The organism is Microvirga sp. P5_D2 (genome assembly GCF_054049475.1).
This window is the reverse complement of the sequence record NZ_JBFUMH010000001.1, coordinates 1-112,971: the sequence shown is the minus strand read 5'-3', so window position 1 is coordinate 112,971 and position 112,971 is coordinate 1. Positions and strand designations below refer to the sequence as shown.

Sequence of the window (112,971 nt, the reverse complement as noted above, 5' to 3'; positions counted from 1 at the left end):
CGCGGATAACAGCAAGCTGTCATCCCGGGGCTGCGGAGCAGAACCCAGGATCGCGTGCAGAATAATAATCCGAAACTCGACGTTGTCATTCCCGCGAAGGCGGGAACCCATAACAACCGCAGACGCAGTATGAAGCGAGCGGCTGCCATAGCGCCCTTCTTGGTGCCGTTGTGGTTATGGGCTCGCCTTCGGCGCCCCGGAATGACAGAGGGGCGTGTTTTATCTTTCACACGATCCCGGATCTGCACTGCGCTTCGTCCGGGATGACGGTGTTTGAACGAGTGTTATGAAAACTGCCCTCAATCCGTCAGCGGCCGCGCCTCTTCCGGCAGCATGATCGGGATGCCGTCGCGGATCGGGTAGGCGAGTTTCGCGCGGCGGCTGATGAGTTCCTGGCGCGCGGAATCGTATTCCAGCGTTTCCTTGGTGAGCGGGCACACGAGAAGCTCGAGGAGCTTGGGGTCGATGCGCGTGGCTTCGACGGGCGTAGGCGCATCCGGCTGCGATGTCGTGTCTGGAACCATGGTTTGTCCTATTGCAGCGTCGAGTCGGAGCCGACGGCGCCGCGAGCCAGTTCGATTTCGGTGAGCGCGATCAGTACTTCCGCGCGGGTCTTGAGATTCGGTGCTTCGAGGAGCGCCTGTTTCTCGCGCACGCCGAAGGGGCTCATCATGCACAGGGCGTTGACCAGGGCTTCGTTGGGCGCTTCCTCGATGCCGCGCCAATCCACCTTCACATGCGCCGCATCCACGAAATCGCGGAGCGCCTTCACCACGCCGGCGCGGTCCACTTCCGTTTCGCCTGCGCGTGCGGTGAGATCGCTGGCAAAGGGCTCGAAATTCACGCGGCAGCGGCGAAACAGGTCGATGGGCGGCAGCTCTTCCTCGACGCGAAAACGGGAGATGCCGATAAGCGTGATGAGATAGCGGCCGTCGCCGGTTTCCGCCAGTTGCGTGATGCGCCCAGCGCAGCCCACCGAATAGAGCCTCGGGATCACGGAGGATGGATCGCTCTCCGCATCGGGCTGGATCATACCGATCACCCGGTCGCCCCTGAGCGCCTCATCCACCATGGCGAGATAGCGCGGCTCGAAGATGTTGAGCGGCATCTGTCCGCGCGGCAGCAGAAGCGCGCCGGGGAGAGGGAAAACGGGGATGACCGACGGGCAATCTTCAGGCCCACGGTATGCCACGTTCATTCCCATGCCGATCTCCTCGTTGGCCGACAGGTCATCACGCGAACAGGAGCGAAGAAAGCTTCCGCCGCCCTGCAATGGTCATCTCGTCCATCGGGCCCCAGGCCTCGAAGAACTGGACGAGCTGCTTGCGCGCTCCGTCGTCGTTCCAATTGCGGTCGCGGCGGACAATTTCAAGGAGGTGATCGACAGCTTCTCCGCGCCGGCCACGGCCGTTGAGCGCGACCGCAAGGTCGAATCGCGCCTGATGATCCAGCGGATCGGCTTCGACCTTGCGCTGAAGCTCGGCCGTGTCGCCGAGCGAGCCTGCCTGCTCGGCGAGTTCCACGGCGGCGCGCGCGCCGGCGATGGCAGGATCGTTCTCCTTCGCCTGCGGCACCATGGCGAGAAAGCGCTTCGCGCCTTCGATGTCGCCCACATCCACATGCAGCTTCACGAGGGCTGCGAGCGCCGCCGCGTTCTCCGGATCCTGCGACAGCACGGCGGCATAAAGCTCGGCCGCGCCGGCGAGATCACCGCCGGCGGCAACCTGTTCGGCCTCAGCCAGAATTTCCTCCACCGCGCTCGGGCCGAGCGGGCCCACGAGGCGTTCGATGAAGGCCTTGATCTGGCTCTCGGGCAGGGCACCCATGAAGCCGTCCACCGGCTGGCCGCGCTGGAAGGCGAAGACGGCGGGAATCGATTGCACGCCGAGCTGGCCCGCGATCTGCGGATGCTCGTCGATGTTCATCTTCACGAGCTTCACCTTGCCGCCCGCCGCGCGCACGGCCTTCTCGATCACCGGCGTCAGCTGCTTGCAAGGGCCGCACCAGGGCGCCCAGAAATCCACGAGAACCGGTTGGTTCATGGATTCGGTCAGAACGTCCTTCTGGAAGCTGGCAGTGGTGGTGTCCTTCACGAGATCATCGAAGGGCGTGCCGGGGGTGGGGTTATCGGTCAACATGCGATCCTCGAAGGGTCAGCGTGAGAAGAGGCTTTTGAGCTAGATGGGAGCTTAACCGTTGTCTGGCAATTCCGCTGGCGGCTCAGGCAGCTTCAGAACCAGCGGATCGTGGCCCGTGGAGCGCAGGAATTTCACCAGATCCTCCCGCGAGACACCCGTCGTCATGGAATTGACCAGGGGGTGAAAGTTCACCCGCTCGTGCTCCATGAGGTTGGCATCGAGCACCATCGTTACCCTGCCTTGGGTATCGTTCACCATCGCGAAGGCCGTGACGGAGCCCGGCTCCACGCCCAGCAACTCCCATAGCTGCTCGGCCGAGCCGAAGGACAGGCGGCCCGAGGCGCCCAGGGTCTCGTGAGTGCGCTTGAGGTCGATCATGGTGTCGTGCTTGGCGGAAATGAGGAAGAAGCGCCCCTTCTTGTCCTTCACGAACAGGTTCTTGGAATGGGCGCCCGGAACCTTGTCCTTGACCGATTTCGATTCGGACACCGTAAAGACCGGCTCGTGCTCCACCGTCTCGAACGGGATGCCGAGCGCGGCAAGGCGGTCCAGAAGCTCCTGCGGGGACAGATGGGCCAAGGCTCGAACTCCAGGCTTTCGGGCGGGCAGGCATGGCCCTGGTAGCGGAGGCTGGTGCAGCCTCCCGGGATCATGCCCTTGATGTCCGGCTTCTACCGGGATGCTCAAGGCCGCTCAAGCCTGCGATAAAAAGTTCTTCTCGAAAGCTCTTGCAATGTGAATCGTTTTGGGGCAAATCAGCGGCCTCGCAACGATGCCTCGGCATCGCGGAGCGCGGGTGTAGCTCAGGGGTAGAGCACAACCTTGCCAAGRTTGGGGTCGAGGGTTCGAATCCCTTCGCCCGCTCCATTCTCTCTTAAATCGAGAGTATTACGAAGGCCCGCCGCAAGGCGGGCTTTTCGTTTTTTCAGCTCCAGCTGCGTATCTCATCCCAAAAGCCAACCTTTCACACGGACCTAGGGTCTCGCTTCCCTCGATCTTCCCGCTACAATCGCGCGCGAAACGGGGAAGACTTCCATGACTGACGCAAAGCACCTTGAAATGTTGCGGGAACTCGAGCGCAAGGTGCTCTGGCTGTCCACGTGGACGATCCACAATGCCAATCACCTGCGGCCCAGCGAGGACGGGCTGAAAATCGGCGGGCATCAGGCGTCCTCGGCCTCGCTCGCCACCATCCTGACGGCCCTGTATTTCTCGGTCCTGCGCCCGGAGGACCGGGTGGCGGTGAAGCCGCATGCGAGCCCGATCTATCACGCGATCCAGTATCTCTTCGGCCGCCAGACCAGGGAGAAGCTGGAGAATTTCCGCGGCTACAAGGGCGCGCAATCCTATCCCTCCCGCACCAAGGACATCGACGACGTGGATTTTTCCACCGGCTCGGTGGGCCTCGGTGTTGCGCAGACTTTGTTCGCCAGCCTCGTGCAGGATTACGTGAAGGCCCATGGCTGGGCGAAGGACAAGCCCGAAGGCCGCATGATCTCGCTGGTGGGCGATGCGGAGATGGACGAGGGCAATATCTTCGAGGCGCTTCTGGAGGGCTGGAAGCACGGCATCCGCAACACGTGGTGGATCGTCGATTACAACCGCCAGAGCCTCGACGCGGTGATTCGCGAGGGCCTGTGGCAGCGCTTCGAGGCGCTGTTCCGCAATTTCGGCTGGGAGGTGGTGATCCTCAAATACGGATCGCTCATGGAGGCGGCGTTCAAGGAGCCCGGCGGCGACAGGCTCCAGACCTGGATCGATACCTGCCCCAACCAGCTCTATGCCGCGCTCACCTATCAGGGCGGGGCCGCGTGGCGAAAGCGCCTGCTCGACGATCTCGGCGATCAGGGGCCGGTGACGCGCCTCATCGAGAAGCGCTCCGACGAGGAACTGGCGCGGCTCATGTCCAATCTCGGCGGACACGACCTGCCGAACCTGCTCGACGCTTTCGAGAAGGCACGCCAGCACGACAAGCCCGTCTGCTTCATCGCCTATACGATCAAGGGATGCGGCCTGCCGCTCGCCGGCCACAAGGACAACCATTCCGGCCTGTTGACGCCGACGCAGATGGAGGCCTGGCAGAAGACGCAGGGCGTGCGCTCCGGCCATGAATGGGACAAGTTCGAGGGCCTGAAAATCCCGCAAGCGGAAGTCGAGCGCTTCCTGGCCGAAGTGCCCTTCATCCAGAAGGGCACGCGCCGCTACACCGCGCCCCAGGTGCCGGTGCCGGAGAAGCTCGCTTTCCCGGCCAATCCGGCCATGTCCACGCAACAGGGCTTCGGCTTCATCCTCAACGAGCTGGCGCGCTCCGACCATGCCCTCGCGGAACGCGTGGTCACCACCGCGCCGGACGTGACGGTCTCGACCAATCTCGGCGCCTGGGTGAACCGGCGCGGGCTGTATGCGCGCGAGAGCCTCGTCGATACCTTCAAGAAGGAGCGCATTCCCTCGACCTACAATTGGGAATTCTCGCCGGAAGGACAGCATATCGAGCTCGGCATCGCGGAGATGAACCTGTTCATCGTTCTCTCGGCGCTAGGCCTGTCGCACTCGCTCTTCGGCGAGCGGATTCTGCCCATCGGCACGCTCTACGATCCGTTCATTTATCGCGGCGCGGATGCGCTGAACTATGCCTGCTATCAGGATGCCCGCTTCATGATCGTGGCCACGCCCTCCGGCGTGACGCTGGCGCCGGAAGGCGGCGCGCATCAATCCATCGGCACGCCGCTCGTCGGCATGGCGCAGGACGGTCTCGCTTCCTTCGAGCCCGCCTTCGTCGATGAGCTCGCCGTCATCATGCGCTGGGCCTTCGATTACATGCAGCGCGAGGGCGCGCCGAACGAGACCACCGAGCCGAACGAGACCACTTGGCTGCGCGACGAGACCGGCGGCTCGGTTTACCTGCGTCTCTCAACACGGAGTCTGGAACAGCCGCAGCGCGAGATGACCCCTCAACTCGCCGACGACATCATGGCGGGTGCCTATTGGCTGCGGAAGCCCGGCCCCAACGCGCAGGTGGTCGTGGCCTATACGGGCGCGGTCGCGCCTGAGGCCATCGAGGCGGTGGGCCTCATGGCCGAGGATCGGCGCGATATCGGCCTGCTCGCCATCACCTCCGCCGACCGGCTCAATGCGGGTTGGACGGCATCCCAGCGCGCCCGCGAGCGCGGGCTCGTCCATGCACGATCACATGTGGAGCGCCTGCTCGCCGATGTACCGCCCCATTGCGGGCTGATCACGGTGATCGACGGCCATCCGGCGACACTCGCCTGGATGGGCTCCGTCATGGGCCACCGCACCCGCTCACTGGGCGTAGAGCATTTCGGCCAGACCGGCACAATTAAGGATCTCTACCGCCATTTCGGCATCGATGCGCAGGGCATCATCGCCGCCGCCGAGATGATCGCACCCGGCCGCCCGATCCGGCACCTCAAGGCGGTCTGAGGCTTCAGGGCTGCGAGGCGCGCAGGGTCACGGTGGCGATGCCTGCGCCGATCAGCAGGCTGCCGCCGGCCTTGTTGATGATGCCGAGGGTGCGGGCGCTGCGGGCCATCCGTCCTGCCCGCGCGGCCACCAGCGCGTAGGCGACGACATTGGTGAAGCCCATGACGAGGAAGGTGCCCGCCAGCACGCCGACCTGCGGCAGGAAAGGCAGTTTCGGGTCGATGAACTGGGGCAGGAAGGCGACGAAGAAGACGAGGCACTTTGGGTTGAGCGCCGTCACCAGCCAGGCATGGCCGAGCATTTTCAAGGATGAGACGGCATCGGTGCGGGGCGTGGCGTCCAAGGCGCCGCCCGCGCGCCAGAGCTTGATGCCGAGCCAAACAAGATAGACTGCGCCCACCCATTTGAGACCGGTGAAGATCGTGGCCGAGGCGGCGAGAAGCGCGCCGAGGCCGAGCAGGGACAAGGTCATGGCCGTGAAATCGCCAAGCGCGACACCGACGGCCATGGGCAGGGCCGTGCGCCAGCCCCGGCCCAGCGCGTAGGAGACGACCAGCAGAATCGTAGGCCCTGGAATCACCAGAAGAACGGCGGAGGTGGCAACGAAGGCGAGCCAGATCTCAAGAGTCATGGATGTCCTCCTGTTGCGTGATACGAATAGAGCCATGAATCCTTGCGCCTGTCGATGCCGGCCTGCAGGGGTGAAAATTTGCGGCCGGGAGTCTCGCGTGCTAACCGCGAGCCCACAGAAGAAGAGTTTTGAAGAGCATCATGGCCCGTAAAAGCCTCGTCCGGGGCGATACCATCCCTCTGATCCACCGTCTCTGGCGAGACTGGATGCGCCCGCATCTGAAGACCCTCGTCATCGTGCTGGTGCTGATCGGCGTGGTGGCAGGCACCACGGCGCTCTATACCAAGCTGATCCAGACCGCCTTCGACGCCTTCGCCACGAAGGATGAAGCCGTTCTGAAATATGGGCCCCTCGTGGTGGTAGTGGTAACGGCCATCAGGGGCTTTGCCCTGTTGTCCCTGACGATCCTCACCAACAAGGTGGTGACCCGGATCGAGGCGGACATGCAGACCGCCCTCTATGGCCGCATGATCGAGGCCGATCTGGCTCAGATCGGGCGCGAGAGCCCCGCCGCGCTGACCCAGCGCTTCACCACGGACTTCCTGTTCATCCGAGAGGCGCTCACCCGTCTCTCGACGGTCTTCCTGCGCGAGATCGCCACCATCATCGCCCTCGTCGCGGCCATGATCTGGATCGATCCGGTCCTGACCCTGGTCGTAGGCGTCGTGGCGCCGATTCTTGCTTATCCGATCGACAGGATCGGCCGGAAGTTGCGCCGTGTCGCCGTCTCCACTCAGGAGCAGGCGGGCCAGATGGCGAGCCTGATCACCGAGAGCCTCGCCGCCACGCGCATTGCCAAGACCTACCGGCTGGAGGGCTATCTCAAGGACAAGGCCGCCCGCACCTTCGATGAAGTGCGCCGCCTCAAGATGAAAGCGGCAAACGCCCGTGGACGGCTCGATCCGCTGCTTGAAGTCGGTGGCGGCCTAGCCGTTGCTCTGGTGCTGCTGCTCATCGGCCAACGCATCTTTGCCGGCGAGAGCACGGTGGGCGATTTCATCGCCTTCGTCACCGCACTGATCATGGCCGCCCAGCCGATCCGGGCGCTCGGCAATTTCAACGCCATCGTGCAGGAGGCCGCCGCCGCCCTGCAACGCACCTTCGACGTGATGGACGAGGCCCCTCGCATCCAGGACAAGGCGGATGCCAAGCCGCTCGCGCTGAAGGGCGGCGAGGTCCGTTTCTCGAACCTGAGTTTCGCTTATACCGACGAGGTCACGGCGATCCAGCATGTGGACCTTGTGGCCGAAGCGGGCCAGACCACGGCGCTTGTCGGCCGCTCGGGCTCCGGCAAGTCGACCCTGTTGGCCCTCGTTCCGCGTCTTTACGACGTGACCGGCGGCGCGGTTCTCATCGACGGCCAGGACGTGCGCGACGTGACGCTGGCGAGCCTGCGCCAATCCATCGCCGTGGTGAATCAGGATGTGGTGCTCTTCGACGACACGGTGCGCGCCAACATCGCCTTCGGCCGTTCGGGTGCATCCGAGCACGAGATCATGAATGCCGCTAAGGCCGCGGCGGCGCATGATTTCATCCTGAAGCTGCCGGAAGGCTATGACACCGTGGTGGGTCCCGGCGGCGGGCGCCTGTCGGGCGGCGAGCGCCAACGCATTTCGCTCGCCCGCGCCTTCCTGAAGGATGCGCCGATCCTGCTTCTCGACGAGGCGACCTCGGCGCTCGATTCCGAATCCGAGCGTCTGGTGCAGGACGCGATCCGCGAACTCATGCGCGGCCGCACGACGCTGGTCATCGCCCACCGGCTTTCCACGGTGCGCGACGCTGAGAAGATCGTGGTCATGGATCACGGCCGCGTCGTCGAGACCGGCTCCCACGAGGCACTCATCGCAAAAGGCGGCACCTATGCCCGCCTGCACCGGCTCCAGCTGTCCGACGACAGCGAGCCGCGTTTGGCGGCTTCGTCGTAGTCCGCTGCTACTCGCGCCGGATGATGCGGTCGACGAGGAGATTGGACCAGAAGCCGGGGCGGAAATTCTTTTCCAGGGCTTCGGAATCGTACTGAGTCTCGAGCCAGGTGAGGAAGGAGATGCCCTTGGCCTCGCCCTCCTGCCGGTACATCTCGAAGAAGGCATCGAGGATGCCGGTCTTCGAGAAGCGGAAATGGCCGAAGCGCACGGAGAGCTGGCGCTGCGCCTCGTCGATGGACTTGCCCTCCTGCAGGATCAGGAAGAGGGCGGCCACGAAGCCCGCCCGGTCCGCGCCCGACTTGCAGTGCAGGACGGCCGGATATTCGATCTTGTCGAAGAATTCCTTGGCCTGGAGCAGGGTGTCCCGGTCCGGCGCGCCGCGCGAGCGCACGATGAACTCCACGAGATTGATGCCGAGCCGCTCGCAGGTTTCCTTCTGGAGCTGCCAGGAGCCGTGCTCGCGTCCGCCGCGCAGGTTGATGATGGTGCGAACGCCCTCGGCCTTCAGCGCCGCGATCTGGTGCGGGGCCGGCTGGGCCGAGCGCCATAGGCGGTCTGACACCCGGTGCTTGTTGAGGTAGAGGAGGCGGAACACCCCGTGATCGACGAGCAGCATGTTGGCCCAGGCGCGCACGCGCCCTGCATGCCCCTCGATGGGCTTGTCCCATCGGGCAATTCGGGCCATGCGGCGCGCATAGCGGATTTCAGGTTTGAGGAACCTGTTGAGCACGTCGATCCCGTCAGTTGTCGTATAATAAGGATAGCCGGGTCGTGAGGCCGCAGGCCGGCTCCTTATCCCCGAAGGAGGCGGATTAATCAACTCCTTGAACCCGAAGGCCTTTGACGTAAGGTTGGCAGAACCTCGAGAGCCTCTGAAATGCAACCAATCGGTTGCCGCCTAGCCACCTCTCGTGTAAGGGGTGCGCTCCAGAACAACCCTCCTTGACGATGAGAGAGGCTTGCGGGCCGGCCCACGGCCCGGAACGGCGCTGCATCGTCAAGACCCAGCATTTCAGGAGAGCGGCGTCATGTCGTCTACCTTCGAGACCGTCGCCGGCATCATTTCCGAGACCGCCGACATCCCGCGCGAGCAGATCACCCCCGAGAGCCACGCCATCGAGGATCTGGGCATCGACTCGCTCGCCTTCCTCGACATCGCGTTCGCCATCGACAAGGCCTTCGGCATCAAGCTGCCGCTCGAGCAGTGGACCCAGGAAGTGAACGAGGGCAAGGCCCCGGCCGAAGAGTACTTCGTGCTCAAGAACCTCGTGGCGCGCATCGACGCGCTCGTGGCCGCCAAGCAGGCCTAAAAAGCCCAGGCCTAAAACTCAACAATAACATCCCGGCGGGCCGGCTTTTTCGAGCCGGCTCGAAGAGGCGATCCATCAAGCGGCTGCGCCTCATGGACTCCTTTCCTGTTTCACCTGCCGGGAGCGACATGGTACGGGATCGGGATGCGCCTCGAATATTTTGAAATGATCGACCGGGTGACGGGCCTCGACCGCGAGAACAAGCGGATCGAGGTGACCTCCACGGTCCCCATGGAAAGCCCCGTCTTCGAAGGGCATTTCCCCGGCCATCCTCTCGTGCCCGGCGTCCTGCTGACCGAGACCATGGCCCAGGCTTCCGGCTATCTCGTGCTCGGCCTCATGGGCTTTTCCCACATGCCGTTCCTCATGGCGGTCGACAAGGCGCGCTTTCGCACCTTCGTGGGACCGGGTACGGTGCTCACCGTCCAGGCCCAACTGGAGCATGAGGGTTCGGGCTATGCCGTGACCAAGGCCAAGATCCTGGCCGAGGGCAAGCCGATCTGCGATGCGGAACTGCGGTTCAGGATCATGCCCTTTCCCGAGGGCATGGACGGCCAGATGCGCGCCCAGGCGCGCCGCATCGGCCTGCTGGAGGAGAATTTCTGATGCGCGATGTGGTGATTACTGGAATTGGCCTCGTCTCCAGCGCGGGCGAAGGCTTGGAGGCGCATCTTACCGCACTCTCCCGCGCGCCGAACACCGATTCCGAGACTTTCGCGCCCTTCCCGGTCCATCCGGCGGCCGCCGTCGAATGGGACCGGCAGATCCCGAAGAAATCCGACCAGCGCCAGATGGAGCCCTGGCAGAAGCTCGGCTGCTATGCGGCGGGCCTCGCCCTCGACGCGGCGGGCGTGAAGGATGACGCGGCCCTCAAGGGACGCATGCAGCTCATCGTCTCCGCCGGCGGCGGCGAGCGCGACTACGCGGTCGATGGGCAGATCCTCACGGGTTTGGCGAAGGCCGACAATCCCGGCGTGTTCCTCAACGAGCGCCTGATGGGCGACCTGCGCCCGACGCTATTTCTCGCGCAGCTCTCGAACCTGCTCGCCGGCAACATCTCCATCGTGCACGGCGTCACCGGCGCCTCGCGCACCTTCATGGGCGAAGAATCGAGCGGCGTGGACGCGATCCGCATCGCGAAGGAGCGCATTGCCTCGGGTCAGGACGACATCTTCCTGGTGGGCGGCGCCTACAACGCCGAGCGCCCGGACGTGCTGCTGATCTACGAAATGGGCGGTTTCCTCTGGAAGCAGCCCTATGCCCCGGTCTGGGAGCGCTCCGAAGACGGCGGCGGCATGATCCTTGGCTCCGGCGCCTGCTTCCTGGTGTTGGAATCGCGCGAGCATGCCGAGGCGCGCGGCGCGAAGCCGCTCGCGGTGCTTGCAGGCGTCGCCTCCGACCGCTCCCGCCGCAAACCGGGCAGCGTTGAGCAGGCGGTTCATGCGCTTGCCAAGACGCTGGRGGCAAAGCCCGATGTGATGATTTCCGGCGCGACCGGCGTGAAGGGCATCACGGAAGAAGAGCAGGCGGCTTTGAAGGACATCGCGCCCAACGCGGCGGTTCATGCCACCGGCGATCTCGTCGGCCACACCATGGAGGCCCAGGCGCCCACGGGTGTGGCTTTGGCCGCCGGGCTGATCGCGCAGGGTGTTGCCCATGAGGCGCTCGTTACCTCCGTCGGCCATTGGCGCGGCGAGGGCGGCCTGCGGATCATCAAGGCTTGAGGAGACAAGTTATGGCGCTTCGCGACAAACAGGGCCGTCCGCTCGTTGCCGTCACCGGCATGGGCGTGGTCACATCCCTCGGCCAGGGCAAGGACGACACCTGGGCCGCGCTGACGGCGGGCAAGTCCGGCATTCACCGCATCAACCGCTTTCCCACGGAAGGCCTGCGCACCACGATTGCGGGCACCATCGATTCCGTCGATGTGGAGCCCTTCTGCGCGCCCATGCTCTCCGAGCGCCTTGCCATGCTGGCGGGCCAGGAGGCGGTGGGCCAGTCGGGCCTCGCGCAAGAGGATTTCCCCGGTGCGCTCTTCATCGCCGTGCCTCCGGTCGAGATGGAATGGCCGCAGCGCGAGGCGCTTGCCAAGGCCTCGGGCCAGGACGGCGACGTGACCTACAAGGATCTGCTCAAGGCTGCGGCCTCGGGCCAGTTCAAGAAGTGGCACGATCTCTTCATCTTCGGCACGGTGGCCGACCGCGTCGCCGACAAGTTCGGCACGAAAGGCTCGCCGATCTCGCTCTCCACCGCCTGCTCCTCGGGCGCCACCGCCATCCAGCTCGGCGTCGAGGCGATCCGCCGGGGCGAGACGGATTCCGCTCTGTGCATCGGCACGGACGGCTCGGTGAATCCTGAATCGCTCATCCGCTTCTCGCTGCTCTCCGCGCTTTCGACGCAGAATGAGAATCCGGAAGGCGCGTCGAAGCCGTTCTCAAAGAACCGCGACGGCTTCGTCATGGGCGAAGGCGGCGCTGCCCTCGTGCTGGAGAACGCCGAGAGCGCGAAGGCCCGCGGCGCCAAGATCCTCGGCTATGTGCTCGGCTGCGGCGAGAAGGGCGACGGCTTCCACCGCACCCGCTCCTCGCCGGACGGCATGCCCGCCATCATGGCGATCCGCGAGGCGCTGGACRATGCCGGCGTTGCTCCCGAGGATATCGATTATATCAACGCGCACGGCACCTCGACGCCGGAGAACGACAAGATGGAAGCCATGAGCTGCACCGCCGTGTTCGGCGAGCGCATGGCAAATCTTCCGATCTCGTCGAACAAGTCGATGATCGGCCACACGCTGACCGCCGCCGGCGCGGTCGAGGCGGTGATGTCGCTGCTCACCATCGGCTCGGGCCGCATTCCGCCGACGATCAATTATCAGGTGCCCGATCCGGCGATCCCGCTCGACGTGGTGCCAAACGTCGCCCGTGATGCCAAGGTGAACTACGTGCTTTCGAATTCCTTCGGCTTCGGCGGCCAGAATACCTGCCTCGTCTTCGGGGCCGAGCCCAAGGGGGCTTAAAGACATGACCCGCATTCTCGTCACAGGTGGCGGCAAAGGCGTCGGCGCAGCCATCGTGCGGGCGCTCGTGGCCGCCGGTCACGATGTGGACTTCACCTATCGTTCGTCGGGTGACGCCGCGAAGACCCTCGCCACTGAACTGATGGCGGGAAATCCTGGCCGCACCGTCAAGGCGCACGAGGTCGATCTCGCCGACAAGGCCGCGCTGGAATCCTTCTGCGAGATGCTGGAGGGCGAGAGCTTCTTCGGGCTCATCCACAATGCGGGCCAGCCCTACGATGCACTTGCCGCGATGATGCAGCAGGACAAGGCCGAAGCCGCCATGCAGGTGAACTTCTGGTCGATGACCCGCATCGCCAAGTCGGTGATGCGCGGCATGATCCGCGCGAAAGCTGGCCGCATTGTCGCCATCGGCTCGGTGGCGGCGCTCCAGGGCAATCCGGGGAATGCCGCCTATGCGGCCTCCAAGGGCGCGCTGATCTCCTATTGCCGCACGCTCTCCGTCGAGACAGCCAAACGCAATGTGACCGTCAACGTGATCGCGCCGGGCTTCATCGACACCGACATGATGGCGCCCTACGCGGCCTACCGCGAAAACATGGAAAAGCAGATCCCCTCCGGACGCTTCGCCAAGCCCGAAGAGATCGCAGGCCTCGCCGCGTTTCTCATGAGCGAGCCCGCCGCCTACATCACCGGCACGGTGCTTCCCATCGACGGCGGCCTGACCTCGATGCTGGGCGTGCATCGGTAAAACCTTAAGCGTCATCCCGGACGAAGCACCTGAACCTCTGTTATTCCAGCCTGCGTGGGGATGACCCATTGCCATGGTTGACCTTGCCATTCCCCCGCTCGCCCTTTAAGCCGCCGGAAACAGATTTCTCCGTTACTGCCGCGCTTTAAGCTGTGGCTGTGACGCCATCAGGATTGTTGTCCATGCGCTCCCTCCAGCTTTTCGGCGACCGTGACATTCGCATCACCGAGATGGATGCTTCCCCGCCCCCGGCTGCGGGCGAGGTGCAGGTTCGCGTCAAGGCACTGGGGCTGAACTACCTCGATGTTTGGGGTTTTCGCGGCATGGCTTTCGCCAAGCGCAAGATGCCTCAGGCTGTCGGTGTTGAGGCGGCGGGCGAGATCGCGGCAGTTGGTGAGGGCGTCAGCCGGTTCAAGGTGGGCGACCCGGTCACCATGTACGGCGCCGAGACCTGCGGGCATTGCAGCGCCTGCCGCAAGGGCTGGGATAATCTCTGCGAGAACGTCAAGGGCATCATGGGCTTCCATATCGATGGGTTTGCCCGCGAGCTGATCAACCGGCCCGAGCGGCTCGTGATTCCGGTGCCGAAGGGCGTGTCCTTCGAGCAGGCGGCTTGCGCGCCCATCGGATTCGGCACGGTGCAGCACATGCTGTTCGACAACGCCAAGCTGGAGCCCGGCGAGTCGATTCTTGTCCATGCGGGCGGCTCCGGCATCGGCACGGCGGCGATCAAGATGGCCAAAGCCATCGGCTGCACGGTCTATACGACGGTGGGCGACGACGAGAAGGGCGAGAAGGCGAAGGCGCTGGGTGCCGATTTCGTCGTGAACTACCGCAAGGAGCGCTTCGAGGGCGAGGTTCGCCTGCTCACCAAGCGAAAAGGCGTGGACGTGGTGTTCGAGCATGTGGGCGCGGAGACCTGGAACGGAAGCTTGCTCTGCCTCAAGCGCGGCGGACGGCTTGTCACCTGCGGCTCGACCTCGGGCGTGTCCACCACCATGAACCTGATGCAGCTCTTCCAGCAGCAATACCGGATCTTCGGCTCCTTCGGCTGCCGCATCGAGAATATCAGCCAGTCGCTGGAGAAGATGGCGGGCGGCATGAGCCCGGTCATCGACTCGGTCTACCCGCTCGACGATTACCAGAGAGGCTTGGAGCGCCTGGAAGGCCGCAAGGTCTTCGGCAAGGTGATCGTGACGTTCTGACCTCTGGTATAAGCAGCTCTTCAACCACAGATCTTGACGAAACGGGCTCCTCGCGGAAAACACGCGGAGCCTTTTTCCTTTTAGGACCGGATACCGAACGTGCAGCCACATCAACGCACCCGCAGCTTCCTCTCGCGTCTCTCGGAGACCGTGATGGTCGGCGTCGTGCGCGGCGTATTCGCCTTCTCGCGCGCCATCGGCCCCGAGCGCTCGGGCGCTTTGGGTGCTGCGCTCGCCCGCTGGATCGGGCCGTTGTTGAAAGCGCACCGCACCGCGCTCGCCAATATCCGCGCGGCCTATCCTGAGAAATCGGAGGCCGAGGTGAAGGCCATCGCGCGCGGAGCCTGGGACAATCTCGGCCGCACCGGCGGGGAATATCCCCATCTCGGCCGCCTGTTCGATTTCGATCCCGACAGCGCCGTTCCCGGCCGCACGGAGGTCGACGGCATCGACCACTTTCTGGCCCTGCGCGATGACGGCAAGCCCGGCATCGTCTTCTCCGCGCATCTCGCCAATTGGGAGCTGCCGGCGATCTGCGCCGCCCGCTTCGGACTCGACACCACGGCGGTGTTCCGCGCGCCGAACGACCCGGCCATCGCCCGCGTGCTGCACGAGATTCGTAGCGAGACCATGGGCAACTTGGAGGCGGCGCGTCAGGGCGCGGCCTTCTCCATGCAGGCGGCTTTGGAGAGGGGCGGGCATCTGGGCATGCTCATCGACCAGCACTTCACGCGCGGCGTGCTGGTGGATTTCATGGGCCGCAAGGCGCTCGTGAACCCGATCCTTGGCAAGTTCGTCCGCCGCTTCGATTGCCCTGTCCACGGCGTGCGGGTGATCCGCCTGCCGAACCACCGCTTCCGTTTGCAGTTGACCCCTGCGCTTGATCTGCCGCGCGATCCCGATGGGCAGATCAACGTGCAGGGTGCCATGCAGGCTATGACATCGGTGGTGGAGGAATGGGTGCGCGAATACCCTGAGCAATGGCTGTGGATGCATCGCCGCTGGCGTGTGCCGGCCGCTGCGGCACAGATTTCAGAACCCGTCGGCGCTCAAGCTAAAGTGAGTTCCCATTGAGGCGGGCTTGGTGTTTCATGGCGGGCATCATGGCGTCCCGATTGAAATGGTCTCTGGCGGCTCTCGGATTGGCTGCCCTCCTCCAGCCTGCGTTTGCGGAACCGCCGCGTGCGGTGCTTGAACTGTTCACCAGCCAGGGCTGCTCCTCCTGCCCGCCGGCCGACGCGATCCTCGCCGATCTCGCCCGCAGGCCGGAGATCGTGGCGCTCTCCTTTCCGGTGAGCTACTGGGATTATCTCGGCTGGAAGGACACGCTGGCCCAGAAGGCCTTCACGCTGCGCCAGAAGGCCTATGCCCATGCCCGCAGCGACCGGCAGGTTTTTACGCCGCAGATGATCGTGAACGGCAAGAAATCCTGTGTCGGCTCCGATCGGGTGCAGGTGGACAAGGCCATCCGTTATGCCTCCAACGGCCATACGCCTCTGCCGGTCGATGTGGACCTGAAGGAAGAGGGCGGTACGCTCACCGTGTCGGTAGCGGAAACCGACCGCACCGTTCAGCGCGTGGCCGAAATCTGGGTTCTGCCCATCCTGCGGGAGCAAACCGTGCCGATCGGGCACGGCGAGAACCAGGGCAAGACCATCACCTACATCAACGTGGTGCGCGGCCTGACGAAAGTCGGCGAATGGACCGGCGGGCAGGGCAGCTTCCAGGTCTCCCTCGATACCGCCCGCAGCGGCGGGGACGGCTACGTGGTGCTGCTCCAGACCTCGGAGGCCGACCGCCCCGGCACGATCCTCGGGGCAGCGAAGAGCCCGGGTCTCTGAGCGGCTGCTTTTTATAAAACAGTGCTCGCGTTGCGCTCATAACCCCCACCACGTCATGGCCGGGCTTGTCCCGGCCATCCCGATGCGAAGAGCGCGGCGTTTCAAATGATCGGGATCACCGGCGCAAGGCCGGTGATGACGTGAGAGTAGACTGGTCGATCGCTCGCCCTGTTGCCCGCCCCTAGAGCAAGATGACCTTGTTCGGCAGCTCGTCCTCATCCTCGAAGCGCGGTGGGGCATGCTCGGCCAGAATCGCGCCGGCCCGTCTGATCGCTCCCACCAGCCCATCGGCCATGGATCCGGCTTTGATCGCGCCTGTCAGCTCCAGGACAATATCGCCCCACACATCGGGTCCGACCCGGTCCGCGATGCCGGTATCGGCCAGGATTTCGGCGTGGTGCTCGGCGAGCGCCACATAGATCAGAACCCCGGTCTTGTCCCGCGTGCGGGTGAGGCCCCGGCGGATGAACTCGCGGGCGGCGGCCTCATGGGCCTGCGCCCGCTTGATGGAGCGCGGAACCAGCAGAAAGCGCAGCTGCGGCAGGGAGAGAACGAGGCTTAAAGCCAGCGCCACGCCGAGCTGCAGCATGAAGATCCGGCTCGTGCCGAGCTCGGTGAACTCGATCAGCGGCCAGGGCAGGGCGAGCGCCACCAGGAACGCCCACAGGAGAGGGATGGCGCGGTAGGCATCCGCCTGCTCGGCGACCACCACGACGATCTCGCCGGAGGTGTCGTCCTCCACATCGCGGATGGTGTTTGCCAGACGCGTCTGATCGTCCGTCGACAACATGCTACCAGCTCCCCGAGGCACCGCCGCCTCCCGATGAACCGCCCCCGCCCGAGAAGCCTCCACCGCTCCCTCCGGACCATCCTCCACCACCGCCCGACCATCCACCGCCGCTGCCGGTGGTGACGATCCACGGGCTGCCGCGCCTTCGCCTGATGCCCCGGCTCGATTGCGCGCCGCGCATCATCCGCGAGATCAGGAAGAAGAGGATCATGAGGATGATGAAGGCGATCGCAGGATCGAAGCTGGTGCTGTTGTCCTCGCGCACCTCGGCGCGTCGCTGCCATTCCTCCGCGTCGCCGGTGAGGATCGACAGCATGGCGTCCACGCCCGCATCGATGCCGCCCGCGAAATTGCCCTTCTGGAATTGCGGCGCAATCGCCGTGGTGATGATCACCTTCGATAGCGCATCGGTGAGCGCGCCCTCGAGGCCGTAGCCCACCTCGATGCGCAGCTTGCGCTCATTGGGAGCCACCAGAAGCAGCGCGCCGTTATTGTTCTTCTTCTGCCCCAGCTGCCAGTGCCGGAAGAGGCGGTTGGCGTAATCCTCCACGCTGGTGCCGTCGAGCGAAGTCACCGTGGCGACGACCACCTGATCGCTGGTCTTATCCTCATAAGCCTTGAGCTTCGCCTCGAGCGCGGCGCGTTCCTCGGATTTGAGGATATTGGCGGCATCGACTACGCGGCCGGTGAGGGCGGGGAAGGTCTGGGCAAGCGCGGCAAGGGGGGCAACGAGCACGAGAAGCGCGAGGAGAAATGCCGCCATAAGGGGCAGCTGACTCCGCCCTCCACGTGGGGAGGGAATACGCGCTACCCCTGTCATGCGCTTAGAACTTCACCTCGGGTGGCCGGTCGGAACCGGCGATGGCCGTGAAGGTCTCCATGGGCTTGGCGTCCGGATAGACGATGGCCGCGATCCAGCGGCCCGGGATCGTGCGCAGCTCCGTGTTGAAAGCCCGCACGGATTCGATGTAGTCGCGCCGGGCGACGGCGATGCGGTTTTCCGTGCCTTCGAGCTGAGATTGCAGCGCCAGGAAGTTGGCGTTGGATTTCAGCTCCGGATAACGCTCGACGGTGGCGAGCAGGCGGCCGAGTGCGCCGGAAAGCTGGTTCTGCGCCTCCTGGAACTGGCGGAACTGCTCAGGATTCGTGACGGTGGAGGCATCCACCTGCACCTGGGTGGCCTTGGCGCGGGCCTCCGTCACCTGGGTCAGCACCTCGCGCTCCTGCTGGGCGAAGCCCTTTACGGTTTCTACGAGGTTGGGGATGAGGTCGGCGCGGCGCTGATACTGGTTCTGCACCTCGCTCCAGGCGGACTTGGCCTGTTCCTCGAGGGTCGGCACGTTATTGATGYCGCAGGCGGAGAGGGTGACAGCCAGGACAAGGCCGGTGAGGGCGGCGCGAATCCGGGTCGGCAGATGGAGGGCCTTCATGTCTGTCCTTCTCGCGAATCGATCATTGAACCTTTGCCGGGAACAACAGATGGGGCAAGGCTGCGGCTTCAACAAGGCGCAGAGCGTCCGGCCCGGCACTTCTCCTGTGCCATTCTCCAGCTGCCGTTGCGTCAATATCCCCTGGAAGACAGGGCGTTTTTAGCTTTATGCCTGCGGGAGCTTGAGGCATGATCCCGCCGTTTCGCCCAACGGGATGCGCCCCATGACCTTTCTGCCGGATCTGAGCACCCTGCTGACCTATTCGCTCGCCTGCACCGTGCTGTTCATCACGCCGGGGCCGGACATGAGCCTGTTTCTGGCAAAGACCATGGCGGGAGGGCGTAAGGCTGGCATGGCCGCCATGCTGGGCGCGATGACCGGATGCAGCGTGCACACGCTGCTCGCGGCGCTCGGTGTCTCGGCCCTTCTGGCGGCGTCGGTGACGGCCTTCACGGTGCTCAAAGTCGTCGGCGCGCTCTATCTTCTCTGGATGGCATTCGATGCCGTCCGCAACGGCTCGGCTCTGCACGTGAAGAACGAGGGCAAGGCCGAGGTGTCGTTCTGGAAGACGTTCCTCATGGGGGTGGGCATCAACCTCACCAACCCGAAGATCGTGCTGTTCTTCGTGACCTTCCTGCCGCAATTCGTCGACGCGAGCGATCCACACGCCTCCGACAAGCTGCTGTTCCTCGGCCTCTACTTCATCGCGCTCACCGCTCCCATGGGTGCGCTCATGATTCTCGGCGCCGATAAGGTTCTCGCGGTCCTGCGCGGTCATCCCAGGCTGATGCGCGGGATCGATTATTCCTTCGCCGGCCTGTTCTCCGCCTTCGCGGTCAAGATCCTGACGGCGTCGGCGCGCTAGCATCTGACCCGAAAGTGGATTGCACTTTTGGGATCTGTTCGATGCTGCTTTTCATGAACACATCATCTAGTTCGGAACCGAAGGTCCGGACGATGCGGTAGGCGGAAGAGGCGGCGCATCGCGCCCGCCCGCATCGCGGCCTGCAATCGCCCAATAGACGAAGCCCGCCACGGCCCCCGTGAGGCCGAGGACTGCGCTCACATGCAACTCAGCCGGATTGGCCACGCGCGCCGCTCCGCGCAAAATCCACGGCACCGCCGCCGTCAGCACGCCGGTAGCGAGCACGTGCCAGAGGAAGCTCCGCATCTTCAGAACCTCGCTGACGACGGCAATCATCAGCGGCGGCAGCACGAGCAGCGTGAACACGATCCGCCCCACGGTCAGCATGGCATCGGCGATGAGGGGGCCGGGATCATCGCTCGAGAACACCGCGTCGATCAGGTTCCAGAACCCCACGAACAGCGTCTCCCCCGTCAGCGTCGCCATGAGCGGATCGACCGTGGAAGCGATGAGAAAGAAAAACCCGCTCGCGCCGATGGCGATGAGCAGCGCGAAGGGGATGAGAAGAAGCCAGCGGATCATGGGGTGGTTATAGGGCGGACGGGGTCAGGTGTCTGCCGGATGGCGATGCGCCAGTAGATCCAGCCGCAGACGGCGCCTGCGGGAAGGAAGCTGGGAAGTATGACCCAGTCGCTCTCAAAACGAGGGAAGGTGATGTAAAGCCCGCAGCAAAGGCCGGTCATTGCTCCCACGCCGACAGCCCATGAGCGCGACCTGACTTTAAGCACGTGAATGATGAGAGCGGCGATGGTTGCCCCGGCAAGAACGGGTAACCCATACATGATCAAGCCGAAGGTGCCGAAAACCAGAACGGTTGGCGAAGACTTCAGTGCCTCGCCCAAAGACATGGCATCTGAGCTGCTCAGAGAGCTCAGCGCCGCGTAGAGAAAAAGAAACGTACCAACGATGTAGGGCGCTGCGGCGGAAGCAGTGATGACGCCGAGAACATGGCGGTTCATAGTGAGTCTCCAGGCCCAATCGCTCAAGGCCTGAAGAAACAATATCACAGCAAAAATTTGATGGCGAATTGGAGGCCTTCAGGCCTCACTCCCCATCCCCCAGCGCATAAACGCCTTCAGCCCCGATGCCCTGTTCGGCCATCATGCGGGCGCGGGCGCGCAGCTTTTCCGTCTCGCTCTTGAGCTGGCCGCAGGCGGCGAGGATGTCGCGGCCGCGCGGGGTGCGCACCGGCGAGGCGTAGCCTGCGCGGTAGACGATCTCGGAGAAGCGCTCGATCCGCTCCCAGTCCGAGCACTCGTATTTCGAGCCGGGCCAGGGATTGAACGGGATCAGGTTGATCTTCGCCGGAATGCCCTTGAGCAGGCGCACGAGCTCGCGCGCGTCGGCGTCGGAATCGTTCACGCCTTTCAGCATCACGTATTCGAAGGTGATGCGGCGTGCGTTCGACAGGCCGGGATAGCCACGGCAGGCATCGAGCAGCTGCTTGATATCGTATTTGCGGTTGATCGGCACCAGCACGTCGCGAAGATCGTCGCGCACGGCGTGGAGCGAGATCGCCAGCATGGTGTTGGCTTGTGCGCCAAGACGCTCCATCTGCGGCACGACGCCGGAGGTGGAGACGGTGATGCGGCGGCGCGAGAGACTCAGTCCCTCTCCGTCCGACATAACGTCGATGGCGGCGATCACGTCATCCGGATTGTAGAGCGGCTCGCCCATGCCCATGAACACGATGTTGGACACGAAGCGTCCGCCGTCGTTGGGAACGAACGCGCCTTCCGGCGGCGTGGCGTCGGGCCAGTCGCCGATGCAGTCGCGCGCCACGATGAGCTGCGCCACGATCTCGGCCGAGGTCAGGTTGCGCACGAGGCGCTGGGTGCCTGTGTGGCAGAAGGAGCAGGTGAGCGTGCAGCCGACCTGGCTCGACACGCACAGCGTGCCGCGATCCGTCTCGGGGATGTACACGCACTCGATCTCCGCGCCCTTGTCGAGCGGGCCGGTGGAGGCCATGCGGATCAGCCATTTGCGGGTGCCGTCCTTGGACACCTGCTCGGAGACCACCTGCGGGCGGGCGAGCGTATAGGCGGCAGCCAATTTGGCGCGCAGCTCCTTGCCCACATTGGTCATCTCGGAGAAATCTTTGGCGCCGCGGAAATAGATCCAGTGCCAGAGCTGGGCCACGCGCATCTTCTGCTCGCGCTCGGGCACGCCGATGGCCGCCAGCGAATCCTTCAGCTGGTCGCGGGTGAGGCCGATGAGCGAGGCGCCGCCGGGAGCGGCTCCCGCCGCCACCTTCAGCTCCGCCGTCTTTTCGATGGACAAAGCGTCGGCCCCCGCCACGCGCGCGGCATCGCTCACGGCTACCGGAGCCGCATTGGGGTTACGCTTGGCGATGTCGAGCACCGTCGCCATGAGTTCTCAAGCCTTCGTTGTTCGGAAGTGGGGAGCCCTATAACACGATTGCGTCGGAAACGTGAGCCTCGAAAACGCAAAAATCCGGGCGTGTGGCCCGGATTTGCTGACGAGATGCCCGATTTTCAAGGGCTTGAGCCTGTTTTCAGGAAGCGCATTCCCGGCGGGCGTGGTCCAGCGCCTTGCCGAAGCCGTTCAGGGAATAGCGGTCCGTCAGGCTGCTGCCGCGAAGCGACTGGCTCTTGATGACCATGGTGCCGCTTCGGGTCATGGTGGAAATGGCCTGGCCTTCCTCGGCGGGGTTCTTCAGCCAAGCGCTCGCGGCCTTGGTGATGAGCGCGTAGGAGGTGTTGCCGACGGCGGCCTCGGCGGGGGCGTTCTCCTTGGCCGTGAAGCCGAGCACGAGGGCGACCTCGTTCTTCACATTCTCTGCCGGGCGGAAGGACACGAAGAGATAGGCCGGGTCCCGATTCAGGTTCTTCGGCAGGCGGTCCTGAGGCTGGCTCAGGGCATAGCAGATCTTGGAGCGGCCGGTCTGGGCCGTATACACGCCCCAATCGCCATAGGACGTGACAAGCGACGCGCCGCCCGGACCCGTGGCGGCCTGAGCAGGCCGTGCCGCAGCGGCTGCCGCTGCTCCACCGGTAGCCGCTGCGGCAGGCTTGGCGGCTGAAGGCTTGGCGGTCGAAGGCTTGGCCGGAATGGGTTTCGTCGGCGCAGCCGGCTTGGCCGGCGCGGCCCGTGTCGGCTTGGGGGCCGGGCGCTGGGCCTGAGCCAGAGCTGCAGGCCCGGTTCCAATGGCAACAAGGGCGGAAAGGATGCCCGCGGCAACGCCGCGTTGGAGAGATGCAGTAATCATGGGGCGGATCATAGGAGCGGATGGTTAAGAACTCTTCACCATCCCCGTTAAGCCTGTCTCGATCCCTTGGCGATGCGTCGAAACGTGGCAAGGAGAATGGGAAAAACGTTTCCTGTTTGCGCGCTGAAGATCATCACCTCAACTTGCCGTAGAGTCATGAGCCAAGCTTCACAGTAGAGCTTGAGCAAAATAAAAGGGCCGCATGAAGCGGCCCGCCGAGTTGAGAGGAAAACTTGTTCGTTTTTGAAATCAGGGAGGAGTTGAAATCATTTTTGGTCGAACAAGATCTGTCTAAAGGCAAAATTATAATGTTGCAATGAGTCTAAATTCTTTGTTCTGACTAAAATCCTAAGATAGCCGGTATTATTGCTGCTCTATCGCAACTTCCCCTAGGGATTTCCGTGCCTTAGCCCTGTGTTCTTCCGTAATGGAACTAGCGACCTGCGTAATTGCCGCAGCCAGCACGGCGGCGTCATCTGCGAAGCCGACAAGCGGCAGAAAGTCCGCAACCGCATCGGTGGGGAAGATGAAATAGGCGATCGCCCCGATGAGAATCAGTTTGACGCGTTTGGGCGTCTGCGGATCCGTGGCGCAGTAGAAGGCGGCCACCAGATCTTCGGCGAAGGGGATCTTGCCCGCCACGCGGCGCAGCTTCTCCCAGAACCGCCGCTTCAGGCCCTCCTCGTCGCGGGTTCCCGCGCGCATGGCATCCATCTCGGCCTTGGTGAAAGGCTTGATGAAAGGGTCGCTCATGCTGTTTCTACTCCTTCGTCAGTCTAGCTATCGGTCACGTCCGCTAACGCATAGATATGCATTCGGAACAGGAGAGGAAACCGATGAAGCTCGACAAAATGATGGCGGCCATTGTCACAGGAGGTGCGTCAGGGCTCGGCGAAGCAACCGCGCGGATGCTGGCCTCGCACGGCGTGAAGGTCGCGATTCTGGATATGAACGCGGAACGCGGCGAGGCGGTTGCACGCGACATCGGCGCCGTCTTCTGCAAAACCGACGTGACGGATGAGGCCTCCATCGATGCAGGTTTGGCGCAGGCCCGCGCCGCGAACGGCATCGAGCGCATTCTCGTCAATTGCGCCGGCATTGCGCCGGGCCGCCGCACGGTAACGAAGAAGCGCGAAACCGGCGAGCTGATCGGGCACGATATCGCGAGCTTCCGCCGCGCCATCGAGATCAACCTCATCGGCACCTATGCCATGATCACCAAATGCTCCGTCGCGATGGCGACCCTCGATCCGGTGACGCCGGATGGCGAGCGCGGTGTGATCGTCAACACCTCGTCGATCGCGGCACAGGACGGGCAGATCGGTCAGGCTGCCTATGCCTCCTCGAAAGGCGGCGTTCTTTCGCTCACCCTGCCGGTGGCGCGCGATCTTTCCGGTTTCGGCATCCGCGTGATGTCGATCATGCCKGGCCTCTTCCAGACGCCGCTTCTCGAAGGCATCGCGGAGGAATACCGCAAGGCGCTGGAAGCCAACATCCCCTTCCCGTCGCGCCTCGGCCGGCCTGAGGAGTATGCCGCGCTGGTGAAAGTCATCATCGAGAGCGACATGCTCAACGGCGAAGGCATCCGCATCGACGGCGCCCTGCGCATGCAGCCGAAGTAAAATTACGACGTCACTTCGCCCCGGTTTTCCGGATAGCTGATCAGGTCCGGCGTGCAGAGCCAGCTCTCGCGCCGGATCGTCCAGGCCTCATAGGTGGGCGTGAAGCGGTTCGTGTCGTCGAACGCACCCATCTTGATCTCGATCTCGTCGCCGCCATCCGTATAAAAGACCTGCGAGCCGCATCGCGGGCAGAAGCGGTCCTGGCTGCCGGGCGCGGGCTCCCAGCCATGGCTTTCGCCGGAGATCGTGACCTCGTCCGAGGGATAGACCACGAAGGCGTTGAACACGCTGCCGCTGATTTTTCGGCAGGTCATGCAATGGCACAGGCCGACGCGCTTGGGCGCGCCGTGGGCTTCGAACCGCAATTGTCCGCAGGCGCAGCCGCCGGTCAGGACATCATCAGCCATGGTGCTGGCCTTTCGTCAGCCCGGCCGCGAGCTGATTCATGCGCTGCGCCAGCTCGATATCGCGGCGGGTGAGGCCGTCCGCATCGTGGGTCGAGAGGGTCACGTCCACCTTGTTGTAGACGTTGAACCATTCCGGGTGGTGGTTCATCGGCTCGGCCACCAGCGCCACGCGGGTCATCCAGCCGAAGGCGGCGTTGAAATCCTCGAAAACGAAGCGCTTGTGAATCGCATCGCGTCCCTCCACGAGGTTCCAGCCGTCGAGGCCTGAGAGGAACTGCTGGCGTTCTGTTTCGGTCAATCGGGGCATGTGGGCTCTCTGGAACCGGGGGCTGCTTTCATCATGAAGCGCGCGGGCTCCGTTTCAAGGTCTCAAGCAATTCCGAGAAGGCGAATGAGGCCCAGGCTGATCGCGATGAGGACGACGAGCGAGAGGGTCACGGCAAGGGTCACGCGACCGCCGACCTTTCCCAGAACCTTCAGGTCCACACCCAATCCCAGCGCTGCCATCGCCATGACGGTCAAAAGCGTCGCCACGGGCATGACGAGATTGAGCACGGCATCGGGAATGAGGTTCAGGGACCGCAGCAGGGCGAGGCCGAGAAAGCCGATGATGAACCAGGGCACGAGCCTGCTCAGGGACAGGCGGGCCGCCGCCGATTGCCGCCCGGTTACGAGCGACAGGCCGATCACCACGGGCCCGAGCATTAGCACCCGCACCAGCTTCACAAGGGTGCCGAGCTGCGTGCTGACGACGCTCACGGGCACGGTGGCGGCGAGCACCTGCGGCACCGCATAGACCGTCAGTCCGGCGAGCACGCCGTATTGCGTGAGGGACAAGCCGAGCAGCGGCATCAGGAGCGGCAGGCCCAGCACCACGATCACGCCGAGAATGGCGGTGAACGCAATCGAAGAGGCCACGTCCTCAGGCTTGGCACCGATCACCGGCGCGACGGCCGCAATCGCCGAGTTGCCGCAAATGGAATTGCCGCAGGCCACCAGCACCGCCATGCGCCTAGGCAGGCCAAGCATGCGGCACAGACCATAGCTCGCCCCGATGCTGACGGCGACAACGCCCGCGATCCCGAGGAGCAGCGCGAAGCCCGCTTCCATCACCGCCTGAAAGCTGATCGATGCTCCAAGCAGCACCACGGCGATTTCGAGAAGGGTCTTGGCCGAAAAGCCGATGCCGGGAATCCATCGGCTTCCGGGCGTCCAGAGCGTTCGGACAAGCGTGCCGATGAGAATGGCGATGACGAGCGCCTCGAGCCATGGCCGCCCGGTCCAGTGCTCCTCCATCGCCTGAAGGGCCAGCGCAACCAGCGAGATCGCGGCGCAGATTGCGAGGCCCGGGCCTAACTGCGCCATGCGGTTGCGGATCGTCACGTGTTTCGCCCCTGTGCTGTCGGGGAAGGGATAATCGCTGTTGGATCCCGTGTCATCCCGGATCGGCTACGCCCTCTGGGATGAAACTTGGGTGTCCTCTTACGCAAACCCGTCCTCGATCGCCCGCCAATCCTGCTTGAGGGAAAACGTCTCGCGGTCGATCACGATGAAGCAGCCTCCGCCGGGGTGGGTCGGGCGGCTTTCGCGGCCGATCTCCACGTTCTGCAGATGGGCCGTCAGCAGGCATCCGACGCCGCCATGGGATACGATGACGGCATCGCCGGTCGCGTTTTGCACGATCCGCCGCATGGCGGCGACGATGCGGGTTTGCGCGTCGATGGCGCGCTCCCAGCCGCGAATGCTTTCATGCGGATGCGCGAAGAATTCCCGCACCACATCCCAGAATTCCGGCGGCGCAATATAGCCGGTGGAGGAGCGGTTGTTCTCTCCGAGGGCTTCATCGGTTTGAACCGGAAGGCCGTAACGCTTGGCAAGGATGTCCGCGCCATCAACGGCCTTCTGCTCCGTACTTGCATGAATGGCGGAGAGAGGGCGACCGGCAAGCGCATCCGCGAAGTGTTCCATCCGTGCGCGGCCGACAGGATTCAAGGGCCATTGCGTGATGGGCACGAGCGGATCGATGACGACTTCAGGGTGAGTGAGGAAGATGAGAGACGACATGGAAACAGTGTTAGTCCAAGGGGTAGGCCGCTTCAATTACATAGGGCCCGCCGCCTGTTGACGAGCGTGAGGAATAGAGAACGAAGCGATTGGCCGTGAATGTCAACTTTGGGAAATGGCCTCGCGTCGCGATGTAATCCGCGACATCGATGGGGGAAGCGTTGCGCAGGCGCGCGAGCGTCACATGGGGCGTGAACTTGCGCGTTTCCGGCTCGAGCCCGAGTTGGCGGAAGAGTCGCTCCTGCCCGGCCTGCATCTCGTTCATCTCGCCGTTGCCGGAGGTGCGGGCGAAAACCGCGCGGGGCTTCGACCCGCCGAAACTGTCGAGGCCGTCGATGGTGACCGTGAGCGGGTTGCGGCGGCGCGTGTCGCCGAGAATGGAATACACTTCGTCCGCCATGCGATCGTCGATGTCGCCGATGAAGCGTAAGGTGATGTGATAGTTTTCAGGATCGATCCAGCGCGCGCCGGGCAGACCGCCGCGATAGGCGGAGAGGGCAAGGCCGATCTCGGTGGGAATTTCGATGCCGGTGAAGAGGCGGGGCATGCGGTCTCTCCTTGGCCTTTTATGAATTCAGACGATGCGCGGCCGGCTTCTGACGATCTGTCATCCCGGGGCTGCAAAGCAGAACCCGGGATTGTTGTCAGAATAAGACGCCGGAATCACCCCTGTCATTCCCGCGAAGGCGGGAATCCATAAGCATTGCGGATATGGAATGAGGCTCCTTGGGTGGAAGCGCTTTTCCTTGCGGCGTTGTGGTTATGGATTCCCGCCTTCGCGGGGATGACAGTGCTCAATTCTGCATGCGATCCCGGATCGGCTCGCGCCGTCCGGGATGACGCTTGGTGTTTGTTTACGGGCACGGATTGCAGTGCGCGATGTGGATCTCGTTGATGCGCTTTTCGAGTTCCGGCGTGATCGTCACGTCGATGGAGGCGATGTCGGTCTTCAGCTGCGCCATCGAGGTCGCGCCGATAATGTTGGACGTCACGAAGGCGCGGGAATTGACGAAGGCGAGCGCCATCTGCGCCGGGTCGAGACCGAATTCCTTGGCGAGCGCCACATATTTGCGGATCGCGGCTTCGGCGGTGGCGTTCTCGTAGCGCTGGCCGCGGCCGAAGAGCGTCGAGCGGGTTCCCGCAGGGCGGGCGCCGTCGAGGTACTTGCCGGTGAGATAGCCTTGAGCCAGCGGCGAATAGGCGAGCAGGCTCACCTGCTCGCGCATGAACACCTCGGCCAGCGCTACCTCGTTGGTGCGGTTGAGCAGGTTATAGGCGTTCTGCACCGATTGCGCCCGCGCTAGGCCCTTGGCCTCCGCATGCTTGAGGAAGGTCATGGTGCCCCAGGCGCTCTCGTTCGAGAGGCCAAAATGGCGGATCTTTCCGGCCTTCACGAGGTCGGTCATGATCTCGACCGTCTCCGCGATGGGGTGCGAATCAGCCTCCTGATGCCTGTAGACGGTCGTGTTCGAACCCCAGGTCATCGGGCGGTCGGGCCAGTGGATCTGGTAAAGATCGATGTAATCGGTCTGGAGCCGCTTGAGGCTCTTGTTCACCGCCTCCTCGATCTGGGCGCGAGAGAGCTCCGCCTTGGAGCCGTTGTCGCGGAACCAGGTGTTGTCGGAGCGGCCCACCACCTTGGAGGCGAGGATCACCTTGTCGCGGTTGGCCCGCGACTTGAACCAGGAGCCGATGATCCGCTCGGTCGAGCCTTGGGTCTCGGCCTTGGGCGGAATCGAGTAGAGCTCGGCGGTGTCGAAGAAGTTGATGCCCTGGCTCAGGGCATAATCCATCTGCTCGTGACCCTCGGCTTCGGTGTTCTGCTGGCCCCAGGTCATGGTGCCGAGGCAGATGAGGCTGACATTGAGGTCGGTATGGCCGAGGCGGCGGTATTCCATGTTCAAGGCTCCTCGCGGCGGCTCTACGCCACGCTTAAGTACGGTAGAATGCGCCGGGATTGGGTCAGCGCTGGGTCAGGCGGGAAAGAAAGGTTTCGACGCTGGGAAGAATACGCTCGACGATGGTGTCCACGCCCTTGGCGGTGGGATGCAACCCATCGGGAAGGTTGAGGGACCGCTCGCCGGCGATTCCATCCAGGAAGAAGGGATAGAGCACAAGGTCGTGCTTCTTCGCAATGTCCGAATAGATGGTGTCGAACTTGGCGATATAGTCTGGGCCGAGATTGCGCGAGGCATACATGCCCGCCAGCATCACGGGGATATTGCGGGCCTTCAAACGCTCCACGATGGTCTCGATGGCCTGGCGCGTCACGGCGGGGTCGAGGCCGCGCAGCATGTCGTTGGCCCCCAATTCCACGATCACCCCATCCGTGCCGTCGGGCACGGACCAGTCGAGCCGGTCGAGCCCCGCCGAGGCCGTGTCGCCGGAAACGCCCGCATTGGCGACCTCGACCTTGTAGCCCTTGGCCCGCAAAGCCTTCTCCAGAACGGTCGGGAAGGCGGCCTCCTGAGGCAGGTTGTAGCCGGCGCTGAGGCTGTCGCCGAGGGCGACGAGCTTCACGGGTTCCGTTCTCTGGGCTTGAGCTGAGGCAGGGGAGGTGAGGGCGGAAAGCATAGCCGCACACGCAAAAATGATCGTCATGAATGGGCCGGATTGGCGCTTCATCGATAGGCTTCCCATCTAGGCAGGACTAAAGGACGTCTTTGACAGTTTTCCAACAGATCGGGTGATTGGGCATGAAGGACAAGGCCATCGCGCTGCACGATGTCGATTTGAGCCTCGGGCGCGGGGCCGCACGGGTGCATATCCTCAAAGGGATTTCCCTTGAGGTCGGCAAGGGCGAGGCGGTGGGTCTGGTCGGCCCCTCGGGCTCCGGCAAGTCCACCCTGCTCATGACCATGGCGGGCCTCGAGCGCCCGGATTCCGGCAAGGTCGTCGTCGATGGCACCGATCTGTCCGGTCTCGACGAGGATGCGCTCGCCCGCTTTCGGGGGCGGCGCATCGGCATTGTGTTCCAGTCCTTCCACCTCGTGCCCACTATGACGGCGCTCGAAAACGTGGCGCTTCCCCTGGAACTGGCAGGCGAGGATGACGCCTTCGAACGCGCGGAGGCCGAAATGCAGGCCGTGGGCCTCGGGTCTCGGCTGCACCATTATCCCGCGCAGTTGTCCGGCGGCGAGCAGCAGCGCGTGGCGATCGCCCGCGCCATCGTGGCGAATCCGGCAATCCTGGTGGCGGACGAGCCCACCGGCAATCTCGACGAGACGACGGGCACCTCCATCGTGGACCTGCTCTTCGCGCTCAAGCGCGATCGCGGCGCGACCCTGGTCCTCGTGACCCACGACCTGAACCTCGCCCGGCTCTGCGACCGCACGGTGCGCCTGCGCTCCGGTCACGTGGAGGTCGATGCGGCCTCGACTGTCGCTTAAGGGAATCGATTCATGCACGGCAGTCTGCCCGCCACTCCCAAGCCCCGCAAAACCTCCTCGTCCATGCCGCTCATTCTGCGGCTGGCTTTACGCGAGCTGCGCGGCGGCCTGAAAGGCTTCGGCATCTTTCTCGCCTGCATCGCGCTCGGCGTGGCGGCGATTGCGAGCGTTTCGTCCTTGTCGCGCTCGCTGACCGAAGGCATTTCCCGCGAAGGACGCCGGATTCTCGGCGGCGACATGGCCTTCTCCCTGTTGCAGCGGGAAGCGGGCCAGCCGGAACGGGATTTCCTTTCCTCGCAAGGTCAGGTCAACATCGTCGCCACCATGCGCGCCATGGTGGTGGCGGGCGAAAAAGGTTCCGGCCTCGTCGAGATGAAGGCGGTGGATGCGGGCTATCCCACCGTCGGCGCTCTCGAAACCGATCCGCAGCTTTCGCCCTCGGACGTGTTCGCCCAGCGCAATGGTGCCTACGGCGCTGCCGTCGATCCCGCGCTTCTGGCCCGCCTCGACCTGAAGATCGGCGACCGGGTCACGGTGGGCGGCGCGCCCGTCGAGCTGCGGGCGCAGCTGATTTCCGAGCCCGACAAGATCGCAGACGGCATCGGCTTCGGCCCCCGCTTCATGATTTCACAGGAAGCCCTGAAGGCGACAGGCCTCGTCCAGCCCGGCAGCCTCGTGCGCTGGACCTATCGGCTCACCCTGCCGCCAACCCTGTCCACGGAAGCGGGCATGACGCAGATCGAGGCGGAGGCGGAGCGCTTGCTGCCGGAAGCCGGATGGAACGTCCGCACGCGGCTCAATGCCGATCCGCGCTTTGCCCGCAATATCGAGCGCTTCACCCAGTTCCTTACCCTCGTCGGCCTTACCGCCCTTCTGGTGGGCGGCGTGGGCGTCGCCAATGCGGTGCGCGGGTTCGTGGACCGCAAGCGCGCCTCCATCGCCACCCTCAAGAGCCTCGGCGCGCCCGGCGGGCAGGTGGTGATGCTCTATCTCACGCAGGTGATGCTGATCGCCGTCGTCGGCATCGCCATCGGTCTTGCCGTAGGTGCTGCTCTGCCCTTCATCATCACGGGCCTGTTCGGGCATCTGCTGCCCATCCCGATCCAGCCGGTCATCGCCGTGACGGAACTCGGCATCGCGCTTCTCTACGGCGTACTTACCGCGCTCGTCTTCGCTATTGCCCCTTTGGGCCGAGCGCATGACGTGCCGGTCTCCGGGCTGTTCCGCGATCAGATCGACCCGGAGCGGCGCTGGCCGCGCCGGCGCTACATCACGGCCCTGGTGCTCTCGGTCGTCGCGCTGGTTTCGCTGGCGGTGATCGCGGCTTACGATCAGCGCATCGCGCTGATGTTCGTGGGCGCTGCTGCTGCGTCCTTCGTGCTCCTGCGTCTGGTGGCCACCGGCATCATGGCGCTTGCCCGCCGCCTGCCGCGTCCCCGGCGTACCGCGCCGCGTCTCGCGCTCGCCAATATCCATCGCCCGGGCGCGCTCACGCCTTCGCTCGTGCTGTCGCTCGGTCTCGGCATTACCCTCTTGGTGACGCTCGCGCTCATCGATACCAACCTCACCCGACAGCTCACCCAGAGCCTGCCGGAAAAGGCCCCGAGCTTCTTCTTCCTCGACATCCCGAATCAGCAGGCCGATGCCTTCGAGGGCTTCCTGAAGAAGCAGGCGCCCGACACCCATATCGAGCGCGTGCCCATGATGCGCGGGCGGCTCGTGACGCTCGGCGGACGGCCTGTCTCCGAGGTCAAGGCACCCGAGGATATCGGCTGGGTGCTGGAGGGAGACCGGGGCATCACCTATGCGAAAACCCCGCCGGAGGGCTCCAAGCTCGTTCAGGGCGAGTGGTGGCCCGAAGATTACCGGGGCAAGCCGCTCGTCTCCTTCGACCGGCGGATCGCGGAGGGCCTGGGGCTGAAGATCGGCGACGAGATCACCGTGAACGTGCTCGGCCGCAACATCTCCGCCACCATCGCGAACCTGCGCGAGATCGAATGGAGGTCCATGGGCATCAACTTCGTCATGGTGTTCTCGCCCAACACCTTCGCGGGTGCGCCGCATACGCATCTGGCCACCGTCACCTTCCCCAACGGATCGGACGCGGCAACCGACGCAAAGATCCTGCGTAGCGCGGCCCTGACCTATCCCATGGTGACGAGCGTTCGCGTGAAGGATGCGCTGGAGGCGGTCAACGATGTGGTCTCCCAGCTCGTCATGGCGATCCGGGGCGCCAGCTCCATCGCGCTCATCGCGAGCCTTCTGGTTCTCGCGGGCGCTTTGGCTGCGGGCCATCGCGCGCGGCTCTACGATGCGGTGGTGCTGAAGACCCTGGGCGCCACGCGCGGCCGGCTGATCACGGCCTATGCCCTCGAATACGGCCTGCTTGGGCTCGCCACCGCCGCGTTCGGCCTGCTCGCGGGCGGGTTGGCTGCGTATTTCATCCTCACCGAGGTCATGCGGTTAAGCTTTACGCTAGATTTATCGGGAGCGCTCCTCGCCTGCGCCCTCGCCGTTCTGGTGACGGTAGGCCTCGGCCTGATGGGAACCTGGAGAATCCTGAGTCAAAAACCCGCGCAATACTTGAGAAATCTATAACGCGAGGCTTAGCCCCCCGCGTTATAAAAAAGCATTCGCTGCCGAGGAGAGGAGGTGCGGCCTCTCCTCTTCGCTCTTCTTGTTCACGAAAGTTTGAAGCTTGGCGTTACCCCTTGCGCGAGGTCAACTGACCTCTCATATTTCCTTTGTCGCCGTGGTATAGTGGCGACCGAAGGCTGACGTCTCAGCCTTTCGAGGGAACACACGGGACACCGCGAGAAAGGGCTCCGATGCAACCGTATGAGCAGAACCAAACCGCCTATGGCACCGGCTTTACCCGGACGGCGGCTCAGGTCGACCAGGGCCTGCGCACCTTTATGCTCGGCGTCTACAACAACATGGTCCTGGGCCTTTCCATCTCGGCCTTGGTCGCACTCGGCATCAACATGCTGGCCACGACGAGCGATCCGTCTCAAGCGGTCGCCCGCATGGGCGGCGTTGGGCTGACCCAGTTCGGCGCGACCCTGTATGGCTCGCCTCTGATGTGGGTTGTGGCGCTGGCGCCATTGGCTTTCATCTTTTTCTTCTCGTTCCGTATCGACCGCATGTCGGCTGCTACGGCACGCATGACGTTCTTCGCCTTCGCGGCGGTGATGGGCGCTTCGCTYTCGACGCTTCTGCTCCGCTACACGGGCGGCAGCGTCGTGCAGGTRTTCTTCATCACGGCAGCCTCYTTCGGTGCGCTGTCGCTGTGGGGCTACACCACCCGCCGCAGCCTGTCGGGCATGGGCTCGTTCCTGATCATGGGCCTGTTCGGACTGATCATCGCCTCGATCGTCAACATCTTCGTTGCATCGAGCATGCTGCAGTTCGGCATCTCCGTGATCGGCGTTCTGATCTTCGCAGGCCTCACCGCCTACGATACGCAGAAGCTGAAGGAAATGTACCTGTACGGCAACTTCGACTCCGAGGCCGCCGCCAAGGTCTCGGTCATGGGCGCGCTGACGCTGTACCTGGACTTCATCAACATGTTCCAGTTCCTGCTTGCGCTGCTCGGCAACCGCAACCAGTAACGGACAGTTGAGCGAATGCTCTCGAAGCCCCGGCCTCAAGCCGGGGCTTTTCTTTTTGATGATTGCCTCGGTCCAAGCTTGGTCGTACAGCACGCCCCATGAGCCTGACCTTGCGCACCTCCACTGAAGCCGACATCCCCGCCATCACCGCGATCTATGCCCACGCGGTGCAACATGGCACGGCATCCTTCGAGCTCGATCCTCCGGACGAGGCGGAGATGGCGCGCCGGCGCGCGGCGATCCTGGAGGGCGGCTATCCCTATATCGTCGCCGAACGCGAGGGCGGGATCCTCGGTTATGCCTATGCGGGGGCCTACCGCACGCGGCCGGCTTACCGATCCACCGTCGAGGATTCGATCTACATTTCGCCCTCGGCCCAGGGGCAGGGGATTGGGCGCTTGCTGCTCGAAGCGCTGATCAAGGAATGCGAAACGCGGGATTTCCGGCTCATGGTCGCCGTTATCGGCGATGAGGATTCGAAGGGCTCCATCGCCCTGCATAAGAGCCTCGGGTTCGAGCTCGTCGGCATTCTCAAAGGCGTCGGCTACAAGCACGGACGTTGGCTCTCCACGGTGCTGATGCAGCGCCCGCTCTCCGGCGGCATGGGCGAGCCTCCGACCCGTCCCATCGTCAGACCTATCTCCTAAGCCATCCCATGATCGCCGCCCTTATCCGCAGACCCCGCGGGGGTCTCTGGGACAATCCCGATTTCATGCGCCTGTGGGCGGCCCAGACCCTGTCCGCAATCGGCACGCGCTTCACGCGGGAAGGCCTGCCGATCATTGCGGCGCTGACCCTTGGCGCTTCGGCGATGGATCTCGGCCTTCTCGTGGCGCTCAGCGCCTTGCCGGGCGTAATCATGAGCCCCTTCGTCGGCGCATGGATCGACCGCACGTCGCGTAAACGCATCCTGATCCTGGCGGATCTTGCCCGCGCGGGTGCGCTTACGACCCTGCCGGTGCTGGCTTGGTTCGATGCCATCACCATCGGCCATGTGATCGGGGTGTCGACCATCGTGGCCCTGTTCTCCATGTTCTTCCAGACGGCGGACAACGCCTATCTGCCGAGCGTCGTGGAGCGCGATCAATTGCTCGACGGCAATGCGAAACTCGCCACGACCGATGCCGCTGCCGAGGTGGTCGGCCCCGCCATGGCGGGCCTTGCGATCCAATTGTTCACGGCACCTTTCGCGATTCTGTTCGACGCCTTGTCCTACCTGTGGTCGGCCTTCTTCCTGTCCTCGATCAAGCGGACTGAAATTCCCGTGAGCACTGGCGAGCATGCGCCGGATCTCTGGCGCGAGACTAAGGAGGGATTGCAATTCGTCTTCGGCCATCCGGTCTTGCGCCCCCTGACCTTGTGCATCGCGACCCTTGGATTCTGCCTGTCGTTCTTCGCGCCGCTTTACGTGCTCTACGCGGTGCGCGATCTCGCCATTCCGCCCGGCGTGCTCGGCTTCATCATCGCGCTCGGCGGCGTGAGTGCGGTCATCGGTGCGCGACTCTCCGGATGGGCCGGACGCCGCTTCGCGCCGCGCCCGCTCCTGATCGGCATTCTCGTCGCCTACAGCGTGATGATCGCGTTCATTCCCATGGCGTACGGCCCGCTCTGGATGGCGGTTGCATTTCTCTGCCTGTCGCAGCTCATGGGCGATGCCTTGTCCGTGATTTTCTTCACCACGGTCTCGACCGTGCGCCAGAAGGAAACGCCCGATGCCCTGCGGGGACGCGAAGGCGGCGTGTTTCATCTGCTGACGGCGGGATTGGGGCTTCTCGGCGCCCTGGTGGCAGGCAGCGCCGCCGATGCGGTCGGCATCAGGCCGATCCTGTTCGTCGGCGCGCTCGGCGCTCTCGCATCGACCCTCTGGCTTCTTCGGATTCCGCGCGAAGGCTAGTTCGAGACGACCTTCGGCTTGTCCAACACGCGCAGCACGAGGCCAAGTTCGTGTCCGCGCTTGAGGATGAGGCCTGTGGACACGATGACCGAATAGGCCCCTTGCTTCCTGGCGAGCTTCGGATCTTTCTCGATCCGGTAGAGGGGCATTTCGGAACTGCGTCGGAAGATCGAGAAGATGGCCTTGTCCGGCATGAAATCGATGGCGTAATCGCGCCATTCGCCCGCGGCGACCATGCGGCCGTAGAGGTTCAGAATGGTCTGCAACTCAGCACGATCGAAGGACACCTGTTTTGGCGCGGCGGGAAAAGGAACGATGCGGGCCGAACCTTGCATCGACGAACCCTGCATCGAGCCGCCGCGCAGCGGCTCTGCGATGTCACCTTCGCTCATGATCACTCCCATGACTGACGATCATGATCTGATGATGGGACCGCTGGAAGAAGGGATCAACCCGTCGTGAACGATTTGCCCACTAACATCTGGCCAAATCTTATTCCTGCCGTATTCGTGCCCTGATGGAGCCTTCTTAACTGCCGTAAATGCTCAAGTTGCCTCGACGGCCCGGCTTACCCATTGGCTTGGACACGTCAGCCCCCCAGCCCTCCACGTTGATGGAGAGCCGGGCCATTAACCTCGAGTCATCGGCCGCCCTTTGAGGCGGCCTTTTCTTTGGGCGCATCGTGCGGACCTCCGGTTCCGTTCCGCACGATGCGCCCTCAAATGAGCATCGGATTCATCCCAAAAGTGCCTTCCACTTTTGGGTCCGATACTAGAACCCCGACAGAACGATCTTCCCCTTGGCCTGTCCGCTTTCGATGAAGGCGTGGGCGCGCTTGAGATTGGCCGCATTGATGGGGCCRAACACGTCCGCGAGCGTGGTCTTCAGGGTGCCCGCATCCACGAGGCGCGCGGCCTCGTCGAGGATCTCGTGCTGCCGCTCCATGTCGGCGGTCTGGAAGGTCGAGCGGGTGAACATGGATTCCCAGTGCAGCGAAATGCTCTTGCCCTTCAAGAGGCTGATGTCGAGCGGGACCGTTGGATCGTCGATGAGGCCAAAGCGCCCTTGAGGCGCGAGGGCCTTGGCAACTTCAGGGAAATGCACCTGCGTCTGGGTGATCGAAAAGGTGAAGGCCGGCGCGCCGATGCCGAGCGCTTCGATCTGCGCGGCAAGCGGCTTGGAATGGTCGATCACGTGATGCGCGCCGAGTTCCTTGGCCCAGGCCTGCGTCTCTGGCCGTGAGGCCGTCGCGATCACCGTCACATCGGTCAGCTGGCGGGCCAATTGCACCGCGATCGAACCGACGCCACCGGCAGCACCCACGATGAGGATGGCATTGGCCGCGCCCGGCACGGGGCGCTTGATGTCGAGCCGGTCGAAAAGGGTTTCCCAGGCGGTGAGCGTCGTCAGCGGCAGGGCGGCCGCCTCCTCGAATCCGAGGGATTTCGGCTTGCGGCCGACGATCCGCTCATCGACCACGTGAAACTGCGCATTGGTGCCCTGACGGTTGATCGAGCCCGCGTAGAACACCTCGTCGCCGACCTTGAACAGGCTCACCTGCGATCCAACGGACCGGACGATGCCGGCTGCATCAAAGCCCAGAACCTTCGTGCCGCCTGCCTCGGGCTGAGCGCGCTTGCGGACCTTGGTGTCCACCGGGTTCACGGACACGGCCTTGATCTCGACCACGAGGTCGCGAGGTCCCGGCTCCGGGTTCGGCAGCTCGACATCGATGAGGGAGGCCTCATTCTCGATGGGAAGGGATTGCTGGTAGCCCACGCCTCGCATGGCTTGTCTCCTTGTTGATGGAGCCCATACTTGAGCATAGGATCAGTTGCTGCAAGAACGCACATTTAAAGCCCATAGGGTCAAAAAGGATACCGTCATGCCTCGTATCTCTCCCAAGGCTCACGCCTCGACCGGATGTTCGGTCGAGCAGGCGCTGAGCCTCATCGACGGCAAGTGGAAGATCGTGATCCTCTATAAGCTTTTGCGGGGAACCCTGCGCTTCAACGAGCTGCGCCGTCTGATTCCCACCGTCACCCAGCGCATGCTCACGCATCAGCTGCGGGAATTGGAGGCGGATGATCTGATCGTGCGCAAGATCTATCCGCAGATTCCGCCGAAGGTGGAGTATTCTCTCTCGGTTCGGGGCAGAAGCCTTGAGCCGGTCCTGCTGGCGCTTAAAACTTGGGGCGACACGAATCTGTCGTCTATTGAGGCAAAAGCAGCATAAAGTGTCTGTGCGCTGCACCAACTTAACCCTACGGTGTGCAGAACGGCATGGTTTTATTGCGTGGTCTGAGACTCTGTGGCAACGCTCCCGCAACGAACACATGAGGATACGCGCATGAAGCTGGAAACGCCGACCAGCGGAAGCGAACTGACGGCGCAAGCCGTTGCGGTTCTGGAAGCGGGCCACAAGGCCATTCCCCCCACCTTCGTCCGCGATCTTTACGGGCGCGTTCCGCCGGAGGATCTGGCGGCGTATTCGCCGGGCGCCCTCGCCGAGCTGGCGGCCGCGGCCTACGATCACCTGAAAGCTCCCCGAATCGGAGGCGGTGAGGATATCCGCCTCCTCGATCTCGAGGTCGAGCGCGAGGGCCGTCGCCGCGAGGTGACGGTGCTCGAAATCATCAACGACAACATGCCCTTCCTCCTCGATTCGACGCTCGCCGAGGTGGTGGACCAGGGCTACGAGCCTTATCTCGTGGCGCATCCGATTCTCGCGGTGGAGCGCAATGCCGAGGGTGGTCTCGTCCGCCTCGTCGGCGAGGCCACGGGCGCGACGCGTCTGGCCGTGAAGCGCGAGAGCTTCATTCACATCCACCTGCCGCGCATTGACGATGCGGAAACCCGTGACAAGCTGATCAGCGACATGCGCCATGTCCATAAGGACGTGACGCTTGCGGTGCATGACTGGCCCGGCATGCGCGCGCGCATCACGGAACTCGTGCAGAACTACCGCCTCAATCCGCCACCGCTGCCGGATGACGAGGTGAAGGAAGCCATCGCCTTCCTCGACTGGATCGCGCAAGACAACTTCACCTTCCTGGGCGTGCGTGAATATCGCCTGCCGAAGGGCGACACCGCCGCCGACCAGGTGCAGGGCTCCGGTCTCGGCCTGCTGCGCGATCCCAATGTGCGCGTACTGCGTCGTGGGCGCGAGCTCGTGGCGATGACGCCGGAAATCCGCGCCTTCCTGGCGCAGCCCAAGGCTCTCATCATCACCAAGGCGAATGTCAAATCCCGCGTCCATCGCCGCGCCCATCTCGATTATATCGGCGTGAAGCTGTTCGATTCCGATGGTCAGCTGCAGGGCGAATTGCGCATCGTCGGTCTCTTCACCTCCAGCGCCTACACCAACACCACGGCGGAAGTGCCTTACCTGCGCCTCAAGGTGGCGAAGGTCGTGGCGCGCGCGGGCTTCGATCCGTCGAGCTATGCGGGCCGTGGAATGCTGAACGTGCTCGAAAGCTATCCGCGCGATGAGCTGTTCCAGATCGATGAGGACACGCTCTACCACTTCGCCATCGACATCATGAACCTGTCGGAGCGCCCACGCTTGCGCGCTCTCCCGCGGGTGGATGAGTTCGACCGCTTCGTCTCCGTTCTCGTCTTCGTGCCGAAGGATCGCTACGACACCAGCGTACGTCTGCGCATCGGGCAGTTCCTCGCCAGCGTCTATGAGGGCCGTGTCTCCGCCGCCTATCCGGCCTATCCCGAAGGGCCGCTGGCACGCACGCATTACATTATCGGCCGCGACGAAGGAGAGACGCCGGAAATTCCGCGCGAAACCCTGGAGAAGGGCATCGCCTCCATCGTTCGCACCTGGAGCGATGCGCTTCGCGACCAGCTCGACGAGGTGGTCGGCGGCGCCCGCGCGCGTGCTCTCGCCACCCGGTATGCGGATGCCTTCAGCGCCGCCTATCGTGAGGCCTTCAGCGCAGAATATGCCATCAAGGACATCGCCCTTCTGGAGCAATTGTCCGAGGCGCGGCCCCGCGCGGTCGATCTCTACCGTCGTGAGGGGGATGACGAAACCCGCGTCAACCTGAAGGTCTTTTCGCGCGGCACGGCGCTGCCGTTGTCCGACCGCGTGCCGCTGCTCGAAAATCTCGGCTTCCGCGTCGTGAACGAGCGAACCTATCGCGTCGTTTCCACCGGCGTCACCGGCATGGACCGCGTGTGGCTTCACGACATGACGCTGGAGCGTTCTGCCGGCGGCGCGATCGACAGCGACGAGATCCAGGATCTCATCGAAGCTGCTCTGCTCGCGCTGTTCCGGGGCCTTGCGGAATCCGACGGCTTCAACCGCCTCGTGCTTGAGGCGGGCCTTGGCTGGCGCGATGTGGCGATGATGCGCACGCTCGGCCGTTACCTGCGCCAGATCCAGGTGGCCTACGCGCAGGATTACCTCGCCGAGACGCTGGCAAGGCATGCGGGCATCACGGTCGAGATCGTCAAGCTCTTCTATGCCCGCTTCGATCCCCGTCATCAGGATGCCGAGGCCCGCATCACGAATGAGGGAGCCATTCGCGCCGCCATTGAGGAGCAGCTGCAGGCCGTCACCAGCCTCGACGACGACCGCATTCTTCGCCGCTTCATCAACCTCATCGAGGCGGCGGTACGCACCAATTTCTTCCAGCTCGAAGGCAACGGCCTGCCGCGCCAGACCATCGCGTTCAAGTTCGAATGCGCGAAGGTCGACGGCCTGCCGCTGCCGAAGCCGCTGTATGAGATCTTCGTCTATTCGCCACGCGTCGAAGGCGTGCATCTGCGCTACGGCAAGGTTGCGCGCGGCGGCCTGCGCTGGTCCGACCGTCCGCAGGATTTCCGCACCGAGGTGCTGGGTCTCGTCAAGGCGCAGCAGGTCAAGAACGCGGTGATCGTGCCCGTGGGCGCGAAAGGCGGCTTCGTGCCCAAGCACCTGCCGCCTGCAAGCGACCGGCAGGCGTGGCTGGCGGAAGGCACTGAGAGCTACCGCATCTTCGTGCGCACGCTGCTCCAGCTTACCGACAACATCGAAGGCGACCACGTGGTGCCGCCGTCGGACACGGTGCGCCACGATGGGAACGATCCCTATCTCGTGGTCGCCGCCGACAAGGGCACGGCGACTTTCTCCGATACGGCAAATCAACTCTCCATCGAGAAGGGCCATTGGCTGGGCGATGCCTTCGCATCCGGCGGCAGCCAGGGGTACGACCACAAGAAGATGGGCATTACTGCCCGCGGCGCGTGGGAGGCGGTGAAACGCCACTTCCGCGAGATGGACATCGACATCCAGACTCAAGCAGTCACGGTGGCGGGCGTGGGCGACATGTCCGGCGACGTGTTCGGCAACGGCATGCTGCTGTCGCGAGCCTTGAGACTCGTCGCCGCCTTCGACCATCGCGACATCTTCCTCGATCCCAGTCCCGATCCGGAGGTGTCGTTCAAGGAGCGCGAGCGCCTGTTCAATCTTCCGCGCTCGAGCTGGCAGGATTACGACAAGTCGCTGATCTCCAACGGCGGCGGCGTGTTCTCGCGCAGCGCGAAATCTATTCCGCTCTCGGATGAGGTACGCTCCGTGCTTGGGCTGGCCCAGGCGCAGGCAACGCCCGCCGAGGTGATGAGCGCGATCCTGAAAGCACAGGTCGGCCTGCTCTGGTTCGGCGGCATCGGCACCTATATCCGCTCATCGTCCGAGACCGATGAGCAGGTGGGCGACCGCGCCAACGACGCCATCCGCATCACGGGCGCGGATATACGCGCCAAAGTGGTCGGCGAGGGCGCAAACTTAGGCGCGACGCAGCGCGGACGCATCGAGGCGGGACAGAACGGCGTGCGCCTCAACACGGATGCCATCGACAATTCGGCGGGCGTCAACACCTCCGACATGGAAGTGAACATCAAGATCGCGCTCACGACTCCCGAGCGCGATGGACGCCTGACACAGGAAGCGCGCAACGAGCTTCTCGCCGACATGACCGACGAGGTCGCGGGGCTGGTGCTGCGCAACAACTACCTGCAGACGCTGGCCCTGTCCTTGTCAGAACAGCGCGGCACCGCCGATCTCGGCTTTGCCCGCCGCCTGATGCAGATGCTGGAGGCGCAAGGCCGTCTCAACCGCGCGGTGGAATACCTGCCGGAGGACGGCGTGCTCACGGAGCGCGCCCGTCGGGGCGAGGCGCTGACGCGGCCGGAACTCGCCGTGCTGCTTGCCTATGCCAAGCTCTCCCTGCATGACGAGCTTCTGGCAAGCGCGGTCCCCGACGATCCCTATCTCGCCAAGGAGCTGGAGCGCTATTTCCCCGGCGCCATGCGCGAGCGATTCCCGGATGCCATCGCATCCCACCGCCTGCGCCGCGAGATCATCGCCACGCAGCTCGCCAACGCCATCATCAACCGGGGCGGGCCGACCATGGTCGCGCGTCTCGTCGACCAGACGGGCGCGGATGCGCCGACGATTGCCGCGGCCTATGCGGCCACCCGCGATTCCTTCGGCTTGGGTGAACTCAACAGCGCCATTGATGCCCTCGACGGCGTGGTGCCGGGCAAAGCGCAGCTTGGTCTCTACGGCGAGTTGCAGGACCTGCTCATGAACCGGATCGTCTGGTTCATCCGCAACGTGGACTTCGCCAACCATTCCCTCGACCAGATCATCGGCACTTATCAGGCCGGTATCGCGGAAGTGGAAAGCGGGCTGCCGGAAGCCCTCTCCGCCGAGGCGCTCGCCGCCTGGGATGCGCGCACCAAGGCGCTCGTGGACCAGGGCACGCCGGAAGAACTCGCCCACCGCATCGCATCCCTGCCGGATCTGGTGGCGGCGCCCGATATCGTGCTCACCGCGCAGAAGACCGGAAAGCCCATTCGCGAGATTGCCTGCACGCATTTTGCGTTGGAGGCCGTGTTCCGTCTCGGCGCCCTCATCGGCGCGGCGCAGGACATCGTGGTCAGCGATTATTTCGACCGCCTTGCCCTCGACCGAGCCATCGACAGCATTGCCTATGCCCATCGCGGTCTCACCGCCGAGGTCTCGATGCAGGACAACTCGGGCGTCGATGCCGTGCAGGCCTGGAGCGAGAAGCGCGGCTCCGACGTGAGCCGCATCCGGGGCGCCGTCGACGGCATCGTCTCCTCGGGCCTCACCCTGTCGAAGATCACCGTCGCGGCAAGCCTGCTCGGCGATCTGGCGAGAACGAGTTGACCTAGCGGCAATAAACTGGTGAACCGGACCTGAGATGCAGGCTCCTCTCCAACAGAGGAGCCTGTGTCGAGATGTTTCGGACACAAGGCGCGGGCTGGTGAAAGACGATAATCGGTTAACTGCCCCCGCCATGGCCTCACGCCCCGCCATCCTTGGCTGGCTCTTGTTCGACTGGGCCTGCCAGCCCTTCTTCACCCTGGTCACCACTTTCGTCTTCGCGCCGTATTTCGCAGCCTCCCTCGCGCCCGACCCGGTCACCGGCCAGAGCCTCTGGGGCTATGCCACGGCGGCGGCGGGTCTTGCCCTGGCGATCCTCTCACCGGTCTTAGGGTCCGTCGCCGATGCGACCGGTCCCAAGAAGCCGTGGATCGCCTCTTGCGGCCTCGTGCTGTTCCTGGCCTCCTTCGCCCTCTGGTATGCCGCGCCGGGTGCGCCTGCCGCCATTCCCATTGCGCTGATGGGATTTGCTTTCGCCACCATCGCCGTGGAGGTCGCGGCGGTGTTCAACAATGCGATGATCCCGCATCTTGTGCCGCCGGAGCGCTATGGGCGGCTCTCCGGCACCGGCTGGGCCATGGGCTATCTCGGCGGCCTCGTCTCGCTCGTGATCGTGCTGGGCTTTCTCGCAGGCGACGGAGCGAGCGGCAAAACCTTCTTCGGCTTTGAGCCTCTCTTTGGCCTCGATCCCGCGCAGCGCGAGGGCGACCGCATCACCGGGCCGTTCTCCGCCGTGTGGTTCCTCGTGTTCGTGATGCCGCTATTCCTCTTTACGCCCGACATCGCGCGCTCAACCGTGTCGCTGAAGAGCGCCGTCGCGCAAAGTTTCACGCAGGTACGCGGCACGCTTCGGGATGCGCGCCGGCACCAGGGCGTGCTGCGCTTCCTCATCGCCAACATGGTCTATCAGGATGCGCTGGTGGCGCTCTTCGCCTTCGGCGGCATCTATGGAGCAGGGGTGTTCGGCTGGCAGGCGACGGAGCTCGGCCTCTTCGGCATCATGCTCACCATCACCGGAACCGTGGGTGCGCTCATCGGCGGACGCCTCGATGACCGGTTCGGCGCCAAGCCCGTGATCATGGGCGCCATCATCACGCTCACCCTCGTCTGCGTGGGCGTGCTGTCGCTGGGGAGAGAACACATCCTCTTCGTCGTCCCGACAGCTCCTCCCGCCGAAGGCCTTTACGCCAGCGCGGCGGAAAAGCTTTTCGTGCTGCTCGGCCTCGTCATCGGCGCGGTGGCCGGCCCCTTGCAGGCATCCTCCCGCAGCCTTCTCGCCCGCCTCGTGCCGCCGCGTGAGGCCGGGCGCTATTTCGGGCTTCTGGCCTTGTCGGGAAAAGTCACATCCTTCCTCGCGCCGCTGGCGGTCGCCACAGCGACAGCGATCTTCCAGACACAAGCCGCAGCACCGGCGGTGCTGATCGTGTTCCTGCTTGTCGGTTTCACGCTGCTGAATGGTGTGAAGCGGGCCTGAACTTACTCCAGCGTCACCGCCGTCCCGCTCACGGTCACCATCATCATGCCTTCGTTCTTGCCGATGGCGCCGTAATCCATGTGAACGCCGACGATGGCATGCGCACCGAGGCGCTGCGCCTCTTCGATCATCTCGTTCAAAGCAGTGTCGCGTCCGTCCCGCAGAACGCGCTCATAGGAGCCCGAGCGCCCGCCCACCACATCGCGGATGGAGGCGAAGAAATCGCGGAACACGTTGGCGCCGAGAATAGCCTCGCCTGAAACGATGCCGCGATAGGATCCGATCCGGCGGCCTTCGATAGAGGGTGTGGTAGTGACGATCATCAGGATCTCCTTCTGCTCCGCTTCATATGGGGAGGAAAAGGAGAGACGTCATCGGGGAATGTCATCCCGGATGAAGCGAAGCGCCGATCCGGGATGACGCTTCTTAATGCTTAGTGCCGGAAATGCCGGTGGCCCGTGAAGACCATGGCGAGGCCGGCTTCGTCTGCGGCCTTGATCACCTCGTCGTCGCGCATGGAGCCGCCGGGCTGGATCACCGCCGTGGCGCCTGCTTCTGCGGCGGCGAGGAGCCCATCGGCGAAGGGGAAGAAGGCGTCGGAGGCAACCACCGAGCCCTTGGCCAGCGTCTCAGGCCGGCCGGCGGCCTTGGCAGCTTCAGCGGCCTTCCAGGCGGCGATGCGGGAGGAATCGACGCGGCTCATCTGGCCTGCACCGATGCCCACGGTCGCGAGATCCCTCGCATAGACGATGGCGTTCGACTTCACGTGCTTGGCGACGCGGAAGGCGAAGCGCAGGTCGTCGAGTTCGCGGTCCGTGGGCGCGCGCTTGGTGACGACCTTGAGGTCCATGGCCTCGACCACCGCGTTGTCGCGCGACTGGGCCAGAAATCCGCCCGCCACCGTACGGAGCGTCAGGCCTTCCTGTCGCGGATCGGGCAGGCCGCCCGCGAGCAGCAGGCGCAGGTTCTTCTTGGCGGCGACGATGGCGATGGCCTCCTCGCTGGCATCGGGCGCGATGATCACCTCGGTGAAGATCTCGGTGATGGCTTTTGCGGCTTCCGCATCGAGCGGGCGGTTCATGGCGACGATGCCGCCGAAGGCCGAGACGGGATCGCAGCGGAGCGCCTTCTCGTAAGCCTCGCGCAAAGAGGTGCCTTGCGCCACGCCGCAGGGATTGGCGTGCTTGACGATCACGATGGCGGCGGAACGCTCGGGCGCGAATTCAGCGACCGCCTCAAAGGCGGCATCGGTGTCGTTGATGTTGTTGTAGGAGAGCTGCTTGCCCTGTACCTGGCGCGCGGTCGACACGCCGGGGCGCTGCTCGGGCGTGCGGTAGAAGGCGGCGCTCTGATGCGGGTTCTCGCCGTAGCGCATCACCTCGGCAATGGCGCCGCCGAGCGCGCGGAAGGGCGGGGTTTCCTCGGCCAATTCATTGGCGAACCAGTTGGAGATCGCGGCGTCGTAAGCGGCGGTGCGGGAATAGGCCTTCTGCGCGAGGCGGCGGCGGAGCGTGTAGGTGACCGCGCCGTTATGCTGCTTCAGGTCGTCGAGAACGGCGGCGTAATCGGCGCCGTCCACCACCACGGCTACGTCGCCATGGTTCTTGGCGGCGGCGCGGATCATCGCGGGGCCGCCGATATCGATGTTCTCGATGCAATCGTCGTAAGGCTTGCCTGCCGCGACCGTGGCCTCGAAGGGATAGAGGTTCACCACCAGCAGGTCGATGGGCTGGATGCCGTGGGCCAGCATGGCCGCCTGATGCTCGGGGTTGGCGCGGATGCCGAGAAGGCCGCCATGGACGGAAGGGTGCAGCGTCTTCACGCGCCCGTCCATCATCTCGGGGAAGCCCGTGAGGTCGCTCACGTCCTTCACAGGCAAGCCCGCCTCGCTTAAGCTCTTGTGCGTGCCGCCGGTGGAGACCAGCTCGATGCCGCGCTCGGCGAGCGCCCGGGCGAAGTCCACGAGACCCGTCTTGTCGGATACGGAAAGCAGGGCGCGGGACACGCGCTTCAGGTCGCTCGGCATGACGGCCGCTCCATGAAGGGGTAAAGGATGCGGGCGCGATAGCACGATGGGTCCGTGATGGGAACCGGGAAGGCGACAGAAGCTGGCAAAGGTCAACCCGGTCTCATTCGCGATGCTGCTGATCAAGACGCAGGCATTTCACGAATGGGTATAACGGGTGATCCCCGGCCCGATAAAGGCCGGACGTGCTATTCTCCCGACCCTCGTTAGGGATAGCCGGTGAGGGAGGAGCAGATGCCGTTCTATCTGACACGGTTCAGTTACACTCCGGAAACATGGGCGAAGCTCATCAAGAACCCCGAAGACCGCCGAGCGGCAGCCAAAGAGTACATCGAAGCGGTCGGCGGAAAGCTGCACGGCTTCTGGTATGCCTTTGGCGACCACGACGGATACACCTTGTGGGAGGCTCCGGATAACGTTTCGATGGCAGCTACGGCGCTGGCGATTGGCGCCGGCGGAGCGCTGAGCTCCTTCCAGACAACCGCTCTGTTGACCATCGAGGAGACACTTGCTGCCATGCAAAAGGCCTCATCGATCAGGTATCGATCACCGGGAAGCAAGGCTCATTCGGCTTGATGACGAGCTCGTTGCTCCTTGCGAGGCATGCGTCCGGAAGTCGTGAAGAGGGCGCTGTCCGTGCATGAGCCACAAAGGCTGCTTTTTCGCTACCGACCCGACCCGAACAACGACCGCCGCTTCATGCGTGCGCGGACAAACCCGATGATCGTCAGGATCAGCCATGCCGTCTGGGTGATGAAGGACGGCAGGTTGAAGTCGAAGATCAGCGAATAGAGAATGGCGATCGCGCCGACGCCGTTGAGCAAGGCATAGCGGCCATCCTCGACCTTCAGGATGCCCATCTGCAGCAGGCCGTAAGCCGACAGATAGGCGGCCACTCCGATCAGTCCGATCACGTCAGCGAGAGTCATGAATATCTTTTGCCTGATGTCTGTTCTGCTACAGCAGATCCGGCGTCGTTTCCGCAGGTTGGCTCGGATTATACGTGCGGGCGAGGCGCTCGAAGCGCCAGCGAACGGAGGGGGTCTCGCTCGGGCGAATGCTCAGCACGATCTGCTCCGTGCGGCGCATGCCGTCGGGGGCCGCGAGGAACACGCTGTCTTCGACGCCGGCCTCGATGGGGATGGCCGTGAACTGCCAGGCTTCCTGGTTGGGCAGGACCAGCATGACGACCCGCCCGCCTTGCGCACGGCTTGCCCGGATGCCGGGGGCCAGATGGAAGCGGATAACCGCTTCCGCCGTCGCGCTGGCGGCGCCTTCGCCCCAAAACACGTCCTCGCCTTCCAGCAGGTTGCCTTTGGGGGCCAGTTGCCAGCGCCGCTCGTGGATCAGGCCGAAGCGCTGGCGATAGCCGTCATGGCTGGCGCTGAGCATCTGCGCATGTTCGCGCTCGCTGCGTTCTGCCGTCACGCGCTCGGGACCGCTGATCACGATGGGGCCGACCCGGTTCAGCAGCCAGCCCGCGATGCGGCGCGTGAGCCATCCGCCGCGCTCGGACAAGAGCTGGCAGGACGAGATATCGTTGATGGAGGCGGTCGAGTGAGCCGCCGTGGAGCGCGAGGCCTGGATGATCGTATCGTTCGCGATATAGGGCGTGCCGCAATTGACCACGATGCGCTGTGCACCGCTGGAAAACTCGAAGGAGAGGCAGCCCGCGCCCGCATCCGACGACAGGAAGGTTGGCGGCGGTGCGCCAACATCCGCCACCAGCAGGGTGCGTCCGGCCTCCAGGCGCTCGTAGCCCGTATGCGGCGCGTGCTGGATCGGGCGGCTGCGCATGTCGTCATAGGTGAGGAGCGTCGCGAGATGGTCCGCCGCGGTCACGCCCATGCCGTTGAAATGCGAGAGCGTGCCGTCGCCATGGCGGAACAGGCGCACCATGGGCAGCATACGGTCAATGGCGTGGAGCAGGGATTCGGGCGTATCGACCTCGCGGCTCGCGAACATCTGGCGCAGGGGCAGAAGGTCGAACAAAAGGTCCACGATCACGCGCGGATTGCGGCTGGCATGGCCGCCATCGGCGAGGATCTGGCGCTCCAGCTCACGGGCGAGAAGACGGCTGGCGCGTCTCAGGTTTCGGTCGAGACCCTCGCAGCACAGGCCCGCGTAGCAGAGCGCGATCGCCGCCATGAGCTGCTGGCGGGGCATGGCGCCCGAGCGCATGTGGCGTTCGAGCTCGCGCACATGCTGGCCGAGAATGCGCAGGAAGCGCTGGTAGAAGGCGTGGTCGGCGCCTTCCAGGATCAGCGGCGACTGGCTGATGAAGGAGATCAGGCGGCGCGCGATGATTTGCGTGTCGGTGGCAAGCCGCTTGTCGCCGAGGCGAGAGGTGACAAACTCGTCCACGAGGGAGCGCGCATTCGCCTGCGCCAATGCGGTGCCTGCGGCGCGCAGGTGGCGCAGCCATCCGAAACCATAGAGCGCCTCGCCCCAGGCGCGGCTCGGCGGCGTGAAGGCGAAGGGCGAGCGGCCGCTCGTGGTGATGGCGCGTCCCGCGAAGGCGAAGAAGCCGGAATAGATGTCGGTGGCGATGGTGGGATCGGCCGTGCGCAGGTCCTGCGGTGCGAAGAGCAGGCGCGTCGGCATCGGCGTTCCACGGAACGCCTTCGACAAGGTCCAAACCGTTCCTCCACGCATGGCGCGGCCTGCCTCGCGAAAGGCAAGCCGATAAAAACGCCAGCGATCTGGCCCGAAATCCACGCGTGGCGCTCCCTCTCAGAACTGCTTGAATCCGCGCCAGCATAAAGAGCGAGTTCCTGCTGACTGGTTAACAACGTGTAAGCACCCGTTGTTTTGGCCGGTTTCAACAGGGGATGTCCTCAGGATCAGAACGGAACGGTTAATTCTGAAATTAACCGGCCTTCACGAACCGTGCGATGAAGAACCCGTCCAGACCGCTGCGCTCATGCTCCGGCGAAACGAGGTGGCAGGGCAGGGTGCGCACGTCGCCGTCCGGCGTGATGCATTCGGCTAGTCCGCCGATCTCATCGGCGCGGATGGGCTGGCGCGTGAAGTCGGAGTGACGGGCGAGAAAGGCTTCCGCTTGACGCTCGCCCTCGTCGGCCTCCAGCGAGCAGGTGCAATAGACCATGCGGCCGCCGGGTTTGAGCAGGTTTGCCGCCTTGTCGAGCAGGCGCGACTGGAGGCCCGAGAGCTTGCGAATGTCGTCCTCGCTCTTGGTCCAGGCGACGTCGGGATGACGGCGGATGGTGCCGGTGGCTGAGCAGGGCGCATCGAGCAGGATGGCGTCGAAGGGCGCCTCGTCGAGCTTTTCCGCATCGATGGCGCGAGTCTGCGCCTTCAGGTTCAGGCGGGCGAGGTTCTCCTCCAAGCGCTTGAGGCGCTTGGGCGAACGGTCGACCGCGAGCACATCGGCGCCGGCAGCGGCGAGCTGCGCGGTCTTGCCGCCGGGTGCTGCGCACAGATCGGCGATGCGCTCGCCGGGTTGGGGATTCAAGAGGCGCGCGGGGAGGGATGCGGCAACATCCTGCACCCACCATGCGCCCTCATCGAAGCCCGGCAGCTCGCGGATCGCGGTGCGCTCGACGAGGCGGATACTACCGTTGGGCAGGAGAACGCCGCCCAGGCGCTCGGCCCAGCCGGGGGCATCGTCCTTCACGGTGATATCGACGGAGGCCATGGAGCGGTGCGACTCGGCAATCTTCTTGGCGAGATCCTCGCCATATTGCGCAATCCAGCGCTCTTCGAGCCAGGTGGGCGTATCGAGCCAGGAATCCTGTTCGGCCAGGATCATGTCGCGCTCGCGGGCCACGCGCCGCAGGACCGCGTTGATGAATCCGCCCGCGTGACCGAGCTTCGCATCGTTCTGCGCCAGCTCGACTGTGCTGTCGACGGCGGCATGGTCAGGAACGTCGAGGAAGAGGATCTGCGCCGCGCCGGTGGCGAGAAGGTGCAGCAGGCGCTCGTCCTTCGGCTGCCGGTTGAGCCTCTCGTTGAGCGCGCGGCCCAGCGTGCCGAGGCGGCGGAAGGTGACGATGGCAATGGCTCGTGCCAGAGCCTCGTCGCGGGAGGATAGGTTTTCGGCCGGGGACAATTCGTCCAGCATGTCGTCGAGCGGCACACGCCGCTTCATGGCTTCCGTCACCGCCATCCAGGCGAGGCGGCGGGGCCCAAGGCCCGCATGGTCTTCAGATTGGCTCAAAACATTTAACCCCAGGGGCCGCGACGGGGCGCTTGCCCCCACGGACTCGATGAACTCTGCGCGAGGAAGCCGGGTTGCGGCGTCGCTCCCCGCGTCGCGCCCATCTCTTGCGCCAAAGCGCTCAAGGCCGCAATCCGGTTTTCTGTCGCCGGGTGCGTGGAGAACAGGTTGTCCATGCCGTGCCCCGAGAGCGGGTTGATGATGAAGAGCGGCGCAGTGGCGGGATGACGCTCCGCATCCATGTTGGGCACTTGCGCGACCCCGCCCGCGATTTTCGCGAGCGCGGAGGCGAGCGCGAGCGGCTGGCCGGAGATTTCTGCGCCCATCTTGTCGGCGTCGTATTCCCGCGAGCGGCTGATCGCCATCTGGATGATCATGGCGGCGAGCGGCGCAATCAGCGCGGTGGCGATCATGACGATGGGGTTCGGCCGATCATTGCCGCGCCCGCCGAACAGGAAGCCGAACTGGGCAAGCGTCGCAATGGCGCCCGCAATCGTGGCGCTGACGGTCATGATGAGCGTGTCGCGGTTCTTGATATGGGCGAGCTCGTGCGCCATCACGCCCGCCACCTCGTCATGGCTGAGCATGTGGAGTAGGCCCGTCGTGGCGGCGACGGCCGAGTTTTCGGGGTTGCGGCCGGTGGCGAAGGCGTTGGGCTGCGGATTCTCGATGATGTAGACGCGCGGCATCGGGAGATTGGCGTTGCGCGCCAGGTCCCGCACCATATGCACCAGATCGGGCGCGGTGCTCTCGTCCACCTCGATGGCGTGATGGGCTGCGAGCGCCAGCCGGTCCGAGTTCCAATAGGCGTAGATGTTGGTCGCGAGGCCAAGGCCGAGCGCGATCATCATGCCGGTTGCGCCGCCGAGCATGTAGCCGACAACGCCGAACAGGGCCATGAGGGCCGCCAGCAGCATTCCGGTCTTGACGGTGTTCATCGGGGTCTCCACCTCGTCGGGATCTGAAATTTCATCCGTTGGACCTTCATGTGGGAATGGTCCAGCTCTCTCCCAAGGGGGACAGCCTCTCCCGGGCAGAGCGCGAATATGTTAAGGCCGGCTCATGAGCACGAACGACAAACCCGATCCGATCCAGCCCCCCGCCGTCGAGGGGGCATCTCCCGGCAAGACCTTGTCTCCCGCAGCCCAGAGGGCACTCGAGGAGGCAGCCCAGCGCCGCATCGCCATCGATGCCCGCGCGGCGGAGATCGCCAGGCAAAAGGAACACCAGGGCCGTGGCGGGCTGGAGCCCGTGCGTTATGACGATTGGGAAGTGAAGGGCCTCGCGAGCGACTTTTAGGTTATTGCATCCTCTCAAGTGGATTGTGTCCCGGCCAAGCCACGCTTACTGTCCTTCGCCAAAGAACCAGGGGCATGGATCAGAGCTGATGAGCGGGGCGGAGCGGCTGAAGATTTTCCGGGACCTGCTGGAGGACGCGCACAAGGCGCTCGATCTCCAGTTCGGTTTTGAATTATGGGACGGTTCCACCGTGCCCGCCGACCTGCCGTCCTATGCCATGCGCCTCGTGATCCGCCGCGAGAATGTGGTAGCGAGCTTGCTTCGCCGTCCCAGTCTTGACACCGCGCTCAACGCCTATGTGTCGGGCCTGCTCGACCTCAAGAACGGCACCATCTTCGATCTCGCCGCTCAGCGGCCGCAGAAGATTGGCCGCCGCCTGAAGGGGTTGAGCAAGCTCAAGGCGCTCAAGGCCGCCTATCATTTCCTGCGCGCGCCCTCCTACATTCCCCGCCCCCTCGACAAACCTCGGGAGGGCACGGGCGCGAAGGATGGAAAACCGTCCACCAACAAGGCCAACATCGCCTATCATTACGATGTGTCTAACGACTTCTACCGGCTCTTCCTCGATCCGGAGATGGTCTATACCTGCGCCTATTTCCAGCCGGATTGGCACGACGATCTGGCACGCGCTCAGTTCGATAAGCTCGACATGATCTGCCGCAAGCTGCGGCTGAAGCCCGGCGAACGGCTGCTCGATATCGGCTGCGGCTGGGGGGCGCTGATCTGCCATGCGGCGCAGCATTACGGCGTGAAGGCCGTGGGCGTGACGCTGGCCGAGGAGCAGGCGGCTCTGGCGCGAGAGAAGATCGCGAGGCTTGGCCTTCAGGACCGGGCGGAGGTCATTCTCAAGGATTTCACGCAGATGGAGGGAGAGTTCGACAAGATCTCATCCATCGGCATGTTCGAGCATGTGGGCATCGCCAACCACCCGACCTACTTCAGCACCGTGCATCGGCTGCTGAGACCCCGTGGCCTCTATCTCCACCACACCATCGCGCGGCGCGCGAAGCGCTCCGGCAAGGCCTTCGGCAAGCTCAAGCCCGAGGCCAAGGCGATCATGCGCTACATCTTCCCCGGTGCGGAGCTCGATCATCTCGGCATGTCGGTCTCCAACCTCGAACGCTTCGGTTTCGAAGTGCACGATGTGGAGGCCTGGCGCGAGCATTATCAGCGCACGACACGACTCTGGTGGGAGAACCTGAACGCCCGCAAAGCCGAAGCCGAAGCCGAGGTCGGGGCTGAGACCACCCGCACCTGGCTCCTCTATCTCGCAGGCGTTTCACTGGGCTTCGAGCGCGGCGTGATCGGCGTCAATCAGACCCTCGCCTCGAAGCGCACGCGCGGTCCCTCGGGTGTGCCGTCGTCGCGGGCGGATCTGTATCGGCAGGCATAACGCCCGTCAGACGAACGCCAGAACCGCCGTGGCGAGAATTGTCAGGCCCATGGCGATGTTGAGGATGCGCTCCGCCTTCGGCTTCATGTTGGCTTTCTGAATCACCACGCCGAGCCACAGCCAGATGATGTCGACCACGATCATCACGATCACGCAGAGCAGCCACTTGAGCGTGGAATCGGCGAAGGTGTTGGTGCGGACGATCGAATAGGAGGCCATCAGGGACACGAAGGCCACATAGGCTTTCGGGTTCGTGATCCCGAGCAGGAAACCGCCGAGGGGCGTGGAGGTGAAGTCGGTTTTCTCCGTGGCCTGCGGTTCCACGCCTACGGGCGCGGTCGCGATCTTGTAAGAGAGATAGACGAGGTAGAGCGTGGCGACGATGGTCATGGCCAGCGTCACGATGGGAAAAGCCTGCAAAAGCGAGAACAGGCCTGCCGCGCTGATGCCGGCCGCGACGGCCAGACCGATCTGGAGCCCGCCGTAAAAGCCTAAACCGCGAGCGAAACCCTGGTTGCGGCCTACTGCGACCAGGGCCGCGATGGCAGGCCCAGGCGAACCCAGAAGAACGAGCGCTGCAACCGAGAAAAGACCCAAGCCGATGACGTCGATGTCCATGATCATCTCACATAAAGACATAAAGATTTCTTTATGTGATAATCTTAACGTGCGGAGGTGTCAAGAATATTGTTTCATTTTAGGGTTGTGCATAGCGTCTAACCTTCGGGCATGGCCCAGCCGCGATACCGGACGATCCGACCGACAAGAGGAAGACCGATCGTGACGTCGAAGCGGTAGCGGCCTTTATCGTCGACGAAGGCGCGGGCGGGGGCCTTGGGTGCCAGGCTGGCGGGGAGTCTTAAAGGTCCCAAGCTCCACCCGACGATGCTTAGTTCGAAGCCGCTGCGGTAAGGCGTCAACTCGAGCTCGAAGCGGAAGGGGCCGAAACGCTCGTAGACGCGACGGGGTGAGGGAGCTGAACGAAGCACGCTGCGGAAGGCCTTGCCGCCGAAGCGGCGGGTCCAGATTTCCCGGTTTCCCTGTCGTTCGAGGGTAATGTCGGCTTGCGTATCCGGCGTGGTGCCGGGAAAGCCGAAGAGCCGGGCGATGAGCCTGCCTGCCCCGTGCCGGGCGCCATCGATGGTGGCGCGGCCTTTGAGGCGCAGGGGGTGCCCGCCATGCACGTGACGAACCAGCGGCGGAAGACGCTGGATCTCGGGCCCCAGAACCTTCTCGAACAGGCTTCCCGCCTCCGGCCAGCTCATGGCGCGCCGGACCTTGATCTTGAAGCGGGAGAACTCGCTTTCAACAGCGCTAAGCGCGAGGAGATCGCCCGCATGGCCCGCGCCCTGCGCCGTGATGGTCCCCTGAAGCAATCCACGAATGAGCGCGAGAGCGGGCAGCACCGGAATATTCGGCCCGTCGCCTGCCTCCGCCACCAGCGACCAGACGGCTTTCGCAGGCCTGCCTTCGTGATCTCGGCCTGACACCTCGACGCTCATGCCACCGCGATCCGTGCCGAAGCGCTCGAACCACGATGCGATCCTGTGCAGCGAGCGGGCATAAGGCCTGAGTGAGGACACGAGGCCGCTACGGACAGGCAGTGTCAGCAGCCACAATCCCAAATGCAGGACCGGCAGTTCGAGGCCCGCGCGGAACAGGACCGTATCGGCGGAAGGATAGCGGGCGGGCAGAAGATCGAGATCGGGTGTCTCGCATAAGGAAAGCCAGCGCCGCCCAAGTCCCGGCATGTCCCGCCGGGTCAGCGCGCCCCAGCCCGGCAGCTTCGTCCAGCCGCCATGAAAGAGCACACGAACGGGTTGGCCGGCGTAAGCCAGAATGGCTTCCACCACCGAGAGGCCGCGCGGCGCGCGATTGCCCGGAGAAATGGCCACATTGATCTCAGCGATGTTCTGCCATCCCGCCGTCAGATGGGCGATCACCGCGCCGGACAGGGCGGGCGTCGAGCTTGCGCCGGTGACGGCAAGGATGCCGGCGTCGCGGGCGAGTGAGTCCAATGCGCCGAAGCGCGCCACGAAATCGCGGGCATCGGCCAGATCGACATAATGGCAGCCTGCGGCAATCGCCGCCCGTGCGAGGGAGGGCTCGGCGTTCTGGAACGGCCCTGCCGCATCGACCACGCAGAAGGGTTTGAGCACGCGAAGAATGTCGAGGGCCGCATCCCGGTCGATCGCAATCGCCCCGACCCGGTCCGCGCCGTAATGCTGCTGAAGGGCCTGGATGTCGCCCTCATGACGCTGTGGAGCGCGTCCGCCGATCACCACAGCGGCATCCGTCGTGGCGAGCAGGCCTTCTACGAGCTTGCGTCCAAAACTTCCCATGCCGCCGATGACGAGGACAAGCGGCATCATGGCGGCGCATTCCCGTTGGCGCCGTCACTCACAATCGCCTTGCAAGCCTGGAACGAGGAGAGCGCGCGCACCCCGTCGAGCAGGATCAGATGATCCACTCGATCAGAGGCGGGTCGCGGCCCCCATGGGCAAGAAGATGGCAAGGAATAACGTTTCATCCCTTGCCATGTAACAAAAGCTCCTTCGAAGGGTAAGTGGTTATTACTGCTCCACCACGACGCGGGTGCCGATGCTCACCTGATCGTAGAGATCCACGATGTCCTCGTTGAGCATACGGATGCAACCATAGGACGCATAAGTGCCGATGGAGCTAGGCCGGTTGGTACCGTGGATCGCGTATTCATCAAGGTCGAGCGTGAGTGCCCGCGCACCCATGGGATTGTTCGGGGCGCCGCCTGGAATGACATTCGGCAACCGGGGATTGTCCTGCTTCACCTCCGCCGGAGGCGACCAAGCGGGCCGAATATATTTGCCGTCGATATGCGCTTCGCCGAACCATTGCTTGCCGGGCTTGCCCACCGCCACGCGATAGCGAAGCGCCGTGCCGTCACCGCGCACATAATAGAGCCGCCGCTCGCCGGTCTTGATGACGATGGTGCCTGGCGAGACCCGTGCCTCGAACGGCACGATCTCACGGGCGGATGCGCCCGACGCGGCAAGCCAGAATGCGGTCAATACGATGGCCCCGCGCGCGAACATGTCTCAACCCTCCTGCTTTCATGGCACGAGGATGAGACGCGGAGGAAACGGCTGAGGTTCCGAAAACAGGAAAAGTGTCATTCCGGACGGCAGAGCCGATCCGGAATCGTTTTCAGAAAAAGCGCTATTCTCGTCACGCGATCCCGGGTTCCGCTGGCGCGGCCCCGGAATGACGTGTGTTTGGATCAAGCCGCCTGCGTGCGCTTGTTCTGTCTGTTGGTGATCAGGTCGTCGACCACGGCGGGATCGGCGAGCGTCGAGGTGTCGCCGAGCGCGCCGAACTCGTCCTCGGCGATCTTGCGCAGGATGCGGCGCATGATCTTGCCGGAGCGGGTCTTCGGAAGGCTTGGCGCGAACTGGATCAGGTCCGGCGACGCGATGGGGCCGATCTCCTTGCGCACCCAGGCCACCAGCTCCTTGCGCAGCTCCTCGGACGGTTCCTCGCCGGCCATCAGGGTCACATAGGCGTAGATGCCCTGGCCCTTGATGTCGTGCGGGTAGCCCACGACGGCGGCTTCCGACACCTTCGGATGGGCCACCAGCGCGGATTCGACCTCCGCCGTGCCCATGCGGTGTCCGGAGACGTTGATCACGTCGTCCACGCGACCGGTGATCCAGTAATAGCCGTCCGCATCGCGCCGGCAGCCGTCGCCGGTGAAGTACTTGCCGGGATAGGTGGAGAAATAGGTCTGCACGAAGCGCTCATGGTCGCCATAGACCGTGCGCATCTGGCCGGGCCAGGAATCGGCGATCACCAGGTTGCCCTCGGCCGCGCCGTCGAGCACCTTGCCGTCCGCATCCACGACCTCCGGCTTCACGCCGAAGAASGGCCGYGTGGCSGAGCCGGGCTTGAGCTTCGTCGCGCCSGGYAGCGGCGTGATGAGAATGCCGCCSGTCTCYGTCTGCCACCAGGTATCCACGATGGGGCAACGATTRTCGCCGACCACGCGGTGATACCATTCCCAGGCTTCCGGATTGATCGGCTCGCCCACGGAGCCGAGCAGGCGCAGGGACTTGCGCGAGGTCTTCTTCACCGGCTCCTCGCCCGCCTGCATGAGCGARCGGATCGCGGTCGGCGCGGTGTAGAAGATGTTCACGCTGTGCTTGTCGATCACCTCCCAGAAGCGGGAGATCGACGGATAGGTGGGCACGCCCTCGAACATCAGCGTGGTCGCGCCGTTCGCGAGCGGTCCGTAGAGAATGTAGGAATGGCCCGTCACCCAGCCCACATCGGCGGTGCACCAGTAGATGTCGCCGTCGTGGTARTCGAACACGTATTSATGCGTCATCGCCGCATAGAGRAGGTAKCCGCCGGTGGTGTGCAGCACGCCCTTGGGCGTTCCGGTGGAGCCGGAGGTGTAGAGAATGAACAGCGGGTCCTCCGCGTTCATCTCCTCATAGGGGCAATCGTCGGAGACCATCGCCGCCGCCTCGTCGTAATAGACGTCGCGGCCCGGCAGCATGTCGACGGCGGAGCCGGTGCGGCGCACCACGAGCACGTGATCGACGACACCCGGTCCGACGCGCTCGAGCGCCGCGTCCACATTGACCTTCAGGGGAACCTTGCGGCCGCCGCGCAGGCCTTCATCGGCGGTGATGATGAAGGCGGACTTGGCATCCTGAATGCGGCTTGCGAGCGAATCCGGCGAGAAGCCGCCGAACACCACSGAATGGATSGCGCCSAGCCGCGCGCAGGCGAGCATGGCATAGGCCGCYTCCGGGATCATCGGCATGTARATSGTGACGCGGTCGCCCTTCTCGACGCCGCGATTGCGCATGATGTTGGCCATGCGGCAGACTTGCGTATGAAGCTCGCGATAGGTGATCTTCTTGGATTCGGACGGGTCGTCGCCCTCCCAGATGATCGCCACCTGGTCGCCGCGGGTGTGGAGATGCCGGTCGATGCAGTTATAGGCGRCRTTGGTGGTGCCGTCCTCGAACCAGCGGATCGACACACTGCCTGGACCGAAATTGGTGTTCTTGATCCGGGTCGGCGCCTTGAACCAGTGAATGCGCTTGGCTTCCTCGGCCCAGAACCGCTCCGGGTCCTTCACGGAGGCCTCGTACTTCGCGCGATAGCCGGCATCGTCCAGATAGGCGCGATGGGTCCATTCCGACGGCACGTCGTAGATCTTCTCTTCCATGGCCGCTTCTCCCAGGCTCGTTGTACGCGGATAATTAGGTCTAGGTTTATGAAAAGAGAGAGGGGCTGAGCAAGCGGGGTAGGGCTCGCACTTTGGTCGTGGCTGCTTTTGGTGCGGTGCACAGGGGCAGCTGGCGGCATCAAGAGAACCTGTCGTCATCACCGGCCTTGTGCCGGTGATCCCGATGATTTGAGGCGCCGCACTCTTCCAATCGAGATGCCGGGACAGGCCCGGCCATGACGAGGAAGATGTCATCCCCAGCGAGCCGCAGGCGAGGGAAGGGGATCCACCCACAGGTGTTGCGCTATGGATTCCCTTCCCCTCCGCTGCGCTTCGGCCGGGAATGACACAAGAGTCTTACAATCCGCCCATCTTGCACACGATGGCCCATTCCTCGTCCGTCACCGGCTGCACCGACAGGCGGGAATTGTTGACGAGGATCATGGCTTTGAGCTTGGGCTCGGCCTTGATCTCGTCGAGCGTTACCGGACGCTTGAAGGGCTTGACGGCCTTGATGTCCACCATGCCGAACTTGCCCGATTCGTCCGTGTGGTCGGGGTAGTATTCCTTGATCACCTCGACGATGCCGACGACGGCCTTGCCTTCGTTGGAGTGATAGAAGAAGCCCTGTTCGCCCCTCTTCATGGCCATCAGGTTCTGCTTGGCGACGTGGTTGCGCACGCCGTTCCAGTGGGTGCCCTTGGCGCCTTCAGCAACCTGCTGCTCCCAGGACCACACGGAGGGTTCGGATTTGTAGAGCCAGTGAGCCATGACGCAATTCTACTTAGTGTTCGGATTTGATCGGACGGTTCATGAGGGCATCGACGGCTTGATCGAGGGACCATGCGCCGTTCAGCACCTGCTCGACGGCGGAAGCAATCGGCATGTCGATGTTCTTGGCGCTCGCTAAGGCGACGAGAGCGCTCGCGGTCGTGGCGCCTTCCACCAGCCTGCCGCCGGCGGCTTCCTCCACGCTCATGCCCTGGCCGAGCCTCTGGCCGAAGGCGAAGTTGCGGGAATGGGCGGAGGAGCAGGTGAGGACCAGATCGCCGAGACCGGATAGGCCCATCAGCGTTTCCGCCTCGCCGCCATAGGCGCGGGCAAAGCGCAGGAGTTCGGCGAAACCGCGTGCGATGAGGGCTGCCTTCGCGCTCTCGCCGAGGCCCCGACCCACGACAGCACCGCAGGCAATCGCCAGCACGTTCTTGGCCGCGCCGCCAATCTCGACGCCGCGCACATCCGTACGGTGATAGACGCGAAGTGTGGGACCGGAGAGGGCATTCGCCAGCGTATCGGCGAGCGATGCATCTCGGCACGCGAGAGTGACTGCGGTGGGCAAGCCGCGCGCCACATCGTCGGCGAAGCTCGGGCCTGACAGAACAGCAACCGGAGCACCAGCGCGCACCTCTTGCACGACATCTGACAAAAATACCTTCGCTTCGCGCTCGATTCCCTTCGCGCAGAGAACGAGAGGCGTTTCCGGCGGCAGGATGAGCGACAAAGCCGCCGTCATCCCACGCGTGGTCTGCGCAGGCGTTACCAGCAGCACAGCGCGGCAAGAGGCCAAGTCAGTCACATCGGAGGTCGGGCGAATGCGCTCGTGCAGTTTCACGCCCGGCAGGAAACGCTCGTTGCTGCGCGTGGCGTTGAGATCCGCAGCTTGATCCGCTGATCGCATCCACAACACGACATCGTTGCCGGCAATCGCCGCCGCGTTGGCAAGCGCCGTTCCCCAGGCGCCGGCTCCCGCAATGCCGATCGGTGCAGGCATCAGGCCTTCACTCCCACCGCCTGACCGCTCGTGTCGAGGGGCCAGCGGGCGCGGGCAGGGGCGTTGATGTCGTCAATGAGGCCAAGCCGCATGCGCTCGAGGCCCGCCCAGGCGATCATTGCGCCGTTGTCGCCGCACAGCGAGGTCGGCGGTGCGACGAGCTTGAGGCCGGTCTCAACGGCGAGCCGCTGGAGCGCCTGGCGCATGCCCTGGTTGGCGGCGACGCCGCCCGCCACCACGAGGGCGGTCGGGTGGCCCGCGATGTCGCGGAAGTGGCGAAGGCCCACGCGGGTGCGGTCCACTACAACGTCGACGATGGCGGCCTGGAAGCTGGCGCAGAGGTCGGAAATGTCGGTTTGCGTGAGCGGCGCGATCTTCTCCGCCTCGATCCGTACGGCGGTCTTGAGGCCGGAGAGCGAGAAATTCGGTTCTTTTCGTCCTTGCATGGGCCGGGGCAGGGCGAAGCGCTCCGGATTGCCCTTCAGGGCCTCGCGCTCCACATGCGGGCCGCCGGGATAGCCTAAGCCCAGCATCTTGGCGACCTTATCGAAGGCCTCGCCGATGGCGTCGTCGATGGTGGTGCCGATGCGTACGTAATCGCCCACGCCCTTCACCGCCACGAGCTGCGTGTGCCCGCCGGAGGCAAGCAGCAGCAGATAGGGAAAGCCGATGCCGTCGGTGAGACGCGCGGTGAGCGCATGCGCTTCGAGGTGGTTCAACGCCATCAGGGGCTTGCGCGTCACGAGCGCCATGGCCTTCGCAGTGGTGAGGCCGACCAGCACCCCGCCGATGAGGCCGGGGCCTGCGGCCACCGCGATGCCGTCGATGTCCTTCACGGAGCAGTTCGCGTTCTTGAGCGCCCGGGCGATGAGGCGGTCGAGCACCTCCACATGGGCGCGGGCGGCGATCTCCGGCACCACGCCGCCATAGGCCGCGTGCTCGGCGATCTGGCTGAGCACCTCGTTGGAGAGAATTTCGCCGCGTCCGTCGAAGCCGACGCCCACCACGGCGGCCGCGGTTTCATCGCAAGTGGTCTCGATGCCTAGGATGCGCATGGTGCCGCTGCTCCGTAATCTTTCGGGCTTTCGGCCCGCCTGTCATCACCCTATAGTCCGCCGCGCCGCACAAGATCAAACGCGGATATCATCTAGTAAGGAGTACGGAACAGGAATGGCTTCTTCATCGACCCTGGTCATCGGCACGCGCGGCAGCCCCCTGGCGCTGGCGCAGGCTCATGAGACGCAAGACAGGCTGGTGGCCGCCCATGGCTGGCATGTGGAGAATCTGCCCCTGTCGATCATCAAGACCACGGGCGACGCCATTCAGGACCGGCCTCTTTCGGAGGCAGGCGGCAAGGGGCTCTTCACGAAGGAGCTCGATATCGCGCTGCTCGAAGGCTCCATCGATCTCGCCGTCCATTCCGCGAAAGACCTGCCGACGACCCTGCCGGAAGGCATCGTGATCGCGGGCTTCCTGCCGCGCGAGGATGTGCGCGATGCTTTCATCAGCCATCGCTTCAAGAGCATTGCCGATCTGCCGCCCGGCGCAGTGGTGGGCTCCGCATCGCTGCGCCGTCAGGCGCAGATCCGGCGGCTTCGCCCTGATCTTCAGGTCACGTTGTTGCGCGGCAATGTGCAGACGCGCCTCGCCAAGCTGGAACGCGGCGAGGTGGATGCGACGCTGCTCGCCATGGCGGGCCTGCGTCGGCTGGGGCTCACCGATCATGTAACGGCGATCCTCGACACGGACGATTTCCTTCCCGCCGTGGGCCAGGGCGCGATCGCGGTTGCGATCCGGACCGAGGATGAGCGGGTGAAGGTGGCGCTTGCTCCCATTCTCGACAGCGTTACGGGCCACGCCCTTGCTGCCGAGCGAGCTTTTCTCACCATTCTCGACGGTTCCTGCCGCACGCCCATCGCGGGGCATGCACGACTCGTGGGTGGAGAGCTGGAAATTCGCGGTCTCGTGCTGCGTCCCGATGGATCCGAGAGCTTGGAAGCCGTGCGGCGCGGTTCGCCCGAGGACGCGGTGGCACTCGGGCGTGAAGCGGGAACGGAGCTGCGCACCCGCATGCCTGCCGGATTCCTCAAAACCTGATGCGGGTTCTCGTCACACGCTCCCCGGACGATGCCGAGCGCACGGCAGCGAGGCTCGCCGCTCTCGGACACGAGGCGCTGATTGCTCCGGTGACACGGATCGTGCCGACCGGTGATGCCGCGCCTGCCGAGTCGCACGATGCCCTCATCGTCACCAGCGCCCATGCGGTGGAAGCCCTCGCATCGATGGACAAAAGCCGTCTTGTCTTCGCGGTGGGCGAGCGCACGGCCGATGTCGTGCGCGGGGCCGGTTTCACGTCGGTGATCGTGGGGGAGGGCGATGCGGTTTCCCTCTCGCGCCTGATTCGGGAGCAGTTGCCGCCTGGGCAAACCCTCCTGCACGTCACCGGGCGTCATCATAAGGAGGAGCCGGCAGCGTCCCTGAACGCGGCGAGCTTCCGGGTCCTGTCCTGGGAAGCTTACGAGGCAAAGGCCCTCGATCGGCTTCCCGATGATGCGGCCGAGGCCCTTCGCTCTGGCAAAATCGGGGCCGCGCTCCATTATTCCAGAAGGAGTGCGGATCTGCTGATCCGGCTAACGGAGGAGGCGGGTTTGGCATCGGCGCTCGAAGCCTGTTCCCATTTCTGCCTGTCCGCGGATGTGGCGGCTGCCTTCGACGGGATGCAGGCTCCGCTTCTGGTGTCCAAGGAGCCGACCGAGGAAGCGCTTCTCGGCTTGCTCCAGGGCCTCCCGTGACCCCTGTCGCCGCTTCGGTTACGATGGCGGAGATAGGGATCTTTACCCCATGGAAAGGATCGTGGTCCGATGCACCTCTTGCTCTTTCCGATTCCGAAATTCGGCAGGGAACGAAACCCTGCGCTCAAGCTTGCCTCAATTGCATCCCACTCTGATCCGTCAAAAATTCTCCACGAAGAGTGAAAAGTGACCAATTCATCCGATCCGAAAGCCCCGAAATCCTCCCGCAAGAAGCACACGCGGGAACCCGCCACCATCGACCTGAAGGCGACCGTCATCGACGACAGCACCAAGGGTGACGATGTGATGAAGGACGACGGGCAGGATAACGCATGGCAGAACGTGCGGCCCGAAGAGACAATCATCACCGAGCCCGACACGGCGGCGGGCGCCGCGCCGGAAGACGCAGTGGCCTCGTCCGAGGTGAGCCTCGATTCGGGTGCGGGAACCGATTCGATTTCTCCCGAAACTGCGGAAGCGGAAACCGCGTCCCGTGACGACCGCTTCGAGACCCTTCCGCCTCAGGCGCCTGTACCTGAGCGCCGCACCTCGCCTGCGGCCCTGATCGGCTCCGGCGTTCTGGGTGGCCTCGTGGGTGCGGGCCTCGTCTATGCTCTCCAGGTCTGGCAGCAGCCCACCGCGACGCAGGACAATCAGCGCCTTGCCCAGCTGGAGCAGCGGGTGAGCGCGTTGGGCCAGGGCGGCAGTGCCGGTCAGCCGGTCAATCTCCAGCCTATCGAGGGACGCCTTCAGGCGCTCGAATCGGCAAGGGGACCGATCGATCAACGCATCCAGCAGATCCAGGGAATCGCGCAAGGCGCCGCTTCGCGGGCGGAGGAAGCGCTCAACCGGCCTCAAGCCGCACCCGCGCCGCAGAACGATGCGGCGCTCACCGATCTCACGAACAGGCTCGCTGCTCTCGAAAACCAGTTGCGTAACGAGGCGCAGAACGCGGCCGGCGCGGCCAATTCCGTGCAGGCCCTCGACCAGCGTTTGGGCCAGCAGGACCAGCGCCTTGCCGCCCTGTCCCAACAGGTCACCGAAAACAGCAAGGGCGTGGAGACTGCGGGCCAGGGCAGCGTTCGAGTCGTTCTCGCCGAGCGCTTAGACGATGCACTTCGCAGCGGCACACCCTATGCGGATCTTCTCGATGCCTTGAGGAAGAACGGCGCCAGCGCCGAGCGTCTTGCCGCGCTGGAGCCTTTCGCGCAGAGCGGCGCGCCGACCGCAGCCGATCTCCTGAACCGCTACGAGCCTCTGGAGGCGGCGATCTTGCGCGATGAGCGTGCGGCTTCCGGCGAGTGGTCGGACCGACTGTTGCGCATGATGGACAAGGTGGTCACCGTGCGACCCGTGAACGAACCCGGCGCCAGCGGCGTTCCCGCAACGCTCGCCCGCATCCGGCAGACGCTGGCGCAGGGCGACATGGGTGGAGCGGCGGCGGCGTGGAATTCCCTGCCCGAGCCGGCGCAGCGAATGTCGGAGGAATGGGGGAAACAGGTGATGGCTCTCGCCGGAGCGCAGCAGGCCTCCCGTGAATTGTCCGCCGAGTCCCTCGCCGCCCTCAACCGTTCGACGCAGTAAAGTAAGGATCAGCCCAGGATGTGGCGCGCTCTCGTATTCATCGGTCTTCTCTGCGTCGCGGCTTTTGGCGCCGTGTGGCTCGCGGATCGGCCGGGCACGGTTCTGATCACCTTCGCAGGCTACGAGGTGCAGACCTCCATGGCGGTGGGCATGATTGCCTTAGTAGGCCTTGCCCTTGCGCTGGCGGTGCTCTGGTCGGCGGTCAGCGCCATTCTGCATCTGCCTTCCCGCCTTACCTTCGCCTCCCGGGCCCGCCGTCGCTCGCGCGGTTATCAGGCGGTGTCGCGCGGCATGGTGGCTGTGGGCGCGGGCGATACCATCGCCGCTCGCCGCTATGCCAACGAGGCCGAGCGGCTTCTTGGCAAGGAGCCCCTGACGCTTCTGTTGAAGGCGCAGGCGGCTCAGATTTCCGGCAATCGCGCCGCTGCGGAAGCGGCCTTTACGCAGATGATGGACGAGGATGAGACGCGGGTGCTCGGTCTGCGCGGTCTCTTCGTCGAAGCCCGCCGCCGGGGCGATGCCGGTGCCGCGCGCGAATTTGCCACCGAGGCCGTGCGCCTCGCACCCGCCGCCGCCTGGGCGAGCGATGCGGTGCTGGAGGCGCGCTGCGCCGAGCGCGACTGGCGCGGCGCATTGGAGGGCATCGAGCGGCGCACCTCGCTCGGCTTGCTCGACAAGCGCACCGCCAAGCGCCACCGCGCCGTGCTTCTGACCGCCGATGCCCTCGACCGTGTGGAGCAGGATCCCGATGGGGCTTTGCGAAGCGCCCTCGATGCGGTGAAGCTCGCGCCCGATCTGGAGCCCGCCGCCGCTCTTGCCGGACGCCTTCTCTCGCGCAAGGGCGACCTGCGCAAAGCTGCCAAGGTGGTGGAAACCGCTTGGCGCAGCGTACCGCATCCCGATCTGGCGGAGGTCTATCTCAACCTGCGTCCCGGCGATTCGGGCCTCGACCGGCTGAAGCGCGCCGAGACCCTGTTCAAGCTTTCCGGCGGCGCGCCGGAAGGACGCCTCGCGGTGGCCCGTTCGGCTCTTGAATCGCGCGAGTTCGACCGTGCCCGCGATGCCCTGGAGCCGCTGCTGGCGGATCGCCCGACCATGCGGGTCTGCCTCATCATGTCCGATCTCGAACAGGCCGAGCATGGCGCGACGGGCAAGGGCCGCGAATGGCTCGCCCGCGCCACCCGCGCGCCGCGTGACCCGGCCTGGATCGCCGATGGCGTCGTCTCGGACCAATGGGCGCCGATCTCGCCCGTGACGGGCCGCCTCGACGCCTTCGTGTGGGAGGCCCCGCCCGACGTGCTGGTCGCGCCCGAACTTGCCATGAGCGACGACGTGACCGGGGATCTGGACGACGAGCCAAGGGCGCTTCCGATCTCCGAGCCCGAGGAGCCGGAAGTCGTTGTCGCAGGCCCCGTGCCGGAACCGACGCCGCCCGAGCCTGAACCTGTCGTGGTCGCGGTAACGCCCGCTCCCGAGCCCGTGAAGGAGGAGGTTTTGCTGCCCCGGCCCGAACCGGTGGTCTTCCCCGTCACGCCGCCGGACGTGCCCCGGCCCGAGGACGAGACGCCGCCGGCCCGGCGCAGCGCTTTTTCCATCTGGTAGGCCAATTTCCCGCACGGACCTCCCTTGCCAAGCAAGAGGTGAGAGGGTATGAGGTCGCCCTCTTCGATCGCATGATCGGAACGCCGCAATAGCTCAGCTGGTAGAGCACCTCATTCGTAATGAGGGGGTCGGGGGTTCGAATCCCTCTTGCGGCACCACTTTCCCACTTCGTGGCAATGGCAGCCCTCGGGCCGTTTTTTGCCGTTGGGTTGGGAAGGCATGGAATGGGGCCATAGCTCAGCTGGGAGAGCGCTTGCATGGCATGCAAGAGGTCGGCGGTTCGATCCCGCCTGGCTCCACCATCCTGCCAAGACGAGACGGAGCGTGCGGGTGTAGCTCAGGGGTAGAGCACAACCTTGCCAAGGTTGGGGTCGAGGGTTCGAATCCCTTCGCCCGCTCCAATTCCCTCCATAAGGGAATCCATCGACAAGGCGCCTTCGGGCGCCTTTCGTGTTTTTGGCTCCAGCAGAAGCGGCGACCTTGAGGCCGCACGTCATCGACGTTCACCCAGACATTCATTCCAAGAATCGGAGCTTCGGCATTTCAACTGCATGGAGCAGCGAAGCCCTCCTGCGGGTCCGAACTGCGCAGGATTTTGGGCAACCTGTCTCACTCTGCGGTAGCCCGTGAGAGCAATGGGCGATTTGTGAGTATTCGCCCTGCGGCTGACCGCTTTGCGGCTAGTATGGCAGCGGTTGGAAGCTCCAGCGATAAAACATGGATTGAGAAACATGACCGCGCTTCTCGAAAGCCGAGAGACCCATCTCGCGCCATCACCGGAATGGTCGCCGCAATCCATTCGGTCTTTCAGGCACGGATACGCGGTTCATATGGAGATGATCAAACATGCTGCGTTCATTCGGAACCTGGATGTAGAGACCATCTCGTCTCGCGTTTATCGCATCTCGGACGGACGCCGTACCGTCAGCTTCTGGGGCCACACACCGGATACGACATCGCTGGTTTCAGGCGTGATTTCGAGCTCCAAAGACATCACTAAAAAGGTTCTTCAGAACGCCGGCGTGAACGTGCCGGAAGGATCAGTCTTCGAGCAGAATGAGGAAGACGAAGGTTGGGAGTTTGCAACGACGATCGGTCTTCCGGTCGTCGTCAAGCCCATTCATGGAAGTGGCGGGCGCGGGGTTACGTCCAACATCAAGGAATGGAGACATTTCTCGCTGGCATGGAAGGCCGCACGGGACGCAGCGGATTCGCCGATCATCGTGGAGAAGCACATCCCCGGCAATGATTATCGACTGTTCGTTATCGGAGACCAGCTTCGAGCGGCAGCTTGGCGTGTGCCGGCCTACATCGATGGGGACGGCGAAACATCGATTGAGGGGCTTATCGAAAGCAAGAATCAATCGCGCATGGCCAACCCCTATGTCGGCGCAAAGCCCATCAAGCTAACCTCGATGATGCTGCAATATCTCGCGGATCAAGATTTGAATCCGGATTCGGTTTTGCCGTCGGGCCGGCGGCTCTATCTGCACTTGGTCGCCAACATCGGTGGCGGTGGCGAGAGCGTCGATATCACTGAGAAGGTCCATGCGGATTTCGCCGATATCGCGGCACGGGCCTGCAAGGCATTTCCGACCAGCCATTGCGGAATAGACCTTCTATGCGAAGACATCACGCGTCCGGCAAGCCAGCAGACATGGGCTATCTGTGAGGTCAATATATGCCCCGATATCGCTATGCATCACTTTCCGGTCGTCGGTATGCCCCGGGATGTGGCTGGAGATCTGATCGGGCACCTGTTTCCCGGAAGTTATCCTCTCAAGGAGAAGTTCTGGAAAAAAGCGGTCATCGAGATCACAGGGCAAGTGACGGACGTCGGATTCAGGCGATGGCTCCGTCGTGTCGCGGATTTGGGCGGGCTTACCGGCTGGGTCCGCAACGCCGCGGAAGATCGCGTGGAGGTGGTGCTTTGCGGCGCTCCCCGCTCGGTAGAGAATGCCATCGGCTTGTGTCGCATTGGGCCAGGCCGCGCCAAGCCCGACAACGTAGCCGTTTCGGAGTATCGCGGTAAGATCCCGCCACGGTTCACAATTCGGACCGAGAGCGCCGGTTAGCCCTTCACGCGCAGCACGACATCCTCTCGCACCGTGCGTACGACAACGGGCGGGCAGGCCTCGCGCAAGCCGCCGAGTGGAACCTGGGCGATGACAGGTTCTCTGAGGCCGCCGAGAGGCAGATGGGAGCATCGCACGCAAGCGGTGCGCGTCTTGATGATCCGACGCACGGGTCGCACGACGACCACATCATCGCTCTCGTAAACGACGCTCGGATAGGGCTGGTACAGATCCGCAGCAAAAGCGTTTGGAATCGCTGCCACAAGAAAAACTGCTACTGCCAGAATGCGCATGCCGATCACTCCCTCCGATGCAGAGAGAAGCTAGGCCGATAAACGCATTCGGAAAGACCAGGGCGGTTTTACAACACCACGATGCCCGCGTGTTTCGCCTTGTTGTCCGGCTCCACGTGGATCGTAATCAGCGCGTCTTCGATATCGTCCTTCAATGCGCGCTCCAGGCGGTCGCAGATGTCGTGCGCGTCGGTGACGCTCATGGCGCCCGGCACCACGAGGTGGAAGTCGATGAAAGTCATCTTGCCGGCGTGGCGCGTGCGCAGGTCATGCGCCTCGATGGCGCCCGTCGCGTTGATCGATATGATCTCGCGCACCCGCGAGAGCGTTGCCTCCGGCAGGGCCTCGTCCATGAGGCCGCCGATGCTTTCCTTCATCAAGCCCCAGCCCGACCAGAGAATGTTGACCGCAACGAAAGCCGCCAGCACGGAATCGAGCCAGACCCAGCCGGTGAACGGCACCAGGAGGAGGCCGGCCAGCACGCCGACCGAGGTGACCACATCGGTGAGGAGATGGCGTCCGTCCGCCACGATGGCGGGCGAGCGCAGGCGCCGGCCTTCGCGGATCAGCTGCCATGACCAGAACGCGTTGATCACGGTCGCGACCGCGTTGACGGCAAGGCCAGTCGCGGGCGCGTCCAGCATCCGGGGCTCGAAGAAGCCGAAATAGGCCTCGCGCAGAATCATCATCGCCGCGACGATGATCAGCACGCCTTCGAGAACGGCGGAGAAATATTCCACCTTGTGGTGGCCATAAGGATGATTGGCATCCGCAGGGGCTGCGCTCACGCGCACGGCCATGAAGGCGGCGAGCGCCGTCACCACGTTGATGATGCTCTCCAGCGCATCCGAATAAAGCGCGATGCTGCCCGTGAGGTAATAGGCGGCATATTTGAGAGCGAAGACCACCGCCCCAATGAAGATGCTGCCGATGGCAAGTTTTTGAATCCGGCTCATGGCTTCATGCAAAGGTACGAGGGCGGCGGGGACAAGCGAAGCGCCCTTATAGTGATTGCCAGCCCAAGCGCAAGCCTCTCATTTTACTTGCAAATCGCTCGCAAGATCAGCTGTCGAGGGACCGGCCGGGCAGCCTATTCCATCGGGTCCGTCAGCTTGGTTTTCAGCTTATCGTAATAGCCCGCCAATTTCGGCGAGAGCGTCCGGCACTGCTCGATGAGATCGAGCGCGTCTCGGGTCTCGCCGGCACGCATGGCATCCAGCAGGCGCGGCTGAAGGTGCATGAGCTCGGCAACCGATGCATCGCTCCCTTTAAGCGGCGCGACGATTGTGTAGATGGCCGATTGAGTGGAGCGGCCACGCACGGCGATGCGGTCGAGTTCGATCAGCGCATAATGATCCCGCACGGCCTCGGCGGTGGCGGGGCCGAGGATCAGCGCAACGCCGTATTCCTTCGACAGGCTCTCAAGGCGCGAGGCGAGGTTCACCGTATCGCCGAGCACGGAATAATCGTAGCGCCAGCGCGAGCCCACATTGCCGACGACGCAATCGCCCGTGTTGATGCCGACGCCGATGGCGAAGGCGGGAGCAGCTTCCCCCTCTTCCTTGCGCAGGGTGGCGTTGAGAGCCGCAACCGCATCCAACATGCGCATTGAGGCTTTGACGGCCCGCAACGGATGGTCGGGGCTCGGCAGCGGCGCGTTCCAGAAGGCCATCACGCAATCGCCGATATATTTGTCGATGGTGCCGCCTTCCACGAGCACCGCTTCCGAGAGCGGATCGAGCAGGCGGTTGATGAGGCCGGTCAGCCGCTCCGGCTCGTCCTTCAGCTTTTCCGAGAGCGTGGTGAAGCCGCGCACGTCGCAGAACAGGATCGAGAGATTGCGCCGCTCGCCGCCGAGTTTCAGTGCGCTCGGATCGCGCGCGAGCTGCGCCACCAGATCGGGCGAGAGATAACGGGAGAAGGCCTCCGACACCGCATGGCGTAAGTGCCGCTCGCGGGCGTAATCCAGGCCGAAGCGCGTGCCGAAGACGGCGAGGGCCGCTGCGACCGGCAGGGCAGGCGGCGCCCAGATGCGCTCGACGCGCAGGAGCGCCCAGGCCTCGAGGAAGAAGAACGCCACGATGAACAAAGCCGCAAGCCCGGTCTTCCAGGACACGCGCTGCGTCGAGAGGGCGGCGGCGAGGAAGGCCGCGGCGACGATGAGGAACACCATCGCGATGCGCGGCACGGGCGTCACGTAGAGGCGGTGCTTCAGGTTGTCGAGGATCGTCGCCTGCACCTCCACGCCCGCCGTCAGAGTGCCCGTGGCGAGCGTATAGGCGGTGGGAAAGGTATCGGGTGCGCCGGCATTGGCGGAGGTGGCGGCCTTCAGGCTAAGACCCACCAGCACGATCTTGTCTTTGAAACGTCCCGGCTGGAGAAACTGCTGCGGGTCGAGCGCTTGGTAATAGGACACAGTGGGATAGGTGCGCGTGGGCCCGAAATGCTGGATCAGCGCATCTTCGGGCGGCGGCTGAACCGGCGTGCCGGCTAAGCGCAGGATTTCCGCCGCGAAGCTGTCCGATTGCGAGGGCATGCGGCGCAAGTAAACGTCGCCATCGGGATCGACCGACGCGACGCCGGGAACCGCGCCCGCATCGAGGAACGGATCGATGGGATTGACGCGGGTGGTCTGGATGCCCTGGTCGAGCTGCGTCGTCACGTCGTCGGCCGCCAGCACCACATCGGGGCCGAGCACCTCCGCAAAGCGCCTGTCGGCCTCCTCGCTCGACGGTTCGGAGAAGATGATGTCGAACGCGATCACCTTCGCGCCGGCAGCCCGCAGACTCTCGATGAGCTTTGCATGCAGTTCCCGGGACCACGGCCAGCGCTGCCCGATTTCGGAAAAGGAGGGCTCGTCGATGGCGACGATCTCTGCGCCGAGCTGCGAGGGGCGCGGCGGCGCGATGACGGAGAGGATGTCGAAGAGCTTCGCCTCGATCAGGTAGAACGGCTTGAAGAAGGCGAGCGGCACCAACAGCGCCGCGATCAGACCCGCCATGGCGAAGTGACGCCACAGCGGTTCGCCGCTTCGGGACGTCGATGCAGATTTCGTGGTCTGTCGGGTCTCCACCCTAGAATCGCGCCTTCAGGCTCGCCTCGAATGTGCGCCCCGGGCCGCGCGTGTCCGGAGCAAGCTCGAAATCCTCGTCGAACATGTTGAGCACGCTCAGGCCGAAAACCAGCCTGCGGTCGGGCGTTTCCCAGGTCATGGCCGCATCCGTCGTCCAGTAATCGTCGGTTTCGCGGCCCGCGAGATTGCCTTTGATGTCGCCGACGAAGTTCGTGGCGACAGTGACCTTGAGGCGGCTCGGGTGAACGAACGTAACGCCTGCACGTGCGAAGTTGCCGGCGATGAACGGCACGTCCGCGCCGCGCGCTTCCTCAGAGCGCACGTCGGACGAAATTCTGCCCACGGTGCCGAACATGCCGAAACCGTGCGTGAGCCAGAGATTGGCGGTGGCCGCAATGCGCTCGATGCGCGCCTTTCCGATGGCGATGTCATCGATGCTGTAGGCAATCGGAAGATTGAGGTTCTCCGCATCCTGGCGCTGATATTCCAGGGCCGTGAACACATAAGGCGACCATTCCGAATCCCAGCGCAGGGCCATAGTGCCCACCTCACCGCCGAGCGAGAGCGGCAGGACATTGGGCACAAGGCCTACTGTCGTCACGGGCGAGAGCGTAAAGGCGATGGGGGTCAGCACATCCTGGCGATAGGCGGCGCGCAGCCACTGTCCCTCGAAGGGCGCGACCGCGATGCCGGCGCGCGGGGAAACCGCCTCGTCGCCGGGCAGGTTTTCGAGATTGACCTCGCTGCGCTCGATGCCGGCCTGTGCCTCGAACCAGTCGGTCGGACGCCAGAACAGATCCGCATAAAGGCGGGTAGCGTCGAAATCCGTGCTGGTGCGCTCGTCGAGATCGGTGAACTGGAACCTGTCCTGCGCGATGTTATAGACGAAGCCGGTGCCGGTGCTGCGGGCGACACTGCGTCCGCTTTGCGCCTCGATGCCGTAATGCAGGGTCAGGTCGCCGAAGCCGATCATGTGCGAGAGCGCGGCGGACGCGCCTTCCGTGCGCGTTCTCTCCCAGACGGTCCGGCCAATGACGAAGCCGGGAAGATCCCCGCTCGCCGCATTGACGTAGCTGCGCTCTAGGCCGCTGAGGCCGAAGACCGCGCCGGTCAGGACGTTTCTGTTGCTGAAGCTGTGGCTCCAGCCCGCGCCGCCGAGGAAGGCGGTGGAGTTTTCCCGCGCGTCAAGGAAAGTCGTCGCGGTGTTGATGGGCGCCAGCGCCGGATCCTGCCTGGCGGCCGCGCCGAAGACCAGGAAGCGGTCGGCAGCCGTGGGCGAGGAGCCGATGAAGAAGGAGGCGTTATCGACGTTCTCGCGGTCGATGATGTCGCGTCCATTGGACTTCGTGCGGCTCGCGGTGAGCGAGACGGAGGTCGGGAGAGGCTCGTTCGTATAGCCCTGCACCGTGGCCTCCGCGCCCCAGCCCAGGCGACCATTGTTGTGGATGAGCGAGCCGCCCACTTCCACGTCGAGGAAGGGACGGCGGATCAGGTCGATGCGGCCGATGCGGCCCGAGACGGCGAGCGGATCGAAGAACAGGCCCTGGATCGTGAGGTTGAGCGCTGTCAGATCGGCGCCGACGCCGGTCTCCACGTTGGCGATGTCGGGCCTGCCCGTCACGAGGTTCGGGCGCTGCACCGCCGATTGGTCGAAATAGCTCGAAGCAGTGAAGGGATCGAAGACCCTATCGCCGTAGAAACGGGACCACTCGTTGAGATTGAGGAATCGATAGGCCTGCGCCGGATAGGAGCCGCCATCCTTGTTGACCGCGAGCCCGGCGAAGTCGCCGCCGCGCTGGCGGTACCGGCGCAGGGTTTCACGGGCGGCAAGGATCGCCTGATCGGCCTGATACTGATCGATGGCGATCGCCGTGCGGGCGCTCGATACCACCGGATCGTTGGGATCGAGCCGGTCTGCGTTGTCGAGAGCCTGCTCCGCCAGTTCCTCCTCGCCGTTCTGGTAATAGGCAATCGCCGCCAGAAGCAGGCCCTGCGAGAGGGCCGGGTTGGCGGCGGAGCCCGCGAGGATGGCCTCGATGGCCTTTTCCATCTCGCCCTTCTGCAGCAGGTAGCGGCCACGCGCGATATAGGCGACGCTGAAGGCCGGATCGAGGGCGAGCGCCTGATCGATCAGAACGCCTGCCTCCTCGACGCGGTTCTGGTCAAGCAGCACGATGGCGAGATTGGCGTAGGAAACCGGGCTTCCCGGATCGGCCGCAATGGCGCGGCGCAGGGCATCTTCGGCGGCGAGCGGACGATCCAGGTCGGATTCGAAGAGGCCGAGGCTGTTCCAGATGTTGGAGTTGCCCGGCGCGGCCTGTGCCGCCTGGCGCAGGGCCTCGACCGCCGCATTGACCTCGCCGTCGATATCGCCGCGAATGTTGCTGTCGGCGGCGATCACATCCGGGTCGAGTGCGTCGATGGCTTTGGCGCGGGCGATGGAGGCGCGCATCTCCTCGCGCCGGTTGAGGACGTAGGATACCTGCGCCGACATCACGGCGATGCGCGAATCGTTCGGGAAACGCTTTTCCGCAGCCTGGAGGATATCGGCAGCCGCCTTCAGGTCCTGCCGGAAGGCGGTCACATAGGCATGGGCCAAGACCGCGATGGGATCGTTGAGGCCGCTCTTCGGTTCGGGATAAACCCGTGTCGGATGGGCGAGCGATTGGGTGATGTAGCGACCGTAGGAGGCGATCACGCGCCGCTGCGGATCGAGCCCCCGTTCCGCCCTGGCGAAAAGGGCGGCCGCTTCCGACCATTTATGCTGCGAGCCAAGCAGGGAGGCTTCCACCAGATCGGCGCGGGCGCGTTGCGACGCGGTGAGGCGCATCGATCGCGCCTGGGCGAGGGCCTCGGCGGCGACGGGCCTGCCATCGTAGCTCATGGCCGTCTCGGCAAGGACGAGCCAATCGTCCGCGCTGCGCGCTTCCGGTGGGGTCGCGGCCACGCGGCTGCGTTCCGCCCGCGCCACCGGACCGGTGAGGGGCGAGGTGGAGAGCGAGGAGAAGGTATCCCGCAGGCTCATATAGAAGAGCATCTGCTCACGGTCGTTGGAATTGGTGAGAATGAATTTCGTCGGCGCCTGACCGATGGCCGCCACCGCGCCTTCGCCCTGGCGGACGGTGACCGAGCCTTGCGCATTGCTGAGTTCCACGATGCCTTCGAGCACTACGAGCGATGTACGCCCGCCCTCGACCGAGAGGGACCAATCCGTACCGCGAATGGCCGCCACGGCGGCAGGCGTCTTCACATCGACGCCCGAGCCGCCACGGGAGGCGCGGGCCCAGATATTGCCCGCTTCGAGATTGAGCTGGGTGGTGTCTGTATTGGCGCTGGCGACTGCGTTCACGGTGAGCGTCGAGTTACGCCCGACGCGGATCTGCGTCTGGTCGGCGAACAGGATCGCGAGGTTGCCGATGGCATTGGTGCGCAGCACGTCGCCACCGATCACATCCTGCCGGATCTGGGCCGCACGCCACAATTCCTCACGGAAGAAGCGCATCTCCTCGCCGCCCTTGGCAGCCACAATCGATCCCGCCACGGGTGTCTGGCGCGGAAGGGGGCTCTGGGCATGGGCGGTGGTGAGGCACAGCACAAGAGTGCTGGCCGCCGCGAGAAAATGGAGAGAACGTGCAGCCATGAACAGTCGAATGATACTGGAACTTAACTGATAAGCCGGAAGCTTAGCAGGATTGTTGCAGGATCAAAGCCGATTCAGGACAACGTTCTGTGCTCTAGAGCACATTTCCCTCACCTAAGGGAAGATTCCGCCCGAAATCGGCACTTTTAGGCTGTTCAGGCGATGCTTTTCTTGCGGGCGAGGATCAGTTTCTGCTTCAGGTCGTGCTGGGCGAAGGGCTTTTGCAGAACCGGACGGTCGCGGAAGGTGTCCCGGATACCCGCGCTGCCGTAACCCGTCGAGAACACGAAGGGGATCGAGCGCTGGGCCAGGGCCTCGGCCACCGGGTAGATCGGTTCGCCGGCCACGTTCACGTCGAGAATGGCTAAATCCACCTGTTCCCGGGCAACCGCGTCGAGGGCAGCCGAAAGCCGGGCAGCCGGTCCAATGACCTCACAGCCGAAATCGAGAAGCATGTCTTCAAGCAGCAGAGAGATTGCCGCTTCATCTTCCACGACAAGGATCCGCAGGCCGTTGAGGTCTCCGTCGCTCATCACGTTTTCAGTCACGGTTTCTCTTTCTTTTCACGCATGGTGTTGCGAAATTTGCACCCGCCGCACCGGATACATTCCCCGAACGCTACGAAGGTAAGCATTGAGAATCAGAGGGTTTTAGCATCCCTGCACGAACGTGCAAAAGCCAAGCGTGCCCCCTAGGCCTCCCCGCTTCTTATTTCGAGTATGATCTTAGTGCGGGAGAAGACAGTTGCATAGATCCCGAAGCGCCTGAGTTTATTCAAAAAACGGGAGTTGCCTTCCAAGCCTTCGGGAGTCCACTTGCGACTCTTCGCCTTACATTCACTATGCACCCTGGGCGCAAGAGTTCCTCTAACATAGGTTAGTCGTCGCGCGCTTCGTGATTGGCCGGTTCCAACCTTGTTCCCATGGGGCGAGTGAGGGTGGGGGACTTTGGGCCTTAGCCCGCCATGCACCAGGCTCTTGCGAAGCCCGCATCTTCTCCCCGATAATCCGGCCATGGCTGACAGATCCAGTTTGCGGTGCAACCGTGCGTAAGCGAGCCCCCAAGGCGCCGATCCTCATTATCCTGCATCAGGAGCATTCGACTCCCGGCCGCGTCGGACGCCTGCTGGCCGAGCGCGGCCACCGGCTCGATATCCGCCGCCCGCGTTACGGAGACCCCTTGCCGGAGACGATGGCCGAACATGCGGGAGCCGTCATCTTCGGTGGCCCCATGAGCGCCAACGATCCGGACGATTTCATCAAGACGGAGATTGACTGGATCGGCGTGCCCCTGAAGGAGAACAAGCCGTTCTTAGGGCTTTGCCTCGGAGCGCAGATGATGGCCCTGCACATGGGCGCAAAAGTCTGGCCTCACCCGGAGGGACGCGCCGAGATCGGCTATTACCCCCTTGTGCCCACCGAGGCGGGACAGCGCCTGAGCGACGTGTGGGGCGTGCCCTGGCCGAATTACGTCTATCACTGGCATCGGGAAGGGTTCGACTGCCCCTCGGGCGCAGAGACGCTGGCGACGGGCGACGACTTTCCCACCCAGGCGATCCAGGTGGGTGAATCGGCCTTCGGCCTGCAATTCCACCCGGAAGTCACCCACGCCATGATATGCCGCTGGACCGTTCATGCGGAGGAACGCCTCGCCATGCCGGGCGCGCAGGACCGCATCCGCCAGCTCGCGGGGCGCTTTCAATACGACCCGCATGTCTCGCAATGGATCGGCCGCTTTCTCGATCACTGGCTGGACGAGCCGGCGTCGGCGCGCAGCGAGCGCGCTGCCGTGCGCTAAGTCGCGTCGAACTCGAAGGGCGACACACCGCGTTTCATCTCGTCCACGATCAGCGCATGCATGAGCGGCGGCGCCGCGCGCTGCGGGCAGGCGATGCGCTCGCACAGGCGGCAATTGATGCCGATGGGCATGGCCTCCGCCGCCGCGAGATCGTGTCCCCGCGCATAGACGAGCCGGTGCGCGTATTTCAACTCGCAGCCGAGGCCCACCACGAATTGCGGATCAGGCCCGCCCCAGGGGCTGAAGGCGCGTTTGACCGTGCGGGCCATGGAGAACCAGCGCGATGAATCCGGCAGTTCGATGATCTGCGTTATCACCTGTCCGGGGCTGCGGAAGGTGGAATGCAGGTTCCATAACGGACAGGTACCGCCGAATTGCGAGAACGGGAAGCGGCCCGACGAAAAGCGCTTCGAGACATTGCCCGCCGCATCCACTCGCACGAGGAAGAAGGGAATGCCGCGCGCGCCCGGCCTTGCCAGCGTGGTCAGGCGATGGGCCACCTGCTCGAAGCTCGCGCCGAAGCGCGCGCCGAGCACCTCCACATCGTAGCCGAGCGCCTCGGCGGCGGCGTGAAACTTGCCATAGGGCATCATCATCGCGCCGGCGAAGTAATTGCCGAAGGAGACCCGCAGCAGACGCCGTGCCGGGCCATCCACGGGCTCGAGCCGTGCAGCCAGTGCATCGATGGTGTCGCGCATCTCGGCGAAGGCGAGCTGGTAGGCGGCCTGGAAGGTGCGGCCCGACGGATCGACGATCTCCGAGATGAGCAACTGGCGGCGGTGGTGGTCGTAACGGCGCAAGGAATCCGGCATCACGTCGATAGGCATGACGCGCACGCGGATGCCGTGCTTCGCGTGCAGCCGCTCCGCGATGGAAAAGAAGAGCTCGTGGCCTGTGAGAGCGAGATCCGAGGCGAGGGTTTCGGCGGCCTCGTCCAGCTCGGGAAAATAGTTCTTGGCTTCGTGGATGAGTTCGCGCACCCGATCCACCGGGTTGACCTGCGGCGCGTCCTCCGCCCGGTCCCTGTCGTTCATGTTCGGCGTCACAGCCTCTCGCGCGCCGCGCATGGCCTGATAGGCGCGATAGAGTCGGTTCACGGCATCGACCAGCGAGGGCGCGGCCTCGATGGTTTCGCGCAACTCGATGCGGGAGACGGGCGAAGAGCGGAACAGCGGGTCGGCGAAGATCTCCTCCAGCTCCGACACCGTGCGCTCGTTGTCGTCGTTGGCGAATTCGCGCGGGTCCAGCGAATAGGCATGGGCGAGGCGGATCAGTACCTGCGCCGTGATCGGGCGCTGGTTGCGCTCCATCAGGTTGAGATAGCTCGGAGACAGACCGAGTTCCTCCGCCATGCGGGCCTGACTGAGATTCAGGTCACGCCGCAGGCGCTTGAGGCGGGGGCCGACGAAGAGCTTCCTGCTTTCATCCATTTTGTAAATCTTTTGACAGGTTTACTGACGATGTCGTGTCATACATTTACAAGGCCACTTTTCTTCACAAATCAGGCGTTGAAACAAAGGCTTCTTCGCGGATTATATCTTTTAGACGCCTCACCGATGCACAAAGTGTGCGGTCCCAGGAGGTAGTTTGTCAACGGATGTAAACTGAAGGATAAGTCTATGACCGCACAGAAGTCACCGGCCTCACTCGACGATTTGATCCCGGCCGCTCCCGAGGGCCGCTTCGACGGAATCCGTCGCCCCTATTCGGCCGAGGATGTGCAGCGCCTGCGCGGTTCCTTCCCGATTTCGCACACGCTCGCCGAGCGCGGCGCGCAGAAGCTGTGGCAGTTGCTGCAGGAGCGTCCCCATGTGCATTCGCTCGGCGCCATGACCGGCAACCAGGCCATGCAGATGGCCCGCGCCGGACTTGAAGCCATCTATCTTTCCGGCTGGCAGGTGGCGGCGGATTCCAATGTCGCCGGCGCCATGTATCCCGACCAGTCGCTGTATCCGGCCAATTCCGGCCCGGAACTTTGCCGCCGCATCAATCGCACCTTCCAGCGCGCCGACCAGATCGAGCATGCGGAAGGCGGCGCGCAGCGCGATTGGTTCCTGCCCATCGTCGCCGATGCCGAAGCCGGCTTCGGCGGCCCGCTCAATACCTTCGAGATCATGAAGGCCTATATCGAGGCTGGCGCCGCTGGCGTGCATTTCGAGGACCAGCTCGCCTCGGAAAAGAAGTGCGGCCATCTCGGCGGCAAGGTGCTGATCCCGACCTCGGCCCATGAGCGCAACCTGATCGCCGCGCGGCTTGCCGCCGACGTCATGGGCACCTCGACCCTCATCATGGCCCGTACGGATGCTGAATCGGCTAAACTCATCACCTCCGATGTGGATGAGCGCGACCGCCCCTTCATCGAGCCGGACAGCCGCACGCCTGAAGGCTTCTATCGCCTAAAGGACGGCACGGGCCTCGACCACTGCATCTCGCGCGGCTTGGCCTATGCGGAACTCGCCGACCTCCTGTGGTGGGAAACCTCGCATCCGGATCTCGACGATGCGCGCAAGTTCGCGGAGGCGATCCATAAGCATCATCCGGGTAAGCTGCTGGCCTATAACTGCTCGCCGTCCTTCAACTGGAAAAAGAAGCTGGACGACGCGACCATCGCCAAGTTCCAGCGCGAGCTCGGCGCCATGGGCTACAAGTTCCAGTTCGTGACGCTCGCCGGCTTCCACCAGCTCAATTACGGCATGTTCGATCTGGCGAGCGGCTACCGCGATCGCGGCATGGGCGCCTATTCCGAGCTTCAGGCCCGCGAATTCGCGGCGGAGGCCGACGGCTACACCGCCACCCGCCATCAACGCGAGGTCGGCACCGGCTATTTCGATCAGGTGTCCGTGGTCATCACCGGCGGCAAGTCGTCCACGACCGCCATGGCGGAATCCACCGAGACCGCGCAGTTCCACACCTCGACCAAGCTTCAGGCAGCTGAATAAGGCTTCTACCTCAAACCTTTGCACCAACGGAGAGAGACAATGACTTCATCACGTTTCTGGGTTGTCGGCGGCGAGTACACCTCCTGCGATTGCGACACCATCGTTCAGGGCACCGAGCGGGTCGTGGGACCCTTCGAGAGCCGCCATGAGGCCGAGCGCACCTGGCGCAACCTGTCGGAGGATCACCGACCCCAGGCTCAGGTCCGCTTCACCATCGCTCAGGAGCCGCCCTCGACCCTCAGCACTTAACAAGCGCCTTCGGGTCTGCGGATCCCTCACCCGCCGTCACTGCAGGGCTGACGGCGGGTGAGCCCGTTTTGCCCATGGTTCTGATGTGTCGAGAGCGATTCTTATTGGCCACCCCCTCTGCCTAAATGCCTAGCGTGACCTAAAAAGAAGGTCGCACTATTCTGTTCTTGATGAGGGGACAACCATGAAGCCTGTTCTGAAAACATTCGCCGCCGCTCTGGCTCTTGGTCTGGCGGCCCTGACTTCGGCCAGGGCCGACGTGGTGGTCTCGTCGAAGATCGACACGGAAGGGTCGGTTCTAGGTAACATGATCCTGCTGGCGCTCAACACCAACGGCATCAAGACGCAGGATCGCATCTCGCTTGGCGCGGGGCCGATCATGCGCAAGGCCATCACGGCGGGCGAGATCGACATCTACCCCGAATATACCGGCAATGCGGGCTTCTTCTTCAACAAGGCGGACGATCCGCTCTGGAAGGATGCAGCCAAGGGTTTCCAGGCTGCCAAGCAGCTCGACTACGACGCCAACAAGATCGTCTGGCTCGATCCGTCACCCGCCAACAACACCTGGGCCATCGCGCTGCGCAAAGAAGTGACGGACGCGAATAAGCTCAAGACCCTGTCCGATTTCGGCAAATGGGTGTCGGGCGGCGGCAAGGTCACGCTGGCGGCCTCCGCCGAGTTCGTGAACTCGGAAGCAGCCCTGCCGGCCTTCCAGAAGGCCTATGGCTTCCAGATGAAGCCCGAGCAGCTCATCGTTCTGTCGGGCGGCGATACGGCGGCCACCATCAAGGCGGCGGCCCAGCAGACGAACGGCGCCAACGCCGCCATGGTCTACGGCACCGATGGCGGCATCGCGCCGTCCGGCCTCGTGGTGCTGGAGGACGACAAGAACGTGCAGCCCGTCTATGCGCCCGCGCCCATCATCCGCGAGACGGTGCTGAAGGAAAACCCCAAGATCGCCGAGATCCTGAAGCCCATCTTCGCCTCGCTCGACCTGACGACGCTTCAGAAGCTCAATGCCCGCGTCCAGGTGGGCGGTGAGCCGGCAAAGGCGGTCGCGACCGATTACCTGAAGTCCAAAGGGTTCCTGAAGTAAGACAGGGATCTTCCCGCGAGCCGGACCTTCGGAACACGGAAGAAAGAACAAGGCCTGTTGTGAGTTCAATGCTGTCCCGGGCGGATGCGATTGGCCCGATGCCCCCGCGCGCCGCATCCGTCCTTGATCCGTTGGGGAGCCTTATGGCGATCCTCATTGGCATCGCCCTGTTCGCCTCGCCGTTTGCGACCTATCGCGCCACCCGCATCGACTCCGGCCAGACGCGCATGCTGATCGAGGCGCTGCCGGGCTCATGGGCGCTCATCGTCATGGCCCTGTCGCTTGCTATCGCCATCGCTGCCGTGACCATGCGCGCACCTTTGGTGAGGCTTGTCTGCGCCGTGGCCGGATTGAGCGCGATCTGCATCGGCATTGGCATGTCGGCGGACTATCTGACGCCTCCCGACAACAGCTTCGCGCGCGTTTCGCCATCGCTCGGCTTCTGGTTTCTCACGCTTGCCTTCACGCTGCTTCTGATCGATGCCCTGGCGCGCCTGAGCTTGAGCCCCATGGGAAGGGTCGTGGCGCTTCTGTTCGGCGCGGCGGGCCTCGCGTTCCTGTTGTGGTCGGGCGCGTGGGACAATCTCTCGATCCTGAAGGAATACACGACACGGGCCGACAGCTTCTGGCGCGAGGGAAGGCAGCATCTTTTTCTGGCCTTCGGATCGATGATCGCAGCCTGCCTCATCGGCATTCCGCTGGGCATCGCGAGCCACCGTTTTCGGGCATTGAGAACAGCGGTCTTGCAGACCTTAAGCATCGTGCAGACCATTCCGAGCATCGCGCTCTTCGGCATCCTCATGGCGCCGCTCGGGGCGATTGCCGCAAGCGTGCCGCTGGCAGCCGCCCTCGGTATTCACGGCATCGGCGCGGCGCCCGCCTTCATCGCGCTTTTTCTCTATGCGCTTCTTCCCATCGTCGCCAACACGGTGGCGGGCCTGCACCAGGTTTCGCCGTCCGTGGTCGATGCGGCGCGCGGCATGGGCATGAACCCACGCCAGCGCCTGTTCGGTGTCGAGTTGCCGCTCGCCCTTCCGGTGGTCCTTGCGGGCATTCGCATCGTGCTCGTGCAGAATCTCGGCCTCGCCACGGTGGCGGCGCTCATCGGGGGAGGGGGCTTCGGCACCTTCGTGTTCCAGGGCATCGGCCAGACGGCGATTGATCTGGTGCTGCTCGGCGCATTGCCGACGGTCGCCCTGTCGTTTGCCGCCTCCATCATCCTCGATGCGGCGGTCGATGGCGCCAAGGGAGCGCTCGCATGATCGAGATCGAGCATCTCACCAAGCGCTACGGCGAAACCACCGTCGTCGACGACGTATCCTTGCAAGTGGAGGAGGCCACCGTCACAGCCGTTGTCGGCACGTCGGGCGCGGGCAAGTCCACCTTGCTTCGCATGATCAATCGTCTCGTGGAGCCGAGCGAGGGCCGTGTGCTCATCGACGGCGAGGACACGCGCTCGATTCCCGAAGACCAGTTGCGCCACCGCATCGGCTATGTGATCCAGGGCTATGGTCTTTTTCCCCATCGCAATGTCGCGGCCAACATCGCCACCGTGCCGCGCTTGCTCGGCTGGGAGAAGAAGCGCATCGCCGCGCGGGTCGAGGAGCTGCTCGACCTCTTCCAGCTCGATCCGGCGGAATTCTCCGCCAAGTTTCCGCATGAGTTGTCGGGCGGCGAGCAGCAGCGCGTGGGCGTCGCACGAGCACTGGCCGCACGTCCCGCGCTGCTTCTCATGGACGAACCGTTCGGCGCGCTCGACGCGGTGATCCGCGCCAAGGCGCAGGATGAACTGCTCGCGATCCAGCGGCGCTTGAAAACCACCATCCTTCTCGTCACCCATGACATGAACGAGGCTTTCCATCTGGGCGATCACATCGCCGTCATGGACGGCGCACGGCTTTTGCAGCACGCGACGCCTGCGGAATTATTGATGCGCCCCGCGGATCATTTCGTCGAACAGTTGGTGGGGACGGCGGAGAGGCCTTTCCGCCTACTCGCGCTTACGAAGGTTCAGGATGCTCTCGAGCCGGGAAGCGCGGAGGGCGAGCCGATCATCTTATCCGATACGCTGCACGATGCGCTTTCGCAGCTCATGTGGTCGGGCCGCGAAGCCCTGCCCGTGGCCGATGCGTCGGGCGCTGTCGTCGGCCGGGTGAGTGTTGCCGGCATCCTCGAACACGGACGCCGTTTTGCATGAACCTGCGATGGCTCATTCGCGTGGCGGCCCTTGCCCTGCTGGTGACGTTCATCACGAGGCCACAGCTCTTTTCCTTTGCCTTCGAGCCGCTAACCACCAACAACGCACCGGCGATTTACAACCAGGGCAGCCTTCTGGCGCTAACGCTGTCGCATCTGCGCACCGTCTTCCTGGCGACGCTGGCGAGCATCGTTCTTGCGCTGACGCTCGGCATCTTCGTCACGCGTCCCGCCGGCGCCGAATTCCTGCCTCTCTCGCGCAGCCTCGTGCATATCGGTCAGACCTTTCCGCCGATTGCGGTTCTCGCCATCGCGGTGCCGCTCGTAGGGTTCGGCGAGAAGCCCACTTTCATTGCGCTGTTTCTCTACGGTCTCCTGCCGATCTTCGAGAACACGCTCACCGGCCTCACCCAGGTTTCGCCGCAGACGTTGGAGGCCGCCCGGGGCATGGGCATGAACCCGCGCCAGCGTTTATTTCAGGTGGAACTGCCACTGGCATTGCCGGTCATCCTGGCCGGCATTCGCCTCTCGGTCATCATCAGTCTCGGCACGGCCACGATCGGTTCTACGGTGGCCGCGAAGGGGCTCGGCGAGGTGATCATCGCAGGCCTTCAATCGAACAACATTGCCTTCGTTCTTCAGGGCGGCTTGGTGGTTGCACTGCTTGCGGTTCTGATCCACGACGGGTTAGGTCTTGTGGAGCGGTTCGCCGCCAGGAAGCTGGGCCGTTCCCAAGACGAGGTTTCATGACACTGCTCGAGCGTCTCAAGATCGAAACACGCCCTGCCCACGACCGAATCGAACAAGCCATCGACCTTGAGCGCAGGATCGAAACGCGCGAATCCTACAAGAAGCTGCTCAGCCGTTTCTATGGGTTCCATCATGCCTGGGAGCAGGCCGCCGCGCCGGTTGCGGACAACCGGGTTTTCTTCGAGCGCCGCTGCAAGACACATCTTCTGGTCCAGGATCTTCAGGCCCTGGGGATGCCCCAGGATGAGATCATAAGCCTGCCGCAATGTCGTTCCCTCATGCCGCTGCCTTCATCGCAGGCCGTGCTGGGCAGCATGTACGTGATCGAAGGCTCAACGCTGGGCGGTGCCATCATCTCGCGCGAGGTGGAACAGCGTCTCGGAATGAACGCCGAGACCGGCTGCGCCTATTTTCGGAGTTATGGACGTGAGATCGGTGTCATGTGGAAGTCGTTCGGTGCTGTTCTGCTGGAAGCCTCGTCGCCCGAGGCCGACGATCTGATCGTCGAGACGGCACAACACACCTTCACCGTCATGCATGACTGGTTATGCGAGGCCTCATGAACATCCAGGTTCCTCAGGAACTCGATCTGACTGCATGCGAGCGTGAGCCGATTCATATTCCCGGGAGCATTCAGCCTCACGGAGTTTTGATCGCGGTCGATCGCGCGGATATGAAGATCGCCCATGCCAGCGCCAATATGGCATTGGTGCTGGGCTTAGATGCCCCGTCCCTGCTCAATCGCCCCTTACATGAGGTGCTGCCGGATCTGGTGGCGCTGATAGAGGCGGATGTGGCCGAGCCTTCATCCGGTGAAGGCGCTCGCTCCATCCGTTCGATTCGGCTTAACACGCCCAAAGGCGATACGCATTTCGATGCGGTGGTATCCCGTTCCGGAAACTACGCGGTCCTCGAATTGGAGGAGACGCCGTTCAACACGGTCTCCAGCATCGATGCGCTCTACCCGACCCTACGCCGCTTCGTGGAGCAGCTGCAGTTGGTCTCCTCGATAGATCTTCTCTGCCGTCTGGCGGCCGAAGACATTCGCCGCATGACCGGCTTCGACCGCGTTCTTATCTATCGCTTCGACGAGCAATGGAACGGCACCGTCATCGCCGAGGACCGCAACGAGGCCCTGCCGTCCTATCTAGACCTGCGTTTTCCGGCATCCGACATCCCGGCCCAGGCGCGAGAGCTCTACCGCCGCAATCGCCTGCGAATCATTCCCGACGCCAATTACACGCCGGTTCCCATCCAGTCGCATGATCCCGCGCCGCTCGACCTGAGCGACTCGGTCCTGCGCAGCGTGTCGCCCGTGCATCTGGAATACATGCGCAACATGGGGACCATGGCCTCCATGTCGATCTCGATCCTGCGCGAGGGGCGGCTTTGGGGCCTGATCTCGTGCCACAACAAGGAGCCGAAGCGGGTCTCATTGCCGGTGCGCAATGCCTGCGATTTCCTCACCCAGATCTTTTCGCTCCAGATGGAGGCGCGCCAACATACGGCGCTTGCCGATAACCGGGTGCGTCTCAGGGCCATTCAGGCGCGGCTTCTCAGCTACATGGCGGCAGAAAGCTATTTCGTCGATGGGCTCATGAATCACCCGGACGATCTCATGCTTCTTGCCGGCGCGCAGGGGGTCGCGATCATTACGGACAATCATTGCTGGTGCCGAGGCATCACGCCGGGCGACGAAGAGGTCAAGGCGCTCTTCGAGTGGCTGTCGAACAATCATCAGGAAGACGTCTTCACCACCGACAATCTCGCCGCGCATTTCGCACCGGCAAAGGCCTATACGGACAAGGCGAGCGGACTTCTCTCGATTTCCATCTCGAAGATGTATTCCAGCTATATTCTCTGGTTCCGTCTCGAGCAGGTTCAGACCGTGAAGTGGAGCGGCAACCCGCAAAAGCCCGTCAAGGAAGAGGCAGGAACGCTCAGGCTTCATCCCCGCGCCTCCTTCGACACCTGGAAGGAGACCGTGCGCGAGCGTTCCATCGCCTGGGACCAGAGCGAGGTCGAGGCGGTGAAGGATCTGCGCAACGCCATCGTCGGCATCGTCCTGCGCCGGGCTGAGGAGCTTGCGGCGCTTGCCGATGAGCTCAAGCGGACCAACAAGGAACTCGAGGCCTTCTCCTATTCGGTCTCACACGACCTGCGCGCCCCGTTCCGCCACATTGTCGGCTTTTCCGAACTTTTGAAAAAGGAATCGGCGGATCTGTCCGAGCGCGGTAAGCGCTATGTCGAGACGATCATCGAATCCGCTTATACGGCAGGGACCCTGGTCGATAATCTGCTGCGCTTTTCGCAAATGGGCCGCACGGCCTTGCGTCCCCGGCGGGTCGATGTCGGCGGGATCGTCGATGAAATCCACCAAAAACTGGCGACGGAGGGGGGAAGCCGCCGGATCGAGTGGATTATCGACGATCTGCCCTCGATCATCGCCGACCCGGTGCTGATCCGGCTGGTTTTTGACAATCTCCTCGACAATGCGGTCAAATACACTCGCCCCCGCGATCCAGCCCGCATCGAAATCGGCTCCTGCCGTGAGGATGGAGAAATCATCTTTTTCGTGAGGGATAATGGCGTCGGCTTCGATATGAAGTATATCGAAAAGCTCTTCGGCGTTTTCCAGCGCCTTCACCGGATCGAGGAATTCGAAGGAACCGGGATTGGGCTGGCGAATGTGCGCCGCATCGTTGAACGACATGGGGGCCGCAGCTGGGCCGAGGCCGAGCTTGGCAAGGGAGCGACGTTCTATATCGCTCTCCCCAATATGGAAGGAGCGGCGTGAATGCCGGAACTGAAGCCGATCCTGCTGGTTGAGGACAACCCGAAGGATCTTGAACTGACGCTGGCCGCCCTGGAGCAGAGTCAGCTTGCCAACGAAGTCGTCATCGTGCGCGACGGCGAGGAGGCTCTCGATTTCCTCTATCGTCGCGGAGCGCACGAGAGCCGGAACACCGCCGACCCGGCCGTGGTTCTGCTCGATCTCAAGCTGCCGAAGATCGACGGCCTTCAAGTATTGGAGCAGGTGAAGGCCGATCCGGGTCTACGACATACGCCCGTCGTCATGCTCACCTCCTCGCGTGAGGAAAGCGATCTCGTCCGCAGCTACGAGCTCGGGGTGAATGCCTTCGTGGTGAAGCCCGTGGGCTTCCGCGAATTCTTCGACGCGATCCAGGACCTCGGCGTGTTCTGGGCCATTCTCAATGAGCCGCCGCCGCGAAACGCACGACAGGATCTTTGATGCAACAGCGGGCAGACCTTCAGTCCAGCCGCACCTTGCGCATTCTCCTTCTGGAGGATTCGGCGCTTGATGCGGAGCTCGTGACGGAGATCCTGTCCGCTGCCTTCAATGCATCCGTGCATCGTGTCGTTCTCGAAGAAGAATTCCGGTCGGCTGTCGAGAACGAAACCTGGGATCTCGTGCTGGCCGATTATCTGCTGCCGGGGTTCGACGGCTTGAAGGCGCTCGACCTCGTGCGGCAGCTGCGCCCGAGCCTTCCCTTCGTCTTCGTCTCCGGCGCCCTCGGTGAGGAGATCGCCGTCGAGACGCTCAAGCGCGGCGCGACGGATTACGTGCTGAAGGACAAGATCGAACGCTTGCCCGGAACGATCCTGCGCGCATTGGCCGAGGCGCATGAGCGCGCAGAGAGACGCCAGGCGCAGGAGGCCCTTCGCCAGATGCTGGATGAGCGGACCGCGCTCCTCCATGAGCTCGATCACCGAGTCAAGAATAACCTGCAGCTTCTGCAATCCCTCATCGCCATCGAGATGCGTCATGCGGAAGGCATGGAGGTGCGCGGCGTTCTCGGGCGCATGAAGCAGCGCATCCAGGCTCTCGGCGCCGCCCATCGTGATCTCTACGATGGCAAGGGGTCTGCGCGTTTCGACGCGGGCCGCTTCGCCCGGGAGCTGTGCGAAGAGCTGACCGATACTTTGACGGGCGTTCAGATCACGCCCGAATTCGAGATCGACGACGTGGAAGTGGAAGCGGCGAAGGCCGCGCCGATGGCGCTTCTGTTCAACGAGATTGTCGTCAACGCGCTCACTCAAGCCTATATGGAGCGGCATGGCAAACTGAAGCTCACCATGAGGGTGCGCGACGGAAATCTGCTGTTCCAGATCTCCGATGACGCCTTTACGCCGGCGGAAAAGAATGCGGCGGAGGAGAGTTCATCAGGAACGGTGCTCAAAGGCCTTGCGCGCCAGCTTGAGGCCCATGTGGAATGGCCGCTCGACAAACCGGAAACGCTGGTGCGCATCACCATGCCGGTCCGAGAAATCGGCTGACATGGCGGACAGGTTCGACGGGCATCCGGATACAGACCAGACAGAGCGGAGCTTTCCCGTCGGCTCGCGAACGTCGCTGCGGCAGGTTCTCTTAGGTCTCGTCTTCGCCCTTACTCTGCCTGCCATTCTGATTGCGGCCATGGGCTTTTATGCGAGCTACCGGGCCGAGCAGGATGCGACCGATCAGCGGCTGCAGGAAACCGTGCGTGCCCTGACCTCATTGCTGGACCGGGAAATCGAGAAGAGCGAAACGGCCCTGCGCATTCTTGCTCTCTCGCAAAGCCTTCGTCAGGGAGACTTTGCGGCGTTCTACGAGCAGGTCTGGCAGGTAGGCCTGGCGAAACCATCCTGGATCGCGCTGACGGAGCCGAATGGGCATGTGATCTTCAATACCCGCTTGCCCTACGGCGTGAAGCTTCCTGATAACAGCAGGCCGGATGTCATCAAACGTTTGGTGGAGACGCGCAAACCCCAGCTCTCCGATCTTCAGACCGGGCAGTTCTCGGGCAGGCCCCTCGTGCTTCTCGATGTGCCCGTCATCATCGAAGACAGGGTTGCCTATGTGCTCTCGGCCGCCATCGGCTTCGAGGTGTTTCAGCAGTTGATCACGGAGCAGAGGATCAACGACGGCTGGAACGGCGCTATCCTCGACAGGGGCGGCCGCATCATTGCCCGCCTGCGCGCGCCGGATCAGTTCGTCGGACAGCTGGCGCGCTCGGCCCTGCGCGAGGCGATTGCGATGTCTCCCGAGGGCAATGTGCAGAGCGTGACGCTGGACGGCGTGCCCGTGCGCTCTTATTTCAGCCGCTCGGCGACCTATGGCTGGGCCTTCACCCTCAGCGTTCCGGATACTGAACTGACCGAGTCTCTGCGGCGCTCCCTGTTCTGGCTACTTGTCATGGCCGGCTGCATCGTCGCGGGGTTTGTGTTGGTAGCGATCCTCTCACGGCGCATCGCCCACCCGGTCGATCAGCTCGTGGCGGCGGCTCAGGCTCTCGCGCAGGGGGAAGGTGTAGAGCCGGCCACAACCCATGTGCTGGAATTCGACACGATCCAGAACGCTATCGCCGATGCCGCCATCGACCTGCGCGATCAGGAGCAGGAACGTAACGAGGCCTTGGCCCGGATCGCCGAGAGTGAGGCCCGCCTGAAGCTGGCGCTCGATGCGGGCAATCTTGGATCGTGGGAATACACGCCCTCGACTGGGACCTTCGTCACTTCGCCCGCATGCCGGGCCAATTTCGGGCGCGAGCCCAACGAGCCGTTCTCCTATGCGGATCTCGTCGCCTCGATTCATCCGGAGGATCGAGCGCATCGGGCCCAGGCTATCGCGAAAGCGTTGTCGGCGCGCTCCGATCTGCATGTGGAATACCGCGCTATCTGGCCCGACGGGAGCGAGCATTGGATTCGCATCAGCGGCCGCATGCGCATGGGGCTGGACGAGCGCCTGTCCATGGTGGGCGTCTCGCAGGACATCACGGAGCGCAAACTCGCCGAGGATCGCCAGGCCATCCTGCTGCACGAGCTCGATCACCGGGTGAAGAATACGCTGGCGACGGTGCAATCCGTCGCTTCCATGACGCGCCGCTCCGCGCAGCAGGGCGATCCGGCGGCATGGGACGCCTTGATGGGGCGCATCCAGGGCCTTGCGAAGACGCATGATCTTCTCACCGCGTCCCAATGGCAGGGCGCGCTGCTGACAGATGTGCTCAACAATGAGCTGGAGCCCTATCAGGACGGCATGCATCAACGCATCCGCCTGCGCGGCCCAAAGGTCAATCTTCAGCCGAGTGCGGTGCTGGCGCTCGGGCTCGCGGTCCATGAGCTGGCCACCAATGCCACGAAATACGGCAGCCTTTCAGTGCCGGAGGGCAAGGTCAATGTCATGTGGGCCGTGACGCCCACCCTCAATCCCCCCGTTCTGATCGTGGAATGGGTGGAGAGCGGCGGGCCGCGCGTTGCCCCGCCCTCCCGCCAGGGCTTCGGCACCAAGCTAATCCAGCGCGGCCTCGCGCAGCAGCTCGGCGGAGAGATCAAGCTGGATTTCAAACCCGACGGCATCCGCTGCGTCATCACCTTCCCGGTCCAGAGCGTTCTGGTGCCGCAGGAAGAGATGGAGCCCGACGAGGATCGCTACGCCTCCTGACAATCCGGCTCCCGCCACTCCATCCTGAGCGGTGCGCTTGACACTCGATCGCGGTCGGCGAAGGTGTAAGACACCTACGATGCAGGCTGGATGGCATGACGACGACACGCGACAAGCTGGAAATGATCCTGGCGCGGCTTGCCGCCCGCGAGGAGGACGAGCGCGTCTTCATGAGCCTCTATCCCGAGGCGGCCCGCGCGGCAGCCGATGCTTCTGACGCCCGGAGGCAGGCCGGTGTCTCTCTCGGCCCGCTTGATGGTGCGCTGGTTTCCATCAAGGACCTCTTCGATGTGGCGGGCGAGGTGACGACCGCCGGGTCCATCGTTTTGCGAGATGCGTCGTCCGCCGCCAGGGATGCCGCCGTGGTCGGCCGGCTGCGGCAGGCAGGTGCCGTGATCTTGGGCAAGACCGGCATGGTCGAGTTCGCCTTCTCCGGACTCGGGCTCAATCCGCATTACGGCACGCCGGGCAACGCGGTGGATCCGGCACGCATTCCGGGCGGCTCGTCGTCGGGTGCTGGCGTGTCGGTCGCGGAAGGCACGAGCGAGATCGCCATCGGCAGCGATACGGGCGGGTCCGTGCGCATCCCGGCGGCGCTCAACGGCGTCGTCGGGTTCAAGCCCACGGCGCACCGCGTTCCGCTCGATGGCGTCTTTCCCCTCGCGCCGAGCCTCGACTCCATCGGGCCGCTGGCGCGCAATGTGCAGGACTGCGCCTTTGCCGATGCGGTAATGGCGGGGGAGGCGCCTCGAACTCTCGATCCCTATCCGGTTGCGGGATTGCGGATCGGCGTTCCTCGCGGACGCCTGTTCACCGAAACAGAAGAAATGGTGGAAAGCGCTTTCGAGAAAAAGCTCGGTCTCCTCGGCACGGCCGGTGCAAGGGTCGTGGATCATGACATCGACGATCTACTGCGCGCCATGCGGGAGGCCACGATTCATGCCTCCATCGCTTCCGTCGAGGCTGCCGAGATTCACGCGGACTGGCTCGTCACTCGCGCCGATGACATCGATCCGCGCGTGCATCACTGGCTCGCGCGCAGCAGCGCCGTGCCGGCTCATATCTATCTGCGCATGATGCGCCGGCGCCGCACCCTGGTCGAGGCGATGGATCGACGCCTTGCTTCCGTCGATGTCCTGGCGCTGCCGGCGACCGCGATCACCGCCCCCCTCATCGCGCCGCTCGAAGCCGACGAGGTTCTCTACAACGATGCCGACAGGCTGATCCTGCGCAACACGCAAATGGCCAACCAGTTCGACCTGACATCCGTGTCCCTGCCCCTGCCGGGTTGTGAGCGCCCGGTCGGTTTCATGCTGGTGGCGCGCCACGGCTCGGATCGCCGCCTGCTGGAGATCGCCGCCGGGATCGAGGCCATACTTGCCTCCTGACCTTGTCGTGGAGAAAACCGTCTCCACGACCATCACGAGTATTGCGGCAAGGATTAGCTGGCACACTCGTCCTCAGATCGTCTGCAAATATTGTAATGTATCTGGAGTAATAAAATAAAATAGGAATTATTGGTATTATATAATAACTCATCCAAAATAATTACCCATTCGGAGACAATTTTCGGAACAACCCACGCTTAATCGGCATATTCATGGCACTGGGGGCCGGTCCATCGCCACAAGGAGAGTGGGTGATGACGTTATCTCTGCGTAGAAGGCATACTGAAATTCACAATCCTCTCTCCAGCGTCAGGCTAGGCACGCAAAATCCTAGCGTGACCTCTGCCCCAAGCGCGAACACCGTGGCGGCATGGCGATCCATGAGCAGCGATGAGCAACAAAGGCTTCGGCGGAATTGTTCAGGGGTGCTAGCAACACTCGGCAACTATGAGAAATACTCAACGGCACTCTGCCAGTTTGTCAGCAGAGTATCGACAAGGTAGAAAATAGATGCGGGCGGAGTCATGCGGCTCCGCCCACTTTTTTGACTGGACTTAGCAATGGTTACATCCAACGCTTGAAAACGGCGGCAATGATGCAAGTGCGAGAAGCTGCAGAATCGAGCCGCACCATGCGATACTATTTCCATCTGGTCAGCAACATGGGGAATATCCCCGATAGCGAAGGCGTCGAGGTCGCAAGCCTCAGCCATGCGAAGACTCAGGCGCTGATGGCCATCGAGGAACTGCGATCCGAGGAGGATGCCACGGACGACGACTGGGTGGGCTGGAGGCTGGAAGTCACCGACGCATCGGGACGCTTGATGATGGTCTTCGACCTCGGCCACGGCCTCTCCTGACACATCCGGAACCCATCGCCCCATTCCCGTTCGAGTGCTATACGCCTCCCATGAGAGGCAGCCCCAGCAGATCATCCCCATGCGTCGCGTTCACTTAGGCCTCGGCTATCTCAGCCTGGCGCTCGGTGTTGTCGGCATCGCGCTGCCGCTGCTGCCGACCACACCTTTCCTCATCCTTGCGGCCTGGTGTTTCGCGCGCTCCAATCCAGCTCTCGCGGCGCGGCTCTATGCGCATCCCCGCTTCGGCCCGCATCTCACCGCGTGGCGCGACCAAGGAGCCATTTCGCGGCGGGCGAAAATCCTCGCTCTCTCATCCATGCTGATCTGCTATCTCATCGGCATTTGGCTGATCGAAAGCCGGTATCTGCTCTTCGTCCTCGCAGCAATCATGGGCAGCGTGGCGCTTTACATCGCCACGCGTCCCTTGCCGTCACAACGGGGGGAGGACAACGAGCGAGACGCCGGGTGACGTCTCGCCTCATGCGTCCGATCAGACGATGCGGAAGTCGTCGTTGGTCAATTTAAGTCCGGTGGAGATATTGGTGATCGCAACCTGTGCCACAGCGCCGATACCGTCGGGATCATAATAGATAACACCCTCAGCGGAATCATAGATGATGCGGTCCGTCGAATCGTGCGCAGAAGTTCCTTTCCAGAAATACGAGGAAATAAGGCGACCCTCCGGGCCTGCCTCGGTGAAGATGCGGCTCTCCAGCCAAACCGTGTCGTCGGCTACGGAGAAGCCCCGGATGGTGTCGAGGTTGGTCGTGCCGTCGGGATTCGTATTGAACAGAAACGCATCCTGTCCTGCGCCGCCATGCAGGTTATCGGCGCCTGAGCCGCCCGAGAGAACATCGTCGCCTCTGCCGGCGGTCATGCGGTCGTTGCCTGCGCCTGCATACAGGCGGTCGTTTCCTTCGCCGCCCTTGATAATGTCGTTCCGTGGCGTTCCGTTTATTCCGTCATTGACTTGCATGTAGGCGAGCTGTCCATAGAGCGGGGCTTCCGACCGGCTGATGCCCCACGGGTAATTCGTTGACCATTCGATGCCGACCGAATGCATCACCGATGCCACTACGGAATTGCTGTTGAGATCGTCGCCATCGAAGCGACCGAAGATGTCGACGCTGTAATTCAGATTGGCGCTGTCGATATTATGCGCGTGCTTCACCATGACCTTCCACACGTCTTCGGCATTGCGGCCGCCGAGATCGAGTTCCCTGCGATGCCTGTCGATGAGCGTGTCCGATCCACGATCGTCCGGAGATCCGACGAGATCTGCATTCGCCAGCGTCTCGAGTTTGCCGCCATCGCCGAGGGTGCCGCGGATCACCTTCTCTGAAATTACATTGCCGGCGGCGTCGGTCTGCGTCTTGACGAGATAGAGATGGTGGAAGCCCGCATTGATGCCTCGGACTTCGAGGAGCTTGGCTTCGATGGCAATGACTGTCGGCATGGGAGAAACCTCTTGACGGAAACACGGGAAAACCGTGGCTTTACCGTCAACTTGGGTCATGCCTTCGCCGTTCCATACATTTCCGCAGGAGGATAAGAGTTTGGTCCTCTCTCCCATCTCCAACGTAAGCACATCATGCGCTTTCGCGAGCGCAAAGTGACGATTCTCGAAAGCCGGAGAGGATTGGCAGGGCCGCCGTCGATGTAGGGCGGCTGCTCAAAAATTTTGCAGCCGCCGATTGCCCCTGGCCCTCAGCCGGAAGGGGTAGTCGGCTTTGCCTCAAAGGGGCCAAATCTTGGGGTTATCGAAGTGTAGGATAGCCGACAGAAGGCGGAGTGTTCGTTGAGTCTGCCGCTGGCACTCATTTGAGGTGCCACTCGTGGAGTGCCACTCGGTTCCCCCAGAATTTCCAAGGCGTTACCGGACGAATCGATACTAAGATCATCCGCATTGATCCTAAGCCTGGAGCCGCCGGATGCAAGGCAGGCAGAACTCATCGGAACCCAATCGGCACGACAGGTCTCTGCCGTGGAGAACCCCCGGTGACCTTCGATCAAGAATGCTTAGGGATTAGAAGGCGCTGTAGATGCTCAGCATTCCAAGTGAACTTTCTGGACTTGCAGCAATCAACATTGGGGATCACAAGATTTTCTCCGACGCGGTCGAAAGCAAGCCGATCGCTTCGCATCTGCATTACTTTCCGTTCCTCAACCTCTTCGGCAACAGCGTCAAAAAGCAGGTTCTGCTTTATGAACGGGTCGAGGACGCCATCCTGATATACCTGTTGCGGCAAGGGCAGCGCCGGCTTCGGCTGAGTTTGTATCTCCCTCCCTTCCCGTTCAATCTCGTTGCGCTGCGCCACGCCCAGGAGCGGATGCAGGATTTCAACGGCAATCGCTCGGGCCGGATCGTCTGGGTGCAGGAGAGCGACGTTATCCCCGTTGCGCGGGCGGGCTTCGAAATTTTCTTCAAGGAAGAAGAGTTCATCTTCGATCGGGCAGCCGTCATGGGGCTGGAGGGACCCGGTTTCAGAAGCCTGCGCCAGGAATTGTCGCGCGCTAAAAAGCCGGGCCAGGTCGAAACGCGCCATTACACCGCCGATGATCGATCCGCCTGCATCGCTCTCGTGGATGATTGGTGGGACAGGCTCGTCGCCAGCGGCATGAAGGCCAACGGTTACGCCTATACGATCGCCTGCCTGGAGATGGCGGACCGTTTCCCGCCTTCCCTGCTCAACGGGCTGGTCGTCGAGGTCAATGGGGAGGTGCGGGGCTTTGCCTTCTCAGGCTCCGTCACGGGCACCATGGGATGCAACTTCCTCTGCATCACCGACAACAGCTTCCGGGGACTGCCTCATCTCCTGCGCTACCACCTCATGGATGAATTCCCCGGCCTCATCCACTTCAACGACTCGACCGATGCCGGCCGCCCCGGACTACGTGAACTGAAGCAGCGTTTCCGCCCGGTGGAGATGCACGGCCTCTTTGGCGCCCGGGAGCAGTGAGGGGATTCATCTGCTTACAAAGCAGGCGGCTTGATAAGCTGCCCCGCAGAAACCTTCAAGAACAAAGGCTTACAGAGATCTTGAGCGATGTGCGGGATGAGGAGAAAGGCTTGGTGGCAGTAGGTGTTCCAAGGTCAATCTGAGATCCTCAGAATCCATCTCAAGATCAGGAGGCGCGCGTCGGAACTCCACCTGCTGATTGGACGGAGAGGGCGCCCGCTTCGATGCCAGCTTCCAGGCCTTTCTGAAGGTTCAAGGTTTCGAGCCACGCATGCAGGAAGCCGGCGTTGAAAGCGTCACCGGCTCCTGTCGTATCGACTACGTTGACGGGAAGCGCTGCAGCCGAAACGCAAGTCGATCCGCAGGAGGCTATCGCACCGTGTTCACCGCGCTTGAGCACGACCACGGAAAACCTTTCTTTTAAGCTGCCCAGGATCGCTTCTACCGAGCTTTCGCCGGTCAGCGCCTTTCCTTCCTCGACGTTCGGAAGGAAGACATCGATTCCGGCACAAATCTCAAAGAAGTCGGTGCCCTGGCGGATCAGCCGGTCGTCCCAACTCGGGTCGAGTGAGACAGTCAGGCCGAAGTTCCGCGCCATGGCGATTACATCCGGGTTGTCCACGAGGGTTGCGAATTCCGCGATATGCAGATGCGCGACGTCAGGAGCCGACAGGGCCCGTTCCAACGTCGCTGGACGGGAGCCACCGGCGCGGCGGGACACGAAGGCTCTTTCCCCATCCTTGATCAAGGCGACGGTCGGCTGAGGTCCGGCATCGTCCGATCGTTCGATAAAGGACAGGTCGATTCCGCTGGTCTCGAATTCCGGATCGAGGCTCCGCGACAGAGGGTCGGTGCCCAGTCGGGTGAGAAGCGCTGCCGAGCGGCCAAGGGAAGCAAGATGGGCAGCCGTAATATAGGCGCCACCACCGGCCGCAATCGTCACGTCTTGGGCAAAGCGCTCCCGGCCGAGCACCGGCATCTCATGCAGGCCCATGAAGATGATGTCGCAATAGGTTCGCCCAAGGCACACAACCTTGCTGCGCTCGGAGGGCATTCCGCTCATTGGGCTGCCAAGGCCTTCTCTGTCGCCTTGTCGAAGTAGTAGAGCCTCTCCGCCGGGGCATGGAGGGTCAGGTGCTCGCCGATCCGCGGGATCTGGCGGCCCGGTGCCGAGCCGATGACGGTCTGGTTGCCGCTCTCGATATGGACGAGCGTCTCAGAACCCAAGGTCTCCACGACGGCAACGGTGCCCGATACGGTCAGGCCATGCGAGCCGTCATTTGTTGGAACGAGATCCTGCGGGCGCGCGCCGACCAGGATGTCGGAGGTGGTGGCCGGCAAAGGTGGAACTCGAACCGAGCCGCCAGTCGACAGATCCGCCTCGCCATCCCGCAGGGAGGCAGGTATCAGGTTCATGGTCGGGCTGCCGATGAAGCGCGCGGTGAAGACATCGACAGGCTTTTCATACAGCTCCAAGGGTGTTCCGACCTGGAGGATGCGGCCATCGCGCATCACCACGATCCTGTCGGCCATCGTCATGGCTTCGACCTGATCATGGGTGACGAAAACCGAGGTCGTGCCGAGCCGGTGATGAAGCCGCTTGATCTCGATGCGCATTTGGGTGCGCAGTTGAGCATCGAGATTGGAGAGAGGCTCGTCGAACAGGAACGCGGCAGGATCGCGAACCATCGCACGGCCGATGGCGACACGCTGGCGCTGGCCTCCCGAAAGCGCCGATGGACGGCGCTCCAGAAGCTGCGACAGGCCGAGCGTTTCGGCGGCTTGCTCGACGCGTTCACGCTTTTCGCTCTTCGACAGCTTGGATCGGTAGAGGCCGAAGGCGATGTTGTCGGCGACTGTCATATGCGGATAGATGGCGTAGTTCTGGAACACCATGGCGATGTTCCTGTCCTTGGGCTGACGGTCGTTGACGAGATGCCCGCCGATTTTGATATCGCCTGAGCTGATTTCCTCAAGCCCTGCAATCATTCTCAGCGTCGTCGACTTGCCACACCCCGAAGGGCCGACCAGCACGACGAACTCGCCATCCTGAATCGACAGATCGATCCCATGGACCACCGTCGTCTGGCCATAGCGCTTGACGAGGCTGTTGAGTTCAATGGTCGCCATTACTTGCCTCCGAGAAGCGCGGTGAAACGGGATTGGAGGACTCGGGTGGAGGCTTCAGCACGCTGTGCGGTCTCCCGCATGCGATTGCGAATGCCAGAAACTTCCTGATTGTATCCGGCGATCGCCTCGGACAGCGCCCTTGGGGCCGGTCCACCGAACCGGTCGCGAACGGCGACGAAGTTCTCCGGCGAGACGATCTCGGCGAAGTGTGCCTTGTCGATCGCCGTCCGGCGTTTCGTGCAGCGTTCAAAGGCCTCCTGAAAGGCTTCATAGCCATCGGTTGCGATGTCGCCTTCGACGGCAACGACGGAGCGCGCGACTTCCGCTGCGATCTCGTGCGCTTCGCGGAACGACAATCCCTCCCGGCGCACGAGACTGTCGGCGAGCTCAGTCACCGTGATGCAACTGCGGCGAATGTTCTGGCGAACCCTGTCGGGGTTGATGCGCAGAGCCGGAACGAGGGCAGCGAGCAGATCGAGGACGCGCCCGCCGCTCTCGAAGGCGCCATAGCCGAAGCCCTGGCTCTCGCCTTCGCTGTCGTTCATGTCCGTGAAGGGCGTGTTGTGCATGATCGTGAGCATGGCCTGCGCCCGCCCGACGGTCTGCGACGCCAGGTGGCGCATATGCTCGATGGGAACGGGATTGCGCTTCTGCGGCATGATCGAACTGATCTGCACGAAGGCGTTGGGCACATAGATTTGGCCGACCTCGAAGCTCGTCCAAAACTGCAGGTCCTGGATGAACCTTCCGAGATGCAGGAAGACCAGTTGAATCGCGGAATAGGTCGAGGTGATGTAGTCGATGGATGCGATGCATCCGTAGGAGTTCTGCAACGGACGTCTGAACCCGAGAAGGCTGGCCATCAGGTCCCGGTCGATGGGAAAGCCGCTCGTCGTGATGGCGGCGGCTCCCATGGGGCTGCGGTCGACGATGTCGCGTGCGGCTTCCAGGCGGGCGATGTCGCGCAGCAGGGTTTCCAGAACGGCGCAGAGATAATGGCCGAAGACGGTGGGCTGTGCTGGCTGGCCATGGGTATAGGCGACGATGAGCGTGCCGCTTTCCCGCTCCGCCACCGATGCCAGGGTTTCGGCAAGGCGAGCAAGGCGCTCCAGTAGGGGATCGATCCGCTCTTTGAGACCGAGCTTGAACAAGGTGTGGTCGATGTCGTTGCGGGAACGCGCCGTGTGAAGGCGGCCCGCGAGATCGGGACCCAAGCGGGCGCGGAGTTCCTTCTCGATCAGGAAGAAGAAGTCTTCCACCTCGCCGGTATAGGTCAGAGCATCGACATCGACCTCGCGGTCGATGGCCTCGAGAGCTTGGGCGATGGGCCGGGCCTGTTCGATCGTCAGAATCCCGGTCTCATGGAGCATCACGAGGTGAGCACGGTCGATGAGGCGGAAACCCTCGACGTGATGACCCTTCGCCCCATCGAACAGGGGACGCAGCACGGTCTCCTTGTAGACCGGATCCGGGAAGACGGAGGTGTCTTTGAAGGGGCCTGCGTTCATCGGTTCAGCCTTTGAGTCCGGCCAGCATTACGCCTCGGACGATGTAGCGTTGAAGGAACAGGAAGATGATGAGAGTCGGCAAGGTCGCGATGCTCGCGCCCGTCATGATCCTCTCCCACTGGACGGATTGCTCGACAGCGAAGCTCGAGAGGCCGACGGGCAGGGTGTAGAGTTCTGCGCTCGTCGTCACGATGAGCGGCCAGAAGAAAGCCGTCCAGTTGCCGAGGAAGGTGAAGATCGCAAGCGCCGACAGGGCAGGGGTCACCAGCGGCATCGCGATCTTCCACCAGATGGTGAACTCGTTGAGCCCGTYGATTCTCGCGGCTTCCAGGAAATCGTCCGGCACGCTCTCGAAGAACTGCTTCATCAGGAAGGTGCCGAAAGCCGTCATCATGCCTGGGAACATGATGCCCCAGTAGCTGTCGAGCCAGCCGAACTGGCTCGCCATGAGATACCAAGGCAGCACCAGCATCTCGGTCGGGATCATCAGCGTGGACAGGATCGCGATGAAGACGATGTAGCGACCGCGAAACTTGAATTTCGCGAGCGTGTAGCCGACCAGACTGTCGAAGAACACGTTCGAGAGAGTGACGATGATCGCCACGATCATCGAGTTGATGAACCAGCGCATGAAGCGTCCATCGCTCAAGATCTCGATGTAGTTGTCGAATGTCGGCGCTGCCGGGATTACGCGGAGGTCGTAGACCTGCGAGGCGTCCTTGAGAGAGGTCGACAGCATGAAGACGAGAGGCGTCACCATGATGACGCCGCCGATGAACAGGAGAGTCCAGGCGACAACCCTGCCGGGTTTGATCCGCGACATGGGGAGACCCTGAGAGGATGCGGCAATGGTCATCAGCGGTCTCTCATGATGCGCAGTTGAACAAGGGAGATCGCGAGCAGGATGACGAACAGAACAACGGTCTGGGCGGCCGCGTATCCCATCTCATAGGAACTGAACGCCGTCTGGTAGATCATCAACACAAGCGGCTTGGTCGTGTTCAGAGGACCGCCGGGATCGTTCGTGTTGATGTTGTAGACCTGATCGAAGATCCGCAGGAAACCGATCGACGAGAAAACGACCAGGAAGACGAGGGTCGGCTTGAGCAGCGGAATCGTGATCTTCCGAAGAATTGCGGCTTCCGAGAGTCCGTCGATGCGCGCAGCCTCATAATAGGTGACCGGAATTGCCCTCAGGCCCGCGAGGAAGATGATGATCTGAAATCCGAGGCCCGCCCAAATCGCAGGCGCCAGCACGGCCGGCAGCGCCTGCGAGGTCGAGCGAAGGAAAGGCTGCTGGGGAATGCCGAAGCTCGAGAGAATATCGTTGATCACGCCGATGGGCACCGGCTGGTAGAACCAGCGCCACACCCATGCCATCGCTGCCGCCGTCGTCAGGAACGGCAGGAAATACAGCGCGCGAATGAACGAGTGCATGAAGCGCACCCGGTCGAGATAATAGGCGACGGCGAACGAGATCAGCAGGCTGATCGGCGTGCCCAGGAGCAGGTACATGAAGGTGTTGCGGAACACCTGCCAGAAGAGGGGATCCGAAAGCAGCCTCTTGTAGTTCTCCAGGCCGATGAAGGCGGCGGGCTTCGTGATGGTCCAGTCGGTGACCGAGAGGTAGAAAGCCTGGAAGGTCGGCCAGAACCGAATCACGACATAAAAGAGTAGCGGAACCGCGAGGAAGCCCCACGCCCATATCACTTGCTTGTGGCCGAGGCTCATCCTTGACCAGAGGCCGCCGGGGGCGGCCTCTTGATGTGTGAAATTGGACATCAGCAGCTTCCTCGCGATCTTGGATCAGCGCTTGGCGCGGTCGATGATCGCCTGCTCGGCTTCGGCGGCCTTGGCGAGTGATGCCTTGGGCTCCTCGTTGCCGATCAGGACGCGGTTGACCATGTCGATGGCCACCTGCCGCTGGGCCGCTTCATCCTTGAACTGGGTCGTGCGGGAATACTCCAGACCCTTGAGGAACGGGCCATAAACCGGGTGAGCGGTGTTCTCGGGAGTGAGAGCCGCCGCGCGCCGCGCCGGCAATTCGCCCACGACCTCCAGCCAGATCTTCATGGCCTCAGGCGAGGAGACGTAGGCCAGGAATTTCTCGGCCGCCGCAAGCTTCTCGCCCTCCACCTTCGTGGTGATCGCGTTGGCGAAATAGCTGGCATAGTTGCTGCGCACGCCCTGGGCGTTAGCCGGAAGCTCGGTCACGCCCCATTCGAAGGCCTTGATCGTGTTGAAGGAGCCGAGCCGGAATGTGCCGTCGATGGTCATGGCTGCAAGGCCTGCGCGGAAGGCTGCCTGCCCATCGTCCATGAAACCGACTTGGCCGACCTTCTGCTTCTGCTGGAGGTCCGTGTAGAAGGTCAGCGCCTTCAGGCCGGCCTCGTCGTTATAGGTGACCTTGGTGTCGTTGTCCGTGTAAGGCACGCCGCCGAACTGGCGAACCAGCACCTCGCGCCACCATTGGTGATCCTGTCCGGCCATATCGAGGGTAATGCCGGCGGAGACCATGTTGCCGCTGCCGTCCCGCTTGGTGGTCTTCTCGGCGGCGGCGACGAGCTCTTCGAGAGTCTTGGGAGGATTGTTGGGATCGAGGCCCGCATCCTTGAAGGCCTTCTTGTTGTAGAACAGCGCCAGCGAGCGCACGGCCGTCGGCAAGCCGTAATAATCGTTGCCGCGCTTCATGGCGCTCACGATCGGGAAGAAGTCGCGCTCGATATCGGCGGCCGGGAAGGCCTCCGCGCGCAAGGGGCGGATCATCTTGCCGGCGATGAAGTTGTCAGTCCAGCCGTAGAAGAGCTGCACCACGTCCGGGCCCTGGCCCGCCAGAATCGCGGCAGCGACCTTCGTCTGATAATCCGCATAGGGGAAGGTGGTCTGCTTGACCTTGATGTCCGGGTTGGCTTCCTGGAACTTGGTGATCAGCTGGTTCATCGCCTTGACGCGCGTATCGAACACATACTGCCAATATTCGATCTCGACGGCCTTGGCGCCGGACGCAGCCAGGGTAGCGAAGCTTATGGCGACGCTCGCGAGCAGATGACGAAAACGCATATCCCTCTCCATTATGGCTCGGCGCGGGGCGCCGACTTTTCTCTGGTGGCGGCCTTCGAAAGACCGTTCCGGCGTCAAGGCTCCCCTAGAGTCATTGGCCTGTCAATAAGATAATTAACTTGAGTTATTCTTTGCCTCCCGTCATCGTAGCGGTAGGGAGTGCCGGAGATGCCGAGAAAGTCCAAAATCGGGGCGCCGTCGACGATCGGAAGCAATCCGGAGCGAAACCGCTCTCACAATCGCCGCGTGGTGTTGGATGTCGTGCGCCAGCTCGGCCCGGTCGGGCGGATGGAGATTTCGCGCCATGCGCATCTGAGCACGCAGGCCGTCTCGAACATCGTCGAGGAACTTGTCGCGGATGGGTTGCTCATCAAGACCGGGCGTCTCCGGGCGGGCCGTGGCCTGCCGCCGATCCAGTTCGCCGTCAATCCCGATGGCGGCATGACCGCAGGAATCGAGGTCGCCGCGGATCATATCACCACGCTCCTCGTGGATATCGGCGGCCGCGTTCGCGCGCAGCGCACCTTGCCGATCCAGCGCAACGATCCCGAAACGGTGCTTCCGCTCATCAAGGCCGAAATTGAGGCGGCGCAGGCGCAGTTGAAACCTCCCGTGCCTCAACTTCTTGGGGCCGGTGTCGTGATGCCGGGTCCGTTCAATGTCGAGGGCATGACATCCGTCGGGCCGACGACTTTGTCGGGGTGGCTGGATTTCGATGCGGTGGCGGGTATTGGGCAGACGCTGGGCTTATCGATCACGCTCGAGAACGATGCCACCGCAGCAGCGGTCGGCGAACGTCTTCACGGCGCTGCCAGGGACCTGAAAAATTTCTGCCTGATCTATTTCGGGCAAGGGCTCGGCTTGGGCATCATGATCGACGGTCGTCCGTATCGCGGAGCCAACGGCAATGCGGGCGAGATCGGGCACGTGATGGTGGAGAAGGGTGGGCGCCTCTGCTCGTGCGGCCAGCACGGCTGCCTGGAGGCATATGCATCCATCCATGCCCTGACCCAAAAATTAGCGGCAGCTGGAATCCGCGATGTCGATTATGCGCATCTGGAGCGGCTCCATCGCGAGAAGCATTCTGTCGTCGAGGCGTGGATCCGGGAGGCGGCTGGTTATCTCGCGCCTCAGATCGCGATGCTCGAAAATCTCTTCGATCCCGAGGCAATCGTGATCGGCGGCGCCCTTCCTCCCGATCTGCTGGAAGATCTCACACGGGCCATGCAACCGCTGCCTTTGTCGGTCGCGCGCCGCAGGAACCGGAGCGATGCACGCCTGATCCATGGACGCACGGGTCGGTTCACCGCAGCGCTCGGCGCCGCGTCCCTGCCGCTCCTAGAGGCGATGACACCCCGGCTCGACACTGCGCAGGCAACTCATCGCGAACAATCGAACGAGGAGATCCCTCTTGCTGGATGACCATAGCCGCCTCGCACGCGCCGTCCATCAGCCCGCGCTCGTCCGGTTGCACCGCTCCTTAAGTCGGCTGCGGTCCTCGGTTACCGTGATGAATACCGGAGCGCATCCGGACGATGAGGCCAACGGCATGCTGGCAGCCTTGAGGTTCGCCTATGGCATGCGCATCGTCGTGGCCTGCTCCACACGGGGAGAGGGCGGCCAGAATGCGCTCGGGCAGGAGCGGGGAGGCGCCCTCGGCGTGCTGAGGACTGCCGAAATGGAACAGGCTGCCCGCCGCATGGATGCCGATGTAGCATGGCTCGGTCATGGACCGGACGATCCGATTCATGATTTCGGCTTCTCCAAGAACGGGGACGATACGCTCCGGCGATGGGGCGAGGAACGCATCGTCGAGCGGCTCGTCCGGGCCTATCGGCAATATCGGCCGGATATCGTCATCCCGACCTTTTTGGATGTGCCGGGGCAGCACGGCCATCATCGGGCGATGACCCGCGCGGCTGAAAAAGCATTCGCCCTGGCAGCCGATCCATCGGCTTTTCCGGAACATGCGGGTTTGGGCCTCCAGCCGTGGCAGGTTTCCAAGTTCTATCTGCCGGCATGGTCGGGTGCGGGCTATGCGTATGACGACGAGGTGCCTCCACCGCCCGCGACGCTCAGCGTTCAGGTTGCCGGAGACGATGACGTCACCGGTTTGGCATACCGCCAGCTCGGTGAATGGTCCCGGGTGTCGCATGCATCCCAAGGCATGGGGGAGTGGCACGACGATCCGATCGATCAGTGGAGTCTTCATCTGAAGCTTCGGGCCGGCGGCTTACTGGGCCCCGAGAGCGACATTCGCGACCACCTGCCGGCAAGCCTCGCGGACCTTGCCCTTGCACTGAGGCCGACCGAAGCTGCGGCTTTGCGAGAGGCGCAGGAACACATCGATGCCGCCATTGCCGCGTTCCCGGATCGCAAGCGGATCGGCGAAACGCTTGGGCGGGCGGCGCACCTGATCGAAGCCGTCAAGACAGAACTGGATCAGGAGGTTGCTGACCGGATAGGCCATCGCCTCGACCGTAAGCTGCGGGAGATCGATGCCGTCCTCTTCGAGGTGCATGCAAATGCAGCGCGTGCGGTTTTCAAGGGCGCGTGCCATCCGGGCGCGAAGATGGTCTTGGACATCCACATCGACGCGCCCGGTCTGACGAACCTCGCGGTTTCACCCCGTCTCCCCGATGGGATGGAAGCTGTCGAGACAGCGAACGCGCCGGGGCATGTCGAGTATGCGATCATGATTCCAGCGTCGGCATCCCATACGGGCAATTATCCCGAGGTCTACGATTCCATGGGCGGCAATGGTGAAGCTGGAATCATTGTCTCGGGAGATGTGGAAGGGCGCACGATCAGGGTCGATCTGGATCCTGAAGAGCCCCTGAAGATCGGCCCTCTGCAATCCTTGTCTCTCGATCCCACCATTGCCGTCATCAGGGTCGGAGATCATCCCTCCGGCATCCGGGTTCAGGCCGTGGGAGCCAGCCCCACGGAGTGGCAGAAACCGGACGGCTGGAACATCCGAGCAGAAGGCAATGATTGGATCGTCGATCCGCCAAAAAAGGCGAGTGCCGGAACTTCAAGGCTGATCCCTCTCGTCGATGGCAGACCGGCAAGTCAGGTCCAGACAATCGCCTATTCCCATATCCGCCCCACGTCGTTCATGACGCCGGCTGAGCTCACGATTCTCACGCTCGATGTTGCTCTGCCGACCGATGCGCGCATCGGATATGTGGGGGGCGGAAGCGACAATGTCGGCACTCACATGCGCCGTCTCGGTCTCGACGTAACGGATCTCACGGAAGCAGATCTGAAGACGGGCTCGCTTTCGGAATTCACGACCATCGTTGTCGGCATCTTCGCGTTCGGGCTTCGACGGGACCTCCAGGCCGCAACTGGACGCCTGCATCGTTTCGTGGAGGATGGCGGGCATCTGGTGACGCTCTACCATCGCCCCACCGATGGTTGGGACCCCGCTCATACGCCGCCAAGTCGCCTTGCCATCGGTTCGCCATCGCTTCGGTGGCGCGTGACCGATCCCTCCGCTCCGGTGACGGTTCTGAAGCCGGATCATCCCTTGCTGACATATCCAAACCGAATCGAAGCGAAGGACTGGCAGGGTTGGGACAAGGAGAGAGGGCTCTATTTCGCGGCAGAATACGATCCCGCCTATGAGGAGCTTCTTGCTCTGAATGACCCAGAAGAGAAACCGCTCAAAGGCTCACTCATTTCGGCTTGCATCGGGCGGGGACGCCATACCCATGTGGCGCTCGTGCTGCACCATCAGTTGGACAAGCTGGTTCCCGGCGCGTTCCGCCTGCTGGCTAATCTGATTCAGCCTGCCTGAAGGCCCGTGAGAGACCATGGCGGCTCACCCCGAAAGCGATACGGCTGCGTCCTCGGTCCCGTTATGGAGGAGTGTCGGCTGGCTGTTGCTTGACATGACGCTGGTCACGATCATGCAGGCCATCGTCAAGGCCGAAGGCGAAACCTATCCGGCCGTCCAACTCGTCTTCCTGCGCTCGCTCGTCGGCTTCATCGCCGTGGCGCCGCTGATGTGGCGTCACCGTGCCAAGCTGACGAACCTTTCGAACATCCGCAATCATCTTGCGAGGGTCGGCTTCAACTCCGTCGCCCTGACCTGTAATTTCGCGGCCTTCGCAGCGCTTCCTCTCGCCTTGGTAACGGCCATCGGGTTCACCCGGCCGCTCATCCAGCTGGTCATGGCGGCCCTCATCCTTGGAGAAAGCGTCAGCAGAACGCGTTATGTGTTCACGGCGCTCGGCTTCCTTGGGATCGTGATCATCGTTCAGCCGGATTCGATCCCGTGGAACATGGGACTGATCGCAGCCTTCGGGTCCGTCGTCTTCGGCGCGTTGGCGGTCGTTCAGACGAGACGGCTTGCACATGAGAACACCGTGGTGCTCATGCTCTTCTATACAGTTGGCCTGACTGTGTTGACGTCCATTCCCGCCGCCATCGTGTGGGTGCCGATTCCCTGGGATGAGGCTCCGAACATCATCCTCGTGGGCGTCCTGGCTCAGCTGGGGCAATATTGCTGGCTTCAAGCTTATCAGAAGCAGGAGACGCGGCTTCTGGCCCCGATCGGATACCTGTCGATCGCCTTCTCAGGTCTTGCAGGCTGGTTTTTCTTTGGAGAAATTCCGTCGCTGTCTCTGGGCTTAGGTGCAGCCATCGTGATCTCGACCACGCTATTGGCCACACCAGCCGAACGGTGGCTCAGAAAGCGGGAACGGGTTTAAATTCCTTACTGTTGATGCGTCCCTGCTTTCAAAAAGTCTAAACTGGTGTGTTACTTGGCAGCAGATTCCCTAAGGATCAAAACAGGGAAGCGGCAGAGCGGCATCAGGCATTTGATAGATCACATAGAGGTGAGATCGAATCTCTTGCCGGGCTTTTCATGGAGCGTTCACCTGCGCTCCTGATTGTGGCAACTCAAGCAGGCAATTGCATAGGCGAATGCGATGAGTTTTCGAATTGTGCGGTGGCTCCCCACTGATGAGCTATTCCGAAATCTGAACTGCTTTCGGCAGATGAGCTGGCGCGTCTAATGCTGTGAGTGCTGGCATTGTCCATGATCGGCTAGCACTTCGATGATCCGACATTCGGAGATCTTGCGATGGTCACAGGCAACCATCGCTTCCAGCTCGTCGCGCAGGGCTGTCAGCCGGGAAGCCGAGAGGAACCCGCAACAAGACGACGCTGGCCCTGGAAGCCCTTCTAGACGGAGAGGCGGAGGCTATCACGCGCAAGGCTGTCGAAATGGCTCTAACAGGCGACGGCGCGGCCATGCGTCTGGTGCTGGAACGGCTCCTGCCACCTCGGAAGGAAAGGCCTGTGATGTTCACCATGCCGAAGCTGGAGAAGGTTGAGGATGCGGTGAAGGCAACGGCTGCTCTGGCTGAAGCGGTGGCTAATGGAGAAATCACACCCGGAGAGGCCGGTGAACTATCCAAATTCGTGGAAGGCTTCACTAAGGCGGTTGAGTTGCACGAGATCCAGCAGCGTCTCGACAAGCTAGAAGCAGCACAGGGGCGAAATGAGCAGAACAACGATGAGGCGCCTGGAGCGGCTGGAGGGCTCGCTTGCCCCGGTGCTTGGACACATGCACGTCATCTATGCCCGGGATGAAGCCGAATACGAAACCCAGCGTTCAGGACTGATTGCATCTGGAAGGGCAGCGGCGTCGGATTTCATCATGGATTGGAACTACGGCATCTCGGCTGAACACCACGAGACGGGAGGGGCTGAGTCCTTCCCGGCACTCGCATCCATGAGGAATGGGTGGACATCCTCGCACGTCCGGAGTGTCAACAATGAAGCGAACGACACTCAGTCGCTTGGCGAAGCTGGAGGCCTGCGTCTCCTATCGTGACGGCCTAGTGCACGTCATCCCGGCGCACACTGAAGAGGAATTCGAAGAGAAACGGGCTGCCTTCCTTGAGGAGCATGGCGCTCGCCCGGGGAACGTCTTCGTGCAGGTCCACGGGTTCACCCAGGCGGATCCCTTCACCACAGACAAGACGATGTCGGATCTGCTGGCCCATGTCGCCATGAACGGGCGCCGGGTCCATGACCATGGAAGGAATACCCGATGAACCGCAGCATCATCAGACGCCTTGAGGTCCTGGAGGAGAAGGCTCCGAAGGATACGGGCAAGTGGCATACGATCCTCGTGGCTAGTGACGGGGAAGAACAGCAGAAGACCGCGGAACTGAAGGCCTCGCCGAAATGGACCGAAGGCGACAACCTCATGGTCATTCGGCTGGTGGGGGGTTGAAGTCCCCGAGGTGGTGCAATGAGCCGGACGCCGGAAGCGTTCATGGCTGCCGATGTCTGACGACGTTTGCGCCAGCTAGGCCGTGAACTCATAAAAGGCGGGTGGTCGCGGTGTTCGAATGGCAACGGTCCTTTTGCGGGAGGCCAAATTTCGGCTCAGAATGAACTGGTGCGCAGCCGACCCTCGTAATCACGTTTACCGAGCGGCACGCCTCGCGAGCGAAGGATGTTGTATGCGGTGACGGCGTGGAAATGGAAGTTTGGCAGAGAGAAAGAGAGAATGAAGGTCTCCGACGTGAAAGCAAGCCGTCGCGGGCCGATCTGGAGCTCTAGGTGCTTGCCCGCGCAGTCGTTAATCTCTTCGGGAACGAACGCCTCCAGCGCCGTTTCTGCCTTGCCGATCATCGCCTGTAGGTCAGTGAAGGGAACAGGTCCGACCAAGGCGGGCGGGGTGAACGCGCCGGTCTTGAGAGCCTCGACCCCCCACACGGAATGATGCCATGCCGCTTCGATCTGAAAATGAAATGGCGCCATGTCGTCGAAGAGGCGGGTGTTGACGAAATTATCGGGATCGACACCGGTGTTTGAAAAGTGGCTGGCTGCACGGTCGAGAAAGCCTCCGACGGATCTTACGGTTTGCAGGAAGGTCGGCACGCTGAGGTCGTAGAGTGATGTCGGCATTGCCTTCCTCTCTCGAGCAATTTGGATCATGGTGAGTATGTGGCGTGACGGCCACAACGGCAAGGCAAGCGCGGTCATAGGCAGGGGGTCTTGCCCATTGGGTGGAACCCTGATTCAGCATCGGCATGAGCCGATAYGATCTGACCCACTTCGAGTGGCGCGTTATCGAGCCGCTGCTGCCCAACAAGCCGCGAGGCGTGCCGCGCGTTGCTACCCGCTACGACAAGCTCGCCGCCAACTTCCTCGCCATGATCCAACTCGCCTCGATGCGGCTGTGGCTCCGAGCTTATGAGGCTACGGCCTAGCCTACTTCTGGCACTTGTAAGGGAGGAACTGGAGGTCCTTTAATGGCCCACCTTGCTCATCTCTGACTGCGGGAGTGTCGTTCTTCAGATCGAAGACGAACATGGCGGCATTGGCAGCAGTCACGTAGGGCAGGTTGATGGCGGGCATGACCGCATCGTCTGGATCCTTGTCATTCGTCTCCCGGGAAGCTAGCGCTTCTACAGGGCTGCCTCCAGTCCACTCCCGAACAACGGTGAAGGACTTACCTGCCATCTGCCCTCGTACAAAGATGAAACCTGCTACTTGGGGCGCTCCCGCCTTGAGAGGACGAGGCGTCTCCTCAGTCTTCCTCCCGTCCTCGTCATCATAGACAAAGACGAACTGCATACTTCCACCCTCTGCCTTCAACTCCTGCTTTCGGGCTGGATCCCGGAACACCATGCGGTCGAGGCGGCAGCGGAATCCTGTTGGCAATGATGCCTTGGTCCACAAGGCTTCTTCGCAAGGAAAGCCAGTGAACAGGTGCTCTGCATATTCAAAGGGAGTTGGGACGTAAGCCTCTAGGTCCGGAGGGTAGGGACGGCTGAGAACATCCTTGTACTGCTCTTCCAGCTCTGTCCATCTGTTGAAGGCTTCCTCCACCTTTTCGGAGAAACCTTGGTAACATCTGGCTGACTTGCGAGTGCCTTGTTAAGCGCACATGACGCCTGGATATAGGATTCAGTAAGCCGGATCTTCCCCGAAGACGCTGCGACAGGGGCGTTCGGGGCATGTGCAGAGAGGCCAATCCCTAGAACGAGAGCGATGGATAGTAGGCTGGATTTCATCATGTGGAGCCTGGGACAACGGCCCGCAGCGTAGTCATTCATCCTCTCGACGCATAGCCCACGATTGTATGAATCAATTGACGGTTTCCGGCGTTAATGTCCAAGGCCCACCAGCGAGACGACGCCTATGCGCCAACTGTCCTTTGCCTTTCTTCAAGCCAGCCGGCACGACGTCGGACCCGCATCCAAGTTTGGATTGGGTGCGGACTTGCTGAAAACTCAGCCCGTCACGCTGCGCAAGGTCGATCCGACGAAGAACGTGGCCCGGTTCTATTCCCTCGAGGTGGAGCGGGATCTGCTGGGACGCGCCGTTCTCGTAAGGCGCTGGGGCCGGATCGGCACAGCCGGCAGGATCCGACTGGATGAGCATGCAGGGAAGTGCGAGGCTGGCAAGGCTTTAGAGGCACTCGCACGGGTCAAGCGGCGGCGCGGCTATCGGGATCTGTGAGCCTATGGAAGGAGGTCACGGACGCTTTCCTGCATCCATGCATCATCCCACAAACAGTCCACGACTAGCGCGAGCAGGATCGCGTTGAGAGTGCAGAGTAGGATGAGGACGACACGGGTGCGCTTCTCGTGCCGGGCCAAGTAGGCCTCGGCCTCCCCAATCTTATGGACGTGTTCGCCCTGGTCGGGTGTGTAATCGCGCAAGACCTTCTCCTGGACCGAACATCTAGCGGATCGCCGGATCGGAAAAATTAGGCCAGATGGCCTATGGGCTGCGCCTCGCGCGAAACAGACCGTGAAATTTGCAGAACTGCCAGTATGGAACTGGCTTCCGGGGCACGAGGGTGCCAAGTTTGCTTGGCCGAATGAGACGCGAAACCCTCTCATCGAGAAGATGTGATAGAGCAGTTTATTGCCCGGCTTATTCCGTGGGGCAAATTGACCTTTTGGGACAGCAACCCTGAGGGTCTGCTGCCTAGGCCAAACGGTCAGCCATCCAGATGGGTGCAAAAAGAGGCGGCAAAGCACACCACCCCGAAAGCATTCGGCAGCGCATCGCCTATGAGGAAAAGCAAATTCGCGCCTTAGCGGGCGTTGGTTTCGGTGCCCCCGTGGAGGAGGCTCTGAAAAACCATTTCGAGTTGATCCAGGTTCTATCGGAACGCCTCGCGAATTTTCGATAAGGCCGCAATATGGAATGCGGCGGAGCCACCATTTGGGTCCAGTTCAGGCTGACCCGCATAGTGAACCTTCCCCATGCCCCCACGTTCGCCCTGAGAGCGTAAGGGGTCGAGTCATGAAGGTTCTTGGATGGATTGCCGCGCTGAGCCTGATCCTGGTCGGATGGGCAGGCAGCGCCTCGGCCGACCCGGACAAGGACGAGAGTGGCAAAGGCCGCTGGCGTGGCGGCTACGAGCGCAGCTACGACTATCCCGGCCGGGGATACAGCTATGAGCGTCCTCGCCGTGAGCGCCGGGCTTTTAAGCAGGAATAGGACGACGGTCGGTGCAAGTACGAGCACAAGCTGGAGAAGAGCCGCCAGTACAAGGGAGAGGTGAAGTGCCTAGGCGGGCGTGCCCCTCGCCGGGCGACCTACGGCTACCAGCCCTATCCGTCCTATGGCTATCGGTACTGAGGCCTGCTCGCGAAGAGGCTCAGAGAAACACCTGCATCAGGATCGCATAGGTCATACCGGAAAGTGTCAGGACGAGAGCCAGGAGGGAGGCGGCTTGGTGGCCGAACTGATCAAGTTCGGCTTGAGGATCATTCGGCCGAAAGGGACGTTCAGAGGCGGGAAGATTCATTTAGCGTTTCGCTGGTTAGATCTATGGACGGCATGCAAACGCCGCAGTCACGCTGGAGATCCATCCGGCTATGTCAATGGAATCTCGAAACGGGGGTTGGTTCCCGATCAGTGATGCACCGCGTGATGGCGCGCCTGTGATCCTCTGGATGACCGAGGACGAGACCCCTCCCGAGGTCCCGCTGTCCGTGGGATACTGGACGCTGAACCCCAAGGCCGGGATTGGCTATTGGCGCCTCTTCGGAGATCCACCGCGCTTCTGCTCTGATCGGCAGATCCGGGCATGGAAACCGCTTCTCCGCGATTGAGGTAATTGTCCGCGATGTCAGAACTCGTTAGACAAGTCACTGATTGTGCTCGTTAGAGATGTCACTTCTGAGGAGCGACTGCTGAGAGTTCAGCCCACCTTGAACAGGCTCTTGGCCTGCCCTCGCCGACGCGGTGCTTTGCGGCTGCGGCTCATGTCGAGCTCCTTCTGCCGCTCCGCGATATAGGCCAGCACCGGACCCAGCCGCTTGTTCTCGACAACCGCCGCCTGATCCACCTGCTGCCGTCGGTCAAAGGTCCT

106 protein-coding genes, 4 tRNA genes and 4 pseudogenes (1 of these 114 only partly in view) are annotated in these 112,971 nt (G+C 63.2%); 59 read left to right on the top strand and 55 right to left on the bottom strand.

The genetic code is table 11. The features are described 5' to 3' along the window. Nucleotides 1–9, top strand: partial view of an HpcH/HpaI aldolase/citrate lyase family protein gene (locus tag ACXJKO_RS00570; protein ID WP_457089119.1) — the 3' end only. It extends 873 nt beyond the left edge of the window; the window shows 9 of its 882 coding nt (coding positions 874–882); its start codon lies off the left edge, out of view; it ends in the stop codon at nt 7–9. A gap of 290 nt (nt 10–299) precedes the next feature. Here the strand turns inward: ACXJKO_RS00570 and ACXJKO_RS00565 are convergent, their stop codons facing one another. Genes ACXJKO_RS00565 through ACXJKO_RS00550 form a run of 4 tightly spaced genes read right to left on the bottom strand, consistent with a single transcriptional unit; the run spans nt 300 to nt 2,717 of the window. Then, nucleotides 300–524 carry a Trm112 family protein gene (locus ACXJKO_RS00565; RefSeq protein ID WP_457089118.1) on the bottom strand — a complete coding sequence of 75 codons (225 nt, stop codon included), beginning with the start codon at nt 522–524 and terminating at the stop codon, nt 300–302. An 8-nt stretch (nt 525–532) separates the two neighbouring features. Then, nucleotides 533–1,204: an LON peptidase substrate-binding domain-containing protein gene (locus tag ACXJKO_RS00560; RefSeq protein ID WP_457089117.1), complete on the bottom strand. Its 672-nt coding sequence runs from the start codon at nt 1,202–1,204 to the stop codon at nt 533–535. 28 nt (nt 1,205–1,232) lie between these two features. After that, a complete protein-coding gene (gene trxA / locus ACXJKO_RS00555) occupies nt 1,233–2,138 on the bottom strand; it encodes a thioredoxin (RefSeq protein WP_457089116.1) in 906 nt (301 codons plus the stop codon). 51 nt (nt 2,139–2,189) lie between these two features. Further along, nucleotides 2,190–2,717 carry a prolyl-tRNA synthetase associated domain-containing protein gene (locus ACXJKO_RS00550; RefSeq protein ID WP_457089115.1) on the bottom strand — a complete coding sequence of 176 codons (528 nt, stop codon included), beginning with the start codon at nt 2,715–2,717 and terminating at the stop codon, nt 2,190–2,192. A 213-nt stretch (nt 2,718–2,930) separates the two neighbouring features. Here ACXJKO_RS00550 and ACXJKO_RS00545 point away from each other — a divergent pair. After that, nucleotides 2,931–3,005 (top strand) — tRNA-Gly (locus ACXJKO_RS00545). A 168-nt stretch (nt 3,006–3,173) separates the two neighbouring features. After that, complete coding sequence (locus ACXJKO_RS00540) at nt 3,174–5,582, top strand: transketolase-like TK C-terminal-containing protein (RefSeq protein WP_457089114.1); 2,409 nt, start codon at nt 3,174–3,176, stop codon at nt 5,580–5,582. 4 nt (nt 5,583–5,586) lie between these two features. On the opposite strand, the gene ACXJKO_RS00535 is transcribed toward ACXJKO_RS00540, so the two are convergent. After that, nucleotides 5,587–6,213, bottom strand: a complete 627-nt coding sequence (locus ACXJKO_RS00535) for a LysE family translocator (protein WP_457089113.1) — start codon at nt 6,211–6,213, stop codon at nt 5,587–5,589. 140 nt (nt 6,214–6,353) lie between these two features. Here ACXJKO_RS00535 and ACXJKO_RS00530 point away from each other — a divergent pair, with 140 nt between their 5' ends. Further along, complete coding sequence (locus ACXJKO_RS00530) at nt 6,354–8,138, top strand: ABC transporter ATP-binding protein (protein WP_457089112.1); 1,785 nt, start codon at nt 6,354–6,356, stop codon at nt 8,136–8,138. A 7-nt stretch (nt 8,139–8,145) separates the two neighbouring features. Here ACXJKO_RS00530 and ACXJKO_RS00525 read toward each other — a convergent pair whose 3' ends face one another. After that, nucleotides 8,146–8,868 (bottom strand): fused DSP-PTPase phosphatase/NAD kinase-like protein, encoded by a 723-nt coding sequence (locus tag ACXJKO_RS00525; protein ID WP_457089111.1) that lies wholly within the window; start codon nt 8,866–8,868, stop codon nt 8,146–8,148. A gap of 298 nt (nt 8,869–9,166) precedes the next feature. On the opposite strand from ACXJKO_RS00525, the gene ACXJKO_RS00520 reads away from it, so the two are divergent. From ACXJKO_RS00520 to ACXJKO_RS00485, 8 genes are all read left to right on the top strand, one after another. Beyond that, nucleotides 9,167–9,448: an acyl carrier protein gene (locus ACXJKO_RS00520; RefSeq protein WP_009490841.1), complete on the top strand. Its 282-nt coding sequence runs from the start codon at nt 9,167–9,169 to the stop codon at nt 9,446–9,448. A gap of 144 nt (nt 9,449–9,592) precedes the next feature. Continuing rightward, on the top strand, nt 9,593–10,054 hold the full coding sequence (locus ACXJKO_RS00515; RefSeq protein ID WP_457089110.1) for a 3-hydroxyacyl-ACP dehydratase FabZ family protein: 462 nt from the start codon (nt 9,593–9,595) through the stop codon (nt 10,052–10,054). Beyond that, complete coding sequence (locus tag ACXJKO_RS00510; protein ID WP_457089109.1) at nt 10,054–11,172, top strand: beta-ketoacyl-ACP synthase; 1,119 nt, start codon at nt 10,054–10,056, stop codon at nt 11,170–11,172. The genes ACXJKO_RS00515 and ACXJKO_RS00510 overlap by 1 nt, the downstream gene beginning before the upstream one ends. Nucleotides 11,173–11,183: 11 nt before the next feature. Next, nucleotides 11,184–12,464 (top strand): beta-ketoacyl-ACP synthase, encoded by a 1,281-nt coding sequence (locus ACXJKO_RS00505; protein WP_457089108.1) that lies wholly within the window; start codon nt 11,184–11,186, stop codon nt 12,462–12,464. A 4-nt stretch (nt 12,465–12,468) separates the two neighbouring features. Further along, nucleotides 12,469–13,215, top strand: coding sequence for an SDR family oxidoreductase (locus ACXJKO_RS00500; RefSeq protein WP_457089107.1), 747 nt, complete (start codon nt 12,469–12,471; stop codon nt 13,213–13,215). 182 nt (nt 13,216–13,397) lie between these two features. Continuing rightward, nucleotides 13,398–14,420, top strand: a complete 1,023-nt coding sequence (locus ACXJKO_RS00495) for a zinc-binding dehydrogenase (protein WP_457089106.1) — start codon at nt 13,398–13,400, stop codon at nt 14,418–14,420. A gap of 99 nt (nt 14,421–14,519) precedes the next feature. Beyond that, on the top strand, nt 14,520–15,494 hold the full coding sequence (locus ACXJKO_RS00490) for a lipid A biosynthesis lauroyl acyltransferase (protein WP_457089105.1): 975 nt from the start codon (nt 14,520–14,522) through the stop codon (nt 15,492–15,494). A 29-nt stretch (nt 15,495–15,523) separates the two neighbouring features. Further along, entirely contained in the window at nt 15,524–16,261 is a 738-nt protein-coding gene (locus ACXJKO_RS00485) for a DUF1223 domain-containing protein (RefSeq protein WP_457089104.1), read from the top strand. A gap of 181 nt (nt 16,262–16,442) precedes the next feature. On the opposite strand, the gene ACXJKO_RS00480 is transcribed toward ACXJKO_RS00485, so the two are convergent. The 3 genes from ACXJKO_RS00480 to ACXJKO_RS00470 all read right to left on the bottom strand — a co-directional run bounded on the left by ACXJKO_RS00480 (nt 16,443) and on the right by ACXJKO_RS00470 (nt 18,481). Continuing rightward, nucleotides 16,443–17,051 carry a TPM domain-containing protein gene (locus tag ACXJKO_RS00480; RefSeq protein ID WP_457089103.1) on the bottom strand — a complete coding sequence of 203 codons (609 nt, stop codon included), beginning with the start codon at nt 17,049–17,051 and terminating at the stop codon, nt 16,443–16,445. Nucleotide 17,052: 1 nt separating this feature from the next. Next, complete coding sequence (locus ACXJKO_RS00475) at nt 17,053–17,814, bottom strand: TPM domain-containing protein (RefSeq protein ID WP_457089102.1); 762 nt, start codon at nt 17,812–17,814, stop codon at nt 17,053–17,055. 61 nt (nt 17,815–17,875) lie between these two features. Next, nucleotides 17,876–18,481 (bottom strand): LemA family protein, encoded by a 606-nt coding sequence (locus ACXJKO_RS00470; protein WP_457089101.1) that lies wholly within the window; start codon nt 18,479–18,481, stop codon nt 17,876–17,878. A 223-nt stretch (nt 18,482–18,704) separates the two neighbouring features. Here ACXJKO_RS00470 and ACXJKO_RS00465 point away from each other — a divergent pair, with 223 nt between their 5' ends. Further along, a complete protein-coding gene (locus ACXJKO_RS00465) occupies nt 18,705–19,346 on the top strand; it encodes a LysE family translocator (protein ID WP_457089100.1) in 642 nt (213 codons plus the stop codon). A 66-nt stretch (nt 19,347–19,412) separates the two neighbouring features. Here the strand turns inward: ACXJKO_RS00465 and ACXJKO_RS00460 are convergent, their stop codons facing one another. The 5 genes from ACXJKO_RS00460 to ACXJKO_RS00440 all read right to left on the bottom strand — a co-directional run bounded on the left by ACXJKO_RS00460 (nt 19,413) and on the right by ACXJKO_RS00440 (nt 23,349). Next, nucleotides 19,413–19,928 (bottom strand): hypothetical protein, encoded by a 516-nt coding sequence (locus tag ACXJKO_RS00460; protein ID WP_457089099.1) that lies wholly within the window; start codon nt 19,926–19,928, stop codon nt 19,413–19,415. Beyond that, complete coding sequence (locus ACXJKO_RS00455; protein WP_457089098.1) at nt 19,925–20,365, bottom strand: hypothetical protein; 441 nt, start codon at nt 20,363–20,365, stop codon at nt 19,925–19,927. The genes ACXJKO_RS00460 and ACXJKO_RS00455 overlap by 4 nt, the downstream gene beginning before the upstream one ends. Nucleotides 20,366–20,450: 85 nt before the next feature. Further along, entirely contained in the window at nt 20,451–21,776 is a 1,326-nt protein-coding gene (gene rlmN / locus ACXJKO_RS00450) for a 23S rRNA (adenine(2503)-C(2))-methyltransferase RlmN (RefSeq protein ID WP_457089097.1), read from the bottom strand. Between the two features lie 145 nt (nt 21,777–21,921). After that, entirely contained in the window at nt 21,922–22,635 is a 714-nt protein-coding gene (locus ACXJKO_RS00445; RefSeq protein ID WP_457089096.1) for a hypothetical protein, read from the bottom strand. Between the two features lie 363 nt (nt 22,636–22,998). Continuing rightward, nucleotides 22,999–23,349, bottom strand: a complete 351-nt coding sequence (locus ACXJKO_RS00440) for a YkvA family protein (RefSeq protein ID WP_457089190.1) — start codon at nt 23,347–23,349, stop codon at nt 22,999–23,001. Nucleotides 23,350–23,471: 122 nt separating this feature from the next. On the opposite strand from ACXJKO_RS00440, the gene ACXJKO_RS00435 reads away from it, so the two are divergent. Next, nucleotides 23,472–24,257 (top strand): SDR family NAD(P)-dependent oxidoreductase, encoded by a 786-nt coding sequence (locus ACXJKO_RS00435; RefSeq protein ID WP_457089095.1) that lies wholly within the window; start codon nt 23,472–23,474, stop codon nt 24,255–24,257. Nucleotides 24,258–24,259: 2 nt separating this feature from the next. Here the strand turns inward: ACXJKO_RS00435 and ACXJKO_RS00430 are convergent, their stop codons facing one another. The 7 genes from ACXJKO_RS00430 to ACXJKO_RS00400 form a co-directional block, all read right to left on the bottom strand. After that, nucleotides 24,260–24,664, bottom strand: coding sequence for a GFA family protein (locus ACXJKO_RS00430; RefSeq protein ID WP_457089094.1), 405 nt, complete (start codon nt 24,662–24,664; stop codon nt 24,260–24,262). Then, nucleotides 24,657–24,971: a 4a-hydroxytetrahydrobiopterin dehydratase gene (locus tag ACXJKO_RS00425; protein WP_457089093.1), complete on the bottom strand. Its 315-nt coding sequence runs from the start codon at nt 24,969–24,971 to the stop codon at nt 24,657–24,659. Before ACXJKO_RS00425 ends, ACXJKO_RS00430 begins: the two co-directional genes overlap by 8 nt. Nucleotides 24,972–25,033: 62 nt before the next feature. Next, entirely contained in the window at nt 25,034–26,029 is a 996-nt protein-coding gene (locus ACXJKO_RS00420; RefSeq protein ID WP_457089189.1) for a YeiH family protein, read from the bottom strand. 117 nt (nt 26,030–26,146) lie between these two features. Further along, nucleotides 26,147–26,728 carry a histidine phosphatase family protein gene (locus tag ACXJKO_RS00415; protein ID WP_457089092.1) on the bottom strand — a complete coding sequence of 194 codons (582 nt, stop codon included), beginning with the start codon at nt 26,726–26,728 and terminating at the stop codon, nt 26,147–26,149. A gap of 10 nt (nt 26,729–26,738) precedes the next feature. Next, on the bottom strand, nt 26,739–27,275 hold the full coding sequence (thpR, locus tag ACXJKO_RS00410) for an RNA 2',3'-cyclic phosphodiesterase (protein WP_457089091.1): 537 nt from the start codon (nt 27,273–27,275) through the stop codon (nt 26,739–26,741). A gap of 307 nt (nt 27,276–27,582) precedes the next feature. Beyond that, nucleotides 27,583–28,626 (bottom strand): aldo/keto reductase, encoded by a 1,044-nt coding sequence (locus tag ACXJKO_RS00405; RefSeq protein ID WP_457089090.1) that lies wholly within the window; start codon nt 28,624–28,626, stop codon nt 27,583–27,585. Between the two features lie 64 nt (nt 28,627–28,690). Next, complete coding sequence (locus ACXJKO_RS00400; RefSeq protein ID WP_457089089.1) at nt 28,691–29,353, bottom strand: arylesterase; 663 nt, start codon at nt 29,351–29,353, stop codon at nt 28,691–28,693. 71 nt (nt 29,354–29,424) lie between these two features. On the opposite strand from ACXJKO_RS00400, the gene ACXJKO_RS00395 reads away from it, so the two are divergent. From ACXJKO_RS00395 to ACXJKO_RS00375, 5 genes are all read left to right on the top strand, one after another. Beyond that, nucleotides 29,425–30,117, top strand: coding sequence for an ABC transporter ATP-binding protein (locus ACXJKO_RS00395; protein WP_457089088.1), 693 nt, complete (start codon nt 29,425–29,427; stop codon nt 30,115–30,117). A gap of 12 nt (nt 30,118–30,129) precedes the next feature. Next, the gene (locus tag ACXJKO_RS00390) at nt 30,130–32,715 is read left to right on the top strand and encodes an ABC transporter permease (RefSeq protein ID WP_457089087.1); all 2,586 of its coding nucleotides are present in this window, start codon (nt 30,130–30,132) and stop codon (nt 32,713–32,715) included. 230 nt (nt 32,716–32,945) lie between these two features. Then, a complete protein-coding gene (locus ACXJKO_RS00385; RefSeq protein ID WP_457089086.1) occupies nt 32,946–33,728 on the top strand; it encodes a Bax inhibitor-1/YccA family protein in 783 nt (260 codons plus the stop codon). Nucleotides 33,729–33,826: 98 nt separating this feature from the next. After that, nucleotides 33,827–34,375 carry an N-acetyltransferase family protein gene (locus ACXJKO_RS00380; protein WP_457089085.1) on the top strand — a complete coding sequence of 183 codons (549 nt, stop codon included), beginning with the start codon at nt 33,827–33,829 and terminating at the stop codon, nt 34,373–34,375. A gap of 8 nt (nt 34,376–34,383) precedes the next feature. Then, nucleotides 34,384–35,622 (top strand): MFS transporter, encoded by a 1,239-nt coding sequence (locus ACXJKO_RS00375; RefSeq protein ID WP_457089084.1) that lies wholly within the window; start codon nt 34,384–34,386, stop codon nt 35,620–35,622. On the opposite strand, the gene ACXJKO_RS00370 is transcribed toward ACXJKO_RS00375, so the two are convergent. Beyond that, nucleotides 35,619–36,014, bottom strand: coding sequence for a DUF2794 domain-containing protein (locus ACXJKO_RS00370; protein WP_457089083.1), 396 nt, complete (start codon nt 36,012–36,014; stop codon nt 35,619–35,621). The genes ACXJKO_RS00375 and ACXJKO_RS00370 overlap by 4 nt on opposite strands. A 379-nt stretch (nt 36,015–36,393) precedes the next feature. Then, nucleotides 36,394–37,410, bottom strand: coding sequence for a zinc-binding alcohol dehydrogenase family protein (locus tag ACXJKO_RS00365; protein WP_457089082.1), 1,017 nt, complete (start codon nt 37,408–37,410; stop codon nt 36,394–36,396). 97 nt (nt 37,411–37,507) lie between these two features. Here ACXJKO_RS00365 and ACXJKO_RS00360 point away from each other — a divergent pair, with 97 nt between their 5' ends. From ACXJKO_RS00360 to ACXJKO_RS00350, 3 genes are all read left to right on the top strand, one after another. After that, nucleotides 37,508–37,858, top strand: a complete 351-nt coding sequence (locus ACXJKO_RS00360) for a winged helix-turn-helix transcriptional regulator (protein ID WP_457089081.1) — start codon at nt 37,508–37,510, stop codon at nt 37,856–37,858. A 114-nt stretch (nt 37,859–37,972) separates the two neighbouring features. After that, a complete protein-coding gene (locus tag ACXJKO_RS00355) occupies nt 37,973–42,811 on the top strand; it encodes an NAD-glutamate dehydrogenase (RefSeq protein WP_457089080.1) in 4,839 nt (1,612 codons plus the stop codon). Between the two features lie 130 nt (nt 42,812–42,941). Further along, nucleotides 42,942–44,282: an MFS transporter gene (locus tag ACXJKO_RS00350; protein WP_457089188.1), complete on the top strand. Its 1,341-nt coding sequence runs from the start codon at nt 42,942–42,944 to the stop codon at nt 44,280–44,282. A gap of 2 nt (nt 44,283–44,284) precedes the next feature. Here ACXJKO_RS00350 and ACXJKO_RS00345 read toward each other — a convergent pair whose 3' ends face one another. Beyond that, nucleotides 44,285–44,605, bottom strand: a complete 321-nt coding sequence (locus tag ACXJKO_RS00345) for a heavy metal-binding domain-containing protein (RefSeq protein WP_457089079.1) — start codon at nt 44,603–44,605, stop codon at nt 44,285–44,287. A 110-nt stretch (nt 44,606–44,715) separates the two neighbouring features. After that, nucleotides 44,716–46,308, bottom strand: coding sequence for a bifunctional phosphoribosylaminoimidazolecarboxamide formyltransferase/IMP cyclohydrolase (gene purH, locus ACXJKO_RS00340; RefSeq protein WP_457089078.1), 1,593 nt, complete (start codon nt 46,306–46,308; stop codon nt 44,716–44,718). A 234-nt stretch (nt 46,309–46,542) separates the two neighbouring features. Here purH and ACXJKO_RS00335 point away from each other — a divergent pair, with 234 nt between their 5' ends. Beyond that, on the top strand, nt 46,543–46,884 hold the full coding sequence (locus ACXJKO_RS00335; RefSeq protein WP_457089077.1) for a GYD domain-containing protein: 342 nt from the start codon (nt 46,543–46,545) through the stop codon (nt 46,882–46,884). An 89-nt stretch (nt 46,885–46,973) separates the two neighbouring features. On the opposite strand, the gene ACXJKO_RS00330 is transcribed toward ACXJKO_RS00335, so the two are convergent. The 4 genes from ACXJKO_RS00330 to htpX form a co-directional block, all read right to left on the bottom strand. Next, nucleotides 46,974–47,237, bottom strand: coding sequence for a CBU_0592 family membrane protein (locus ACXJKO_RS00330; RefSeq protein ID WP_457089076.1), 264 nt, complete (start codon nt 47,235–47,237; stop codon nt 46,974–46,976). A gap of 28 nt (nt 47,238–47,265) precedes the next feature. After that, complete coding sequence (locus tag ACXJKO_RS00325) at nt 47,266–49,026, bottom strand: heparinase II/III family protein (RefSeq protein WP_457089075.1); 1,761 nt, start codon at nt 49,024–49,026, stop codon at nt 47,266–47,268. A 151-nt stretch (nt 49,027–49,177) separates the two neighbouring features. Beyond that, nucleotides 49,178–50,488, bottom strand: a complete 1,311-nt coding sequence (locus ACXJKO_RS00320) for an RsmB/NOP family class I SAM-dependent RNA methyltransferase (protein ID WP_457089074.1) — start codon at nt 50,486–50,488, stop codon at nt 49,178–49,180. A gap of 5 nt (nt 50,489–50,493) precedes the next feature. Beyond that, nucleotides 50,494–51,426, bottom strand: coding sequence for a zinc metalloprotease HtpX (htpX, locus tag ACXJKO_RS00315; RefSeq protein WP_457089073.1), 933 nt, complete (start codon nt 51,424–51,426; stop codon nt 50,494–50,496). A 124-nt stretch (nt 51,427–51,550) separates the two neighbouring features. Here htpX and ACXJKO_RS00310 point away from each other — a divergent pair, with 124 nt between their 5' ends. Together ACXJKO_RS00310 and ACXJKO_RS00305 are read left to right on the top strand one after the other, a co-directional pair. Further along, nucleotides 51,551–51,787 carry a DUF1674 domain-containing protein gene (locus ACXJKO_RS00310; RefSeq protein WP_457089072.1) on the top strand — a complete coding sequence of 79 codons (237 nt, stop codon included), beginning with the start codon at nt 51,551–51,553 and terminating at the stop codon, nt 51,785–51,787. An 88-nt stretch (nt 51,788–51,875) separates the two neighbouring features. Next, complete coding sequence (locus tag ACXJKO_RS00305) at nt 51,876–53,180, top strand: class I SAM-dependent methyltransferase (RefSeq protein ID WP_457089071.1); 1,305 nt, start codon at nt 51,876–51,878, stop codon at nt 53,178–53,180. A 6-nt stretch (nt 53,181–53,186) separates the two neighbouring features. Here ACXJKO_RS00305 and ACXJKO_RS00300 read toward each other — a convergent pair whose 3' ends face one another. From ACXJKO_RS00300 to tsaD, 7 genes are all read right to left on the bottom strand, one after another. Next, on the bottom strand, nt 53,187–53,798 hold the full coding sequence (locus tag ACXJKO_RS00300) for a LysE family translocator (RefSeq protein WP_457089070.1): 612 nt from the start codon (nt 53,796–53,798) through the stop codon (nt 53,187–53,189). Between the two features lie 98 nt (nt 53,799–53,896). Next, nucleotides 53,897–55,552 (bottom strand): DUF4166 domain-containing protein, encoded by a 1,656-nt coding sequence (locus ACXJKO_RS00295; RefSeq protein ID WP_457089069.1) that lies wholly within the window; start codon nt 55,550–55,552, stop codon nt 53,897–53,899. Nucleotides 55,553–55,753: 201 nt separating this feature from the next. Beyond that, complete coding sequence (locus ACXJKO_RS00290) at nt 55,754–56,251, bottom strand: L,D-transpeptidase (RefSeq protein ID WP_457089068.1); 498 nt, start codon at nt 56,249–56,251, stop codon at nt 55,754–55,756. A gap of 185 nt (nt 56,252–56,436) precedes the next feature. Further along, a complete protein-coding gene (acs, locus tag ACXJKO_RS00285) occupies nt 56,437–58,395 on the bottom strand; it encodes an acetate--CoA ligase (RefSeq protein WP_457089067.1) in 1,959 nt (652 codons plus the stop codon). 357 nt (nt 58,396–58,752) lie between these two features. Next, a complete protein-coding gene (locus ACXJKO_RS00280; protein ID WP_457089066.1) occupies nt 58,753–59,166 on the bottom strand; it encodes an EVE domain-containing protein in 414 nt (137 codons plus the stop codon). A 13-nt stretch (nt 59,167–59,179) separates the two neighbouring features. Beyond that, complete coding sequence (locus tag ACXJKO_RS00275; protein WP_457089065.1) at nt 59,180–60,166, bottom strand: NAD(P)H-dependent glycerol-3-phosphate dehydrogenase; 987 nt, start codon at nt 60,164–60,166, stop codon at nt 59,180–59,182. Further along, complete coding sequence (gene tsaD / locus ACXJKO_RS00270) at nt 60,166–61,221, bottom strand: tRNA (adenosine(37)-N6)-threonylcarbamoyltransferase complex transferase subunit TsaD (RefSeq protein ID WP_457089064.1); 1,056 nt, start codon at nt 61,219–61,221, stop codon at nt 60,166–60,168. The genes ACXJKO_RS00275 and tsaD overlap by 1 nt, the downstream gene beginning before the upstream one ends. 115 nt (nt 61,222–61,336) lie before the next feature. Between tsaD and hemC the strand changes: the two genes are divergently transcribed. The 8 genes from hemC to ACXJKO_RS00230 all read left to right on the top strand — a co-directional run bounded on the left by hemC (nt 61,337) and on the right by ACXJKO_RS00230 (nt 68,219). Next, nucleotides 61,337–62,263 (top strand): hydroxymethylbilane synthase, encoded by a 927-nt coding sequence (gene hemC, locus ACXJKO_RS00265; protein ID WP_457089063.1) that lies wholly within the window; start codon nt 61,337–61,339, stop codon nt 62,261–62,263. Continuing rightward, nucleotides 62,263–62,958 (top strand): uroporphyrinogen-III synthase, encoded by a 696-nt coding sequence (locus ACXJKO_RS00260; protein WP_457089062.1) that lies wholly within the window; start codon nt 62,263–62,265, stop codon nt 62,956–62,958. The genes hemC and ACXJKO_RS00260 overlap by 1 nt, the downstream gene beginning before the upstream one ends. Before the next feature lie 186 nt (nt 62,959–63,144). After that, entirely contained in the window at nt 63,145–64,542 is a 1,398-nt protein-coding gene (locus tag ACXJKO_RS00255) for a COG4223 family protein (protein ID WP_457089061.1), read from the top strand. A gap of 18 nt (nt 64,543–64,560) precedes the next feature. Beyond that, on the top strand, nt 64,561–66,144 hold the full coding sequence (locus tag ACXJKO_RS00250) for a heme biosynthesis HemY N-terminal domain-containing protein (RefSeq protein ID WP_457089060.1): 1,584 nt from the start codon (nt 64,561–64,563) through the stop codon (nt 66,142–66,144). A gap of 82 nt (nt 66,145–66,226) precedes the next feature. Next, nucleotides 66,227–66,302 (top strand) — tRNA-Thr (locus tag ACXJKO_RS00245). Nucleotides 66,303–66,370: 68 nt separating this feature from the next. Further along, nucleotides 66,371–66,446, top strand: a tRNA-Ala gene (locus ACXJKO_RS00240). A gap of 24 nt (nt 66,447–66,470) precedes the next feature. Continuing rightward, nucleotides 66,471–66,545 (top strand) — tRNA-Gly (locus tag ACXJKO_RS00235). Between the two features lie 330 nt (nt 66,546–66,875). Further along, nucleotides 66,876–68,219 (top strand): acylphosphatase, encoded by a 1,344-nt coding sequence (locus ACXJKO_RS00230; RefSeq protein WP_457089059.1) that lies wholly within the window; start codon nt 66,876–66,878, stop codon nt 68,217–68,219. Here the strand turns inward: ACXJKO_RS00230 and ACXJKO_RS00225 are convergent. The 5 genes from ACXJKO_RS00225 to ACXJKO_RS00205 form a co-directional block, all read right to left on the bottom strand. Next, the gene (locus ACXJKO_RS00225) at nt 68,216–68,512 is read right to left on the bottom strand and encodes a hypothetical protein (protein WP_457089058.1); all 297 of its coding nucleotides are present in this window, start codon (nt 68,510–68,512) and stop codon (nt 68,216–68,218) included. The genes ACXJKO_RS00230 and ACXJKO_RS00225 overlap by 4 nt on opposite strands. Before the next feature lie 68 nt (nt 68,513–68,580). Continuing rightward, a complete protein-coding gene (locus ACXJKO_RS00220; protein WP_457089057.1) occupies nt 68,581–69,468 on the bottom strand; it encodes a cation diffusion facilitator family transporter in 888 nt (295 codons plus the stop codon). A gap of 134 nt (nt 69,469–69,602) precedes the next feature. Continuing rightward, nucleotides 69,603–71,513 carry a CHASE2 domain-containing protein gene (locus ACXJKO_RS00215; RefSeq protein WP_457089056.1) on the bottom strand — a complete coding sequence of 637 codons (1,911 nt, stop codon included), beginning with the start codon at nt 71,511–71,513 and terminating at the stop codon, nt 69,603–69,605. 73 nt (nt 71,514–71,586) lie between these two features. Then, nucleotides 71,587–75,225, bottom strand: a complete 3,639-nt coding sequence (locus ACXJKO_RS00210; protein WP_457089055.1) for a FecR domain-containing protein — start codon at nt 75,223–75,225, stop codon at nt 71,587–71,589. Nucleotides 75,226–75,380: 155 nt separating this feature from the next. After that, nucleotides 75,381–75,758 (bottom strand): response regulator, encoded by a 378-nt coding sequence (locus ACXJKO_RS00205; RefSeq protein ID WP_457089187.1) that lies wholly within the window; start codon nt 75,756–75,758, stop codon nt 75,381–75,383. A 511-nt stretch (nt 75,759–76,269) separates the two neighbouring features. On the opposite strand from ACXJKO_RS00205, the gene ACXJKO_RS00200 reads away from it, so the two are divergent. Further along, on the top strand, nt 76,270–77,022 hold the full coding sequence (locus ACXJKO_RS00200; protein WP_457089054.1) for a glutamine amidotransferase: 753 nt from the start codon (nt 76,270–76,272) through the stop codon (nt 77,020–77,022). Here ACXJKO_RS00200 and ACXJKO_RS00195 read toward each other — a convergent pair. Further along, complete coding sequence (locus tag ACXJKO_RS00195; protein ID WP_457089053.1) at nt 77,019–78,452, bottom strand: helix-turn-helix domain-containing protein; 1,434 nt, start codon at nt 78,450–78,452, stop codon at nt 77,019–77,021. The two genes, ACXJKO_RS00200 and ACXJKO_RS00195, sit on opposite strands and share 4 nt — an antisense overlap. Before the next feature lie 189 nt (nt 78,453–78,641). On the opposite strand from ACXJKO_RS00195, the gene aceA reads away from it, so the two are divergent. The 14 genes from aceA to ACXJKO_RS00125 all read left to right on the top strand — a co-directional run bounded on the left by aceA (nt 78,642) and on the right by ACXJKO_RS00125 (nt 93,416). Further along, nucleotides 78,642–79,961 carry an isocitrate lyase gene (gene aceA, locus ACXJKO_RS00190; RefSeq protein ID WP_457089052.1) on the top strand — a complete coding sequence of 440 codons (1,320 nt, stop codon included), beginning with the start codon at nt 78,642–78,644 and terminating at the stop codon, nt 79,959–79,961. 39 nt (nt 79,962–80,000) lie between these two features. Next, nucleotides 80,001–80,210, top strand: a complete 210-nt coding sequence (locus ACXJKO_RS00185) for a DUF4170 domain-containing protein (protein WP_457089051.1) — start codon at nt 80,001–80,003, stop codon at nt 80,208–80,210. 184 nt (nt 80,211–80,394) lie between these two features. Next, on the top strand, nt 80,395–81,309 hold the full coding sequence (gene osmF, locus ACXJKO_RS00180; protein WP_457089050.1) for a glycine betaine ABC transporter substrate-binding protein OsmF: 915 nt from the start codon (nt 80,395–80,397) through the stop codon (nt 81,307–81,309). Between the two features lie 68 nt (nt 81,310–81,377). Further along, complete coding sequence (locus tag ACXJKO_RS00175; RefSeq protein WP_457089049.1) at nt 81,378–82,571, top strand: ABC transporter permease; 1,194 nt, start codon at nt 81,378–81,380, stop codon at nt 82,569–82,571. After that, complete coding sequence (locus tag ACXJKO_RS00170) at nt 82,568–83,506, top strand: ABC transporter ATP-binding protein (RefSeq protein WP_457089048.1); 939 nt, start codon at nt 82,568–82,570, stop codon at nt 83,504–83,506. The genes ACXJKO_RS00175 and ACXJKO_RS00170 overlap by 4 nt, the downstream gene beginning before the upstream one ends. Then, a complete protein-coding gene (locus tag ACXJKO_RS00165) occupies nt 83,503–84,255 on the top strand; it encodes an ABC transporter permease (RefSeq protein WP_457089047.1) in 753 nt (250 codons plus the stop codon). Before ACXJKO_RS00170 ends, ACXJKO_RS00165 begins: the two co-directional genes overlap by 4 nt. Beyond that, the gene (locus ACXJKO_RS00160; RefSeq protein ID WP_457089046.1) at nt 84,252–84,818 is read left to right on the top strand and encodes a biliverdin-producing heme oxygenase; all 567 of its coding nucleotides are present in this window, start codon (nt 84,252–84,254) and stop codon (nt 84,816–84,818) included. Before ACXJKO_RS00165 ends, ACXJKO_RS00160 begins: the two co-directional genes overlap by 4 nt. Further along, complete coding sequence (locus ACXJKO_RS00155) at nt 84,815–87,052, top strand: ATP-binding protein (protein WP_457089045.1); 2,238 nt, start codon at nt 84,815–84,817, stop codon at nt 87,050–87,052. The genes ACXJKO_RS00160 and ACXJKO_RS00155 overlap by 4 nt, the downstream gene beginning before the upstream one ends. After that, a complete protein-coding gene (locus tag ACXJKO_RS00150; RefSeq protein ID WP_457089044.1) occupies nt 87,053–87,508 on the top strand; it encodes a response regulator in 456 nt (151 codons plus the stop codon). It begins immediately after the preceding gene. Next, nucleotides 87,508–88,554 (top strand): sensor histidine kinase, encoded by a 1,047-nt coding sequence (locus ACXJKO_RS00145; RefSeq protein ID WP_457089043.1) that lies wholly within the window; start codon nt 87,508–87,510, stop codon nt 88,552–88,554. The genes ACXJKO_RS00150 and ACXJKO_RS00145 overlap by 1 nt, the downstream gene beginning before the upstream one ends. A 1-nt stretch (nt 88,555) precedes the next feature. Next, nucleotides 88,556–90,700 carry a sensor histidine kinase gene (locus tag ACXJKO_RS00140; protein WP_457089042.1) on the top strand — a complete coding sequence of 715 codons (2,145 nt, stop codon included), beginning with the start codon at nt 88,556–88,558 and terminating at the stop codon, nt 90,698–90,700. A 95-nt stretch (nt 90,701–90,795) separates the two neighbouring features. Beyond that, nucleotides 90,796–92,088, top strand: coding sequence for an amidase (locus ACXJKO_RS00135; protein ID WP_457089041.1), 1,293 nt, complete (start codon nt 90,796–90,798; stop codon nt 92,086–92,088). A 631-nt stretch (nt 92,089–92,719) separates the two neighbouring features. After that, nucleotides 92,720–92,947 (top strand): DUF6894 family protein, encoded by a 228-nt coding sequence (locus ACXJKO_RS00130; protein ID WP_457089040.1) that lies wholly within the window; start codon nt 92,720–92,722, stop codon nt 92,945–92,947. A gap of 79 nt (nt 92,948–93,026) precedes the next feature. Further along, nucleotides 93,027–93,416: a YbaN family protein gene (locus ACXJKO_RS00125; RefSeq protein WP_457089039.1), complete on the top strand. Its 390-nt coding sequence runs from the start codon at nt 93,027–93,029 to the stop codon at nt 93,414–93,416. Nucleotides 93,417–93,437: 21 nt separating this feature from the next. Here ACXJKO_RS00125 and ACXJKO_RS00120 read toward each other — a convergent pair whose 3' ends face one another. Then, complete coding sequence (locus ACXJKO_RS00120) at nt 93,438–94,403, bottom strand: calcium-binding protein (protein ID WP_457089038.1); 966 nt, start codon at nt 94,401–94,403, stop codon at nt 93,438–93,440. A gap of 586 nt (nt 94,404–94,989) precedes the next feature. Between ACXJKO_RS00120 and ACXJKO_RS00115 the strand changes: the two genes are divergently transcribed. After that, the gene (locus ACXJKO_RS00115) at nt 94,990–95,907 is read left to right on the top strand and encodes a phosphatidylglycerol lysyltransferase domain-containing protein (RefSeq protein WP_457089037.1); all 918 of its coding nucleotides are present in this window, start codon (nt 94,990–94,992) and stop codon (nt 95,905–95,907) included. Nucleotides 95,908–96,073: 166 nt separating this feature from the next. Here the strand turns inward: ACXJKO_RS00115 and ACXJKO_RS00110 are convergent, their stop codons facing one another. From ACXJKO_RS00110 to ACXJKO_RS00085, 6 genes are all read right to left on the bottom strand, one after another. Beyond that, nucleotides 96,074–96,970, bottom strand: a complete 897-nt coding sequence (locus ACXJKO_RS00110; protein WP_457089036.1) for a carbohydrate kinase family protein — start codon at nt 96,968–96,970, stop codon at nt 96,074–96,076. Continuing rightward, complete coding sequence (locus tag ACXJKO_RS00105) at nt 96,967–98,037, bottom strand: ABC transporter ATP-binding protein (protein ID WP_457089035.1); 1,071 nt, start codon at nt 98,035–98,037, stop codon at nt 96,967–96,969. Before ACXJKO_RS00105 ends, ACXJKO_RS00110 begins: the two co-directional genes overlap by 4 nt. After that, nucleotides 98,037–99,545 (bottom strand): argininosuccinate lyase, encoded by a 1,509-nt coding sequence (argH, locus tag ACXJKO_RS00100; protein ID WP_457089034.1) that lies wholly within the window; start codon nt 99,543–99,545, stop codon nt 98,037–98,039. The genes ACXJKO_RS00105 and argH overlap by 1 nt, the downstream gene beginning before the upstream one ends. Nucleotides 99,546–99,549: 4 nt before the next feature. Further along, entirely contained in the window at nt 99,550–100,401 is an 852-nt protein-coding gene (locus ACXJKO_RS00095; protein ID WP_457089033.1) for a carbohydrate ABC transporter permease, read from the bottom strand. After that, complete coding sequence (locus tag ACXJKO_RS00090; protein WP_457089186.1) at nt 100,401–101,276, bottom strand: carbohydrate ABC transporter permease; 876 nt, start codon at nt 101,274–101,276, stop codon at nt 100,401–100,403. Before ACXJKO_RS00090 ends, ACXJKO_RS00095 begins: the two co-directional genes overlap by 1 nt. Nucleotides 101,277–101,351: 75 nt before the next feature. Continuing rightward, nucleotides 101,352–102,617 carry an extracellular solute-binding protein gene (locus ACXJKO_RS00085; RefSeq protein WP_457089032.1) on the bottom strand — a complete coding sequence of 422 codons (1,266 nt, stop codon included), beginning with the start codon at nt 102,615–102,617 and terminating at the stop codon, nt 101,352–101,354. Between the two features lie 156 nt (nt 102,618–102,773). Here ACXJKO_RS00085 and ACXJKO_RS00080 point away from each other — a divergent pair, with 156 nt between their 5' ends. From ACXJKO_RS00080 to ACXJKO_RS00070, 3 genes are all read left to right on the top strand, one after another. Further along, nucleotides 102,774–104,027 (top strand): ROK family transcriptional regulator, encoded by a 1,254-nt coding sequence (locus ACXJKO_RS00080; RefSeq protein ID WP_457089031.1) that lies wholly within the window; start codon nt 102,774–102,776, stop codon nt 104,025–104,027. Further along, a complete protein-coding gene (locus ACXJKO_RS00075) occupies nt 104,017–106,407 on the top strand; it encodes a PIG-L family deacetylase (RefSeq protein ID WP_457089030.1) in 2,391 nt (796 codons plus the stop codon). The genes ACXJKO_RS00080 and ACXJKO_RS00075 overlap by 11 nt, the downstream gene beginning before the upstream one ends. 85 nt (nt 106,408–106,492) lie before the next feature. Further along, nucleotides 106,493–107,323 (top strand): DMT family transporter, encoded by an 831-nt coding sequence (locus ACXJKO_RS00070; protein ID WP_457089029.1) that lies wholly within the window; start codon nt 106,493–106,495, stop codon nt 107,321–107,323. Nucleotides 107,324–107,628: 305 nt separating this feature from the next. On the opposite strand, the pseudogene ACXJKO_RS00065 reads toward ACXJKO_RS00070, so the two are convergent. After that, nucleotides 107,629–107,748, bottom strand: a pseudogene (locus ACXJKO_RS00065) (MerR family transcriptional regulator); the annotation flags it as partial. 173 nt (nt 107,749–107,921) lie between these two features. Between ACXJKO_RS00065 and ACXJKO_RS00060 the strand changes: the two are divergent. The 3 genes from ACXJKO_RS00060 (at nt 107,922) to ACXJKO_RS00050 (ending at nt 108,861) form a co-directional block, all read left to right on the top strand. Continuing rightward, entirely contained in the window at nt 107,922–108,212 is a 291-nt protein-coding gene (locus ACXJKO_RS00060; protein ID WP_457089028.1) for a hypothetical protein, read from the top strand. Nucleotides 108,213–108,397: 185 nt separating this feature from the next. Further along, on the top strand, nt 108,398–108,679 hold the full coding sequence (locus tag ACXJKO_RS00055) for a hypothetical protein (protein WP_457089027.1): 282 nt from the start codon (nt 108,398–108,400) through the stop codon (nt 108,677–108,679). Then, on the top strand, nt 108,676–108,861 hold the full coding sequence (locus tag ACXJKO_RS00050) for a hypothetical protein (RefSeq protein ID WP_457089026.1): 186 nt from the start codon (nt 108,676–108,678) through the stop codon (nt 108,859–108,861). The genes ACXJKO_RS00055 and ACXJKO_RS00050 overlap by 4 nt, the downstream gene beginning before the upstream one ends. Nucleotides 108,862–109,016: 155 nt before the next feature. On the opposite strand, the gene ACXJKO_RS00045 is transcribed toward ACXJKO_RS00050, so the two are convergent. Then, the gene (locus tag ACXJKO_RS00045; RefSeq protein ID WP_457089025.1) at nt 109,017–109,619 is read right to left on the bottom strand and encodes a DUF1993 domain-containing protein; all 603 of its coding nucleotides are present in this window, start codon (nt 109,617–109,619) and stop codon (nt 109,017–109,019) included. A 47-nt stretch (nt 109,620–109,666) separates the two neighbouring features. Between ACXJKO_RS00045 and ACXJKO_RS00040 the strand changes: the two are divergent. Both ACXJKO_RS00040 and ACXJKO_RS00035 read left to right on the top strand, forming a co-directional pair. Then, nucleotides 109,667–109,759 (top strand): annotated as a pseudogene (locus ACXJKO_RS00040) (IS5/IS1182 family transposase); the annotation flags it as partial. Beyond that, nucleotides 109,745–109,846: pseudogene (locus ACXJKO_RS00035) on the top strand (IS5/IS1182 family transposase); the annotation flags it as partial. The pseudogenes ACXJKO_RS00040 and ACXJKO_RS00035, both read left to right, overlap by 15 nt. 1 nt (nt 109,847) lies before the next feature. Here the strand turns inward: ACXJKO_RS00035 and ACXJKO_RS00030 are convergent. Then, nucleotides 109,848–110,468 (bottom strand): hypothetical protein, encoded by a 621-nt coding sequence (locus ACXJKO_RS00030; protein ID WP_457089024.1) that lies wholly within the window; start codon nt 110,466–110,468, stop codon nt 109,848–109,850. Between the two features lie 393 nt (nt 110,469–110,861). On the opposite strand from ACXJKO_RS00030, the gene ACXJKO_RS00025 reads away from it, so the two are divergent. Then, nucleotides 110,862–111,101, top strand: a complete 240-nt coding sequence (locus ACXJKO_RS00025; protein ID WP_457089023.1) for a WGR domain-containing protein — start codon at nt 110,862–110,864, stop codon at nt 111,099–111,101. 2 nt (nt 111,102–111,103) lie between these two features. On the opposite strand, the gene ACXJKO_RS00020 is transcribed toward ACXJKO_RS00025, so the two are convergent. Next, a complete protein-coding gene (locus ACXJKO_RS00020; RefSeq protein WP_457089022.1) occupies nt 111,104–111,304 on the bottom strand; it encodes a hypothetical protein in 201 nt (66 codons plus the stop codon). A 592-nt stretch (nt 111,305–111,896) separates the two neighbouring features. Here ACXJKO_RS00020 and ACXJKO_RS00015 point away from each other — a divergent pair. Then, entirely contained in the window at nt 111,897–112,094 is a 198-nt protein-coding gene (locus ACXJKO_RS00015) for a hypothetical protein (RefSeq protein WP_457089021.1), read from the top strand. 160 nt (nt 112,095–112,254) lie between these two features. On the opposite strand, the gene ACXJKO_RS00010 is transcribed toward ACXJKO_RS00015, so the two are convergent. Beyond that, nucleotides 112,255–112,404: a hypothetical protein gene (locus tag ACXJKO_RS00010; RefSeq protein WP_457089020.1), complete on the bottom strand. Its 150-nt coding sequence runs from the start codon at nt 112,402–112,404 to the stop codon at nt 112,255–112,257. Nucleotides 112,405–112,800: 396 nt separating this feature from the next. After that, nucleotides 112,801–112,971, bottom strand: a pseudogene (locus tag ACXJKO_RS00005) (ISNCY family transposase); the annotation flags it as partial.

Coding starts and splice junctions, on each gene's coding strand:
- ACXJKO_RS00565 (WP_457089118.1), bottom strand. CDS start 524: ATGGTTCCAGACACGACATCGCAGCCGGATGCGCCTACGCCCGTCGAA.
- ACXJKO_RS00560 (WP_457089117.1), bottom strand. CDS start 1,204: ATGGGAATGAACGTGGCATACCGTGGGCCTGAAGATTGCCCGTCGGTC.
- trxA (WP_457089116.1), bottom strand. CDS start 2,138: ATGTTGACCGATAACCCCACCCCCGGCACGCCCTTCGATGATCTCGTG.
- ACXJKO_RS00540 (WP_457089114.1), top strand. CDS start 3,174: ATGACTGACGCAAAGCACCTTGAAATGTTGCGGGAACTCGAGCGCAAG.
- ACXJKO_RS00535 (WP_457089113.1), bottom strand. CDS start 6,213: ATGACTCTTGAGATCTGGCTCGCCTTCGTTGCCACCTCCGCCGTTCTT.
- ACXJKO_RS00530 (WP_457089112.1), top strand. CDS start 6,354: ATGGCCCGTAAAAGCCTCGTCCGGGGCGATACCATCCCTCTGATCCAC.
- ACXJKO_RS00520 (WP_009490841.1), top strand. CDS start 9,167: ATGTCGTCTACCTTCGAGACCGTCGCCGGCATCATTTCCGAGACCGCC.
- ACXJKO_RS00515 (WP_457089110.1), top strand. CDS start 9,593: ATGCGCCTCGAATATTTTGAAATGATCGACCGGGTGACGGGCCTCGAC.
- ACXJKO_RS00500 (WP_457089107.1), top strand. CDS start 12,469: ATGACCCGCATTCTCGTCACAGGTGGCGGCAAAGGCGTCGGCGCAGCC.
- ACXJKO_RS00495 (WP_457089106.1), top strand. CDS start 13,398: ATGCGCTCCCTCCAGCTTTTCGGCGACCGTGACATTCGCATCACCGAG.
- ACXJKO_RS00485 (WP_457089104.1), top strand. CDS start 15,524: ATGGCGTCCCGATTGAAATGGTCTCTGGCGGCTCTCGGATTGGCTGCC.
- ACXJKO_RS00480 (WP_457089103.1), bottom strand. CDS start 17,051: ATGTTGTCGACGGACGATCAGACGCGTCTGGCAAACACCATCCGCGAT.
- ACXJKO_RS00475 (WP_457089102.1), bottom strand. CDS start 17,814: ATGGCGGCATTTCTCCTCGCGCTTCTCGTGCTCGTTGCCCCCCTTGCC.
- ACXJKO_RS00465 (WP_457089100.1), top strand. CDS start 18,705: ATGACCTTTCTGCCGGATCTGAGCACCCTGCTGACCTATTCGCTCGCC.
- ACXJKO_RS00460 (WP_457089099.1), bottom strand. CDS start 19,928: ATGATCCGCTGGCTTCTTCTCATCCCCTTCGCGCTGCTCATCGCCATC.
- ACXJKO_RS00455 (WP_457089098.1), bottom strand. CDS start 20,365: ATGAACCGCCATGTTCTCGGCGTCATCACTGCTTCCGCCGCAGCGCCC.
- rlmN (WP_457089097.1), bottom strand. CDS start 21,776: ATGGCGACGGTGCTCGACATCGCCAAGCGTAACCCCAATGCGGCTCCG.
- ACXJKO_RS00445 (WP_457089096.1), bottom strand. CDS start 22,635: ATGATTACTGCATCTCTCCAACGCGGCGTTGCCGCGGGCATCCTTTCC.
- ACXJKO_RS00440 (WP_457089190.1), bottom strand. CDS start 23,349: ATGGATGCCATGCGCGCGGGAACCCGCGACGAGGAGGGCCTGAAGCGG.
- ACXJKO_RS00430 (WP_457089094.1), bottom strand. CDS start 24,664: ATGGCTGATGATGTCCTGACCGGCGGCTGCGCCTGCGGACAATTGCGG.
- ACXJKO_RS00425 (WP_457089093.1), bottom strand. CDS start 24,971: ATGCCCCGATTGACCGAAACAGAACGCCAGCAGTTCCTCTCAGGCCTC.
- ACXJKO_RS00420 (WP_457089189.1), bottom strand. CDS start 26,029: ATGGCGCAGTTAGGCCCGGGCCTCGCAATCTGCGCCGCGATCTCGCTG.
- ACXJKO_RS00415 (WP_457089092.1), bottom strand. CDS start 26,728: ATGTCGTCTCTCATCTTCCTCACTCACCCTGAAGTCGTCATCGATCCG.
- thpR (WP_457089091.1), bottom strand. CDS start 27,275: ATGCCCCGCCTCTTCACCGGCATCGAAATTCCCACCGAGATCGGCCTT.
- ACXJKO_RS00405 (WP_457089090.1), bottom strand. CDS start 28,626: ATGGAATACCGCCGCCTCGGCCATACCGACCTCAATGTCAGCCTCATC.
- ACXJKO_RS00400 (WP_457089089.1), bottom strand. CDS start 29,353: ATGAAGCGCCAATCCGGCCCATTCATGACGATCATTTTTGCGTGTGCG.
- ACXJKO_RS00395 (WP_457089088.1), top strand. CDS start 29,425: ATGAAGGACAAGGCCATCGCGCTGCACGATGTCGATTTGAGCCTCGGG.
- ACXJKO_RS00390 (WP_457089087.1), top strand. CDS start 30,130: ATGCACGGCAGTCTGCCCGCCACTCCCAAGCCCCGCAAAACCTCCTCG.
- ACXJKO_RS00380 (WP_457089085.1), top strand. CDS start 33,827: ATGAGCCTGACCTTGCGCACCTCCACTGAAGCCGACATCCCCGCCATC.
- ACXJKO_RS00375 (WP_457089084.1), top strand. CDS start 34,384: ATGATCGCCGCCCTTATCCGCAGACCCCGCGGGGGTCTCTGGGACAAT.
- ACXJKO_RS00370 (WP_457089083.1), bottom strand. CDS start 36,014: ATGAGCGAAGGTGACATCGCAGAGCCGCTGCGCGGCGGCTCGATGCAG.
- ACXJKO_RS00360 (WP_457089081.1), top strand. CDS start 37,508: ATGCCTCGTATCTCTCCCAAGGCTCACGCCTCGACCGGATGTTCGGTC.
- ACXJKO_RS00355 (WP_457089080.1), top strand. CDS start 37,973: ATGAAGCTGGAAACGCCGACCAGCGGAAGCGAACTGACGGCGCAAGCC.
- ACXJKO_RS00350 (WP_457089188.1), top strand. CDS start 42,942: ATGGCCTCACGCCCCGCCATCCTTGGCTGGCTCTTGTTCGACTGGGCC.
- ACXJKO_RS00345 (WP_457089079.1), bottom strand. CDS start 44,605: ATGATCGTCACTACCACACCCTCTATCGAAGGCCGCCGGATCGGATCC.
- purH (WP_457089078.1), bottom strand. CDS start 46,308: ATGCCGAGCGACCTGAAGCGCGTGTCCCGCGCCCTGCTTTCCGTATCC.
- ACXJKO_RS00335 (WP_457089077.1), top strand. CDS start 46,543: ATGCCGTTCTATCTGACACGGTTCAGTTACACTCCGGAAACATGGGCG.
- ACXJKO_RS00330 (WP_457089076.1), bottom strand. CDS start 47,237: ATGACTCTCGCTGACGTGATCGGACTGATCGGAGTGGCCGCCTATCTG.
- htpX (WP_457089073.1), bottom strand. CDS start 51,426: ATGAACACCGTCAAGACCGGAATGCTGCTGGCGGCCCTCATGGCCCTG.
- ACXJKO_RS00310 (WP_457089072.1), top strand. CDS start 51,551: ATGAGCACGAACGACAAACCCGATCCGATCCAGCCCCCCGCCGTCGAG.
- ACXJKO_RS00305 (WP_457089071.1), top strand. CDS start 51,876: ATGAGCGGGGCGGAGCGGCTGAAGATTTTCCGGGACCTGCTGGAGGAC.
- ACXJKO_RS00300 (WP_457089070.1), bottom strand. CDS start 53,798: ATGGACATCGACGTCATCGGCTTGGGTCTTTTCTCGGTTGCAGCGCTC.
- ACXJKO_RS00295 (WP_457089069.1), bottom strand. CDS start 55,552: ATGATGCCGCTTGTCCTCGTCATCGGCGGCATGGGAAGTTTTGGACGC.
- ACXJKO_RS00290 (WP_457089068.1), bottom strand. CDS start 56,251: ATGTTCGCGCGCGGGGCCATCGTATTGACCGCATTCTGGCTTGCCGCG.
- ACXJKO_RS00280 (WP_457089066.1), bottom strand. CDS start 59,166: ATGGCTCACTGGCTCTACAAATCCGAACCCTCCGTGTGGTCCTGGGAG.
- ACXJKO_RS00275 (WP_457089065.1), bottom strand. CDS start 60,166: ATGCCTGCACCGATCGGCATTGCGGGAGCCGGCGCCTGGGGAACGGCG.
- tsaD (WP_457089064.1), bottom strand. CDS start 61,221: ATGCGCATCCTAGGCATCGAGACCACTTGCGATGAAACCGCGGCCGCC.
- hemC (WP_457089063.1), top strand. CDS start 61,337: ATGGCTTCTTCATCGACCCTGGTCATCGGCACGCGCGGCAGCCCCCTG.
- ACXJKO_RS00260 (WP_457089062.1), top strand. CDS start 62,263: ATGCGGGTTCTCGTCACACGCTCCCCGGACGATGCCGAGCGCACGGCA.
- ACXJKO_RS00250 (WP_457089060.1), top strand. CDS start 64,561: ATGTGGCGCGCTCTCGTATTCATCGGTCTTCTCTGCGTCGCGGCTTTT.
- ACXJKO_RS00230 (WP_457089059.1), top strand. CDS start 66,876: ATGACCGCGCTTCTCGAAAGCCGAGAGACCCATCTCGCGCCATCACCG.
- ACXJKO_RS00225 (WP_457089058.1), bottom strand. CDS start 68,512: ATGCGCATTCTGGCAGTAGCAGTTTTTCTTGTGGCAGCGATTCCAAAC.
- ACXJKO_RS00220 (WP_457089057.1), bottom strand. CDS start 69,468: ATGAGCCGGATTCAAAAACTTGCCATCGGCAGCATCTTCATTGGGGCG.
- ACXJKO_RS00215 (WP_457089056.1), bottom strand. CDS start 71,513: ATGGCGGGTCTGATCGCGGCGCTGTTGGTGCCGCTCGCCTTCTTCAAG.
- ACXJKO_RS00210 (WP_457089055.1), bottom strand. CDS start 75,225: ATGGCTGCACGTTCTCTCCATTTTCTCGCGGCGGCCAGCACTCTTGTG.
- ACXJKO_RS00205 (WP_457089187.1), bottom strand. CDS start 75,758: ATGAGCGACGGAGACCTCAACGGCCTGCGGATCCTTGTCGTGGAAGAT.
- ACXJKO_RS00195 (WP_457089053.1), bottom strand. CDS start 78,452: ATGGATGAAAGCAGGAAGCTCTTCGTCGGCCCCCGCCTCAAGCGCCTG.
- aceA (WP_457089052.1), top strand. CDS start 78,642: ATGACCGCACAGAAGTCACCGGCCTCACTCGACGATTTGATCCCGGCC.
- ACXJKO_RS00185 (WP_457089051.1), top strand. CDS start 80,001: ATGACTTCATCACGTTTCTGGGTTGTCGGCGGCGAGTACACCTCCTGC.
- osmF (WP_457089050.1), top strand. CDS start 80,395: ATGAAGCCTGTTCTGAAAACATTCGCCGCCGCTCTGGCTCTTGGTCTG.
- ACXJKO_RS00175 (WP_457089049.1), top strand. CDS start 81,378: ATGCTGTCCCGGGCGGATGCGATTGGCCCGATGCCCCCGCGCGCCGCA.
- ACXJKO_RS00170 (WP_457089048.1), top strand. CDS start 82,568: ATGATCGAGATCGAGCATCTCACCAAGCGCTACGGCGAAACCACCGTC.
- ACXJKO_RS00165 (WP_457089047.1), top strand. CDS start 83,503: ATGAACCTGCGATGGCTCATTCGCGTGGCGGCCCTTGCCCTGCTGGTG.
- ACXJKO_RS00160 (WP_457089046.1), top strand. CDS start 84,252: ATGACACTGCTCGAGCGTCTCAAGATCGAAACACGCCCTGCCCACGAC.
- ACXJKO_RS00155 (WP_457089045.1), top strand. CDS start 84,815: ATGAACATCCAGGTTCCTCAGGAACTCGATCTGACTGCATGCGAGCGT.
- ACXJKO_RS00150 (WP_457089044.1), top strand. CDS start 87,053: ATGCCGGAACTGAAGCCGATCCTGCTGGTTGAGGACAACCCGAAGGAT.
- ACXJKO_RS00145 (WP_457089043.1), top strand. CDS start 87,508: ATGCAACAGCGGGCAGACCTTCAGTCCAGCCGCACCTTGCGCATTCTC.
- ACXJKO_RS00140 (WP_457089042.1), top strand. CDS start 88,556: ATGGCGGACAGGTTCGACGGGCATCCGGATACAGACCAGACAGAGCGG.
- ACXJKO_RS00135 (WP_457089041.1), top strand. CDS start 90,796: ATGACGACGACACGCGACAAGCTGGAAATGATCCTGGCGCGGCTTGCC.
- ACXJKO_RS00130 (WP_457089040.1), top strand. CDS start 92,720: ATGCGATACTATTTCCATCTGGTCAGCAACATGGGGAATATCCCCGAT.
- ACXJKO_RS00125 (WP_457089039.1), top strand. CDS start 93,027: ATGCGTCGCGTTCACTTAGGCCTCGGCTATCTCAGCCTGGCGCTCGGT.
- ACXJKO_RS00120 (WP_457089038.1), bottom strand. CDS start 94,403: ATGCCGACAGTCATTGCCATCGAAGCCAAGCTCCTCGAAGTCCGAGGC.
- ACXJKO_RS00115 (WP_457089037.1), top strand. CDS start 94,990: ATGCTCAGCATTCCAAGTGAACTTTCTGGACTTGCAGCAATCAACATT.
- ACXJKO_RS00110 (WP_457089036.1), bottom strand. CDS start 96,970: ATGAGCGGAATGCCCTCCGAGCGCAGCAAGGTTGTGTGCCTTGGGCGA.
- ACXJKO_RS00105 (WP_457089035.1), bottom strand. CDS start 98,037: ATGGCGACCATTGAACTCAACAGCCTCGTCAAGCGCTATGGCCAGACG.
- argH (WP_457089034.1), bottom strand. CDS start 99,545: ATGAACGCAGGCCCCTTCAAAGACACCTCCGTCTTCCCGGATCCGGTC.
- ACXJKO_RS00090 (WP_457089186.1), bottom strand. CDS start 101,276: ATGAGCCTCGGCCACAAGCAAGTGATATGGGCGTGGGGCTTCCTCGCG.
- ACXJKO_RS00085 (WP_457089032.1), bottom strand. CDS start 102,617: ATGGAGAGGGATATGCGTTTTCGTCATCTGCTCGCGAGCGTCGCCATA.
- ACXJKO_RS00080 (WP_457089031.1), top strand. CDS start 102,774: ATGCCGAGAAAGTCCAAAATCGGGGCGCCGTCGACGATCGGAAGCAAT.
- ACXJKO_RS00060 (WP_457089028.1), top strand. CDS start 107,922: ATGTTCACCATGCCGAAGCTGGAGAAGGTTGAGGATGCGGTGAAGGCA.
- ACXJKO_RS00055 (WP_457089027.1), top strand. CDS start 108,398: ATGAAGCGAACGACACTCAGTCGCTTGGCGAAGCTGGAGGCCTGCGTC.
- ACXJKO_RS00050 (WP_457089026.1), top strand. CDS start 108,676: ATGAACCGCAGCATCATCAGACGCCTTGAGGTCCTGGAGGAGAAGGCT.
- ACXJKO_RS00045 (WP_457089025.1), bottom strand. CDS start 109,619: ATGACCGCGCTTGCCTTGCCGTTGTGGCCGTCACGCCACATACTCACC.
- ACXJKO_RS00015 (WP_457089021.1), top strand. CDS start 111,897: ATGAAGGTTCTTGGATGGATTGCCGCGCTGAGCCTGATCCTGGTCGGA.
- ACXJKO_RS00010 (WP_457089020.1), bottom strand. CDS start 112,404: ATGAATCTTCCCGCCTCTGAACGTCCCTTTCGGCCGAATGATCCTCAA.